Raw genomic sequence first — 115343 nt, 5'->3', positions numbered from 1 at the left:
CCCGGCTCCTCGGTGTCGTTCGCGTTCTGGTCGGGCGTCGAACGGCGGGGCGAGTGGGTCGTGCCGTCGACGCACACCGCGACCGCGATCATGGGCGGTGTCGAGCTGGACCTGACCCGGGCCCGGTTCGCGCAGGGTGAGACGACGATCAACGCCTTCGCGTTCTGGGGCGCGGTGGAGATCATCGTGCCGGAGGACATCACGGTGCGCGTGGACGGCGTCGGCTTCATGGGCGCCTTCGAGGACGCCACGCACAAGGGTGCGCCGACCATCCCCGGTGGGCCGGTCGTGCGCATCACCGGCTTCGCGATGATGGGCGCGGTCGAGGTGAAGCGGCCGAAGAAGAAAAAGGTCAAGGGTCGCAAGCGCGACGAGCTGGAGGGCTAGTCGGCGGTACGGCGGAGCGTTACCCTTCGTCGTCCCCCGCCGCCCGCCGCCGCCTGCGAAGTCGTCCAGTGACCAGTCCCGTGTTCGTCGACCCGTCCGGCCGCCGCCGGTGGTCCTGCGCATCGTCATCGGCACGGCCGTGGCGTGCGTGCTCGCCTACCTGACGCTGCTCGCCATCGCGCTGGCCGGCGGCCCGGTCAACCCGTCGTCGCTGCTCCCCGTGCCGGCCGAGGAACCACCGCCCGTCGTCGCCACGACCACGGTGGCGCCCACGACCGCCGCCCTGCCGGTGGGTGCGACGACCGCCCGGACGACCGCCGGGGGCACGACCACCACGACGGCGGACCCGACCTCGGCCACGAGCACGGCCGCGACCACCACCACGACGAGGTCCCAGGGTCGCCGCACCGAGCCGCCGCCGGGCGCCTCGAACCGGCCGACGGACGCGGGCCGGGGCTGATGCGCGCGCACCTGCCGTCACCGCGCGCGCACTGGCTGCTGCTGGCGTTGTCCCTGGTCGTGCTGCTGGGTTTCCTGCTGCTCGACGTGCTGGTGGTGCAGCGGGTCGGCCAGGGTGAGGCGCCCTCGGCCGGACCGGCGGACCGCGTGCCCGAGTCCGTGCGCGCGGGTGGCCCGCTGATCGGCACGGACGGCAACGGCCTGACGTCCCGCACGGTGCCCGACGGCGCGGTGGTGCTCACCTTCGACGACGGCCCCGACCCGCGTTGGACGCCCCAAATCCTGGACGTGTTGCGGCGCAACAACGTCAAGGCGACGTTCTTCGTCACCGGCGTCACCGCCGCCAGGTACCCCGACCTGGTCGAGCGGATGGCCGACGAGGGCCACGAGGTGGGTCTGCACACGTTCACGCACGTCGACCTCGGCACGGTCGACGAGGCGCGCACGGCGTTGGAACTCGGCCAGACGCAGCTCGTGGTGGCCGCCTCGACGGGCCGGGCGAGCACGCTCGTGCGCCCGCCGTACTCGGCGAGCGCCGGTGCGCTGGACGACGAGGACCTGGCGGCGGTCGAGCGCATGGTCGCGTCCGGCCACCTGGTGCTGCTGTCGACGCACGACACGGAGGACTGGCGCAACCCCGGCGTGGACGCGATCGTCGCCGCCGCCACGCCGTCCGACCGGCGCGGCGCGGTGGTGCTCGCGCACGACGGCGGCGGTGACCGGTCGCAGACCGTGACGGCGTTGGAGCGGCTGATCCCCGTGCTGCGGGAGCAGGGGCGGCAGTTCCGCACCGCGAGCGACGCGCTGGGCGTGCCGGTCGCCCGGTCGGCGACCGTCGTGGAGCAGGCCGAGGGCACGGCGGTGTCGCTGGCGGTGCGTGCCGCCGCGGCGACGACCGAGCTGATCACGTGGCTGGTCGTGGTGTCGAGCGTGCTGGCGTTGCTGCGGGCGGCGTTGTTGCTGACCACGACCGGTGTGCACGCCCGTCGTGCGCGCAACGTCGGCCGGCACGTGCGGCGGCTGCCCCGGCAACCCGTGACCGTGCTGGTGCCCGCGTACAACGAGGAAGCCGGCATCGAGGCGACCCTGCGCACGATCCTGGCGAGCACGGCCGACGTGCGGGTGATCGTGGTGGACGACGGTTCCACGGACCGCACCAGCGAGGTCGTGCGGGCGTTGGACCTGCCGGGGGTGACGCTGATCAGGCAGCCGAACGCGGGCAAGGCGGCGGCGTTGAACACCGGTCTGCGGCGCTGCCGCACGGACCTGGTGGTGATGGTGGACGGCGACACGGTGCTGGAGCCGGACACCGTGGCCGAGCTGGTGGAGCCGTTCGCCGACCCGGACGTGGGCGCGGTGTCGGGCAACGCGAAGGTCGGCAACCGGGGCGGGTTGCTCGGGCATTGGCAGCACATCGAGTACGTGATCGGCTTCAACCTCGACCGGCGGATGTACGACGTGATGGAGTGCATGCCGACCGTGCCGGGCGCGGTCGGCGGGTTCCGGCTCAGCGCGTTGCGGCAGGTCGGCGGGGTGCCGGAGGACACGCTGGCCGAGGACACCGACCTGACGATGGCGTTGGAGCGGGCGGGCTGGGCGGTCACCTACCGGGAGTCGGCCCGCGCGTGGACCGAGGCGCCCGCGACGCTGGGCCAGCTGTGGCGGCAGCGGTACCGGTGGTGCTACGGGACGTTGCAGGCGATGTGGAAGCACCGGGGCGCGGTGCGGGAACGCGGTCTCGGCGGGCGGCTGGGTCGGCGCGGCCTGCCGTACCTCGCGCTGTACCAGGTGGTGCTGCCGGTGCTGGCGCCGGTGATCGACGTGTTCGCGGTGCTCAGCCTGTTCACCGACCCGGCGCGCGGCGCGGCGGCGTGGCTCGGGTTCCTGGTGCTGCAACTGGTGCCCGCGGTGATCGCGTTCCGCTTGGACCGGGAGAGCCTGCGGCCGCTGTGGGCGGTCGCCCTGCAACCGGTCGTGTACCGGCAGCTGATGTACCTGGTCGTGATCCAGTCGTTGATCACCGCCCTGGCCGGCGCGCGGCTGCCGTGGCAGAAGCTCAAGCGCACCGGAACGGCCGCCCAGCACGCGCCCGAACCGGTTCCGGCGGACGAGGTGACCAAGCCGCTCGGCAGGCGCGAGCGGGCCGTGCCCGACGAGGTCACGAAGCCTCTTCACATCGGCTGACCTGCACGAATTCGCTCACTTAGGACGGCCGTCCCATTCCGCCTAGACTCGGCGACATGGCTGCTCCGACTACTACACCGCCAGCGCAGCTGCCCCCGGCGCTCGCGGACGCCGTGCGCGACGAAGCGTCGTTGCGCCGGTTCCTGCACGGGCTGCCCGGTGTGGACCAGGTCGGCGTCGAACAGCGCGCGGCCGGTCTGGGCACTCGCAGCATCAAGAAGGCCAGCAAGATGTGGGCCATCGACACCGCCATCGGCATGGTCGACCTCACCACGCTGGAAGGCGCCGACACGCACGGCAAGGTGCGGTCGCTGGCCGCGAAGGCCCGCAGGCCCGACCCCGACCACCCGGACGTGCCGCGGGTCGCCGCCGTCTGCGTGTACCCGGACATGGTCGCGACGGCCGTCGAGGAGCTCCGGGGCACCGGGATCGACATCGCCAGCGTCGCCACCGCGTTCCCGTCCGGCCGGTCGAGCCTGAAGGTGAAGCTGGAGGACACCGCCTACGCCGTCGAGGCGGGCGCCACCGAGATCGACATGGTGATCGACCGCGGCGCGTTCCTGTCCGGCCGCTACGGGCAGGTGTTCGACGAGATCGTGCAGGTCAAGCACGCCTGCGGGGACGCGCACCTCAAGGTCATCCTGGAGACCGGCGAGCTCGCGACCTACGACAACGTGCGCCGCGCGTCGTGGCTCGGCCTGCTCGCGGGCGGCGACTTCATCAAGACCTCCACCGGCAAGGTCTCCCCCGCCGCGACGCTGCCCGTCACGCACGTGATGCTGCAGGCCGTCCGCGACTGGCACACCCAGACGGGCGAGCTCAGGGGCGTGAAGCCCGCCGGCGGCATCCGCACGACCAAGGACGCGATCAAGTACCTGGTCGCCGTGCACGAGGTCGCGGGACCGGAGTGGCTGACCCCGGCGCTGTTCCGCTTCGGCGCCTCCACGCTGCTCAACGACCTGCTGATGCAGCGGCGCACCCAGTTGGAGGGCCACTACAGCGGCCCCGATTACGTGACGGTGGACTGACATGTGGGAATACGCGCCGGCGCCCGAATCACGGGACATCGCGAACCTCAAGCCGAACTACCGGATGTTCATCGACGGCGAGTTCGTCGACGGCGCCGGTGAGCCGCTCAAGACCGTCAACCCCGGCACCGAGGAGGTGCTCGCGGAGGTCTCCACGGCCGCGCCCGCCGACGTGGACAAGGCCGTGAAGGCCGCCCGCCGCGCCTACGACCGCGTGTGGGGCAAGATGCCCGGCTCCGAGCGCGCCAAGTACATCTTCCGCATCGCCCGGCTCGTCCAGGAGCGCGCGCGGGAGCTGGCGGTGCTGGAGTCGTTGGACAACGGCAAGCCCATCAAGGAATCACGGGACGTGGACGTGCCCACGGCCGCCGCGCACTTCTTCTACCACGCGGGCTGGGCGGACAAGCTCGGCTACGCGGGCTACGGGCCCGACCCGCGCCCGCTCGGCGTGGCGGGCCAGGTCATCCCGTGGAACTTCCCGCTGCTGATGGCGGCGTGGAAGATCGCGCCCGCGCTGGCCACCGGCAACACCGTGGTGATCAAGCCCGCGGAGACGACGCCGCTGAGCGCGCTGGTGCTGGCGGAGATCATCCAGCAGGCCGACCTGCCACCCGGCGTGGTGAACATCCTCGCCGGGGCGGGTGACGTCGGCGCGGCCGTCGTGTCGCACCCGGACGTGGACAAGGTCGCGTTCACCGGGTCGACCGAGGTCGGCCGGACCATCCAGCGGCAGCTGGCCGGCAGCGGCCGCAAGCTCACCCTGGAACTGGGCGGCAAGGCGGCGAACATCGTGTTCGACGACGCGCCGCTGGACCAGGCGGTCGAGGGCATCGTCAACGGCATCTTCTTCAACCAGGGCCACGTGTGCTGCGCGGGTTCCCGGCTGCTGGTGCAGGAGTCGGTGGCCGAGGAGCTGCTGGAGAAGCTGCACGTCCGCGTGTCCACGCTGCGCGTCGGCGACCCGCTGGACAAGAACACCGACGTCGGCGCGATCAACTCGCGCGACCAGCTGACCAAGATCCAGGAGCTGGTCGAGTCCGGCGACGCCGAGGGCGCGCAGCGGTGGACGTCCGCGTGCCCGTTGCCGGACAAGGGCTTCTACTTCGCGCCGACGGTGTTCTCCAACGTGTCGCAGACGATGCGGATCGCGCGCGAGGAGATCTTCGGGCCGGTGCTGTCGGTGCTCACGTTCCGCACCCCGGACGAGGCGGTCGCCAAGGCGAACAACACGCCGTACGGGCTGTCGGCCGGCATCTGGACCGAGAAGGGGTCGCGCATCCTGTGGGCGGCGCAGAAGATGCGCGCCGGCGTGGTGTGGGCCAACACGTTCAACCGCTTCGACCCGACCGCCCCGTTCGGCGGCTACCAGGAGTCGGGCTTCGGCCGCGAGGGCGGCCGCACCGGGCTGGAGGCCTACCTCGATGTCTGAGAACCGGATTTCCCTCGGCAAGACCGAGAATCGGATCGCGGTCGCGAAGACGTACAAGCTCTACATCGGCGGGGCGTTCCCGCGGTCGGAGTCGGGCCGGTCCTACCCGGTGGTCGACGCGAAGGGCGCGTTCCTGGCCAACGCGGCGCAGGGTTCGCGCAAGGACGCCCGGGACGCGGTCGCGGCGGCGCGCAAGGCGTTCCCCGGCTGGTCGGGTGCGACGGCGTACAACCGGGGGCAGGTGCTGTACCGGGTCGCCGAGGTGCTGGAGGGCAGGCGGGAGCAGTTCATCGCCGAGGTGGCCGCCGGCGAGGGGGTCACGGCGAAGAAGGCGCAGTCGCTGGTGGACGCGGCGATCGACCGGTGGGTCTGGTACGCGGGGTGGACCGACAAGGTCGCCACGGTGCTCGGCGCGTCGAACCCGGTGGCCGGGCCGTACTTCTCGTTCTCGGTGCCGGAGCCGACGGGTGTGGTGGCGGTGCTCGCGCCGCAGCAGTCGTCGCTGCTGGGGCTGGTCAGCGCGGTCGCGCCGGTGATCGCGACCGGCAACACGGCGGTGGTCGTGACGTCGCAGGACCGGCCGCTGCCCGCGGTGACGCTGGCCGAGGTCCTGGCGACGTCCGACCTGCCCGGTGGTGTGGTGAACGTGCTGACCGGCCGCACGGCGGAGATGGCGCCCTGGCTGGCGTCGCACGCGGACGTGAACGCGCTCGACCTGACCGGTGCGCCGGAGTCGGCGCGGGCGGACCTGGAGCGGGCGGCGGCCGGGACGGTGAAGCGCGTGCTGCGGGCCCGTCCGGCGGAGGACTTCACCCGCGAGCCGGACCTGGCCCGGCTGCGGGCGTTCCTGGAGACGAAGACGGTCTGGCACCCGGTGGGCGTCTGACGGCCGGTGGGCGTCTGACGGCCGGTCAGCGGCGGCAGCCGAACCAGCTGTAGGCGAGCAGGCCGGTGCAGCCGAGCACGACCGCGGTGACGGTGGCCGAGGTGGTGCCGGCGGGTTGCACCGGCCAGGTCAGCAGGCGGCTGAGCCAGTGCTCGTCGACGGGTGGGACGACGAGGGTGACGCCGGTCCACCCGACCGGCAACGCCCAGGCGGCGCGGGCGCCGAGCAGGAGCGCGCCCAGTGCCGCCAGGCCGCCCAGGCCGATCACGTCGCGGATGACGAAGGCGTCCGGGGCGATCGGGTCGGCGACCAGGCCGGCGACCACCAGCAGCGTGGCGACGAGCGTGCCGCCGAGCAGCAGGTGCGCGGCCCGGCGCGGCGGCCAGCCGAACGCGGCCGTGCGGTCGAGTGCCCGGTCGTGCCCGCTGAGGCCCGTCGCCACGGCGGCCACCCCGACGGCCGCGCCGAACGCCGCCAGCTGCGGGCTGCCGTGCGGCGGGGCGACCGCGGCGAGCGCCGCCACCCCGACCACCACGGCCGCCGCCGACGCCGGGACCTGCCGCGACCGGGCGTGCAGGACCAACCACCGCGTCACGGCTTCCCTCCCGGTGCAGGCACCGGTGCGACCCGGCGAGACCGCGGAATTGTCAGACCCCGTCGGTAGAATCGAACCAGGGGTCCCCTGGCGGGGACCTCTGCGGAGCGCGGCTCGTCGGTCACGTGGTGCCGCCCGTGAGGGTGGTCAGCGCGTCGCCGGAGCAGGCCGCCTGCACCTCGCGGGCCGCTTGGACCCGGGCCGCCTGCTCGGGCTCGGGCAGGGCGCGCAGGTGCTCCCACGCCCGGGCGGCCAGCCCGTCGGTCTCCTCGCCCAGCCAGAGCCGGTACACGGGCAGCGGTTCCAGCCGGCCGGTCAGCCACGCGGTCATCACGGTCCGGGCCGCCACCTCGCGGGTCAGCGTCCTCGGGATGTGGTCGCCGTAGCAGGTCCGCGTCCCGGCGCCGGCCAGCCAGTACGTCGTCATCTGGTCCGGGGTCGGCGGCGTGGCGCGGAAGTACGTGAACTCGTCCAGGTCGACCCACACCGCGTCGGTCGGCTCCGGCAGGCGCATGTCCAGCTCCCCCCGCTCCGACAGCCCCGCCTCCCGCACCGACGTGGGCGGCGACGGCAGTTTCGCCATCAGCCGCAGCACCTCCCGCGCGGGTCCCGTCAACGCCGCCCGCTCGTGCTCGTGCGCCCGCGTCAGGCACAGCTGCCCGGCGCACACCAGCTCCGCGGCCACCGGGTCGGCGGACATGGCCTCCTCCGCCGTGGCGGGCAGCAGCGGCACCACGACGGCGGCCGCGACCAGCACCGGCAGCGCGCCCAACCACCGCCGCCGCAGCGACACCAGCAGGAACCCCGACAGCGCGATCCCCGCGAACCACACCGCCTGCACCGCGCTCACCGACCCGTCCACCGCCGTGAACACCGACCTCGGGAACGGCAGCGTCGGCAGCAACGCGGTCCACGGCAGACCGTCCCCCGGCCGGCCGAACCCCACCGACGTCACCGCCAACCCCGCGACCGCCAGCACGGGCGGCATCAGCGGCGACGGCACGAGCCGGCCCAGACCCATGCCCAGCCACGCGACGCCGACCAGCGCCAGGACCCCGACCAGGGCGGCGGGCAGCCAGCCCCAGTGGAAGTAGCTCGTCGAGGACCGCACCTGCACGGCACCGACCGCGAACACCACCGCGTACGCCGTGACGAGCCCGACCGCCAGCGCGACGAGCGTCCACCCGACCCGCCACGCCCGCGGCCGCGGCGTGGAGCCGAACAGCTCCTCCACCCCGGACCGCCGGTCGCGCAGGCCCTGCAACGCGCCCACGCCCAGCGCCAGCGGCCACGAGAACGCCAGCATGAACCGGACCCACTCGGCCAACGTCGTCCACTGCCGGGTCCAGGCCGTGCTGTTCTTGGTCGACGGCCCCCAGGACAGCAGGCCCACCATGACCACCGCGACCAGCACCCCCAGCAGCAACGCCGTGGTGCGCCTCAACTCGATCCCCAGGATCCTCACCAGCCACCCGCCTCACCGAGCAGGGCCGAGTACCCGCGTTCCAGCGGGCTGTCGCCGACGTCGGCCGGACCGCCCGCGGCGGCCAGGTCGTCCGGCGTGCCCTGGAACACCAGCCGGCCCGCGTTGAACAGCACCACGTCCGTGCACGCCGCCGCGACGTCCTCGACCAGGTGCGTCGACACGACCACGCACGAGTCGGAACCCAGCTCCTGCAACAGCTCGCGGAACCGGACCCGCTGACCGGGGTCGAGCCCCGCGGTCGGCTCGTCCAGCAGCAGCACCTCCGGGTCGTTGACGATGGCCTGCGCGATGCCCGCCCGCCGCACCATGCCGCCGGACAGCGTCTTCATCCGGTCGTCCGCGCGGTCGGCCAGCCCGACCCGTTCCACGGCCCGCTGCACCGCGCCGGGCACGTCCCGCTTGGGCATCTCCTTGAGCCACGCCACGTACTCGACGAACTCGCGCACCGTGAACCGCTTGTAGTAGCCGAAGTCCTGCGGCAGGTAGCCGAGCGCGCGTCGCACCCGGCGCAGGTCCAGCCGCCCGGACACCGACGAGCCCAACACCTCCAACCGCCCGGACGCGGGCCGCAGCACGGTCGCCAGCGACCGGATCAGCGTGGTCTTGCCCGCGCCGTTCGGCCCGAGCAGCCCGTGCACGCCGCGGCCGAGCCGCAGGTCGAGCCCGTCCACCGCCATGGTCCGGCCCGCGCGCACGCGCAAGCCCTCCGCCTGGACCTGCCAGGCGTACCCCGTCGGCGCGACTTCCGCCGCGCTCACCGCACGTGCCACCAGCCCACCCTCCGTCACAGCCGCGTGTAAGCCGCGGACCTGAAGAACACGGCGGCGGCGCCCCCGACGAGCACCGCCGCCCACACCGGCGCCGCACCGGGTGCGAGCACCACCGGGACCGCGCCGACGACCAGCGCCGGACCGACCACCAGCGCCGCCCACGAGGCGGTGGCGACGACGGCGGCGCGGCGCACCCCGATCACGCCGCCGAGCGCGAGCGTCACCGACGTGACCGCCAGGCACGGCAGCAGCCAGTACGCGGGCGAAGCACCCGCCAGCCAGCCGCCGAGGAACAACGCGGGCAGCACGACCACCAGCACCGCGACCGTGCGGCGCAGCACCAGCGGCAACCCGGCCCGCGCGGTGGACACGACCAGTTCGTGCGCCGGGTCCATGCCCCGCGACCACGCCGCGACCACACCCAGCACGGGCACGATCGGCGCGATCAGCAGCACCGCGGAGGACGTGGAGCGGGCGGGCAGCAGCCCGTCCAGCGACAGCGCCGCCAGCACCACGAACGCCGTCATGACCAGCCACGGCAGTAACGACGGCGTGGCCCACCGGGTGAGCGGGCGGCGTCGGCGCACCGGCGTGCCGGTGGCTGCCAACTCCGCCCACACCGCCGACGTCAACGCCGTGACCTGCGGCGGAGCCACGTCGGCCAGGCGCAACCGGCACGTCGCGCACGTCTCCAGGTGCGACTCGACCGCCCACGAGAGGTCGGCGGGCAGGTCGTCACCGGCCGCGTAGCGGGCGATCGAGCCGGCCGAGGGGTGCTCGTTCATGACAGTGCCTCCCGCATCGCGATCCGAGCCCGCCGGGCGCGGGTCTTGACGGTGCCCTCGGGCACCCCGAGCAGCACGGCGGTCTCGCGCACGGTCAGCCCGTCCAGCACCATCGCCTGCAACACCTGCCGGAGTTCCGGTGCCAGGTCGCGCAGCGCGCCGCCGACGTCGTCGCTCAACGCGCCGGCCAGCACCTCGTCCTCGGCGGCGGGCGCGGCCTCGGCCACCGGCAGCGGCCGGGCCTGGAGGGCGCGCCGGCGGAACGCGTCGACCAGCCGCCGGGCCGCGATCGTCCACAGCCACCCGACCGCCGTGCCGTCGACCGCCGCGCCCGCGAACGACCCCGCGGCCCGCCACACCGCCAGGTACGTCTCCTGCATGACCTCGGCGACGACCTGCTCGTCGGCGCACCGGCGGCGTAGGCGCACCGCCAGCCACGGCGACGTGCGGCGGTAGAGCTCCTCGAAGGCCGCGCGGTCGCCACGGGCCACCGCGCGGACCAGCTGCTCCTCGTTCACATCCGGCAAGACGACCCGCTCGCGGAAAAGGTTCTCACCGGAGAGTGACTTGGGTCACATCAGTACCAGGTGTCCTGGTCCTTCGCGGCGCTCAGGTCGGCTTCGGAGGTGGCCCGGTGCGCCAGGGCCGCGACCGCCTCCTCCAGCTCCCGCCGCACGTCGCCGGGCTCGTCGGTCTCCACGGCGATCGCCACCTCGCTGCGGCCGTCGCCGTCCTCGACCACGCTCAGCTCGCCCCGGTAGCGGTTCTCCTCCCAGGACAAGCGGCGGAGGTCGTGGTCGATGCGCGGGGTCGAATCGGACAACCCGGGCAGGTGCTGGGGCAGGCTCTCGGGACGGGCGAGGAACTCGAATAGCTCCCGCGCGGACATCTCGACCGGCGCCCGGTACTCGTAGCTGGTCATGGCTGCGGGTACCCGGTCAGGCCTGGCTCAAGACGGTGTCGAACAGGTCGCGCAGCGCGTCGTTCGTCCGGGTCAGGCTCTGCTCGCAGGCGTCGATGAACGCGACCCGGTCCAGCGTGTGCACGGCGACCCGCCAGCCCGCCTCCCGCGCCAGCTGGCGGAAGAACGCCCGCTGCGCGCGCCCGTTGCCCTCGCGGAACGGGTGCACGGCGTTGACCTCGGCGAAGTAGTGCGTGAACCGGTCCAGGAACGCCTCGCGCGGCAGGTCGCGCAGGTAGCGCTCCTTCCTCAGGTCGTCGAACACCCCGATCGCGTAGGCCTCGATCTGCTGCCAGGCGGCGAACAACGCGGACTTGCCGATGTTGACCCGTCGGACCTCACCGGCCCACGGGTAGAAGTCGCCGAAGATGCGGCGGTGGAAGGCGCGCAGGTGGGCGAGGTCGTACAGACCGGGCAGGGAGGCCATCGCCAGCTGCTCGACGCGCATCGTGCTCAGCCGGGTCTCGGCGAAGTCGCACTCCAGCGGGTCGGTCAGACCCAGGTTGTTGCGCAGCACCCCGGACACGGGGTCCAGGTAGGGGTCTTCGTCCACTACCGGCGCAGCGCCTCGATCTCCCGGGCGATCGCCTCGTCGGCGGTCAGCTCACCGGCCGCGACGGCACGCATCGTGGCCACCACGTCGTCCGGGACGGCCAGGCCCTCCAACCGGGCGCTGCCGACGGCCTCCGCGATCGCTTCCTCGGCGCCGCTGGTCAGCCGGCGGAAGTAGCGGGCCATCACCTCGTGCGAGAGGGGCGCGCTGCTGGGCTCCGACTCGGGCAGGTCGCCCCGCGCCGCGCGCCACGGCTCCTCGTCGTGCGCCATGTCGCTCAGCTCGTGCCTGCTGAAGTGCCCGTACCGCTCGACCACCGACGCGACGACCGCGCGTTCACGCTCGCTGAGCCCGCTCGGGTCGCCCTCTTCCCACGCGCAGACCTCGGATTGACCCTGGTGGCGGTAGTAGACCTCGGGCACCACCGGACCTCGCCGCCACGCCTCGATCCGGGCGTCGAACAGCGGCTCGCCGTACTCGGCCAGGTGCCACGCCTGGGTGTAGTACAGGAGCTTCTGCAGCTTCATCGGCGACTCGGGCCCGGTGGCGTCGAGCACGGCCGCGGCAACGTCGTGGACGTCCGCCATGCCACCTCCAGCGAGTGCTCTGAGCTGCGACTACTCATTCTACCGGAGATCGCGGCGCAGCGGACCGACCTCGCCGCCCACCACCGCGACCAACCCCGCGCGTCCAACCTCCAAACCGCGCGTGTCCTACGTTCAGAACGCGCGTGTCCTACGTTCAGAACGCGCGTGTCCTACGTTCGGGACCTCCGAGTTCAACGCTCAGGACGGCGGGGCGCTAGTTCGTGCACCAACCCAGCCGGCCGTCCGTGGTGATCAACGGCTCGCAGTGGCCGAGCCGGCTGCGGTGCTCCAGGGCCGTCGCGACCTGGTCCAGCATCTCGTCCAGGCTGGTCCACTCCGGCTTGAGCATCTCGCCCGCCTCGCGGTCCCACTCGACCACGCACCCCGACAGCACGCCGGGCCTCAGGTCGAGCGCCAACGCGTCACCGCACCCGTCGAACGCGATCGGCAGCCACATCGGGTGGAAACCCCGCGTCGGCGTGCCGGCCTCCGTGTCGAGGTCCGCGGGCCAGAACCGCTCCTTCAACCGCCACGACCGCAGGGCGTTGGACGGGCCGAGCGGCGTGTAGAACGGCGGCAGCACCTCGGCGAACGCCAAGTCGGCCGTGCCGCCGCACACCGCCCACCACGCGCGCAGCTCGTCCGGCGGCTCAAGCCCGCTGGCGGCCGCCAACGCCTCGACCGCGGCGCTGTCCTCGGGGGGCACGAACGCCGATCCGGTCGAGGGGGCGTGGTGGTCCAGCCACGCCACAATCCGTTCCCAATGGCGCAAAACACCCACCCACACATGATCAGGTGACCGCACCGCCCGTGGTACCGCTCATCGGGGCAGGATCTGGCCGAACGCCGCACGACGCACCCGCGGATGGGGCAGGATCGCCCTCGCACGGCACCAAAAGGGGGACGAACGTGGAACGGGGTTTCGGCGTCGACACCGCGGCGCTGTCGGCGTACGGCAGCACGGCGAAGGGTCTGGCGAGCGAGGTGGGCACGGTCGGCACGGCCACGTTGGCCGGCACGACGTCGTTGGCCGCGGGCAGCTTCGGCGAGATCGGCGACGAGGTCGGCCTCGGCGCGGCGTTCCAGCGCGCGGCACAGGCCCAAGTGGACGGTGTGGCCGCCGCGTCCGCCGGGTTGTCGGCGTTCGCCGCCGCGGTCGGGCAGACGGGCCAGGCGTACGTCGAGCAGGAGGCGCGCACCGGCGCCGACCTCGACCGGTCGGCCCAGGTCTGACGTGGACGTCGGCGGTTTCCTGGCGGGCCTGGTCCAGCCCATGAAGGACCACCTGGCCAAGCTCGAGGGCGACACCGGCGGCGCGACGAGCGCGGCGGAGGCGTTCAGGCGGGCGTCCTCGGCGTTGACCGAGATCGACGGCAGGCACACGGGCGCGGCGAACACCGCGTTGAGCGCCTGGTACGGCGAGAAGGCGACCGCGTTCCAGTCCCGCGTCGCCACGTTCTCCGGTGGCGTGGGCACGTTGGCGCGCAACGCGACGACCACCCAGGAGGCGGCCACCACGGCGGTGGACGCGGTGAACTCCGGCAAGACCGCGATCCAGGGCCTGATCGACGAGTTCACCGGCTGGGCGTGGCCCCGGCTGGCGGCGGCGGTCGCGGCCGGGGTGTTCGGCGGGATCGGCGCGGTGCTCGCGGTGGCCGCGGAGGTGACCGCGAAGGCCCGCGAGTACGAGGGCAGGACCGCCCGGGAACTGGACGCGGTGCGCGCCGAGCTGACCGCCGTGGTCACCCGGTTGCAGGGCCTCCAACAGCCGGACTTCGCCGGGCTCGGCGACCCGTTGGGCGTGGAGAGCGGTGGCACCACGTCGACGTCGTCCGCGGGCGACAGCGGCGGGTCCTCCTCGTCGGCCGGAGGCAACGGCGGCAACAGCGGCAGCAGTGGCGGCGGAGGCGGGAGCAGCGGTGGCGGAGGCGGCAGCGGAGGCGGTGGAGGCGGTGGCGCCGTCGGCCCGCGCCTGCCGGTGGCCATCCCGCCGCAGCCCGGTACCGGCGTCGGCGTGAACCTGCCCGACGGCAGCTCCGCCGAAGCGCCCAACGAGACCGCCGCACGCGCCGTGCGCAACGCGTTGTCCGCCTTGGGCACCCCGTACGTGTGGGGCGGTGCCAACCCGCCGCAGGGCACGGACTGCAGCGGCCTGACCCAGTGGGCCTACGGCGGCGCCGGCTTCGACATCCCCCGACCCGCGTCGTCGCAGGCCATGGGCGCGTCCGTGCCGCCCGGCCAACTGCTGCCCGGCGACCTGGTGGTCTGGGACGGCCACGTGGCCATGGTCATCGGCAACGGACAGATGGTGGAGGCGGGCGACCCGGTGCAGGTGAACCCGATCCGCACGAGCAACAGCGGCATGGGCTTCATGGGCTTCTACCGACCGACGGGCTGAGGACGTGGACGAGACGCAGCGGGCGGCCGAACGGGTCGCCGACACCGAGCGGCGGGTGGCCGAGCACGTCGCGCGCACCGGACCGGTGCTGGGCCGGGCGTCCTCACCGGACGGCGCGGTCACGGTCGTCACCGCGCCCGGCGGCCCACCCCGGGAGGTGCGGCTGTCACCAGCGGCGCTCAACGCGGGACCGCGGGCGTTGGCGGACGAGATCCTGCGCGTGTCCGCGCGGGCCTCCCGGGACGCCGCCTCGCGGATGCACCGGGCGCTGGAACGCGTGGCCGACCCGGCGACGCTGCGGGCGTTGACCGAGATCGGCTTCGAACGCGGTCCGGACGACGACGACTTCGGCGGCTCGTACCTGAGGGGTTCGCGGTGACGCGGGAACAACGGCTCGCGGCGGCCGAGGGCCTGACCGAGGTGCTCGCCCGCACCACCGGCAGCGCCGAGCACCCCACCCGCCTGGCCCGCGCCACGGCGACCGCGACGGGCGAGCTGAAGGCACTCGATTTGCACCCCAACGCGTTGGCGCAGGGACCGGACGTGGTCGGCAGGCTGGTCGTGGAGACGGCGCGGCTCGCGACGGACGCGGCCGTGCAGAAGAGCTACAACGAGCTGGCCAAGTCGTTGGGCGACGGCGTGGCCATGGCGGTGGAGGCGTTCGCGGGCCCGCCGCCGCTGAAGGCGTCGCCGAAGACCTCGCTGGTGGAGACCTCGCCGGCGGAGGCGTCGTCGGTGAGGACCGCGCCGCCGCAGGCCGCGCCCGCACCGCCCACGACGTCGCCCGTCGCACCACGACAGGGGGCCGCCGGACCGACCCCGCCACCGTGGGCGGGGCAGCGGCAGACCCGTCCCGCGACCCGTCCGGAGCCCCCGGAAACGGACGACGACGACTACTTCGCGGACCCTTTCCGTGGTCAACGGCAGTAGCGCGTGATCGACCCCGTACTCTTGCCCCCGCATCGCAAAGGGGCATGGCGTGACCGGGAGGTCGGATGGCACAGGACATCGTCCCGATCGAGCTGGGGCTCACCCAGGGTGATGTGGTCACCCTGTGGGCCCCGCGCTGGCGGGAAGAGGGCGAGGAGTGGGAAGCCTTCCTCGGCCACGAGGAGGACCTGTACGCGTTCCCCGATGCCGCGCACTTGGCGGCGTTCGTGCGCAAGGCCGAGGAGCACGACCTGACCGACCACCCGGCGTGGCACGTCGTGCCCGCGTTGTCGGTCGGTGAGCTGTCGCCGGACGACAACCACCAGTTCGACCTGGTCGGCGTGCCGGAGCTGGTCGCCGAGGAGCCCGACACCTGGGTGATCGGCGAGCTGGCCGACGTCATCTCGATCGTGCGGTCGCTGGCGGACGTGTGCGAGCTGGAGAAGGTGCACGAGATCCTGGACTCGGCGGAGGGCTTCGCGCTGCTGCCGCAGGGCACGCTGCCGTTCACCGGCCGCGAGGGCCAGGCGCTGTGGTCGGAGATCTCGCAGGTCGTCGCCGAGAAGTGGGACGAGGTGCTGGACGCGATCGACGAGGTCGTGACCACGCCCGAGGTGGACGAGCCCACGCTCAAGGCCGCGCAGGACGAACTGGCCGAGTTCGAGGAGGCCAACGCCGCGGCGGCGGTCTCCAAGGACGACGACGCCGACGACGAGGACGACGAGCCGGTCGGGTTCTGGGGCGAGGTCGGCATCGACCCGATCAAGATCATCAGCGGCGCGGGCGAGTACTACACGCTGCGCTGCTACCTGGACGACCACCCGGTGTTCCTCGGTCGCAAGGGCAAGATCGACGTGTTCACGTCGCCGCGCGGGCTGGCCCGGTTCATCGTCGAGGCCGACGACAACGACCTGGCCGAGGTCTCCACCTGGGGCGAGCTGGTCACCAAGGCGACCGGCGGCGACCTGGACGTCGCGGTCGACCCGGACAACGTCTACGTGCTCACCGGCCTGGACGAGGACATCGTCGACGGTCCGGACGCGGTGGACCCCACGCAGCTCGACCTGGTGGTCGAACTGCTGGAGGACGCGGGCGAGTGGGCCCACGACGACACCGTGAAGGTCGCGCTGAACCAGTCCGAGCGGCTGGGGTGGCTGGTGTCGTACGTGCTCAAGCCGGACCCGACGCGGCTCGCGCCCAGCGCGCCGTTCGACGACGAGCAGGTGGCGTGGCGGTCGCTCGTGGCGGCGTTCGAGGACCGGCTCAAGGTGCACTAGGCATCGGCAAGCCGTACTGAGCGGAGGTCGCGGGCACCCATCGGAGCCCGCGACCTCCGCTTTTCGCCGTCCTCGGGTCAAGGCGGTCCTCGTCCCCCGTCCGGGGACGGTTTCCCTCGTACGGCATCGCTGGATGGTGGGGCGGTGTTGCCCGGCCGACGGGCCGGAGTTGCACTGGGGGCACCGGCTCGTCGGATGAGGTGAGGAGATGATCGACGTGCCTGCGCCCGCCGCCGCCGATCTGGCACTGGTCCGGGAGGCGGTGGCGGCGTTCCCGGTGCAGCCCGACTCGTCGGTGGGTCGCCGCCTTCGCCGCGACCTCGGCCGGCGCCCGCGTCCACCACGCCGCAGTCTGACCCGGCCGGGGGTGCGGAGCCGATGATGGACCTGCGACTGGTGCACCAGGTCGGAGCGCGGGCGTTGGACTGGATCCACGGCCGGCGGGAGGGCTTCCGCCCCCGACCGGACCACGAGGTGACGCGGGTGCAGGCGGTGGGGGACCTCGCGCTGACCGCCGGCGCGATCCTGCGGGAAGGCGCGGGCGGCACCCGGCAGTCCGCCGTGGCCCGGCGGTTGCTCGACTTCGCCTGGCACGACCTGCTCGACGGCGGCGCGTGCCTGCACCGGCTCCAGCAGGCGGAGCCGTCCTCACCGGTCCGCTGGAGCTCTACGCCGCGTTCTCCGCCGGCGGCTACCGCAACCTGCTGGTCGAGGACCTCCTGCGGACCACCCGGCCGCTGGTCGACGGGACGGCCGTGAGCCTGCCGCCCGCGCGGCGGTTGAGCGTGGTCGCGGCCGAACACCGGCTCGGCCTGGCCTCGGCCGCCGACGTCCGCGCCGCCGCACGGGAGACGTGGCCGGGCCACGCACCCGCGCCGTGGACCGTCGAGCGCTCCACCGCCCACGACGCCTCCCACACCGTCCTGCACCTCACCTCCTGGGGCGGACGCCCCGACGCGCTGCCCGCCGAGACCGTCGACCACCTGAGGTGGCGGTTACCCGCGTGGCTGGAGGAGTGCGCCCACCGGCACGACTGGGACCTGCTCGGCGGGCTGCTCGCGGTGGACGCCTGCCTACCCGCGCCCGCCCTGCCCGAGGACGGGTGGGCCCGGCTGGCCGCCGCCCAGGCCGAGGACGGCGCCGTGCCGGCGGGCGACGACCCCCTCACCGGCGACCGGCGGGAGGTCTTCGACCAGGTGCACCACTCGACCCTGGTGGCCGCCTTCGCGGCGACCCTGGCCACCTCTCGCGCGCTGACGGCGCTGCTGCCCGGTCCGCCGTGACGGGCACCCGCAGCCACCACGACGACGTGGGCCGGCGCCTGCACCGGGCCGCCTGCGGCGTCCGCGCGCCCGGTGTCGTGTTCGCCCTGTCGTGCCACGGCCACCGCACGATCACCACCGCGGGCACCGACCCCGTGCCGGGGGCGGCGGACCTGCACCACGAGCTGGGGTCGGTGTCGAAGACGTTCGCCGGGCTCCTGCTGGCCCAACTCGTCGCCACCGGCGACGTGGACCGGGACACGCCGGTGCGTTCCTGCCTGCCGGATTCCCCAGTCCGGAGGAGATCACCCTGCTGCACCTGGCCACGCACACGTCCGGGCTGCCGACCCTGCCGCACGACCCGTTCTTCTACCGGCAGGGCCTGCCCCGGTGGAGGACCAACGCCTACGCGGGCTACCCGCGTGAACGGCTGCTGCGCGAGTTCGGCCGGCACCGCGTCCGCACGCCACCGGGCGTCCGCTGGAGGTACTCCAACTTCGGCGTGGCCCTGCTCGGCCACGCGTTGGCGCACCACACCACCACGCCCTACCCGGACCTGCTCGCCCGGCACGTCCTGCACCCGCTCGGGCTGGACGGCATCCGCCTGCGTCCCGGTCCACCCGGCGCCGACGCGGTCGGGCACGGTGCGCGCGGCGGCCCCGTCCCGCCGCTGGACCTGGGCGGCTTCACCGCCGCGGGCGCCGTGCGCGCCACCGCGCACGACCTGCTCACCTACCTCGAAGCCCACCTCGGCCCCGACGACACACCGCTGGCCGACGCGCTGCGCGCCGTCCAGGCCGACCACACCGCGCCCCAACCCCGTCGCGCGCCCGCACGCGCCCTGGCGTGGTTCCGCGCGGACACCGACCTCGGACCCGTCTTCTTCCACGGCGGCGCCACGTTCGGCCAGCACGCCTACCTCGGCTACCGGCCCGCCACCCGCACCGCGCTGGCCGCACTGGCGACCCGCCGGCACACCCGCCGCCACAACCTCATCGCCACCGCCCACGGCCTGCTCACGACCTTGCCGGCGTGATGCCGCGGTGGCCCCACGAACACGAGGTCGCGAACCCCGTGGGGCCCGCGACCTCGTGCTCGTGGTCCGAGAGCTCTTGTCCGGAACGCGTCAGTCGCGCAGCGCGGCGTACGCGGGCTCGATCACGTCCTGGATCAGCGCGCGGCGCTCGTCGTGCGAGATGAACGCGGCCTTGGCGGCGTTGACGGTGAACCGGCCCAGGTCTTCCCAGCCGAACCCGAAGTGCTCGACCACGGTGGCGAACTCGCTGCTCATCGACACCTGGCTCATCAGCCGGTTGTCGGTGTTCAGGGTGATCCGGAAGCCCAGGTCGGCCATCCGCTTGATCGGGTGCTCGGCCAGCGACGCCACCGCACCGGTCTGCACGTTCGACGTCGGGCACATCTCCAGCGCGATGCGGCGGTCCCGCACGTACGCGGCCAGTGGGCCGACGACGTCGCCGTTGATGTCCTCGATCAGCCGCACGCCGTGGCCCAGCCGCTCCGCACCCGCGAACTGCACGGCCTCCCAGGCCGACACGGGGCCCTCGGCCTCGGCGGCGTGGATGGTGAAGTGGCAGTTCTGCTGCCGCAGGTACTCGAACGCGGACAGCTCCTTGCTGGGCGGGAACCCGACCTCGGGGCCCGCGATGTCGAAGCCGACCACGCCCGCGTCCCGGTAGCGGACCACCAGGTCGGCGATGCGCAGCCAGCCTTCGTTCTGGCGCATCGCGCACAGCAGCGTGTTCACCTTGATGGGGGAGCCGGCGGCGGCCCGGCCCTGGGCGATGCCCTCCTGCACGGCCTCGACGGCCTGCTCCAGGCTCAGGCCGCGATCGGTGAACAGCTCGGGCGCGTAGCGGATCTCGGCGTAGACGACACCGTCGGCGGCGAGGTCCTGCACGGCTTCGGAGGCGACGCGGACCAGCGCGGCCTCGGTCTGCATGACGCCGCAGGTGTGCGTGAAGCCCTGGAGGTAGCTGACCAGCGAGCCGGAGTCGGCGTTCTTGCGGAACCACTCACCCAGCACGACTGGGTCGGTGGTGGGCAGGCCGTGGTAGTCGCAGTCCTGGGCGAGTTCGATCACCGTCAGAGGGCGGAGGCCACCGTCGAGGTGGTCGTGCAGCAGCACCTTCGGCGCGCTGCGAAGGGCCTCCTGGGTAAGCGGGGTCGGCATGGGCGTCACCGTATACCGGTGACACGCCGTGTCGTTCCGCCACTCGATGATCTTGATGCGGTATCATCACCCCCGCGTCACCGAGTGTGTCCAGAACCACTCGGTTGGGCGTCGCATTCGCCGTTGTGCACTCGTGATGCAGAACTTTCCGCTACCGCCACCAGGACTTTAGTCACTCACACGGCGGATGCTCACACGGAGCAGTCACAGGGGCGCGTCCGGTTACTTTCGGGTAGGGTCGGCCATCGTCACTCCAACGGAGTACATGCAAGGTCGATCCAGGCTGTCCCCGTCGGGGGGCGCTACTGCCCACCGGCCCAACCTGGTTAGGCTCCCGGAGGTCTCCCCTCCCCTGGACGAAGGCACCCGAGCCGTGAACGAGAACAGCAACTCCACGATGTCCTTCGATCGGATGCGCAACATGCTCACGCGCGCCGCGGAGATCCGTGAGAGCGAACAGCAGCAGATCTTCGACGCACTGGACGAGATCCACGCGCGGATGTCCCCGCTCGAATCGCTGGGTTCCGTTCGCAAGCGCCTGTCCGAGCTGCCCGACCGGACCGAGGTCGGCGTGCTGGCCGAGCGGCTGGACGAGGCGCTCACCAGGTTGGAGGCGCAGGACAACGCGGTGCAGAGCATCGGGCGGGCCGTCGAGGGCCTGGTCGACAAGCTCGCCAAGCCGTTCGCGCAGCTCGACGGTCGGCTCGACGGGGTGGCGGGCCGGTTCGAGGGCGTCGCCGGGCGGATGGACGGCCTGGAGGACAAGCTCTCCCACATCCACAAGCGCATCGACGACCTCGACGGTCACCTGGACAAGCAGGACGGCAAGGTCGACCAGGTGCCGGGTGCGGTGACGGGGCCGCTGCGGGAGCGCATCGAGGCGTTGGAGGCCGCGCTGCGCGGTCGTCTGGACGAGGTCGACGAGGGCGTGCACGAGCACCTGGACGGCACGCGCGAGGCGTTGCAGCGGTCGGTGACGGACTCGACCAACAACCTGCACGGCCGGTTGGACGAGACCCGCGACAACCTCAACAGCACGCGGGACGGGCTGCACTCGGCGCTCACCGAGACCCGCGAGTCGCTCTCGTCGTCGTTGGCCGACACCCGCAGCACGTTCACAGGCAAGTTGGACGAGGCCCGCGAGGCGCTGCACGCGGCGTTGGACGAGACCCGCGACCAGGTCGACTCCACCGACCGGCTGGAGGCGCTGGCGCAGCGCCTGGAGCAGGTCACGTCCCGGCTCGACACCATGGCGACCAGGCTCGACTCGGTCGAGGACGACTTCGCCGCGCGCCTGGGCGAGCTGTCCGGCGTGGTGGAGCAGGGCATCGCCAAGGTCGAGGGCACCCTGTCGACCCGGCCCGACGCCGACTCGCTGGCCGGCCTGGTGCGCAAGAGCAACCAGGAGTCGGAGCTGCGCATCGGCGGCCAGCTGGACGAGGCCATGGCGACCTTCGCCGAGCTGATCCTCGGCGGCGGCTCCCCCACCCCGCCCCCGCCGCCCACCGCGCTGCCCAGGCCGCAGCGGCGGACCCGGAAGAACGGCCCGAAGCCGGGCGACAACCGCAACGTGGACGACGACGACCTGACCGCCGAGGGCGCCTGATCGCAGGCGCCGCACCACCGGCGCCTGATCGCTCGCGCTTGACCACGGCATCCGACCACCGCATCCGACCACCGCGTCTGATCACCGCGTCTGATCACGGACACCGAAAGGCCCGGCCCGCCTCCCGCGGACCGGGCCTTTCGCGCTTTCACCCGCAATGCCTTTCGCGCATTCACGCCGTGGTGCCCGGCATTCAACGGAATGCTCCGCAGGCGTCCCCGCCCAGGGATCCCTGTTTTTATTCTGCCCGAAGGGTCCGACAATTCCGGAGTCCCGCCGAGCGTGCGACCGACAACCGGCGTTGTTCAGCCCCTGATGGTGTCGATCACCAGGGGTCCGCGAGCGGGAGGTTCGTCGCCCACCGCGTAGCCGCCCGCCAACGACTCCAGAGCACCGGGAACGGCGTCCGGGGTGTCGGTGTGCAGCTCCAGCAGCGGTTGGCCCGCGGTCACCCGATCACCGGGCTTGGCCAGGCACAGGATGCCCGCGCCGGCCTGCACCGGGTCCTCCTTGCGGGCCCGACCGGCGCCCAGCCGCCAGGCCGCGACACCGACCGCGTACGCGTCGAGCGAGGTCAGGTAGCCGTCCGCAGGCGCCGTGACGACGTGCTTGTGCCTGCCCACCGGCAGCGGGGCCTCCGGGTCGCCGCCCTGGGCCCGGATCATCCGCGCCCACGTCTCGTAGGCCTCGCCGGAGGCCAGGACCTCGCGCGGTGACGCGGAGATCCCCACGCGGGACAGCATCTCCTCGGCCAGGGCCACGGTCAGTTCCACGACGTCCGACGGGCCACCGCCGCGCAGGACCTCGACCGACTCGGCGACCTCGACCGCGTTGCCCACGGCCCGTCCCAGCGGCACCGACATGTCGGTCAGGAGGGCGGACACGCGCAGCCCGTGGTCGACGCCGATCGACACCAGCGCCGTCGCCAGCGCACGAGCCTGCTCCAGGGACTTCATGAACGCCCCGGAGCCGACCTTCACGTCCAGCACCAGCGCTTCGGCGCCCTCGGCGATCTTCTTGGACATGATCGAGGACGCGATCAGCGGGATCGCCTCGACGGTTCCGGTCACGTCGCGCAGCGCGTACAGCTTCTTGTCGGCCGGGGCGAGGCCGGACGTGGCGGCGCAGATGACGGCGCCCACCGACCGCAGCTGTGCGACGACCTCGTCCACGGACAGCTGCGCACGCCAGCCCGGGATGGACTCCAGCTTGTCCAGCGTCCCCCCGGTGTGGCCCAGGCCGCGCCCGGACAGCTGGGGCACGGCCGCGCCGCAGGCGGCCACGAGGGGCGCCAGGGGCAGGGTGATCTTGTCGCCGACCCCGCCCGTGGAGTGCTTGTCCACGGTGGGCCGGCCGACGTCCAGCGCCAGCTTCTCGCCGGAGTCGACCATGGCCCGCGTCCACCGGGCGGTCTCGGCGGTGTCCATGCCGTTCAGGAAGATCGCCATGGCCAGCGCCGACATCTGCTCGTCGGCCACCGCCCCGCGCGTGTAGGCGTCCACGACCCAGTCGATCTGCTCGTCGGTCAACCGGGCGCCGTCGCGCTTGGCCCGGATCACGTCCACGGCGGTGTGGGTCATGGCAGGTCCTCCGGACCGAACGCGTCGGGCAGCACCTCGCTCATCGGCAGCACCCCGGACGGGGTGTCGACCAGGCACGGCGCGCCGCCCAGCTCGTAGATCACCTGACGGCACCGGCCGCACGGCATCAGCAGCTCACCGGTGCCGCTGCGGCACGCCAGGGCGACGAGCCTGCCGCCGCCGGTGAGCACGAACTGGCCGGCCAACGTGCACTCGGCGCACAGCCCGACGCCGTAGGCGGCGTTCTCCACGTTGCACCCGACCACGATCCGCCCGTCGTCGCAGATCGCCGCCGCGCCCACCCGGAGCCCGGAGTACGGGCAGTAGGCGGACTGCGCGGCCTCGACGGCACGCGCCCGCAACAGCTCCCAGTCGACGTCAACCACGGCGGTACACCACGCCGTCGGCCGCCGGCATCCGCAACCGCTGCGACGCGACCGCCAGCACGATCAACGTCACCAGGTGCGGCGCGTAGGTGGTCAGCTCGCTCGGCACCTCGTCCACCGAGTAGTACACGGCGTACAGCAGGCCGGCGGCCAGGATGCCGAACGCGGCGGCGAACCAGCGCCGGCGCACCAACTGCCAGATCACGATCACGACCAGCAGCAGCACCGCGCCGTAGACCAGAGCCAGGAACGTCTTGCCGCCGGACCGCAGCTGCAACCCGTCGGCGTACCCGAACAGGGCCGCACCGCCGAGCAGGCCGCCCGGCCGCCAGTTGCCGAAGATCATCGCGGCCAGGCCGATGAACCCGCGCCCGTTGGTCTGGCCCTCCAGGTACCCGGGCTGGCCGGGGTTGAGCACGAGCGCCGCGCCACCGATGCCGGCCAGCGCGCCGGACGCGATCACCGCGACGTACTTGTACCAGTAGACGTTGACGCCCAACGACTCCGCGGCCACCGGGTTCTCGCCGCACGACCGCAGCCGCAGCCCGAACCGGGTCCGCCACAGCACCAGGTAGCTGCCGACCACCAGCAGGATGGCCAGCATGGTCAACGGCGACACCCCGGTGACCAGACCGCGCAGGATCCCGGCGACGTCGGACAGCCCGACCCGCTGCTGGGCCTCCAGCTCGCCGAGCCACTCCGACAGGCCGGAGGCCGAGTAGGTGTCGAACTTGGGCACCGCGGGCGACTCGCGCGGGTTGTTCGACAGCGGGAAGAAGATCAACGTGGACAGGTACTTGGTCAGCCCCGCGCCGAGCAGGTTGATCGCCACACCGGAGACGATGTGGTTCACCCCGAACGTCACGGTCGCGATGGCGTGCAGCAACCCGCCCAGGGCGCCGAACACGGCCGCGGCGACCAACGCCGCCCACGGGCCCCACTGGTACCCGGCCCACGCCGCGCCCCAGGTGCCCATGATCATCATGCCTTCGAGGCCGATGTTCACCACGCCCGCGCGTTCCGCCCACAGCCCGCCCAGCGCGGCCAGCAGGATCGGCAGCGCCAGCCGCACGGCGGTCTGGATGGTGCCGGTGGACGTCAGCTGCGGCACACCGGTCAGGTACGACGTGGTCGAGAGCAGCACGACCGCGCCCGCCACGCCCAGCGCGCCGACGGCCCAACCGGGGATCCGACGCGCCTTGCGGGGTGGCGGAACGGTGGAGGGAGCCTCCGACGGGTTCATCAACGAGGTACTCATGCCGCATCCACCGTTCCGAGCTGCCGACCGACCTGCCGCTGCTGCGCGGCCAGTTCGAACCGGCGGACCACCTCGTAGGCGACGACGACCGACAGCACGATCGCCCCCTGCATGATCGTCACGATCTCCCTGGGCACCTGCACGTTGTCCAGCGCCAGGCCGGACTTGTCCAGGAACGCCCACAGCAGCGCGGCGAACGCGATGCCACCCGGGTGGTTGCGCCCGAGCAGCGCGATCGCGATGCCGGAGAAGCCGATCCCGGCCGGGAAGTTCAGGTTGTACGTGTGGTCGCGGCCCAGGATCTCGGGCATCGACACCAGACCGGCGATCGCGCCGGACAGCAGCATCGCGACCAGCACCATCTTCTTGGCGTTCACGCCACCCGCGGCGGCGGCCGTGGACGACTCGCCGGAGGCGCGCAGCTCGAAGCCGAACCGGGTGCGGTTCATCATCACCCAGTAGCCCACGCCCAGCAGCGCGGCCAGGAACACCAGGCCGAACACCGTGCCGGACGAGCCGAACGGGATGCCGGGCACCCAGCCGCTCTCCGGGATCTCCGGGGTGCGGATGTTGTTGCCGCGCAGCTCGCCGAACACGTCGGCGCCGATCAGGTACGCGGCCAGGCCGAGCGCCAGGCCGTTCATCATGATCGTGGAGATGACCTCGTTGACGCCGCGGGTCACCTTGAGGATCGCCGGGATCGCCGCCCACAGCGCGCCGGCGACGGCGGCCGTCAGGATGATCACCAGCGCGTGCAGGCCGGGTGGCAGGGCGATCGAGCCGCCGACCACGGCCGCGACGACCGCCGCGACCCGGTACTGGCCCTCGACGCCGATGTTGAACAGGTTCATCTGGAACCCGATCGCCACCGCCAGCGCCGCGATGTAGTAGGTGCCGGTGCTGTTGATGATGTCCACCGCGGTGGTGCCTTCACCGACCTGCGCGAACATCACCCCGAACGCCCGCAGCGGGTTCGCGCCGGACACCACCAGCGCGACACCGCACAGCAGGGCGGAGAACAGGATCGCCAGCACGGGCGGCAGCAGTTTGCCGCGCAAGATTCCCATTACTCGCCTTCCGATTCCGACGCCTTCTCGGCGCCAGGGGCGTGCTCGGCGACGGCGGCGCTCGTGGCGCCCGCGCCGGTCATCGCACTGCCGAGGTCTTCCGGGGTGACCGTGGCCGGGTCGGCGTCCGCGACCAGCCTGCCGCGCAGCATCACCCGGATGGTGTCGGACAGGCCGATCAGCTCGTCCAGGTCCGCCGAGATGAGCAGCACGGCCAGGCCGCGGGCGCGGGCGTTGCGGATCTCGTCCCAGATCAACGCCTGCGCGCCGACGTCCACGCCGCGCGTCGGGTGCGACGCGATGAGCAGCACCGGGTCGCCGGACAGCTCACGGCCGACGACCAGCTTCTGCTGGTTGCCGCCGGACAGCGCGACGGCGGCCACGTCGATGCTCGGCGTGCGCACGTCGAAGTCCTCGACGATGCGCTCGGTGTCCTTCTTGGCGCCCGCGAGGTCCAGCCACTGGCCCTTCGAGACGGGGCCGCGGGTCTGGTAGCCCAGGATGCGGTTGGCCCACAGCGGCTGCGTGAGCAGCAGGCCCTGCCGGTGCCGGTCCTCGGGGACGTAGCCGATGCCCGCCTCGCGCCGCGCCAACGTGCCCAGCCTGGTCAGGTCGCGGTCGCCGAGCAGCACGCGGCCGTGGTGCGCCCTGCGCATGCCCATGATCGTCTCGACCAGCTCGGTCTGCCCGTTGCCCTCGACGCCCGCGATGCCGACGATCTCGCCCGCGCGCACGACCAGGTCGATGTCGTCGAGCACCGGCCGGGTGCCCTCCGCGGCGACCAGGCCCAGGTTCTCGACCCGGAGCACGACGCGGTCGGTGACGGTGGACTCGCGGGTCTCGGGGCTGGGCAGCTCGCTGCCGACCATCATCTCGGCCAGCTGGCGGGAGCTGACCGCCTTCGGGTCGGCGGTGCCGACCGTGGTGCCGCGGCGGATGACCGTGACGGCGTCGGCGATCGCGCGGACCTCGTCCAGCTTGTGCGAGATGAACAGGAAGGTGAAGCCCTGCTCCTGCATGCCGCGCAGGGTGGTGAACAGCTCGTCCACCTCCTGCGGCACGAGCACGGCGGTCGGCTCGTCCAGGATGATCACCTTGGCGCCCCGGTAGAGCACCTTGAGGATCTCCACCCGCTGCCGGTCGGCCACGCCGAGGCGTTCGACCAGCACCGCGGGGTCGACGGCCAGGCCGGTCGCGTCGGCCAGCTCCAGGATGCGCTTGCGCGCCTTGGCGCCGATGCCGTGCAGCGACTCCGCGCCGAGCACGACGTTCTCCTGCACGGTCAGGTTGTCGGCGAGCATGAAGTGCTGGTGCACCATGCCGATGCCGGCCTTGATCGCGTCGGCGGGGGTGCGGAACCGGACCTGCCTGCCCGCCACCTCGATGGTGCCCTCGTCGGGCTGCTGCATCCCGTACAGGATCTTCATCAGGGTGGACTTGCCCGCGCCGTTCTCACCGCACAGCGCGTGCACCTCGCCGACCTGCACGCTCAGGTGGACGTCGCTGTTGGCGACGACACCGGGGAAGCGCTTGGTGATGCCCGACAGGACGACGGCAGGGGTGGTGTTGCTCATGGAAGCTCCGTCTGATCTCCGGCTGCGCCGGGGCTAACCACGCACTGGGCCCCGCGAGGGTGCTCGCAGGGCCCAGCGCGCCGGAGGCCGGATGGGGTTACGGGGCCGACTTGACCTTGATCTTGCCCGAGATGATCTGGGCCTTGTAGCCCTCCAGGACGCCCTTGAGCTCCTCGTCGATCTTGCCGCCGGAGGTGGAGTAGCCGACGCCGTCCACGGACAGGTCGAACACCTTCGGCAGGCTCGCCAGGTCGTTCTTGGCGACCGCCTTGACGAAGTCGTACACCGCGACGTCGACCCGCTTGAGCATGGACGACACGATGACGTCCTTGGACTCCTCGACCGTCTTCTGGTTGTACTGGTCGGAGTCGACGCCGATGGCGAGCGCGTTGCCCGACTTCGCGGCCGAGAACACGCCCTTGCCGGAGGCGCCCGCGGCGTGGTAGAGCACGTCGGCGCCGGCCTCGATCTGGCCGGTCGCGGCCTCCTGGCCCTTGGTCGGGTCCTGGAAACCGGTGAAGTCGCCCGCCGGGGTCAGGTACTTCGACTCGATCTTGATGTCCGGTGCGGCGGTCTTGGCGCCCTGGACGTAGCCCGCGTCGAACTTCTGGATCAGCGGGATCTCGACGCCGCCGACGAAGCCGATGTGGCACTTCTTCGTCTGGTAGGCGGCGATGACGCCCGCCAGGAAGGAGCCCTGCTCCTCGGCGAAGACCAGCGGCGTCACGTTGGCCGCGCCCTCGACCGCACCGTCGACGATGGCGAACTTGACGTTCGGGAACTCGGGCGCGACGACCTTCAGCGACTCGGCGTAGGCGAAGCCGACACCGATGATCGGGTTGAAGCCCTCGCTCGCGAGCTGGCGCAGGCGGGTCTGCTTGGCGTCCTCGGGCTCGTTCGGGGCCGCGGTCAGCTCCTTGACCTCGGCGATGCCGAGGTCGGCCTTGGCCTTGTCCAGGCCCGCCGCGGCGGAGTCGTTGAACGACGCGTCGCCCCGACCGCCGATGTCGTAGGCCAAGCCCACCTTCAGCGCGCTGCCGTCGACCTTGTCGCTCGACGCGGCGGCGCTGGAGGTCGCCGAGGCGGCGGCCGGCTTCTCAGCCAGCTTGCAGCCGTCGGCGGTGTTGGTCGACCCGGACCCGGTGTTGTTCCCACCGGTGTCCTTGGCACAGGCAGCCATCGTGAGAACGCTGGTCAGCGCGATCGCGGCCACCGCGAGGCCACGCATTCGACGACGCACGGCTCGTCTCCCTCCCTGCTCGGCTAGGAGCAGACACATCCCGACAGCGAGCGTCGGGGCTTCCGAGTGGCGAACCGTACCCCGTAGTAATGACGCCCACGCACGGACCGGTCCGCACGTGACCTAATCGTTGGTGCGATCAGGCGACTCCGCCACTCGTAGTGATCCGCCGATTTCCCCGCGTCGTAGCCGGTTACTGACTGTCAATGCGCGCATCGGGTGAAGTGGCCGATCGGGAAACGTGAGCCGATCTGGTTCGGGGGCCCGCAGGGGTTAACCCGTTGGTGCGGCGTTGGGGCGGCGTTGGTGGGGTCCGGTGCACTTCACCCTGCACCGATATCCCCCCTAGGAGGTTGACCTTGGACCCCCAGCAGTGGCTGGACAACTTCGAGGCGAAGCTGGCCGATCTCCAGCGCAAGTCGGCCGACCTCCAGGAGAACTTCGAGAACTCGCAGGCCACCGCGTCCAGCCCGGACGGCGCCGTGACCATCACCGTCGGCCCGAACGGCGGCCTGCTCAACATCCAGCTCGGCCACCGGGCGACCGAGCTCGGCTCGGCCCGCCTCACCGCGCTGATCATGCAGACGGCCAAGGTCGCGCAGAAGCAGGCCGCGCAGCAGGTGATGGCCGCGTTCGAGCCGCTGGGCGAGGGCACCGAGGCGATGCGGATGGTCAGCGACGCCATGCCGGACGACGAGGTCGACGGCGGCACCGACTACGCCGAGCGCGAGTACGCCGCGCCGGAGCCCGAGCCCGTGCGGCCGCCCGTGCCGCCGGCCCCGCTCGCGCCCCCGCACTCGCCGTCGTTCCCGCCCCCGCAGTCGCCGCCGTTCTCGGCGCCGTTCCCGCCCCCGCCCGGCAGGCAGCCGCAGATGCCCTCGTCCCCGGCGCGCCCCCAGCGTCCGGGCGACGACGAGGACGACGAGAACCAGCCCTGGTGACGAGGAGATCCTGACCGATGACCACCCCCGACACCCCGATCGCCGCGCCGCCCGGCATGGAGATCACCGAGCAGAACAAGTTCAAGGGCTCCCTGTTCATCTCGGCCTGGGACGAGATGATCACCACGATCGGCAAGGACGCGGAGACCGAGACCGAGAAGGCGCTGGACATCACGTTCGCCGCGATCGGCACGGCGTCGTCCATGGCCATGCTGGCGGTCGACCCGTTCGGCACGATCCTCGGCGCGGGCATCGGCTGGTTGATCGAGCACGTGTCGTTCCTGAAGGAACCGCTCGACCAGCTGATGGGCGACCCGGACGAGATCAACGCCAACGTCGAGGCGACCAAGAAGCAGGCCGCCGAGCTGCGGGTGCTGGCCGAGGACCACCGGCGCGAGCTGGCCACGGCCGAGGGGTGGACCGGCGCGGCCTCCGACGCGTTCCGCAAGAACATGGAGTCGATGGGCCAGGAGCTGGACTCGCTGGCCAACGCGGTCGAGCAGAAGGCCAAGATCGTCGCGATCTGCGGCGTGCTGGTGTCCGTGCTGCGCGACATCGTGCGCGACCTGATCGCCCAGCTGCTCGGGTCGCTGCTGGCGGGCGCGATCGTCGCGGCCGCCGCCGCGTTCTTCACCTTCGGCGCGTCGATCGTCGCGTTCATCGGTGTCGCGGTAGGCAAGGCGGTGGCGCTGGGCGTGAACATCGCGTCCCGGATCGCCAAGGTCGTCGCGGCGCTGGGCCGGCAGATGGGTCGGATCAAGAACCTCGACGAGATCACCGAGAACGTCGGCAAGGGCTGGAAGCGGTTCGAGAACATCGCCGACGTGGCCGAGGTCGGCTACGAGTCGTGGAAGGCGCAGAAGGGCGTCGACCGCGAGATCGACAAGGCGCTGGCCAAGGACGTGCAGGACGACAAGGTCGCCGCGGCCAACACCAAGGCCGACGAGGCCGCCAGGAAGTACGAGCAGGCCAAGGAGGCGGAGGCCACGGCCGCCGCGGAGGCCAAGGCGGCCAACGAGGCGCTGAACGCGTCCTCGAAGCAGGCCACCGCCGCGAACGAGAAGGTCAGCTCCGCCATCAACGAGGCCAACGCCGCCGCCGCGCGCGGCGACCAGGCCGGGTACGACGCCGCGATGGCGAGGTACGAGTCGGCCAAGGGCGAGGCGGACGCGCTGCGCTCGGAGGCCGCGAAGGCGGCCGAGACCGCCGCGAAGGAGAGCCGGGACGTCGCCGACGCGGCCAAGACCAGCAACGACGCGCTGATCGCGGCGAAGCCCGCCGACGACGCCGCCGAGGCCGCGTACGAGGAGTACAAGCGCAACAACCCCGGCCAGGACGACCCGGGGCGCACGGCCGCCGAGAGCGACATGTCGGCGAAGAACGACGCGGCGAAGGAGGCCAACGCCAGGTACTCGCAGGCCAACGCCGACTACGCGGCCGCCAACGCCGCGGCGGCCGAGGCCAACGCCAAGGCGTTCGCGTCGGGCGACGAGGCCGACATCAAGGCCGCCGAGGAGGCCTCGCGCCGGGCCGAGCAGTCCGGCCGCACCGTCGAGCAGGCGGTGGGCGACGCGAAGTCGGCGGGCGAGGCGGCGAAGTCGAGCTACGACGACTACCAGTCGCGGTACGCGCAGTCCTCGTCCGGGTCCGGCGGGACGTCCACCAGTCAAGTCCAGCGGTAGCGGAACCCGGAGAAGCAGCTATGGCACGCGGTGGCGGCGTCGACGCCAACCCGAACCCGAACAGCTCGGGCAGCACGTCGTCACCGCCGCCGGGGCCACCGCCGCCCGGCGGCGGGCCGGCCGGCAACTCCGGGTTCGGCGTGAACGAATCGTCCATGCAGAACCTCCAGAGCAGGGCCGGCGGCCTGCAGGAGCGGCTCGCGACGATCTCCGGCGGGTTGCAGGGGTTGAAGCTCGCGCCCAACGCGCTCGGTCCCATCGGGATCGTCGCGGTGCCCGCGTTGAACAACTCGAACGACGCCTCGGTCGACCAGGCGAACAAGGCCTCCACCGCGATGGGCAACGTGCAGTCGGGGTTGAAGGCGACCTTCCAGACCCACGTGCAGAACGACCAGTTCAGCAAGGACCAGTTCACCAAGATCGACCCGAACTCGAACGCCCAGCGACCACCCGGCTCCCCCGGCACCGGGCCGCTCGGGAGCAAGGGACCGGGTGGGCCCGCCGTCACGCCGATCACGAACGTGCCCGGCGCGTCCGGGCCGAACGGACCCGGCGGGACCAAGGGGCCGGGCGGACCTGCCGTCACGCCGGTCACCACCGTGCCCGGGGCGTCGGGGCCCAACGGATCCGGCGGGGTCAAGGGGCCCGCCGGATCCGTCGGGCCGATCACGAACGTGCCCGGCGCGTCCGGGCCGAGCGGACCGGGCGGGGTCAAGGGACCCGGTGGGCCCTCGGTCACGCCGGTCGCCAACGTGCCGGGTGCCACGGGCCCCAACGGGCCCGCCGGGACCAAGACCCCGGGTGGGCCTCCGGTCAGCCCGGTGCGGAACGTGCCCGGCGCCACGGGCCCCACCCTGCCGGGTGGGTCCAAGGCGCCCGGCGGGCCTCCGGTCACGCCGATCACCGCCGTTCCCGGCGCCACCGGTCCCCACGGGACGGGTGGGCCCAAGTCGCCGGGCGGGCCTCCGGTGGGGCCGGTCGGCGGTGTCCCCGGCACCGGCGGACCGACCGTGCCGGGTGGGTCGAAGTCGCCGGGCGGGCCTTCGGTCGGGCCGGTCGGCGGTGTCCCCGGTGCGCCGGGTGGCGCACCGGGTGGTGGACCGGCGGTCAAGGGCGGTCCGACACCGGGAGCCGGCCCGGTGACCGGTGCGGGTGCCACCACCCCCGGCGGGAGCACCGCGGCCCGGGGCATCGGCGGTGGGCTGCCCGGCACACCGACCGCGACGCCGCCCCCGATGGGCGGCGCACCGATGGCTCCCGGCGGCACGCCCGGTGCAGGCGGGACCGACCGCTCCAGCAAGTTCACCGGCGGACCCGGCAAGAGCGTCTTCGACGCACCCAAGCCACCCACCGGCGACGGCACCATCACCAAGGCCCCGGGCGGCTCGCCGTCCGCGCCACCGCCGGCCCCGAAGCCCACGATCGGCGCTCCTTCCACGACCACGCCGCCACCCATCACCTCACCGACGACCGGCGCACCCACCACCGGCGCGCCGACCGCCGCAACAGCCCCGTCGACGAGCCCGAAGTCGCCCACGGGCGCCACACCGTCGGTGAGCCCTCCGGCGGCACCCCCGATGGCCGGCGCACCGATGGCCCCCGGCGGTACCCCCGGCGCTGGCGGGAACGACCGCTCCAGCAAGTTCACCGGCGGACCCGGCAAGAGCGTCTTCGACCCACCCAAACCGCCCACCGGCGACGGCACCATCACCAAAGCCCCGGCCGGCTCGCCCTCGACGCCACCGCCAGCGCCGAAACCGACCATCAGCACACCGAATCCCAGCGCCCCGAATCCCGGCGCCCCGAATCCCGGCGGCCCCACTCCCAGCAGCCCGACCGCCGGCAGCCCGACCACCAGTGGGCCGACCACCAGTGGGCCGACCGCCACTGGGCCGACCGCCACTGGGCCGATCCACAACAGCCCGGCCGCCGGCAGCCCCACCAACAACGGGCCGGGCACCAGCACGGCTCCGCCCGCGGCCGGTCCGAAGCCGGCCGCCACACCCGCGCCCCCGGTGAGCGCACCGGCCGCGCCCCCGATGGCGGCACCTCCCGTCGCGGGCGCTCCGGTTGCGAGCCCGTCGACGGACCGTCCGGGCAAGTTCACCGGTGGGTCGGACAAGGGTGTGTTCGACGCCGCCAAGCCGCCCGTCGGTGACGGCACCATCACCAAGGCCCCGGCCGCCTCGCCCTCGACGCCACCGCCAGCGCCGAAACCGACCGTCAGCGCACCGCAGTCACCGAGCCCGGCCGGCACCAGCTCTTCCGCGCCCGCCGCACCTCAGCCGAACACCCAGCCCTCACCGGCCAACACCACGCCACCGGCCACACGATCGGTGCCTCCCGCCGGCACGGTCCCGCCGTCGGCGGCGCCTGCCGGCAGCACGGTCCCGCCACCGCCTCCTCCACCGCCCCCGCTCCCCAACACGACAGCACCCCCGGTCGGCGGCCCGGTCCCGCCACCGCCTCCCCCACCGCCCCCGCTCCCCAACACGACAGCACCCCCGGTCGGCGGCCCGATCCCGCCACCGCCTCCTCCACCGCCCCCGCTCCCGCTCCCCAACACGACAGCACCCCCGGTCGGCGGCCCGGTCCCGCCGCCACCCCCGCCCATGCCGGGCGCCGGCATCCCGCCCGCACCCGGCTTCGGCAACACCAACGCGCCACCGCCGCCACCACCCCTCCCCGGCGGTGCGGTTCCCCCACCGCCACCACCTCCGGGCGGTGTCATGCTCCCCGGCGCGCCGGTGCGGCGGTGGCAGATCGTCGACCCGACGCCGCCGCCGGCGACCGAGCACCCCAACGTCAAGCCCTACGCCGCCGACCCGCACGTCACCCCGGAGGCGATCCGGCCGACACCGGTCTGGAACACCAGTCCCGACCCGCTCTACCGGTTCGACACGCGCCCGCCGGTCACGGAGGACGGGAACATCGACCCGAACGGCCCGTTCGTCCAGGGGATGAAGCCCCGCACCGGCGGGCGGACCGACGGCGACCTGTCCACCTACCAGTCCGCCAACAAAGAAACGATGTTCGTCGGCAGCACGAAGAACGTCTGGATCGGCGGCAAGTGGGGCCGTCCGGGCATGTGGCGCTACGAGATCGCCACGCCCGCCGGCGCGGGTGTCGACGTCAACGCCACCCTCGGTGACAAGACCGCCAAGCCGGGCGAGAACGAGATCGTCTTCCCCGGCGGCGTCAAGCCGGAGTTCATCGTGTCCGCCGAGCCGGTCGTGCAGCCACACCTGTCACTGACACCGCCCCCGCCGAGCACGTTCGGCCCGAAGATCCTCAACCCGAACCACGTCCCCGGCACCCGCGGCTTGCCCCCGGACGCCTCCGCACCGCCGGCACCGCCCGCGGACACCACGCCACCCACCACCACAGCGCCCACCACAGCGCCACCCACCACGCCGCCGACCACCACGCCTGCCCCGTCGAGCCGCGGCATCCCGCCCGCGCAGCCGCCGATCCCGCCGCCGAACGTCCCGCCCACCGGCCCGCTGCCCCCGGTGCTGCCGGGCGTGCCGCTGCCGTCGTTCTTCCAGGACAACCAGGCGCTCGGCTCGGTCGCCGTCAACGACGTGCGCGGCACGGACCAGGTCGTGACCGCGGTGAACAGCCTCCTGCCCACCGTGAACGGCGTGGCGCCGCGGGGCCTCGACCGCATCGGCAACGCACTGGGCGACAACTTCGAGTCCTTCCTCGGCAACGGCCGCAGCTTCCAGGTCCAGGTCGGCAAGAACTCCTACGACGCCAAGGTCACCGCAGTCCTCGAACCCACCACGGCCCCCGGCACGGCGTCACCCGCCAAGGTCGACAGCCGGGTGGACAGCGGCGCGACCACCACGACGACCACGAGCCTGACCACCGGCAACGACGTCTCCCTCAACGCCACCGCGAGCCAGGGCATGGGCGCGTACGGCACGGTCGGCGTGAAGACCACGCTCTCCACCCCCGTCACCGGCAACACCGCCACGACATCCGCGCTGGACGACCGCGAGGTCCGCGGCGGCGACAGCTCGACCAAGCACGACGTGCCGGTCACGTACCGGGTCACGCTGACCGACGCGCAGGGCGTCGTCGTCGGCGACACGGACGTCCGGACCGACGGGACCACCGTCGCCCTCCAGATCCCGGACGACCTGCGCAACCTGGCCAACACCGACAACACCCTGGGCACGGTGCGGCCCGCGGACGCGGCGTGGGGCGCGAAGGTCGAGCACCTCGTGCCCGAGGCGGTCACGGGCATCGACGCGGACCAGGCGTTCAGGGACGTGGCGGCGAAGTTGCACCCGTCGGTCACGAAGCCCGGTGCGGACGGCCGCACGGTGCTCCGGGACTTCCTCGGCGCCACGAACATCCGCGACAACCTGCACGTGATGCTGAACGGCTGGGTCACCTCGCCGAACCTGACCAGCCCGCACTCGGCGTACGGCTCAGCCGTGCAGATGAAGGCGAAGCTGGTGGACGCCGAGCTCGTCGGCACGCACGGCGGCACGCAGTTCCGGATGCACGACACGGCGACCACCAACACGGGCGTCACGGCCACCACCGGCTCCGGCGTCGAGGTCAACGCGGCCGTCGGCGGCGGTGTCGGCACGCCGGGCGTGCCCATCGGCACGGCGGGCATCACGGGTTCGGCGTCCGCCAAGACCTCCGAGAGCTCCTCGGCGGGCGTCACCTCGGTCAACCGCGCCGGCATGCAGGTCGGAGGGCAGACCGGCCTGTACAGGGTGACCGTCGAGGTCGAGGTGCGCACGCCCAACGGCGACACGGTGACCATCCCGGCGACCGCGCACGTGCGGCTCGGGCTGCCGGAGGCGGGCGCGCACGGCCTGCCCGTGCCGGCGGGCACCCCGACCGCGATCACCAAGCCGGGCACGCAGGACACCCGGTTCGAACCGCCCTACCTGGCCGAGGGCCTCGCGGCGGGCAACATCCGCGTCGGCGAGTTCGCCACGGCGAACCAGGTGCAGGCGCAGGTCGAGAACGCCCTCAGGGGCCTGCCCGACTTCGACGGCTTCCTGCCCGAGTGGAACCGCGGCACCGACCCGCGCGCGGACGGCAAGAACTTCGCCGACGTGGTGGAGATGCTGAACAACCAGCGCAAGCTCGACGCGGAGCTGTCGCCGACCGCGCTCAGGGCGAAGATGGACAGCCTGCTCGGTCCCGGCGTGCAGGTGCAGCTCAAGCGGCAGGGCTTCGCCACCAACGACTTCGTCAACGTCACGGTCAAGGCCAGGCTGAGCGAGGGCAAGCACCTCGGCGAGGCGGACGCCCGCCAGGTGCGCGGCCTGTCCTCCTCCGCGCCGAAGCTGGACAGCGCGACCACCACGACGAAGGGCTGGAGCGCGGGCGTCGAGGGTCGTGGCGGCGCGAACGTCAAGCCGGGCACCGCGGCGCTCGCCCCCACCGGCAACGCGGCCGTGAAGTACAGCAGCACCACGGCGAACAAGACCGCCGCCGGTCCGGTGGTGAACGACGTGGCGCTCAACGTCGGCGACACCAAGGCGCAGGTGTTCGCGCACGACGTCGAGTTCGACATCGAGATCACCACGTTCAGCCGCAACCAGTCGTGGGTCAAGCGGGTCACGCCTGGTTCGCCGTTCCTCAAGGTGCCGAAGGAGAAGACCGCCGTCCGGACGGTCGACCTGAACAACCAGCTGGACCCGACCGCCCGCGACAACCCGAAGATCCTGCCGCAGATCGGCGGCAGGGTGCAGCTGTGGGTGCCGGACGGCTCCGCGCTCAAGACCCCGTCGGCCGACTTCAAGCCCGGCAAGCCGGTGGACGGCGACCTGCCGCCGAACACCACGATCTCCACCCTGCTCAAGCCGGGCACGACCCGTCCGCCACGCCACGAGTGGCTGCACGTCGAGGCCGTGGCGAACGCGGAGGCGTTGCGGGGCAGGGCGATCGAGCTGCTGAACACCTCGGCGGGCGCGGACGGGTCGCTGACCGTGCCCGGCACGGAGGCGCGCGCCCAGATCGACCGGATGTTCAGCCCGGAGAACCTCAAGGCGAACCTGCGCAGGATGGCCGAGACGGGCATGGTCGAGGACAGCCTGCGGTTCGACCGCCGCGTCACCGACCGCACCGGCGCGATCGGCGTGACCGTCAAGCTGGGCAAGCCGAAGCTGGTGTCCACCTCGGACACCACGCCGGTCGAGACGTGGACGACCGGCGGGTCCAAGGCCGGCGACAGCGTCGCGCACGGCCGGTCGGTGGAGGGCTCGGCGGGCGTCGGGCTCGGCGGCAAGCCGAACGACGCGACGCCCCAGGGCGGTGCGACGTTCACCGCGGGTGCGAAGTGGACGCCGTGGTCGAAGACCGCGACGACGGCCCGCGAGGTCGGCGGCAACGTCGACCGCAAGCTGGTCCGCCCGTCCGGTGAGCGGACCGTGCTGGTGCAGATGGACGCGGACTTCTCCATCGTCGGCGAGAGCCGGTCCGGCAACGCGATCTACAAGGGCACGCCGCGCGCCAACGGCGGGACGGTCACCCTGCCCGGCGGGGTGTTCGTGCGGGTCAGCGAGCAGGTCGCGCGGGACATGGGCCTGCTGGACGACGTGCCGCCGCACGACTCGCCGGACCACGGCCGGATGCGGCCGCCCAAGCGGCTCAACCCCGGCGAGCCCGGCGGGCTCGGCCTCAGCCTGGTGGACGACGTGCCGGACCTGTCCACCGTGGTCGCGCAGCTCACCACGGTGGTCAACCAGAACACCAGGGGCAGGCTCATCCCCGACTCGGTGCTGGACGACTCGATGCGCAACCTCCAGCGGCTGGTCGACCTGACCTCGCCGACGAGCGTCAAGGGCCTGATCGACTCCGCGGTGGACGGCGGCGTGCCGCTGCTGCTGCACAAGCCGGGCACGGTGATCGGCAAGGACACCTACCAGGTCACGCTGAAGGCCAAGGTCGGGCAGCCGAAGTTCCTGGAGGCGGTCAACGACGGCCGCGACGTGGAGCACATCCTGGCCGGCTCGAACAAGAACTCCGACGCCGTGACCAAGGGCTCTTCCTGGGGCGTCAACGCCAGGGCGGGCGGCCAGCACCTGCCGGACGTGCGCAACGGCCAGTCGCCCGCCGTCGGCGGCGCGGTCGGCGCGAGCCTCAACTTCTCGCAGAGCAAGACCACCACCGACACCACGACCGAGCTGTTCGGCCACAAGCACGCCGCCACCGGCCCGGCCGTGCGCTACGAGGTGCCGGTCGAGTTCGAACTGGTGGTGCACAAGGGCGACAAGGAGGTCGGCCGGGTCAAGGCCGACGAAGCGCCGATCACCGTCCGGCTGCACGCCGACAACGTCCGGGTGGACTCGCCGGACGTGCCGGACAACCGCCGCCCGTACGGCGCGGAGGCCACCAGCCGGCCGGCCGCCGAGGCGTCGCAGGCGAGCATCGACGCCTGGAAGCAAGGCGGCCACGAGGTGCCCGCCGGCACGTCGGTCGAGGGGATGCGCGGCGTCCAGGACGTGCGGATGGCGGCCATCGCGGCGCTCGAACGCGCAGGCGCGGGCACCGGCATCACGGGCAAGGGCACCGGCTCGCTGAACTCGCTGCTGTCCACGCTGAGCTCCGAGACGCTCCAGTCGATGCTGCCCGGCATGGCGAAGGGCCTGCTGGAGGTGCCGGGCCTGCACGAGGCGACGCTCGGCAGGGCTCAGCACGCCGACCTGAAGGTGTACGCGAAGCTGGTCGACCCCCGGCTCGATTCCCTCAGCGACGGCGTCAAGCTGGAGAACCCGACCTCCACCACGCACACCACCACGTCCGAGGCGAAGCACACCCAGAGCGGGGACGTCGTCGTCGCGCCGACGGGCGGCGTGAACAAGAAGGCGGACGACGCGCAGGGCAACCCGGACCTGGTCAACTCGGCCAACTCCGCGTTCGCCCTCCCCGAGTTCAAGCACACCAGCGACGACTCGACCGCCGACTCGGGCGGCCCGATCAGCGGCACGCAGCAGAACCTGAAGCCGACCGGGCGCACGGGCCTGGTGGAGTTCACCGTGCAGTACCGGTTCGTCGCCGACCTCGGCGGCGGCAAGGTCGGCGTCTACGACCTGACCGTGCCCGACTCGGTGGACCTGCGGATGCCGCTGGCGGACGCGGAGGCGACGCTGGGCCGCACCGTCCCGCCGGCGCTGGCGACCGCGCAGGACGGCGTGCGGGACGCGGCGAAGACGTGGCGCACCGCGGAGGCCGCCGTGGAGGCCGCGCGCCACCAGGCGCAGGACCTGCTCGCCCAGCGCACCGCCGCGGACGCGGAGGTCACCAACCGCCGGACCGTCCTGGACACCCGGTCGCAGGAGGCCCGGACGGCGGACACCACCTTGCGGGACGCCGAGGCGGCCCTGGCCCGGCACGACCGGGCCAACCCGCCGAGCACCGACCCGAACGCGGCGCCGAACACCGACCCGAACACCGCGCCGAACACCGACGCGAGCACCGTGCCGAACGTCGACCCGAACACCGCGCCCGACCCGGTGCGGCCGGGCCTGGTGCAGGCCGTCCAGGACGCCACCGAAGGCCGCGACAACGCCCACCAGGCCAGGCAGACGGCCGAGCGCGACCACCAGCGGGCCGTGCGGGAACGCGCCGACCTGGAGACGCGGATCACCGCCGCCCAGACCGACCTGGCCCGCAAGCAGGACGCGGCCGACGTCCGGCAGGCGAACTGGTGGCACGGCAAGACCGGGGCCGACCGGGAGCTGGCGGCGTTCAACACCCCGTCCGCCGGCACCTCCGCGCCCGCCCCCGCGACCACCGGCCCCCGGTCCGGCTCGACCTCCGCGCCGCCGCTGGTCGCGCAGACCTTCGGCGCACCGGCGGCCACCGCCGCGCGCGGCTTCGGCGCACCCCCCGCCGGCGGCACGCCCACCCCGAGCGCCGGCACGTCGACCCCGAGCACGTCGAGCACGCCGAGCACCACCGCCAAGCGCGACGCCGACGCCGCCGCCCTCGCCTCGCGCCACCAGTCCGAGCGGACCACCGAGAGCAACGCCGTCGCGGCCCGTCAGGCAGCCGAGAAGCAGGCCGAGGGGCTGGCGCTCAAGGCGAAGCAGCAGGCCGAGGTCACCGCGGAGAGCGCCGCCGTGGCCGCGAAGCTCGACGCCGAACGCCTCAAGGCCGAGTCGAACCTGCTCGCCAAGCAGCAGCAGGACCGCGTCAGCGAGAGCAACGCGCTCGCCGCCCGGCTCCTGGCCGAGTACAACCGCGTCTCCGCGGAGCTGGCGACCAACCAGCAGGCGCACCGGCAGCAGGTCGCCACCCAGGTCCTGGCGAACCAGCAGCTGGAGCGCAACCAGGTGGAGGCGCAGATCCAGCAGCAGCTCGCCGTCGCGCCCGGGTCGTTCGACCCGAACCAGGTCCGGCAGCAGGTCGCGATCAACCAGGCGGCCGTCCAGCGCAACGTCGAGCAGCAGCTCGACAACGAGCAGGCCGCCGAGCGGCTGCGGGTCGAGCAGAACCTGCGCCTCCAGCAGGACACCGAGCGCCGGACCGCCGAGCAGCAGCTCGACCAGCGGCAGCTCGCCGAACGGCAGCAGGCCGCGCAGCAGCTCAAGGTCCAGCAGGACGCCGAGCGCCTCAAGGCGGAGCAGGACCTCAAGGCCAAGCAGCTGCTGGAGCAGCAGCAGGCCGAGGCGGCGCTCGACGCCCGCCAGGCCGCCGAGCGCAAGGCCGCGGAGGACGGGCTGAACGCCAGGCAGGACGCCGAGCACGCGGCCGAGCTGGCCAAGTGGCTGCCGGCGGGCACGAAGCACTTCGCCGCGTTCGCCGACGACAGCGCCGCGGCCACGTGGGCGAACACGGCCTACCCCGGCCTGTCGAACGTGAACCGGACGAACTTCGAGAACAACGTCCCCGGCCACGACGTCAACTGCACGGAGTGCGTGATCGCCACCCACCAGACGCTGCACGGCCGCCCGGCCACCGCCCCGCCGCTACCCGCACCGGCGTCGGGCGCGTACCTGGAGAGCACCTTCAAGTCGACGTTCCAGGTCGTGGCGAACTACCACGAGGTGGTCGACTACCTGGCCGCGCAGCCGGGCCGGCACGCCAGCGTCGGCATCACCCGCGCCGACGGCAGCGGGCACGTCTTCAACGCCTGGAACGACGGCGTCGGCCTCACGTTCTTCGACTCGCAGAACCACCGCCCCGCCAAGCTGGAGCGCGACGCGGTCAAGATCCAGTTCATCCCGCTGCCGGACCTGCCGAAGCCGGTCCCGCCGCCGGTCACGCCCCCGGTCACCGCGGCGCCGACGACCGGCTCCGTCCCGTAGCGTCGTCGGACGACCGAACCACAGCAGCAGTCCTCCGGAACCGATGAGGTGCGCGTGACGCAAGCACGAGACACTGCCGACCAGTGGCTCGACCGGGTCTACGCCGGCACGGTGAAGTCCAGCAGGCACCCGCTGCTGGAGACGCCGCGGGTCGCGGTCTTCGGCTGCCGGTTCCGCGAGAGCCGGAACCCGATGCTGGCCGCCGCGATCGCCGTGCCGACGACCGGCGAGGCCCCGTACCCGCTGCCCAACGACCGCCCGTTCGACGACCTGGGACTGAACGAGGACGCAGCGGCCTGGCGCGCGCCGGTCGAAGCCGACTGGACCAGGCGCGTCAACGCGCGCAACTGCGTCATCGCCCTGGACGCGGCCGTCGACCGCGCCCCGGCCTCCGCGCTGCCGTGGCGTCCCACCGACGAACGGCCGGGCTGGTGGGACCGGCTCCGCACCGGGCACTTCCCGGAGGCGGAGGTCGCGACCTGCGCGACGTGGCCCGAGGCGGTCGAGGCGGTGCGGGCCGGCGGACCGGACACCAGGGGCGTCATCTGGGTGCGGCGGGAGCTGGTGGGCGTGGAGGTGACCGGCCACCTGCTCTACGCGCACAACGACAACGGCGAGGTCGCCGTGCTGGACGCGATGCGGGGCACGCTCGCCGACCTGGAGACGGCGACCGTCGGCAGCCTCCTGCTGGCCCGCTTCCACCGGCCGCGGCCGGTCGTGTCCGAACTGGACTTCGCCGCCGCCGTCCGCGCGGCCGAGCAGCACCTGGCGGGGGCCTACGGCGACGAGGTGGTCCTGGTGGACCCGTCCCCGGAGGACGAACTGGCCAACGGCTGGCTGTTCGCCTGCACGACCCGCGCCTTCCGATCCTCGGGGCACCACCGGGACCAGATGCTCGACGCGGCCCTGGTCGTGCCGAAGGACCCGGGCCGCACCCCCTTCGCGCTGCCCAACGCCGACCCCTGGCAGTGGCTGTCCCGCTGGGACGCGGGCGAGGCGGACCTGCCGGCACCCCCGGCGCCCGGCCCCGCCGCCTGGTTCGCGCCCACCCTCGCCCGCCTGGGCGACGTGACGGACACCACCACCCACGCCCGGTGGAGTGACGTGCTGGCCGACTTCGCCACCCGCCCGGTCGGCACGGCCGCCGTGATCTGGATCCGCCGCCACGACCGCCGCGGTCGCGAGTCCGTGGGCCACCTGGTCAACGCGCGCCGGACGGAAGGCGGCCTCCACCTGGCCGACGGCACGACCGCGACCTCCTTCACACCGTCTGACGAGGGCACGAGCGCCCTGCACGTCGTCTACTACCAGTGACGCCCCTCCCGGCGAGTCCGCAGTGGACGGTGCATGTCACCCGTCCGAGGGACGGAAGCCGCACAGCGGAGCGCCTGGCAGTGTGAGCCGAATCGATCCAGCGGCCACCCGGTGTCTCGTCGCTCACAGACGGGTCGGGCTGTTGGGTCGGGTGGCGCACGCGGGTCTAGCATCCGAGGGTCAAGGTCCGAGTACGCACGTACCGGAGACCAGTCCACCACTGACGCTGGAGGCCGTTGCGCATGGCCGGCACCACCGCACCCGAGCGGGCGGGCACCTCTAAAGGGGGCGGAACGCTCTACCGCGGCGACCTGGGGATGTGGTCCTGGGTCGCCCACCGCATCACCGGTGTGTTGACGTTCTTCTTCCTGTTCGCGCACGTCCTGGACACCGCGTTGGTGCGGGTGTCGCCGGACGCGTACGACAAGGTCATCGAGACCTACAAGAACCCGGTCGTCAACCTGTTCGAGGTCGGCCTCGTCGGCGCGGTCCTCTACCACGCGCTCAACGGCATCCGCGTGATGCTCGTCGACTTCTGGGAGAAGGGCGCGCGCTACCAGAAGCAGATGCTGTGGGCGGTGCTCGGCGTCTGGGTGCTGGTGATGGTCCCCGGCACCTACTACATGACGGTCCGCATGGTTGCCGACCTGTTCGGCGGGGGTCACTGAACATGAGCGAACTGACCCTGGCCAAGCCGCGCGCACCGCGCCGCCCCGCCGCCCGCCGCAGCAACTTCGAGCTGTACAGCTGGCTGTTCATGCGCATCTCGGGTGTCGCGCTGGTGGTGCTGGTGCTCGGGCACCTGTTCATCATGAACATCCTCGACGGCGGCGTGCACCGCATCAACTTCGGCTTCGTCGCGGGCCGGTGGGCCTCGCCGTTCTGGCAGTTCTGGGACCTGGCGATGCTGTGGCTGGCCCAGATCCACGGCGGCAACGGCCTGCGCACCGTGATCAACGACTACGCCCGCAAGGACGCGACCCGGTTCTGGCTCAAGGTGCTGCTCTACGTCTCGATGGTGCTGATCATCGCCCTCGGCACGTACGTGATCTTCACCTTCGACCCGAACATCACCGACTGACCCGCTGCGGGGAGTGCACAGAGCCATGCAGTTCCACAAGTACGACGTCGTCATCATCGGCGCGGGTGGCGCCGGGATGCGCGCGGCGATCGAGTCCGGCCAGCGCGCCCGCACGGCCGTGCTCACCAAGCTCTACCCCACGCGTTCCCACACGGGCGCCGCGCAGGGCGGCATGTGCGCCGCGCTGGCGAACGTGGAGGAGGACAACTGGGAGTGGCACACCTTCGACACGATCAAGGGCGGTGACTACCTGGTCGACCAGGACGCCGCCGAGATCATGGCGAAGGAGGCCATCGACGCGGTCCTCGACCTGGAGAAGATGGGCCTGCCGTTCAACCGCACGCCCGAGGGCAAGATCGACCAGCGGCGGTTCGGCGGTCACACCCGCAACCACGGCGAGGCGGCCGTGCGCCGGGCGTGCTACGCGGCCGACCGCACCGGCCACATGATCCTGCAGACGCTGTACCAGAACTGCGTCAAGCACGGCATCGAGTTCTTCAACGAGTTCTACGTGCTCGACATCTGCATGACCGAGACCGAGGACGGCCCGGTGTGCACGGGCGCGGTCGCCTACGAGCTGGCGACCGGCGAGATCCACGTGTTCCAGGCCAAGTCCGTGGTGTTCGCCACCGGCGGCTTCGGCAAGGTCTTCAAGACCACGTCCAACGCGCACACGCTGACCGGCGACGGCATGGGCATCGTGTTCCGCAAGGGCCTGCCGCTGGAGGACATGGAGTTCTACCAGTTCCACCCGACCGGTCTCGCGGGCCTCGGCATCCTGCTCACCGAGGGCGCCCGCGGTGAGGGCGCGATCCTGCGCAACGGCTCGGGCGAGCGGTTCATGGAGCGCTACGCGCCGACCATCAAGGACCTGGCGCCGCGCGACATCGTGGCCCGGTCGATGGCGTTGGAGGTGCTGGAAGGCCGCGGCGCCGGTCCGAACAAGGACTACGTGCTGCTGGACTGCACGCACCTGGGCGCCGAGGTGCTGGAGAGCAAGCTGCCCGACATCACCGAGTTCGCCCGCACGTACCTGGCGGTCGACCCGGTGAAGGAGCCGGTGCCGGTCTACCCGACCGCGCACTACGCGATGGGTGGCATCCCGACCAACGTGCACGGCGAGGTGTTGCGGGACAACGACAACGTCGTGCCCGGCCTCTACGCCGCCGGTGAGTGCGCGTGCGTGTCCGTGCACGGCGCGAACCGGCTCGGCACGAACTCGTTGCTGGACATCAACGTGTTCGGCCGCCGTGCGGGCATCGCCGCCGCCGAGTACGCGTTGGCGCACGACCACGTCGAGCTGCCCTCGGACCCGGCCGCCGCCGTCGAGGCGCAGGTGGCGCTGGTGCTGTCCGAGCACGGCGAGGAGCGCGTGGCGGACATCCGCACCGAGCTCCAGGCCACGATGGACGCCAACGCGTCGGTGTACCGCACCGAGGACACGCTCAAGACGGCGCTGCACGACGTGCAGGCGTTGAAGGAGCGGTACCAGCGGATCACCGTGCAGGACAAGGGGAAGCGGTTCAACACCGACCTCCTGGAGGCCGTCGAGCTCGGCTTCCTGCTGGAGCTGGCCGAGGTCCTCGTCGTGGGCGCGCTGGCGCGCAAGGAGTCCCGCGGCGGTCACGCGCGCGAGGACTACCCGAACCGCGACGACACGAACTTCATGCGCCACAGCATGTACTACAAGCAGGGCGACGGCTTGGCGGCCGACATCCGGCTCGACTACAAGCCCGTGACGTTCACCCGGTACCAGCCGATGGAGCGCAAGTACTGATGACCGCTACCGCTGAAGTGTCCACCGGCTCGCGCGGGAACCAGCCCCCCGTGCCGGACGGCGCGATCACCGTCACCGTGAAGGTGCGCCGGTTCAACCCGGAGTTCGACGACGAACCGCGCTGGGACTCGTTCGAGATCCCGGCCCTGCCGTCGGACCGCGTGCTGAACCTGCTGCACTACGTGAAGTGGTACCTCGACGGGACGCTGACGTTCCGCCGGTCGTGCGCGCACGGCATCTGCGGCTCGGACGCCATGCGCATCAACGGCGTGAACCGGCTGGCGTGCAAGGTGCTGCTGAAGGACCTGCTGGCGTCCGGCGGGAAGCCGACCACGATCACCATCGAGCCCATCAAGGGGCTGCCGGTCCACAAGGACCTGCTGGTCGACATGGAGCCGTTCTTCGAGGCGTTCAAGGCGGTCAAGCCGTACCTCATCACGTACGGCAACGAGCCGACGCGTGAGCGGGTGCAGTCCATCGCCGACCGCGAGCGGTTCGACGACACCACCAAGTGCATCCTGTGCGCGGCGTGCACCACGTCGTGCCCGGTGTACTGGACCGAGGGCTCCTACTTCGGCCCGGCGGCGATCGTGAACGCGCACCGGTTCATCTTCGACAGCCGGGACGAGGGCGCCGAGGAGCGCCTGGACATCCTCAACGACGTCGACGGCGTGTGGCGCTGCCGCACCACGTTCAACTGCACCGACGCCTGCCCCCGCGGCATCCAGGTCACCAAGGCCATCCAGGAAGTGAAGCGCGCCCTGCTCTTCAAGCGCGTCTGACGCACTTCGCGAGAGTCCTACGCTCACGCCCCGAGAGTCCTACGTTCAGCACACCCGAACGTAGGACTTTCGCGGTCTGGGCGTAGGACTCTCGCGCGTGTCCTACGTTCGGAACGCGCGTGTCCTACGTTCGCGTACCCCGAGTTGAACGCTCAGGAGCGTTGCTGGGCGGCGGCGCGGGCGGCACGGGCGGCCTTGGCGCGGCGGCTGCGCAGGTACATGACGAAGGCGAGCACCAGGCCCAGGCCGGCCACGGCGGTGATCGGGCCGCCCACGTTGCCGAACGCCGTCTGCATCGCGGAGGACTGGGTGCCGTCGGGCGTGGAGTTGGCCACCTCGCCGACACCGGCGCTGGTGGGCGTCGGCCGGGGCTCGGTGGTCTTCTTCTTCGCCTGCGCCGCGCCCTCGACCAACCGGCCGACGGGGTTGCCGGACGCGGACGGCTCCAGCGCGAACCCGTAGTCCAGCAGCCGCGCCGCCTGGTCGGTCAGCCTGGTCGGCTGCTGCTGACCCCGCAGCAGCACCACGACGAGCCGCTTGCCGCCGCGCTCCGCCGCACCGACGTAGGTGTGCTGCGCGTCGTCGGTGAACCCGGACTTGCCGCCCAGCGCACCGTTGTACGTGGTCAGCAGCCGGTTGTCGTTGACGATCGGCACGGTCCCGTTGCCGTTGGCCGCCGGGAAGTCGATGCGCTGGGTCCGCACGGCCTTGACGAAGTCCGGGTACTTCATCGCCTCGCGGTAGATCAACGCCACGTCGTAGGCCGACGTCGAGGTGCCCGGCGCGTCCAGCCCGGACGGCGTCACGGCCCGCGTGTCCAACGCGCCGAGCTCGGCGGCCAGCGCGTTCATCTTCCGGATCGCCGACGGCACGCCGCCCAGCCGACGGGCCAGCGCGTGCGCCACGTCGTTGCCCGACGCCATCACCAGCGCGTGCAGCATCTGCTCGACGGTGTACTCGGCGCCGACGCGCAGCCCGACGCAGGTGCACTCCTGCGCGAGGTCCTCCGGCGTCGCCGCCACCGTGGCGTCGGGCGCCAGCTCCTTGGCCACCACCATGGCGAGCAGCACCTTGATCACCGACGCGGGCCGCTGCCGACCGTGCGGGTCGACCGCCGCCAGCACGGCGCCGGAGTCCATGTCGGCCAGCAGCCACGTCCGGGCGGTGATGCCGTCGGGCGGCACCGGCGCGTTCGGCGGCAGCACGAGGCCGCACTCGCCGAGGCGCTGTCCCCCGATCGGGCTTTCCGGTACCTCGATCGGGGGTGGAGGCTTCTCACCGGGCGCGACCTGTTCGGACGTGTCGACCGCCGGGGGCGGGGACACCTTGTTCTCGCAGGCCGGCTGGGCCGCGACGACCGGTGCGGCCACGAACGACGCGCCGGCCATCAGCGCGCAAGCAGCCAGGACCAGGGCGACGGGCCGTCGGAACGCGGAGGAACGCACCTGCCCAGGCTAGCCACCCCGGATGAGTGACCTGCACCCGCCACGTCCGATACTGCTCCGGTGAGGCTCTCCCGAGGCACGTCCGCGTCGGCGCACCTGCCGCTCGTTGTCGCGTCGCTCACATTCGGCACGGTCACCGGCATGTCGGGCGCACGCGGCCTGCGCGCCGTCGGAAGCACCGAGAACGAATAACCCACCACACCTGGAGGCTCCGCCGTGGAGTTCGTGCGCCTACTGCTGGTGTTCCTGCACCTGCTCGGCATGGGCATGCTGATCGCGATGTTCTTCGTCCAGCGCCGGACCGGGGCCGACGCCCCGCTGAACAAGGGCTGGCTGCACGGCAGCGCGTTGCAGCTGCTGACCGGTGTGGCGCTGATGGGCCTGGCCCCGCTCACCGACCAGGACTACAACAACATCAAGGTCGGGGTGAAGCTCCTGGTCCTGGTCGTGATCGCGGCTCTGGTGGCGGTCAACCTGAAGAAGAGGCCCGCCGCCTGGCTCACGCCCGTACTGGCCGGCCTGGTCGTGGTGAACGTCGGCATCGCCGTCTTCTGGACGTAGGCCTCGACCGCCGGGGACGACGGCCTCAACGCCGCCGGAACAACGCGCCCAGCAGCAGCCCCGCGCCGACCAGCCCCGCGGCGGCGCGCGGGCTGGGGCCGGACCTGACCTCCACCACCGGCCGGATCACCGCGGGTGGCGGCGGCACGGGCGGGTCGCGCAGCAGGTTCTCCCGCGCGGTGGCCGTCCAGGCCGTGATGAACAGCAGCGACTGGGCCACCAGGTTCGCGAAGAACAGCACACCGATGACCGGCCCGAACGCCGCACCCGCGGGCGACGACGTGACGGTGCTCAGGTAGAGCGTTCCGCCCTGCTTGAGCACCTCGAACACCACCGCCGCCGCGGCCGCGCCCTTCGCGGCGCTGCGCAGGCTGAACGGCTTGCGCGGCAGCTTGGCCAGCACCCACAGGAACACCAGCCAGTTCGCCACCAGGCCCAGCGCGATCGTGCCGATCTTCAGCAGCGCCTCGGCCCACCCGACGCCGTCCAGGCCGATCCACCGCAGCACCAGCTCGGCGAGCCCGCTGCCCGCCGCCGTCAGGCCGAACGACACCACCAGCGCCGCGCCGAGCGTGACGAGGGCGAGCAGGTCCTTCAGCGCCGTCTTCAGGACCGGCAGGTCCTCCTTGGCGTGGCCCCACTGCGCGGTCAACGCGTCACGCAGGTTGCTCATCCAGCCCAGGCCGGAGTAGGCGGCCGTGAGCAGGCCGAGCACGCCGACCGTGCCCTTGGAGTCGATGGCCTGCTCGACGATCTTGTTGATGGTGTCGCCGAGCGAGCCGGGCACGGCCTCGGCGATGCTCGCCTTGAGCTCCTCGATCAGGGCCGGCTCGGAGGCCAGCACGAAACCGGCGACCGCGAAGCCGATCATCAGCATCGGCACGAGCGACAGCACGCTGAAGTACGTCACCGCCGCGGCGTAGTGCGCCCCGTAGCTCTCGGTGTAGCGCGCGGCGGCGCGGAACAGGTGGTCCAGCCACGGCCGTTGCCGGCGCATCCGGTCGAGCTTCGACTCGGTCCCAGCGTTTTCCGCCACCCGGAAAAGCTAACCGGTGAGGTGATCACTCGCCAGTCGGGAGGAAGCCGATCCGGTCGTAGGCCCGGGCCAGGGTCTTCGCCGCGACCGAACGCGCCCGTTCCGCGCCGCGCGCCAGCACCTTGTCCAGCTCGGCGGTGTCGTCCAGGTACTCGGCCACCCGCGCGCGCACCGGCGTGACGAACTCGGTGAACACCTCGCCGAGGTCCTTCTTCAGGTCGCCGTAGCCCTTGCCGTCGTAGTCGGCGACCAGTGACTCGACCGATCGACCGGTCAACGCGGAGTAGATCACCAGCAGGTTGCTCACACCCGCCTTGCGCTCCGGGTCGTACACGATCTCGCGCCCGGTGTCGGTGACCGCCGAACGGATCTTCTTGGCCGACCGCTTCGGGTCGTCCAGCAGCTCGACCACGCCCGCCGGCACGGACTTCGACATCTTCGACGTCGGGTCCTGCAGGTCGTAGATCTTGGCGGTGTCCTTGACGATGTAGGGCTCGGGCAGCCGGAACGTTTTGCCGTACCGGGTGTTGAACCGCTGCGCCAGGTCGCGGGTCAGCTCCAGGTGCTGCCGCTGGTCCTCGCCGACCGGCACGTGGTGCGCCTGGTACAGCAGGATGTCCGCGGCCTGCAGGATCGGGTAGGTGAACAGGCCGACGCCGACACCCCCGGTCGTCTGGTTGCCGGCTCCGCCGTCGGCGGCCCGATTGCCGGCTCCGCCGGCGGCTTGCCGCGCCGACTTGTCCTTGAACTGGGTCATCCGGCTGGCCTCGCCGAACCCGGTCAGGCACTGCATGACCCAGGCGAGCTGCGCGTGCTCGGGCACGTGCGACTGCACGAACAGCGACGAGCGGTCGGGGTCGATGCCCAGCGCGAGCAACTGCGCGGCCGACACGCGCGTGTTCTGCCGCAGCACCTTGGGGTCCTGCTCGACGGTGATCGCGTGCAGGTCGACGACGCAGTAGAACGCGTCGTGCGTCTCCTGCAACGCCACCCACTGGCGCAGCGCGCCGAGGTAGTTGCCGAGGTGGAACGAACTCGCGGTCGGCTGGATGCCGGACAGCACGCGGGGACGGCTCACCGGAGCCGGGGCGGCCTGCTCGGACTGCTCCGCCTGCCCGGCCCGGTCGGCCTGGAGCTCGGCGGGCCGGCCGACGGCATCGCCAGGGGCGTTCTCACGGGGGTTCTCGACGACCACGGGAGTGATTCTCCCAGGCCGATCAGACCCCGGTGGTAGCGGGCCGCACCTCGACCGCGCCGTCACCGACGGTCGCCCGGGGTGCGACGGGCTCGTTGACCGCCGCACGCACCACCGCGCCCCTGCGGTGGCGGACCAGGCCGGCCACCAGACCGATCACGCCGAACGCCACCGCGGCGATGCCGACCGGCGCCTCAAGGGAGACGGGAGCCGCCACCGCGCCGTCGGCCGCGACCGCGACACCTTCGACGACCAGGGATGACGCCGCGCCCAGGACCAGACCCAGGACCGCAAAGCGACCGCGCACTGCCCAGCCTCCTCACCAACACCGTGCCACTCCACGGAGGAGTGATCCTTGTTGACGGACGGCCGAGAACCTACCGAAGCTGTGGGGCTGGCATGTTCGGTTCGGGTAAACGCGGCCGGCGGCAGACTAACCACAGCCGCGCCCGCCCCCGCCCGCAGGGGGCTACCCCACCACGTCCACTCGGCCATATGTCGTAGTGCGCTGCCGGGCCGGGCGACCGGCCAACGCCGCCGTGGCGTGCAGCTGCCCGGCGGTGCGCGCGGAGCCGTGCTCGGAGCCCGCCATCCGGCTGATGGTCTCCTCCATGAGCGTCCCGCCGAGGTCGTTGGCGCCGCCGCGGAGCACTTCGGCGGTGCCCTCGTCACCCAGCTTGACCCACGAGCACTGGATGTTGTCCACGCGGCCGTGCAGGGCGAGCCGGGCGAACGCGTGCACGGCCCGGTTGTCGCGCCGGGTGGGTCCGGGCCGGGCCACGCCCGCCAGGTAGATCGGGGCGTTGCGGTGCACGAACGGCAGGCCGACGAACTCGGTGAGGCCGCCCGTGCGGTCCTGGAGCGCCGCCAGCGCCCGGAAGTGCCCGAGCCAGTGGCCGGGGTGGTCGACGTGGCCGTACATCATCGTGGACGAGGAGCGGATGCCCACCTCGTGCGCGGTGGCGACCACGTCGAGCCAGGTCGCGGCGGGCAGCTTGCCCTTGGTCAGCACCCACCGCACGTCGTCGTCCAGGATCTCGGCGGCCGTGCCGGGAATGGTGTCCAGGCCCGCGTCGCGCAGCTCGGTCAGCCACTCGCGCACGCTCACGCCCGCCTTGGCCGCCGCGCTGACGACCTCCATCGGGCTGAACGCGTGCACGTGCATGCCCGGCACCCTCGCCTTGATCGCGCGCACGACGTCGGCGTAGTAGGTGACCGGAAGCTTCGGGTCGATGCCGCCCTGCATGCAGACCTCGGTGGCGCCCGCGTCCCACGCCTCCTGGGCGCGGTCGGCCACCTCGGCCACGGACAGCCGGAACGCGTCGGCGTCGCGCTCGCGCTGGGCGAACGCGCAGAACCGGCAGCCGACGTAGCAGACGTTGGAGAAGTTGATGTTGCGGTTGACCACGTAGGTGACGTCGTCGCCGACCACCTCGGCGCGCAGCTCGTCGGCCAACCGGGCCATGGTCTCCAGGGCCGCGCCGTCGGCGGTGAGCAGCGCCATGGCGGCGTCGGTGTCGTCCAGCAGCTTCCCGGGGCTGTCGGCGGCCAGCCTGAGGGCGCGCGCGGTGTCCTCGGGCAGCCGTTCGACGGCCTTGGGGACGTTCAGCGACGCCCAGTCGCCGTAGACGCTGTCGAAGTCGCCACGCCGGTCCCCGGTGCGGCCCTCGGTGTCGATGGCGGTGTTCAGGTCGGCCCGGCCGTAGGTGTCCAGCCCGCCGTCGGGCTCCTGCCACTCGCGGCCGACGACCGGGGCGGCCGGTTCGGCCAGCCCGTCCTCGCGCGCCAACGCGGACACGTGCGCGGTCAGCCGGGTGTCGATCCACTGGCCGGCGGGCGCGGTCACGTACCGGGGGTAGACGGCGAGGCGTTCACGCAGGTCGAAGCCCGCTTCGCGGGTGTGCCCGGCGAGCGCGTCCACCTGCGGCCACGGCCGTTCCGGGTTGACGTGGTCGGGCGTGACCGGCGACACGCCGCCCCAGTCGTCGATGCCCGCGCGCAGCATCAGGCCGAACTCGCCGCCGACCAGGTTCGGCGGCGCCTGCACGCTCGTGGACGTCGGCATGACCAGCCGCGCCACCGCGATCGTGGCGGCCAGCTCGTGCAGGTCGGCGTCGGGCATCCCGCGCATCGCGGTGTCCGGCTTGGCCCGGAAGTTCTGGATGATCACTTCCTGGACGTGCCCGTACTGGCGGGCGACGCCGCGCATGGCCAGCAGCGACTCGGCGCGCTCGGTGACCGTCTCGCCGATGCCGATCAGGATGCCGGTGGTGAACGGCACGTTCACCCGGCCCGCGTCGGTGAGCACCCGCAGCCGGACCGCGGGCTCCTTGTCCGGGCTGCCGTAGTGCGGGCCGCCCGGCTCCGACCACAGCCGCTCGGCCGTGGTCTCCAGCATCATCCCCATGCTGGCCGCGACCGGCCGCAGCCGCTGCAACTCCTCCCAGCTCAGCACGCCGGGGTTGAGGTGCGGCAGCAGGCCGGTCTCCTCCAGCACGGCGATCGCGCTGGCCCGCACGTAGTCGAGGGTGGACGAGTACCCGCGCGCCTCCAGCCACTCCCTGGCCTGCGGCCACCGCTCCTCGGGCCGGTCGCCCAGCGTGAAGAGGGCTTCCTTGCAGCCCTGGGCGGCGGCCCGGCGGGCGATGTCGAGCACCTCGTCGCGCTCCAGGAACGCGGCGGGCAGCCGGTGCGGCACGGTCGCGAACGTGCAGTAGTGGCAGCGGTCGCGGCACAGCCGGGTCAGCGGGATGAACGCGTTGCGGCTGTAGGTGACGACACCCGGTCGGCCCTCCGCCAACAGGTGGGCGTCGCGCACCCGGCCGGCGGCCTCCAGCAGCGCGTCCAGGTCGTCACCGCGGGCGTGCAGCAGCACGGCGGCCTCGGTGACGTCGAGCACCGCGCCGTCGGCGGCACGGCGCAACGCGCGTCGCATCGCCGACGGGCTCGGCGTCGGTTCCGGCTGGGTGATCGAGATGTCGACGGCCACGACATCGACCTTAGGTGCCGCAAATCCCCGGTCACGCGCGGAGTGATCGGCGGCACGGCCCGCGCACGGCGTCCCGCCGGGAGTTCACCGGATCGGACTCCTCCCGGCGATCAGGAGCTCGGTGTTGCGGTCGGTGGCGGCGCCGACCGCGTTCGCGTTGGCGTGCGGGTCGTTGAACGCGAACTCCCGGGCCAGCGAGGCCAGGCCGCGCGGTGAGAAGTCGTCGTAGTCGGCCTGGTAGGGCGCGTCGCCCTCGACCAGGGTGGTGAACAGCGACAGCGTGCCGTCGCCGTTGTCGGCGAGCTCGATGACGCGGGCGTGCTGCGGGTGGTCGACGTGCGCGGCGGTGTTGATCTCCCAGAACGCCCGGTCGCCCGTGCCGTGCGGGACGATCCGGTTCTCGTGGGTGTGGCCGTTGACCCAGGCGACCACGTTCGGGAACCGGCCGAGGAGGTGCACGAGCGCCTGGCCGTCCAACCGCGGGTCGAGCGGGCGGCGGCGGTCGGGCAGGAGGTTGCCCATGGTCCAGCTGGTGTGGTGGCTGAACAGGACGAACAGCTCGTCGGTGACGTCCTGGCGGTGCCGCAGGCCGAGCACGTCGTAGTAGCGGGAGCTGTTGCGCTTGAGGGTCCGTTCCAGCCAGAGGTACTGGTGCAGGCCGATCGAGCCGTCGGAGAAGCCCCCGGTGGTCGTGGTGTCGAGGCTGATGCCGGTGACGCCGGGCGCGATGGGGAAGGTGTAGAAGACGTCGACGCCGTCGGCGTTGTCGGGGGTGAAGCCGTGGCCGTGCGGCCCGGGGCCGGTGTGGCGCGGGTCGAGGTGGGCCTGGACGAACTCGGCCGTGGTGAACGGCCGGCGCCGGGCGTCCGGGGTGACCGTGCGGACCAGCCCGCCCTCGGCGATCACGGCCGCCGCGTCCAGCACCCTGGTGGGGTCGGTCATGGCGGTGACGAGCCGGCGCACCTGCGCGTCCGCGAAGCCCATGATCTTGCGGTTCGAGGTGTAGAGGGCGTCGACGGGCGGGATGCCGTCGGGGAGGGTGCCGACCACGCTGTCGTCGTGGTTGCCGAAGGTGCAGTACCAGGGGATGCGCAGGCCGGGGCTGTCGAACGGGCGGATCGCGGCGTCGAGCAGGCCGGGGACCAGCGGGAAGCCCTTGGCCTTGTAGTCGTCCAGGACGGTGGAGTGGGGGTTCCAGTAGGTCTTGGCGCCGGAGTCCTGCACGCCTTCGTACCGGGCCGGGTCGCCGGTGTTGGCGGTGATGCGGCCGCCGTTGAGGGTGGTGAGGAACCAGTCCAGCTCCACCAGCTCGTGGTTGTCGGTGTTGTCGCCCGTGGTCATCACGAAGTCGACGGGGCGGTTGGTGAACGGGCCGGTGCGGATGGCGTTGACCTTGTCCACCAGGGCGGTGGACGTGTGCTGGGCCAGCGTTTCGTGGGCGCGGAAGGCACCGGCGCCCAGCAACGGGTGGGTGTACTCGAAGCGGGCCGGGCTCTGCGCGTCGACCACGTGCATGTCGGTGAACTGGACGAAGCAGGCCAGCGGCGTGCGCCGATCGGCCCGTCCCGCGCCGGGCGGCGCCAGGTCCGACCGCACCACCAGCGGCCACCCCGGACCGGCCTGGAGCCGCCGGTACCCCGCGGTGCCGACCGCCGTGGCCGCGACGTCGAGCGTGGTGCCGGTGGTCGCCGCCCAGGCGGGCCCACCCCACACCAACACCGTGCCCGCCGCACCTGCCGCCTGGAAGAAACGCCGCCGGCTGATCCCCATCGAACGCTCCCGTGTCTCGGTTAGGTGAAAAGTTCTCACGAACCGTGGAGCGGGTCACGAACTCGGCGTGAAGTGCGGCCGAACGAGCGAAGTCGATCGTCGGGTTGATCGGTTCTGTTGCCGGACAACGCTTCCAGCCGCCGTCGACGACAAACGCCCTCCGAGGTGGGCGCGCGGGTCAGGCCGCGTACAGCTGTTCCTTGGTCTCCATCACTCGCTGACGGAAGTACGGGTTGCGGATGCCGGCACCGCTCACCAGATCGACCGGTCGGCCGAAGATCCGCTCCAGCCCTTCCTTCAGGGCGAAGTAGCTGTCGAAGTAGTCGAAGCCCGGACCGGCGTCGAACTCCACAAGGATGTCGACGTCACTGGACACCACGTCGAACGAGTCACCGACAGCGGATCCGAAGACATCGAGACGACGAACCCCTAGCGCGCGGCACAAATCCTCGACCTCGGGCCGCTTGGCCGCGATGACCTCGTGCACGGGCGACACCTCCTGGCCACGATTGTGCCCGATCTCAGGTCCTCGGCCAGTCGAAGCTCACCGTGACCGGCGCGTGGTCGGACCAGCGCTCGGCGTAGGTGGCGGCACGCTCGACCACGGCGGAGGTTGCCGAGGCCGCGATGCCCTCCGTTGCGGCAACCAGGTCGATCCGCCAGCCGGAGTCGTTGTCGAACGCCTTGCCCCGGTACGACCACCAGGTGTACGGACCGGTCACGTCGGGGTGCAGGGAACGCACCACGTCGACGTAGCGCGCCTCGCCGAACACCCGGTCCAGCCAGGCCCGCTCCTCCGGCAGGAAGCCGGACGACTTCTGGTTCGTCTTCCACGCCTTGAGGTCCTCGGCCCGGTGCGCGATGTTCCAGTCGCCGCACACCAGCACCTCACGCCCGTCGGCGGCGGCCTTGTCGCGCAGTTCCACCAGGTACGGCAGGAACGCGGCCATGAACCGGTCCTTCTCGTCCTGCCTCGGCGTGCCCACGTCACCGCTGGGCAGGTACAGCGACGCCACGACCACGTCGGCCAGCTCGACCTCGACGTACCGCCCCGAGTGCTCGAACTCGGCCACCCCGAACCCGATCCGCACGGCCTCCGGCACGGCCCGGGTCAGCACGGCGACCCCGTTGCGCCCCTTGATCTCCGAGTACGCGTGCGCCACGTGCCAACCCTCGGGCGAACGCACCTCGTCCGACAACTGCCCCGGCTCGGCACGCACCTCCTGCAGGCACACGACGTCCGCCGACGTCGCGGCCAGCCAGTCGAGGTAGCCCTTCTTCGCCGCGGCACGCAGCCCGTTGACGTTGATCGTGGAGACGGTCAGCACCGGGGCAGCCTAACCGCGCGGGGCGACCGCCCAGCCGTACGGGTACTCGGCGCCGCACCCGGTGCAGGACGCGGTCAGGCCCATCATCAGCACCAACGGGCTGCTGCCCTCCGGCGAGGGCACCCCGGCCACCTCGGCACCGTCCACCCGCGCGCGCAGACCCGGCCACTCCGGCTCGCACGCGCACGTCACCACGTCACGGCGGAACGACCGCCACTTGAAGAACATCCACCCATCAGATCACGCGCAACTGCTGTCCGACGTCGGTGTCACGAACTCGTCCTTGACCCAACGGCCGTCGGTGAGCAACCGGAACCCGTTCTCGACCCGCACCTCGGCCCGCACCACCGCGTCACGCGGCATGGTGGCCACGATCGGCTCGGTGTCGGCGGGCCCGGACCGGACGTTGAGGACGTCCGCGACCACGGTCACCCTGCACTCGCGGGCCACGACCTCCTCCACCCCGAGCCTGCGGCCCTCGTTGGCGACGTACATCAACCCGGCCGCCGCGAGCACACCGACGACGACCATGCCGCGTACCGGAATCCCGAGCATCACGCCTCCTGACACCTCTGCTGAAGTGCAGATATAGCGCGCCGGGGGTGGTCGCGGGCCGGTCGGCGGCACATTCCACCCCACCGGGAACCCCGACGGGTGACGTCGTCACGGAGACGGAACAGGAGCGGGAACCGAGGCCGGGACGGAGGCGGGAACGGGAACCGGGACGGAGGCGGGAACGGATCAGGGGACCGCCCGGAGGCAGTCCCCTGATCGCGCGAGCCGGAGGGCAGGCGTCAGCCGGCCATCTTCTTCTGCAGGTTCTCGTCCAACGTGCCGAGGAAGTCCTCGGTGGTCAGCCACTCCTGGTCCTTGCCCACGAGCACGGCGAGGTCCTTGGTCATCCGGCCGCTCTCGACGGTCTCGACGATGACCTGCTCCAGCGTCTCCGCGAAGCCGGTCACCTCCGGCGTGCCGTCCAGCTTGCCGCGGTGCTTCAGGCCACCGGTCCACGCGAAGATCGACGCGATCGGGTTGGTGGACGTCGGCTTGCCCGCCTGGTGCTGCCGGTAGTGCCGGGTGACCGTGCCGTGCGCGGCCTCGGCCTCGACGGTCTTGCCGTCCGGCGTCATCAGCACCGACGTCATCAGGCCGAGCGAGCCGAAGCCCTGCGCGACCGTGTCGGACTGCACGTCACCGTCGTAGTTCTTGCACGCCCAGACGTAGCCGCCCTCCCACTTCATCGCGGCGGCCACCATGTCGTCGATCAGGCGGTGCTCGTAGGTCAGGCCCGCGGCGTCGAACTGCGCCTTGAACTCGTCCTCGAACACCTGCTGGAAGATGTCCTTGAACGCACCGTCGTACGCCTTGAGGATGGTGTTCTTGGTCGACATGTACACCGGGTAGTTGCGCTGCAACCCGTACGAGAACGAAGCACGCGCGAAGTCCTCGATGGACTTGTTGAAGTTGTACATGCCCATCGCCACGCCGCCGTCGGCGCCGTAGTTGGCCACCACGTGCTTGATCGGCTCGGAGCCGTCCTCGGGCGTGAACGTGATGGTCAGCTCGCCCGCGCCGGGGACCTTGAAGTTGGTCGCCTTGTACTGGTCGCCGTGGGCGTGACGGCCGATGATGATCGGCTTCGTCCAGCCCGGCACCAGCCGCGGGATGTTCGAGATGATGATCGGCTCGCGGAACACCACGCCGCCGAGGATGTTGCGGATCGTGCCGTTCGGCGAGACCCACATCTTCTTCAGGCCGAACTCCTCGACCCGCGCCTCGTCCGGCGTGATGGTGGCGCACTTGACGCCGACGCCGTGCTTCTTGATGGCGTGCGCGGCGTCGATCGTGACCTGGTCGTCGGTCGCGTCCCGGTACTCGATGCCCAGGTCGTAGTACTCGAGGTTGACGTCCAGGTACGGGTGGATCAGCTTGTCCTTGATGAACTGCCAGATGATCCTGGTCATCTCGTCGCCGTCGAGTTCGACGACGGTCCCCTGAACCTTGATCTTGCCCATACTCAGGGCGCTCCTCTCGCGACAATGCAAGCAAGACAAGCGTACTGCTATGTCAGGCTGCTTGCGTCCACCCGGGCGGAAAAAGGGAACGGCGTCACATCTGGGCCGACGCCGCGACCGCCGGTGGCACCGGTGTGCTCCGGGCCAATACAACCAGCCGCACCGCCGGCCCGCCGCACGGGACCGACCCGCGACGACACTCGAACACGCGTTCGCGGATTGCCACCGCCGGGCGCGTTCGCCCCGCTAACCTCGCACCCGTACGAGTGATCAAGGGGGCAGCGTTGTCGACGGGTCCGACCCACGCCATGAGCGGTCTGCTGGCCTGGGCGGCGGTGACCGCGCTGGCCGAGAACCACCCCATCGGCCAGCTCACCCCGCAGAGCTGGGCGGTCGGTGCGGTGCTCGCCACCGGCGCCGCCCTGCTGCCCGACCTCGACCACCCGTCCTCGACGATCTCCCGCACGTTCGGGCCGGTCAGCGCGGGCGCGTCGGCCCTGATCAACACGGTGAGCTCGTTCGTCTACCGCACCACCCGCACCCGCAAGGACTCCAACCGCGACGGCGGGCACCGCGGCCTGACCCACACGCTGGCGTTCGCGCTGGCGGCCGCCGTCGGCACGACGGCCGTGGTGCAGCAGTCGCAGAAGTGGGCGCTGCCCGCGCTGATGTTCGTGTTCGCGGGCCTGGCCGTGCGCGGGATCATGAACGACTGGTGCCCGCAGAAGGACGCCCTGCTCATCACCGGCGTCTCGGCCGCCATCACGGTCGCCTGCGTGGCCTGGACCGCGCAGACGCCGGCCAGCGCGGCGGCGTGCGGCGTGGCGGTCGGGATCGGGTGCGTGGCCCACTACCTCGGCGACGCGATCACCGAGCAGGGCTGCCCGATCCTGTGGCCGATCCCGCTGATGGGCAAGACGTGGTTCCCGGTCGCGCCGCCGAAGATCATGCGGATGAAGACCGGCGGCACGGTCGAGATGGCGATCGTCGGCCCGCTGATCACGGTCCTGAGCGTCTGGCTGTCCGCCGCCGCGCTCCAGCAGGCCGGCGCGCTCCCGTTCTTCGAAACTTTCGACCTGCTACCCATCTGAATTTTGGATAACGGCCATTCGGCGGCTACCACATCATCACCCGATCGGACTAACCTCCACGAAATCCTGACCCGCGCAGACCGCGCCGAGGAGGACTTCGTGCCCCACCCCACGCACGACGACGTCGTCGAGGCGGCCGGATGACCACCTGGCTCGGCCTGAACCTCGGTCATGAGGACCGGGCGACCGCGGACACCACCGCGGTGTCGCTGTACGAGACGCTGCTGTTCCACGCGCAGCTCGTGTGCGTGCACGACGTGGAGGGACGGCACGCGATGTCGTTCCGGCTCACCGACCAGCCGTCGGAGAACACCGTGTCGACGCTGATCGAGCGCGGCTACGGGTTGGCCGTGCACAACGGCTCCCTGCAACGGCTCGCCGGGCCGGAGGCGCTCACCCGCGGCGCGCTGCGGGCCGTGTTGGCCCACCGCGACCGGAGGGAGGGCCGGGTGCTGCGGTTCCCCGGCCAGCGCACGCTGCGCGGTCGTTACGGCGTGTCGGACATCCTCGCGTTCAGCGCGATCGAGGAGGTACTGCCGCACGGCACGAAGAGCGTGGACGCGCGGGGCGACCTGCAACCGACGTTCGTCAACGGCCGGCTGGTGCTGGACTGCGGCTGACGCGTCCGGCTGAAGCCTCGGACCGAGGCGGCTGGGGTCGAGGGGTCGACCGGTGGGCCGGTCAGCCCGGGTGGGCGCCGACGGTGTCCTTGATCTGGGCGCCGAGGCTCTCCGCGCTGCGCGCGCAGTGGGCGCAGCAGAAGAACCTGCCCCGCACCTCCACGCCGTGGCCGATGATGCGGCAGTCGCAGTGCTCGCAGCGCGGCGCCAGGCGTTGGATCGCGCACTCGAAGCTGTCGAACGTGTGCACGCCGTCGCCGGCCGTCCGGACCTCGAAGCTCATCCAGTAGTCGTTGCCGCAAACGTCGCAAGTCGCCATGGCCGAAGCCTGCGCCGGCCCACCGGCACCGGCAACTCGACCTCGAACCCCGCGGACCAGGCCGGACTCGAACCGGCGTCCTCCCTCCCAGGGGGAGGGCGCGTCAACCACTGCGCTACATGGTCCCGAGCCGGGCCGGATTCGAACCGGCGTCCTCCCTCCCAGGGGAAGGGCGCGACAACCACTGCGCTACCGGGCTCTTGCCCAACACTAACCATGACCACGGTCCCGGAGACAGGGCCGCTAAGGTCTGCCCTCGTGCGCGGAGTCGACTACTACGAACTCCTCGGGGTCGGCCGCTACGCGTCCGAGGCGGAGATCAAGTCCGCTTACCGCTCCCTGGCCAAGGTCATGCACCCGGACGCGGGCGGGTCCTCCGGCACCTTCCGAATGCTGCAAGAGGCATATGACACCCTGCGGGATCCCTCCCGGAGGCGTGACTACGACCGGGGGTGGTCGTTCACCCGTCCGGGCGCACGGCCCACGTCGCCGACCCGCCCGCCGCGCTCCGGTCGGACCGGTCGGCTGCGCAACTTCGGCGAGGATCCCGACTTCGTACCTCCGAAGCCAGTGGTGGACCTCGGCGGCCTCGCGTGGTGGCACCTGGTCGACGTGGCGCAGCGGGTGCGGTACGTCCCCGCCGCCGGGCCCGGGCACGCGCCCGCGCTGGCCGCGATGTGCGGGTGGTTCTTCCTGCTGCTGCCCGTGGTGGTGATCGACTTCTCGCCGTTGGCGCTGGGCGTCTGGCTGCTGCTGGTGGCCGCCTCGGCGGCCGCGGCGTTCCGGTTGGTGCGGCGGTACCTGGCGGCGATCCGGGCCGACCGGGCGTTCACCCTGGACCACGACACCGGCGTGGTGCACGGCACCACGGACGACCGGGTCTGCGAGCAGCACACCGCGGACCTGCTCAGCCGGTACCTGACCCGGCTGCCCGGCGCGCGGATCTTCCACGGCCTGGCCTGGCCGGGTTCGGTGTTCGCCGATGTCGACCACGCCGTGCTGTGCGGGCGGAAGCTGGTGCTGATCGAGTCGAAGTCGTGGCTGCCCGGGCACTACGAGGCCGAGGACGACGGCACGGTGTGGCGCAACGGCCACCCGTTCCGGGGCGGTGGGATGCGGATGCCGCGCAGCCTGGCGGTGTACCGGAAGCTGCTGCCGTGGCTGGACATCCGCACCGCGCTGCTGGTGTACCCGAGCCGGGACGGCGTGGTCACCACCGAGGAACCGGCGGACGCCATCGTGCCGCCGATGACGCCCGCCCAGTTCGTCGAGGAGATCGGCGACTGGCTGGCCGAGGACCCGGCCACGGTGGACCGGGAGGCGTTGCGCCTGCTAATCGGTCAGGTCGTGCCGATCGTGCATACCCCTAGCTGAGCACGCTCACCTCCCAGAGCGAGTAGCCGTACGGGGTGGCGCGTTGGAAGGCGTACAGCTTCAGGTAGCGCGCGCTCGTGTCCAGCGCGATCTCGTCCGTGCCGCCGTCGGCGGCGTAGTCCTGGTGCACGGTGGTCCAGGTGGTGCCGTCGTCGGACACCTGGAGCTGGTACTGCCGGGCGTGCGCGGCCTCCCAGTCGAGCCGGACGCGGCGGACGGGTCGCGTGGCGCCCAGGTCGACCCAGAGCGAGTGCTGGTCGGTGAACGCGCTGCTCCAGCGGGTGGCCGGGTTGCCGTCGAACGCGTGGGACGACGGGTGGGCGGCGCTTTCGGTGGCGGTGGACCAGGACGGGCGGTTGAGCGCGAGGTTGTCGCCGGTCAGCCCGCCCTGGTTGACCGCGCGCGACGAGGCGTAGGTGGCGCGGACGGTGCTGTCGGGGTTGAGCTGCTTGTCGTCGAAGAACTCCGGCCACGCCATGAAGTACGCCCAGTCGGGTTGGGACGCCAGCTCACCGGGCGATGGCACCCGGCCGACCTCGGCCAACGCCAACGGCTTGCCCGGGGCCAGGGACTTGAGGGTGTTGTAGTAGGTCTTGGCGGGCCAGAAGCTGTTCCACGCGTCGAGCGACACGACGTCCGCGTACGCCGGGCCCGGGTAGTAGGCGGCGATGCCGGCCGGGTCGAGGTCCTTGACGTTCCAGACCCACGCCATGCCGGTCAGGCCGCGGGTCCGGACCAGGTGGTCGTGGGTGAGCTGGTAGAGGCGGCGGCTGCCGCTCGCGCCCGGCCGCCCGCCCCACCAGGACCAGCCGTCGTTCATCTCGTGCAGCGGTCGGAACAGCGGCTGCACGCCCGCATCCAGGAGTCGGCGCAGGAACGGGACGACCTCGTCCAGGCGGGCCTTCCAGGCGTTGTTGAGCGCGGTCCCGTCGGTGATCAGCTGGGACCACTGGGCGTCGGTGAGGTCGTCGTTGACGCCCTCGTCCCAGCCGCACGCGGTCGGCCGGGTCGGCGGGCAGACGTGCCAGGTCAGCGTGACGAGCGAGCCGTTGCGCCACTCGGTCTCGGCCTGGGCGACCATCGTCGCGCGGTGGTCGACGTCGTCCTGCGCGAAGAGGAAGTCACCGCCCCAGAGGCCGGGATAGGCGTCGGTGATCGCGTGGACCTTGGCGGTGTGGCGGGCGGGGTCGGAGTTGGGCTCCTTGTTGTGCATCCCGGTCACCGTGCGGGTGCCGGTGATCCGCTCCAGGTAGTCGACCACGGGTACGGGCGGCGGTGCGGCCGCGGCGGTCGTGGGTGCCGCGAGGGTGATGAGGAGTAGGGCTACCAGCGTCATCGCTGTGCGCACTGCGTCCTGCCTCTCGAAGGGTGGCGGCCTTCAGAGCGTGGCGGCGGAGTGGTCGAACCGTAGCGATTAACCGGTTAAGCAGTCAACCGAATGGCGCATGTCCCGGCGGGCGTCCGCGGGCTAGGTTTCGGCCAGCCCACGGGAGGAGACGGGTATGAAGATCGACGTCTTCAACGAGATCCAGGACCCGCGCCCGTGGCAGGAGGGTCACCAGCACGCGCGCATCACGGAGGCGTTGGAGCAGGCCAGGCTGGCCGACGAACTCGGCTACGGCTGCTGGTGGCAGGTCGAGCACCACGGCGCCGAGGAGTTCAGCCTGTCGTCCGCGCCGGAGCTGATGCTGGCCGCGATCTCGCAGCAGACGTCGAGGATGAGGCTGGGTCACGCGGCGGTGCTGGCGCCGGCGCGGTTCAACCACCCGATCAGGGCAGCCGAACGGGCCGCGATGCTGGACCACCTGAGCGGTGGGCGGCTGGAGTTCGGCCTGACCAGGTCCACCACGCCGGAGTGGCGGCTGTTCGGCATCGACCCGGCGGACGTGCGGCGGCAGACGCAGCAGGCGTTCGAGATGATCCCGCGGATGTGGACCTCGGAGCGCTTCTCGCACTCCAGCGAGGACTTCGAGATCGACGACGTGCCGATCGTGCCCAAGCCGCTGCAACGGCCCCACCCGCCGCTGTGGCAGGCGGCGGCCAGCCCGGCGTCGTTCGAGGAGGCCGGGCGCCGGGGCGTCGGGGTGCTCGGTACGACGATGTGGGAGTCCGCCGAGCGGGTGCGCCGGATGGTGGACCTGTACCGGGCGGCGGCGCGGGCGTGCACGTCACCGGTCGGTGCGTCGGTCAACGACCAGGTCGCGTTCTTCACGTTCGTGCACTGCGCGGAGACCGACGAGCAGGCGGTCCGCAACGGCGCCGTGATCGCGGCGGCGTGGTACACGGTCAAGGCGCTGACGTTCTTCGAGGCCGCGGACACGTTCGTGGAGACGGTGCGGCGTCAGGAGGAGCTGCTGAACGACCCCACCGGCGGCGGGCTGACCGGGGACTTCCTGCGGGCGGAGGCGGCCACGTCCACCGGGCCGAACCGCGCCCAGGTGGTGATCGGCCGGGTCCTCCAGGGTGACGACGTGGAGCCGGAGGAAATCTTCGAGGCACTGAACGAGCAGGACTCGCTGATCGTCGGCAGCCCGGAGACGTGCCGCAAGAAGCTGCGCGTCTACGCGGACCTGGGCATCGACCGCCTGATGGCGTTCCACCAGGTCGGCAGCCTCAAGCACGAGGACGTCATGCGGAGCCTGCGCCTGGTCGGTGAGCTGATCCCGGAGTTCGACAAGTGAGGTCGCGGGCTGTGGTGCGAGGATGGCACCCATGCCGAAGAAGCTGCGCCTGACCGGTGACCCGGCCGCCGACAAGCTGCTCAGCGAAGATCCCTTCGCGCTGCTCACAGGGCTGCTGCTGGACCAGCAGTTCCCGATGGAACACGCCTTCGCGGGGCCGCGGAAGATCGCGGACCGGATGGACGGGTTCAGCATCACCAAGATCGCCGAGGCCGATGTGGACGAGTTCGTGGAGCTGTGCGTCCAGCCGCCCGCGATCCACCGGTACGGCGGCTCGATGGCACGTCGGGTCCACGCGCTGGCGTTGCACGTGATCGAGCACTACAACGGCAAGACGGCGAACATCTGGAAGTCGGGCAAGCCGGACGGCAAGGAAGTGCTGCGCCGGGTGAAGGCCCTGCCCGGGTTCGGTGACCAGAAGGCGCGCATCTTCGTGGCGCTGCTGGGCAAGCAGCTCGGGGTGACGCCGGAGGGGTGGCGGGAGGCGGCCGGGGCGTACGGCGAGGAAGGCTCCCGGCGCTCGATCGCGGACGTGACCAGTGCCGAGTCGTTGGTGGAGGTACGGGCGTTCAAGAAGGCGGCGAAGGCGGCCGGGCAGGCGACCACCACCGGTTAGAGTCCCCGCGTGCAGTTGCCGGGTCTCGCCGATCTCACGCCGCTGGGTCAGGGTGGTTTCGCCACCGTCTACCGCGCCCGCCAGGTGCAGCTGAACCGCGAGGTCGCGGTGAAGGTCGACGACCGGGTGCTGCGCACCGAACGCGACCGGCGGCGGTTCCTGCGCGAGGCGCACGCCGCCGCCAGGTTGTCCGGCCACCCGCACGTCGTCGCGGTGCACGACGCCAACGTCACCCCCGAGGGCATTCCTTACCTGGTGATGGAGCTGTGCACGGGCGGTTCGCTGGCCGACCTGGTCCGGCGGGAGGGGCCGCTGTCCGCGGCGCGGGTGCGGGAGGTGGGCGTGCAGTTGGCGGACGCCCTGGCCGCGGCCCACGCGGAGGGCGTGCTGCACCGCGACATCAAGCCCGGCAACATCCTGCTCGACCGGTACGGCACGGTGAAGCTCGCCGACTTCGGGTTGGCGGCGCTGCTGGACGCCGAGGGGTCGAGCACGGTGACGCGGGACGCGTTGAGCCCCAGCTACGCGCCGCCCGAGGCGTTCGCGATGGCCCAGCCGACGCCGGCCGCGGACGTCTACGCGTTGGCGGCGACCCTGTACGACCTGCTCGCCGGACGGCCGCCGCGTCCCGTGCCGTGGCCGGTCGAGTCGTTCGACCACCTCGGCGCGGTGCTGCGATCACCGGTTCCGCTCGTGCCCGGGGTGCCGCAGGACCTGCACGAGACGCTGGTGCGTGCGCTGCACCCGGACGTCGCCCACCGCACGCCGAGCGCGGCCCGGTTGCGCCAGGAGTTGCAGGACGGGTTGCGGCGGGAGTCCCGGGACGGGTCCGGGGAGGCTCCCCGGAGGGGGCCGGTGTCCGTACGCAGTGGCTCGGGGCTCGGGCTGAACGCGCCGCAGGTCGGTCGGCCGCACACCGTGCAGGGTGGCGCCCCCCGGAAGCCGTTGGTGGTCGGTGCGGTGGTGCTGGCGGCGGTCGTCGCGGGCGGCACCTGGTGGGCGGCTACCCGCGACTCCGGGGCTGCGGAAACCACCGGCACCACCACTCCGGCTACCACCACGACGACGCAGGAAGCCCTGCCGCCGCCGAGGCTGGAGGCGTGCGATTCGGGCTTCTGCGTCGCCGAACCCACCTGCTACCACGGCATCAACCACGCGGGCGGGCAGGCGGCGACGGCACGACGTGCCGGTGACTGCTCGGTCGAGCACTTCTGGGAGGCGTTCGCCGGCGGGTGGTTGTCCGGTGCCATCCCCCAGGTCGGCGGCGAGGACCTGGTGAAGGCGCCGGAGGTCGCCGACGTGTGCACGGCCGAGGCCATGAAGGCCAACACGCGGCCGACCGTGGACACGTCGACGTGGCGGATCACCGCGGTGGCGTTCGCGGACGGCGACCGGAACTACTTCCACTGCTTGGCGAGCGAACCCGGGGTCGGTGAGGTCACCACCAGCGCGTTCGGGTCCTGAGGGGACCGGGGCGGCTTGAGGGCGAAGATCAGCATCACCAGCGCGACCAGCGCGAGGAGAGCGGCGATCGGGGCCAACGGCAGCAGGCCCGCCCAGCTGATCACCAGGCCGCCGACCACCCCGGACAGCCCGACGCCCAGGTAGATCGCGGACGCGTTGAGCGAGAGCAGCAGACCGCTGTTGGCGGGGGAGAGTTCGATGAGCCAGCTCTGGATGGGCGGGTTCGCGGACCAGGTGAGCGCGCCCCAGACGAACAGGGCGATGGCGGCCGTGACCGGGGTGGTGGCGGTCAGCGGCAACGTGGCCAGCACGACGGTGAAGCAGCTGAACAGCACGACCAGCAGCTTGCGGGTGTCGAAGCGGTCGGTGAGGCGGCCCGCGGCCCAGTTGCCGAGCACGGAACCGAGCCCGTAGGCGACGAGGAGCGCACCGATCGCGGCGCCTTCGACGCCGGCGGTCTCGGTGAGCAGGGGCGCGATGTAGTTGAAGACGCTGAACACGGCGAGGCACGCGAGGACCGTGAGCCCCAGGACCATCAGCACGCGCCGGTCGGCGGCGGGGGCGAACCGCCGGCGCAGGCTGACCACCGGAGGGGCCTCGACCCGGGGCAGCCAGAGCCGCACGGCCACCGCCGCCACCGCCGAGACGACCGCGATCAGCGCGAACACGCCCTGGTAGCCGAGGGGGCCGCCGAGCAGGTTGCCCGCCGGCACGCCCAGGACCAGGGAGAACGTGAGGCCGCCGAAGACGAGCGCGACCGCTCGGCCGCGGTGTTCCGGCGGGGTCAGGACGGTGGCGACGAGGGTGGCGGCGGGTGTGTAGACGGCCGCGCCGAGGGCGCTGACGACGCGGGCGCCCAAGAGCAGCGGGTAGTTCGGGGCGAGGGCGGCGAGGAGGTTGCCGAAGGCGACCACGGCCAAGGCGACGACGAGGAGCGTGCGGCGTTCCCACCGGCCGGTGAGGGCGGCGAGGAGCGGGGACGAGATCGCGTAGGCGATGGCGAACGCGGTGAGCAGCTGACCGGCGGTGGCGTGGGAGACGTGCAGCTCCTCGCTCACGGCCGGCAGCACGCCGGAGACGATGTAGCCACTCGTGCCGATGGCGAACGCCCCGGCGGCGAGGAGGTAGGTGCGGGCGGTGCGGGCCGACATGAGGATCAACGTACTACGATGTTCATCAAAGTTCGACAGGTCTCGTAGTATTACCGCCATGACCACCGCCCTCGCGCACCCGGAGCGGGACGAGATCCGGATAACGTCGGTGCTGCACGCCTTGGCCGATCCGGTGCGACTGCGGATCGTGCGCGCGTTGGCGCGGCACGAGGAGGGCCTGTCCTGCGGGGTGCTCGACCTCGGTGTGACGGCGTCGACGCTCACGCACCACGTGCGGACGTTGCGCGAGGCGGGCGTGGTGCGGGTGCGACCGCAGGGGACGTCGAGGATCAGTTCGCTGCGGCGGGACGACCTGGACGCGTTGTTCCCCGGGTTGCTGGACGGGGTGTTGGCGGCGCGGCGGTGAGTTCCCCACCGCCGCCCGGTCGGTCGCGGGCCCGTCGGGGCGCGGTGGGCTAATTCGGTTGCCGTGGTTCCTAGGGTGAACAGACGTGCGTGCCTACGCCCGTTTAGCGCTGGCAGGATTCCGCAGGTACTCCACCTATCGACGGGCGATGGTCGCCGGAATGGCGACGAACGTCGTGTTCGGGCTGCTCAGGCTGGCCGTGCTGGTCACGGCCGTGGGGCAGGGCCCGATCTCCGGCTATGACGTCGCCGCCACCGCCACCTACGTCTGGCTCGGCCAGGGGTTGATCGCCGTCGTGGTGCTCTGGGGTGACAAGCACCTGGCCGACCGCGTTCGCAGTGGCGACGTCGTGGTCGACCTCTACCGCCCGTGGCACTTGCAGATGGCGTTGTTCGCCGAGGACATCGGCCGCAGCGGGTACGCGGTGGTCGTGCGGTTCGCGCCGCCGGTGCTGTTCGGTGCGTTGTTCTTCCCGTTCCGGTGGCCCGCGGCTGGGACGTGGGTCGTGTTCACGGTCAGCGTGGCGCTCGCGGTGGCGGTCAGCTTCGGCTTGCGGTTCCTGCTGAACGCGACGACGTTCTGGCTCCTCGACAACCGGGGCGTGGCGGCGCTCTACACGGCGGCCACGTGGCTGTTGTGCGGGTTGGCCGTGCCGTTGGCGTTCTTCCCCGAATGGGCGGTCCCGATCGTGTGGTCCACGCCGTTCGCGGCGATGTTGCAGGCGCCGATCGACGTGTTCCTGGAGCGCGGCTCGCCGTGGCCGTTCCTGGCGGGGCAGGCGTTCTGGGCCGTGGTGGTCCTCGCGGTCGGCCATCTGGTGCTGCGGCGCGCTGTGCGCAAGGTGGTGGTCCAGGGTGGCTGAACGCGTCTACGTGAAGCTCGTCGGCGCGCGCTTGCGCGGTCAGATGTCCTACCGCGCCTCGTTCGTCCTCCAGTGCGTCGCCCAAGCCGTCAACCAGCTCGCCGAGCTGGTCATCATCCTGGTGCTGTTCAACCGGGTCAGCGCGCTGGGCGGGTTCCCGGTGAACGAGGTCGTGCTGATGTACGCGATCGCGGGCACGGCCTTCGGCATCGCCGACATGGTCGCGGGCCAGCTGGACGAGCTCCCGACCTACATCCGCACCGGCACGTTCGACGTCCTGCTGTTGCGCCCGTTGGGCACGTTGGCGCAGATGATGGCGTCCGACCTGCACCTGCGCAAGATCGGGCGGATCGGTGCGGGCGTCGCCGTCCTGGTGTACGCGTTGGACCAGAACGACATCGCCTGGTCGCCGGCGACCGCGGTGCTCGTCGTCGCCGCCCCGCTCAGCGGCGCGGTGATCTTCTCCTCGATCTGGATCACGGCCAGTGCGATCTGCTTCTGGGTGGTCGACGGCCAGGAGCTCTCGAACGCGGTGACGTACGGGAGCAACGCGTTCACCTCCTACCCCGCCACGGTATACGGGCCGTGGTTGCGGCGGTTCTTCGCCTTCGTCATCCCCGGCGCGTTCGTCGCCTACTACCCGAGCCTCGCCCTGCTCGACCGCCCCGACCCGCTGGGCGGTCCGGTGCTGCTGGGGTGGATCTCGCCGTTGGTCGCCTTGGCCGCGGCCGTCGCGGCCGGGTTCGTCTGGCGGACGGCCGTCCGCCACTACCGGGGGACTGGATCATGATCGAGGTGCGGGACCTGCGCCGCGAGTTCACCGTGACCACGAAGGTCGGTCGGTTCCGGCGCGACAAGCAGGTCGTGCGGGCGGTGGACTCGGTCTCGTTCGACGTGGCGGCCGGTGAAGCGGTCGGGTACGTCGGGCCGAACGGCGCGGGCAAGTCCACCACCATCAAGATGCTGACCGGGATCCTCGTGCCGACCTCGGGGTCCGTCCGGGTGTGCGGGGTGGACCCGTCGCGCGCCCGGCGTGACCTGGCGCGGCGGATCGGGGTCGTGTTCGGGCAGCGGAGCCAGCTGTGGTGGGACCTGCCGCTGCGGGACAGCTTCGACCTGTTGCGGGCCATCTACCGGGTGCCGAAGGCCGATTTCGAGGCCCGGTTGCGGGAGTGCGCGGAGCTGTTGGAGCTCGGTCCCTTCCTGGGCACGCCGGTTCGGCAGCTCTCGCTGGGGCAGCGGATGCGGGGCGAGGTCACGGCTTCCTTGCTGCACGGGCCGGAGTTGTTGGTGTTGGACGAGCCGACGATCGGGCTCGACCTGGAATCGAAGGAACGGCTCCGGGAATTCCTGGCGGACCTGAACACGCAGCGCGGCACCACTTTGTTGCTCACCACGCACGATTTGGACGACATCGAGCGGCTCTGCCCGCGGTTGGTGGTGATCGACCGCGGCACGGTGCTGGCCGACGGGCCGCTGGAGGAACTGCGGGCCGAGGTGGCGCCGGAACGGGTGCTGGTCGTCGACCTGGAGCGACCGGCGGAGCTGGACGGTCTGCACGGCGTCACGTCGAGCCGCAGTGAGCCGAACGGTTTGCGACACCACCTCACGTTCCGCCGTGCCGACACCACGGCGGCGGCACTGATCTCCGCCGTCGCCGCACGGGCCGAAGTGCACGACCTCGTCGTCGTCGAGCCGGAAATCGACGACGTGGTGCGTCGTTTGTACGCACGTCGGTAGAGTCGGGCGAAACGGTCAACTCAGAACGGGAGCACCTCATGCGCGCAGGTCGTCCGGTAGCCACCTTCCTGCTGGCGATGGGCCTCGCCGCCGCGGTCTCCGGCTGCGAGGCCGTCCAGCAGGCCTCCGACACGGCCAACCAGGTCGGCCAGGCCGCGGACAAGGCGCAGGTCTGCATCGACGCCCTCCAGCTCGCCAACTTCGCCCCCGACAGCACCGACCCGCAGAAGGCGCTGGAGGAGACCCAGAAGAAGGCGCAGGAGCTGAACGACCTCGCCGCGAAGGCCGGCGACGCCACGGTCAAGGACGCCATCACCGGCATGTCCGACACGATGAGCAAGGTGACGCTGGAGGACCTGAACCCGGCCAACGCCGCGGCTTGGACGCAGCAGAAGCTCGACCAGGCGGCGAAGTTGTCCAAGGCTTGCAGCTGAGCGGAAATGCCAGGCTGTCGGTACCTTCGGATCAGCCCTACGCTGTGACGCACCGGAGGTGTTGCAGATGCACGCGACAGTAGGCGACCGGTTGCACATCCACAGCCGCGCGGTGGGTCTCGACGAGAAGGTCGGCGAGATCCTCGAAGTCCGCGGCGAGAAGGGTGCGCCGCCGTATCGGGTCCGCTTCTCCGACGGCCACGAAGGGCTGGTCTACCCCGGCCCCGACAGCCTGGTCGAGCCCCGGACCTCCGAATCACCCAGGATCAAGGACTCGACCTCGGCGCGGTAGAGCAGCGCCGGGTCGATCCCCATCGGCCCGAACTGGCCGGAGACCTCCAGGCTGAGCACGCCGTGCAGCCTGGTGAACGCACGCAGGCCGGTGAGCAGCACGGCGGGGGGTACGTCCCCCTCGCCGCGCGAGCCCGCCCACGCCACGAGCTGGTCGTCCAGTGTGGACGACCCGGTCGTCGCACCCTCGTGCGGCAGCACGCCGAGCAGCGCGCTCATGGTGCGGTGCGCCATCAGGACGGTGTCCTGCGGCGCGTGGTATCCGGGTAGCGGCGTGCCGAACAGCAGCAGGTACCGGTGCGGTTGGGTGACGCCCCACGACCGGAACACCTCGGCGAACGCACGCAGCCGGTCGGGCGCGGGGGAGCCCTCCGTCGCCGCGACCGACGCCTCCACCGCGTCCGCGAGGTCGTGCCAGGCGTCGCGGACGAGGTCGTTGAGCAGGTCGTCGCGCCCCCTGAAGTACCGGTAGAGCGCGGGACCCGTCACGCCCATGCGCTTGGCGATGGCGTTGACCGAGACCCCGGCGATCCCCTGCTCGGCCAACTGCTCCAGCGCGATGCGCTTGGCCTCGGCCTTGGTTTCCTCGCGGAACCGCTCACGGCGGACGTTGACCACGACACCCTCCTTGACAAAGACACTGTAACTTGTGTTAGAACCTCTAACTCAAGTGACATGGTGATACGAGGGGGCGTCATGACCGCGGTCGTGCTGGGAGCGGGTCGGGGCATCGGGCGGGAGATCACCCGGCAGCTGGTGGCCGAGGGCCGAGAGGTTCGGGCTGTCACACGTTCGGGTGGAGTTCCCGAAGGCGCGCAGGACGTGCGCGGCGACCTGATGGACCGGGCGTCCACGCTGAAGGCCGTCGAGGGCGCCTCGGTGATCCACCTGGCCGCGAACGTGCCGTACACCAGGTGGGTGCAGATGTTGCCGACGATGGTGGAGAACACGATCGCGGCGGCGGAGGCGGTGGGCGCGAAGATCGTCTACACGGACAACCTCTACGCGTACGGGCCGGTGACGGGGCCGTTGCGGGAGAGCACGCCGGAGCGCCCGGCCGGACCGAAGGAGAAGCTCAGGAGTGCGCTGGGCAAGCGTTTGCGGAAAGCATCGGTGCCGGTCACGACGTGCCGGTCGTCCGACTACTACGGCCCGGGTGGCGTGGGGTCGCTGCCCGGTGAGCTGGTGATCAAGCCCATGTCGGCGGGCCGGGCGGGCATGTGGTTCTGGCCGTTGGACGTGCCGCACACGTTCGCCTACCTGGCCGACACGGCGCGGGCGCAGATCGTGCTGGGCGACGACGAGCGCGCCGACGGCAAGGTCTGGCACACGCCCGCGGCGGAGACGTTGACCGTGCGGGAGTTCTTCGCCCTGACCGGGCGGGTGCTCGGCAACGGGCGCAAGCCGATGCGCCTGCCGGCCGTCGCGGTGGCGGTGGGGTCGTTGTTCGACAAGCGGCTGCGGGGCTCGGGCGAGATGGACCACCAGCGGACCTCGCCGTGGCTGGTGGACCACTCCGCGTTCGACGCGACGTTCGGGCAGCTGCCGGTCACGCCGCACGAGCAGGCGATCGAGGAAACCGCCCGCTGGTACCGCGGGTGAGCGGAACGGCCACCTGGGAACGGTCTCAGCCCAGGATGGTCGCGATCAGGTCGTCGGCCAGCGCGGGCGTCGCGGCAGCGATGCCCGACCAGCGCCGGGAGAGGTCGAGGTCGAAGGTGAGCGGCCGGCCGCGCAGGTCGAGCAGCGCTCCCCCGGCGGCCGGGACGGTGACCAGGGCGGCGATCAGGTCCATCAGCCGGTGGGTGTCCGAGCCAGGATCGGCGAACGCGTCCACCGCGCCCTCGGCGACCAGCGCGGTCTCCAGGCACGTGGTGGACAGGATGCGCACGCGGTCGACCTGGTTCGCCACCCGCATCCAGGCGTCCTCGGTGCCGCGCTTGGGCCGCATCATGCAGATCGACGCGCCTGCGAGCCGGGTCCGGCCGGTGGTGCGGTAGGGCGTGGGCCTGCCCGCGTGGGCCGACCAGGCGCGGCCGGTGTCGAACCAGACCGTGAGGGCCTCGACGGGCTGCTCGTCGACCACCAGGGCGCCCGCGAAGCACGACAGCGGCACGCCGGTGGCCGCGTTCGCCGAGCCGTCCACGGGGTCGACCACGAGGGTGGCGGCCGAACCGTTGTCGATGAACCCGGCCTCCTCGGACAGCAGGTTCGCGCCCGCCCGCGCGGCGGCCTCGGCGATCGCGGCCTCCACGATCGCGTCCACCCGCATGGTGGGCGTGCCGTCCGCGCCGTCGGCGATCTCCTCGCGCAGCTGCACGCGGGTGAACTCGCGCCGGGCCCGGTCGTAGGCGGCGGACGCGGCGATCGCGGTGGCGGCAAGCGCCGGGTGCACGTCGGAGGGCAGGTTCGGGGCGGGCACGGGCCAGGAGTCCATGCCCCAAACATGCCACGGGAGGGCCACCGGCGGCGGCCCTCCCGTGTGCTTCCACACCGTGTGCTCCGACTCGGTGTGCTTCGACTCGGTGTGCTCCGACTCGGTGTGCTCCGACTCGGTGTGCTCCGACTCAGATCAGGCCGAGAGCCTTGACCGCGTCGCGCTCCTCGACCAGCTCGGCCGCGGAGGCGTCGATGCGGGCGCGGGAGAAGTCGTCGATCTCCAGGCCCTGCACGATCGAGTACTCGCCGTTGGTCACGGTGACCGGGAACGACGAGATGATGCCCTCCGGCACGCCGTACGAGCCGTCCGACGGGATGGCCATCGACACCCAGTCGCCCTCGGCGGTGCCGTTGACCCAGTCGTGGACGTGGTCGATCGCCGCGTTCGCCGCCGACGCCGCCGAGGACGCGCCGCGCGCCTCGATGATCGCCGCGCCGCGCTTGGCGACGGTCGGGATGAACTCGTTCTCCAGCCAGGCCTGGTCGTTCACGGCCTCGGCCGCGTTCCGGCCGTTGACCTCGGCGTGGAACAGGTCGGGGTACTGGGTGGCCGAGTGGTTGCCCCAGATGGTCAGCTTCTTGATGTCGGTGACCGACACCCCGAGCTTCTTGGCCAGCTGCGACAGCGCCCGGTTGTGGTCGAGGCGGGTCATCGCGGTGAACCGCCCGGCGGGCACGTCGGGCGCGTGCTGCTGGGCGATCAGGGCGTTGGTGTTGGCCGGGTTGCCGACGACCAGCACGCGCACGTCGTCCGCCGCGCCCGCGTTGATCGCCTCGCCCTGCGGCTTGAAGATGCCGCCGTTGGCCTCCAGCAGGTCGCCGCGCTCCATGCCCTTGGTGCGCGGGCGGGCGCCGACCAGCAGCGCCACGTTCACGCCGTCGAAGGCGGTCTTGGCGTCGTCGGTGATGTCGATGCCGGACAGCAGGGGGAACGCGCAGTCGTCCAGCTCCATCGCGGTGCCCTCGGCGGCCTTCACGGCCTGCGGGATCTCCAGCAGGCGGAGGCGGACCGGGACATCGGGACCGAGCAGGTGGCCGGAGGCGATGCGGAACAGCAGTGCGTAGCCGATCTGGCCGGCCGCACCGGTGACGGTGACGTTCACGGGCGTGCGGGTCATGTGCCTTCCCGAATGTTGTGGCTTCAGTCCTCGGGCACGACCACTAGGCAGGCTGACGACCTGTCAGCGGCGGTCTCTACTCCGGGACCGCGCACCGGGCGGGTTGCCCGGCAGGTCGGAGGTTACCAACTGCGCCACGATGACAAGGTGTGACAGTGGACATCATCGGCGAGGACTACTCCGACGCGGTCATGAACGGGCAGAGCTGGGAGGGCCGGTCGTTCGTCCGGTGCGACTTCACCGAGGCCGACCTGCGCGGGGTGACCACGTCCGGGTGCACCTTCACCGAATGCGCGTTCGACCGGACCGACCTGGGCGGTTCCGCGCACCGGGCGAGCGCGTTCCGGTCCTGCCGGTTCGACCGGGCGGTGCTCGCGTCCGCCGGGTTCACGGGGTGCTCGTGGCTCGGGTCGGTGTTCGTGGACTGCGCGATGCGGCCGATCGCGTTGGAGGAGACCGATCTCACGCTCGCCGGGCTGTCCGGCGCCGTGCTGCGGAAGGCGTCGCTGCGCGGGATGCGGTTGCGCGAGGCCAACCTGGAGGGCGCCGACCTGCGGGACGCGGACCTGCGTGACGCCGACCTGACCGGCGCCCGGCTGCGCGGGTGCCGGTTCGAGGGCGCCGACCTGCGCGGCGCGCGGCTGGACGCCGACGGGCTCGTCCAGGCCACCCTGCGCGGTGCGCGGGTGGACCTGGACACGGCCGTCGCCTTCGCCGCGGCGCACGGGGTGCGCGTCGGCTAGTGGGACGGGGCCTCCTGGCCCGCGACCTCGACCAGCACGCCGTCGGCGATCATGTCGTCGACCGTCTTCGGCATCAGGTAGGCGGTGCCGCCGCCGGGCTGCTCGAACCACGGCACCGCGACACCGGTCAGCACCTCGACCGGCCGGCGCAGCCGGTACACGTGGTACGGGCGGTTGATCCACGACGGCACCAGCGAGCGCTGGGGGAACGGGGTGCCCGCGGCGTAGACGAGGTTGCCCTCGCCCTCGCCGAAGCGGTCCACCTCCAGGCCGGCGGGCAGCTCGACCATCTTCTTGTGCCGGAACAGGGTGAGCGGCGGCTCGCCGTTCATCGGGTTGATCGGCCACGACCGCTGGGGCTTCGGCTCCTGGGTCGACGTCGTGGTGCCCGAGGGGTGCGCCGGGACCGGCGGCGGCACGTGACGACGCGGCGGGGGCGGCTGCTCCTCGCGGAACCCGTTGTTCACGTTCATCGGCGGGCGGGGGCGCTGCTGCGGCGGCGGGGGCGGCGGCATCGGGGCCGGGCGGGGCACGCGCCGGTTGGCGAGCACCAGCTTGCCGGTCAGGTACGCGGCGGCGTCCTCCAGCCGGTCGAAGCGGACCGGGTTGGTCGGGCCGCGGTCGAACCACGACACCTCCCAGTCCTGGCCCTCGGTGCGCAGCAGCCAGGTGCGGTCGGCCGGCTCGCCGAACCGGTAGGCGGCGGGTGGCACGTCGAGCTCGTCCAGCGCGCGGCGGATCGCGGACAGCTCGCGCTCCTCCTCCGGCGTGACCTGGCGCGGCTCGACCGGCTTCGGCGGCTGGACCGGCGGTGGTGGCGGCACCAGGGCCGGCGCGGGGGCCACGGGCGGGCTCACGTCGTCGAACGGCTGCACGGCCTCGGTGAACCGGGTCGCCTGGTCCGCGAACGGCGGCGGCACTTGCTCGACGAACGGCGGCTGGTCGGCGGGCTCGTCGTGGCGCTCGTGCGCTTCGGGGATCTCGCGGTCGGCGAGCTCGGTGTGGACGGCGTGGTCTTCGTGCTCGTCGTGCCCGTCGTGGTCGGCGAACCGGGACTCGGGCTCGTCGTGCCGGTCGTCGTGGGCCTGCTCGGTGAACGGCGGCTGGTCCGGCTCGGTGAACGCCTGCTCGTCGTGGTCGCCGAAGCGGGTGTCCTCGTGCGCGTCGAGCGGCTCGTCGTGGCGTTCCGGCGCGTAGAGGCGGGCCTGGTCGACCTCGAACTCGGCGGTGACCTCGGCCTCGTCGGCGGAGTGCCGCGACTCGGGCTCGGGCGCCTGCTCCTCGACCAGCTCCGGCTCGACCTCGACCGGCTGCTCGTGCTGGTCCTGCTGGTGCTGGTCCTGCTCGTGCTGGCCGAGCTGCCGGTCGTGCGCGGGCTCGTCGGTGACCGCCTCGACCTCGGCGGTCTGCTCGGCGGGTCCGGTCTCCGGTTCCTCGTCGGTGAACGGGTTCCAGGTCTGGGTGTCCCCCGGTTCGCGCTCGTACGCGGTCGGGGCGAACAGGTCCATCCCCTCGACGTAGGACTCGCGCCGGTACCGGTCGTCGATCACCGGGCCGTCCTCGTCGAACCGCACCCGGTACGGCGGACCGTCCTGCGCGTACTCGATGACCTCCGGCTTGAGCTCGGTGAGGTTCGCGGTCTCCTCGACGTCCACCGGCCCACCGGTGTCCTCGGCCTGCCGCGGCTCGTCGTCCGCGACCAGCTCGGGCAGCGGTGCGGCCACGGTCGCGCCCACCTCGACCGGCGGCTCGACCGGCGCGGGCACGGGTTCGGTCACCGGCAGCTCGGTGCCCTGCGGCGCGGCGGGGGCGCCCAGGTTCGCCGCGGCGGCGACCCGTGCCTCCTCGGTCACCTCGGGCAGCACGAAGTCCAGCGCCTTGGCCTGCTCCACCAGCTCCGGCTCCGGCGGCACGCCGTAGGCACGCAGGTAGTAGCCGACGGCGGCGGGCCAGATCCAGTGCCCGTCGGTCTGGAACCCCACCGGCACCACCGACGGCGCGTCCGGGTTCAGCACGTCGGCGTCGAAGCCGCGCCCGATCACCGCGACCGGCGCCCGGTCCAGGTAGCTCAGCAGCAGGTCGCGGTCGGCCTCGGCGACCGGCGGCCGGTTCACCGACGGGCGCCCGCCGGGACCGGCGCCGTCGAACACCCGGGCCGTGCGGAACGCGCGCGGCGGCTGCGGCTGGTCGGCGGGCGGCGGCGAGGCCTGCTGGAGGCGTCGGCGCAGCCAGTCCGGCACGTTGTCCTCGGTGCGCGGGAAGAACCGCATCTCGTCCAGGTACGCCTGCGGCGGCGGTGGCGTGGTCCAGGACGGCTCGGCGCGGTCGAAGTCCAGGTTGTAGCTGGACGGGTGGTCGAGCTGGTAGCGGGCGTTGGACCAGCTGCCCCGGCCGTCCCGGTACATGCCCGCGCGCAGGCGCGAGAACAGCCCGGCCACCTCCTGGGGCGGTGACCAGGCACGCAGTGCGCCATCAGCGGTGCGCACCTCGGCGGCCAGCTCGAAGTACCGGCCGGTCGCGCGGTACTCCGCGGTCACGTGCCGCCACTCCTCCGGCGCGGCCCGCATCAGCGTCAGGCCGATCTGCTTGACCAGCGCATCCTGCTCGGTCGGGTTCAGCGGCTTCAGCTCGGACACGTGCATCATCTTCCCCCGCGACGCACCGTGCCCGCACGTGGCCCCGCTGAGCCGAACGGAGTAATGACGCGGCGCGACGGACCCTAGACCCCCGGTTGCGGCTGCTGAACCGCCGCCGCGGGCACCTCGACCAGGCTCCCGTCGGCCAGCAGGTCGTGCACCGAGCTCGCCAGGAAGTAGCCGGTGCCGCCGCCGACCTGCCCGAACCACGGCACCGCGACGCCCTTCAGCGCGGGCACCGGCTTCTGCACCCGGTACACGTGGTAGCGGCGGTTCAGCCAATCCGGTGGCAGCGAGCGGTGACCGAACATCGTCCCGGCCGCGTAGACGAGGTTGCCCGACTCCGCACCGAACCGGTCGAGCTCGACACCGACCGGGATCACCACGTTCTCGCGGTCCCGGAACAGCGACAGCGGCGGCTCGTCGGGCAGCGGCTGGATGTCCGCGACCGGCAGCACCAGCGCGCCGGTCTCCGCCGCGGCCCGCGTCCGGTCCAGGTCAGCCCGCCACAGCAGCTCGGCCAGCAGCACCTTCGCCGCGTCCACCGCGTGCTCGTAGACGCGCGGCCGGCCGTGCGGGCCGCGGTCGGCGTCCCAGAACTGGACCTGCCAGCCGGACCGGCCGGGCGCGGGTTCGAGCACGAACGCGTCCGGCTTCGGCGCCACGATGCCGTACTCCGACTCGGGGACCCCGAAGTGCTCCAGCCGCTCCTTGAGGTGGTCGAGCGCGCGCTGGTCGACCTCGGTGACCACGCGCGGCTCGTGCTCGGGCAGCGGCGAGCCCTCGGCCTGCCCGGTGGCGACGGCGGCGGCCGCCCGCTCCGCCTCGGGCGTGACCGGCGGCACGCGGTAGTCGTTGTCCCGGATGTGCTGCACCAGCTGCGGCACCGGCGGCACGTGGTGGTTGCGCAGGTAGTACGCGACCCCGCCGGGCCACACCCAGGTGCCGTCGGTGTGGAAGGACCGCGGCACGGACGGCGTCGCGTCCGGCTTGAGCGCGTCCGGGCCGTAGGAGCGCGCGGCCAGCACGATCGGCGCGTTCTCCAGGTAGGCCAGCACGTCGTCGAGCTCCTGCGGGTGCACGCCGGGCCGGTCGTGCACCGCGGGGTCCGGCCCGTCGAACAGCGGCGCGGCGATCACGGCGCCGCCGGCCGGGCCGAGCCCCGCCCGTTCCCGCAGCCACGCCGGGAGGGCGTCGTCGTCGCGCGGGTAGAGCTCCAGCTCCTCGGCGTAGTACTGCGGCGCGGGCGGCTGCGTCCAGTCCGGCTCGCCGTCCCGGTCGAACTCCGCCGAGTACGTGTCGGGGTGCACGAGGTGGAACCTCATCGACAGCCACGTGCCGTGGCCGGGCCGCGCCATGCCGTCGCGCAGCTGCACGAAGAACGGCAGCGCCTCGGGCGGCAGCTCCCAGTCGAACGACGAGCCGTACATGGTCAGCCCGGAGACCTGCGTCTCCAGGTAGCGGCCCACCATCCGGAAGTCGACGAACAGCTGCTCCCAGTCGCCGGGCAGGCGCTGCACCAGCAGGGTGGTGACGGAGCCGAGGATCGCGTTCTGGTCCTCGACGTCCAGCTGCGGTGCGGTCATGCGTTCTGCTCCTCGGTCGTCTCGCTCGCCTCGACCAGCTTGGCGCGCAGCCAGTCGGGGACGAAGGCCTCGTCGCGGGGGAAGACCTGGAGGTCGCGGGCGAAGTCCGCGGCCGGCACGGGCGGGTCGAACTGCGGGTCGTGGTCGAAGTTGTAGGTGATGTCGATGCGGACCGGCGCGTTCACCACGCACCGCGCGGAGAACCACGTGCCGCGGCCCGGCTGGTACAGCACCTGCCGCATCTCCTGGAACGCGGCGTTGAGCCCTTCCGGCGGCATCACCTCGGGGGTGCTGCGGTCGGGCAGGTAGACCTTCAGCGTCGCGTCCTGCACGGCCACGGTCATCCGCACCAGCAGGTCGATCCGCCGGAAGCCGTCCGGAGCAGCGTCCAGCAGCATGCCGCCGATGTGCTGGAGCAGCTCGTCGTGGCGCTGCTCAGAAGTCGGCCGGCCAGAGGGCTGCGTTGTGCTCATTCGGGTAGCTCCTGACGTAGATCTCGGTGGTGCCGTCGGCGAGCGTCACACGCCACCGCGTCTGGTACGTGTGCGGGTGGCGTTGCAGCGGGTCGCGCAGTGCGAACGTGTCGATCATCTCGACCGTACCGCCGGACTTCATGAACTTCGCGCGGTCCCGCTCCATCCGATGCCAGGTCTCCGTGGTGGCGAACGCCGGCCGCTTGTTGCCCTGGTTCTCGTCGCGCTGCTGGCTCGACTGGTTCGCCGCCTCACCGGGTCCGCCGGTCTCGTTGCCCTGGTGGTGGCCGCCGTCGGAGAGCTTCTTGCCGTCCGCGTCCACCTCGCCGTGGCCGCCGACCTCGATCTGCGCGCTCCCGTCGCGCCGGATCGCGCCACCGGACCTCAAATCGGGCCGGCCGGTCGTCGCGACCGTCTCGCCGTCGCCGTTGGTGCGGCCGCGCCACGCGTCGTTGTCGGCGACGAGCACGGCGTTGGGCAGCGGGTTGTTCAGGTCGGGGCTGAACGGCCGGAACGTGTGCACGTGCGCGGTCGAGCCGTCGCCGCCGGTCTGGAACGTGCCGTAGCCCTGCTTCTTGTGGTCGTCCAGCACGAACCGGGTGTTCGGCGGCAGGTCGGCGCGGGCCGCGAACGGGTCGGAGTTGTTGAACGGCCGCGTCACGGCCGCGTGCTGCGCGGGCGTCCAACCGCTGGTGTTCCCGCTGACGACCTGCACGGAGTAGGCGTACCCGTCGTCGGTCTTGGTGCGCCGCACGGCCAGCTCGACCTCGCCGTTGGCGGGCGTCGGCCAGCTCCGGGTCGGGTTCTGGGCCGTGCCGAGGCCGTAGAAGCCGTCGGAGGTGACCTGCGCGTGCGCCGGGGCCTGGGTGATCTCGGCGTTGACCCGGCTGCGCTGGCCGGAGTGCGTGTCCTCGAACACCACGTGACCGGACTCGTCGGTGAGGAACCGGCCGCGGTGCTGGCCGTGCTCGTCGGTGACCAGGTACTCGGTGCTCGGGTCGTGCACCTGGCCGGGTCGGCTGAACGGTTCGCCCTGCTTGACGTCGTCCACCGGGGTCTGCCTGGTCGTGGCCGGCTCGGCGCGCTCGACCGCGTTCTGCGGGTGGCCGTCGGCGTTGGTGGTGAACTCCTGGTGCAGCGGGCCGCGGTCGATGTTGTAGTTCGTGCCCTGCGAGGTGTGCCGCACCTCGGGGTTGCGGACGTCGGTGGACAGGTAGTCGGGTGCGGCCACCCACCTCGGCTTGCCGTCGGCGTCGGTCTGCACCGTGCCGCGGTACGTGCCGTCGGTGGCGTGGACCTCCATCCGCGTGTTCGGCGGCAGGTCGGTGCGGGCGGTGAACGCCTCGTCCGGTCGCGGTGCCAGCGGGTGGTCGCGGTCGACGACCTGGCGGCCGTTCGCGGGCTCGGGGATCGGCTCGATGATCACCGCGCGGTCGACCGCGACGACCCGGTCACCGATCTTGATGGTGTCCTGGGTGGTCTGGCGGGTGCCGTCGGCGTTGGCCACGAAGACGTCGTGCCGGTGGCCGAGCTCCACGCGGTAGTGGGCGTTCGGCGCGGGGTGGCGGACCTCGGGGTTGTCGCCGTGGCGGGTGTTCGGCGCGATGGCGTCGACGTGGACCCGGCCGTCGGCGTCCACGTGCACGACGGTGCGGACGTTGCCGTCCTCGCCGCGGATCGTGACGCGGGTGTCCCTGGGCAGGTCCTGGCCGGACTGGAAGAACGACTGGTCGTCGCGCAGTCGGACGTCCTGCTGGTGCGTGGTCTCGGGGGCCGTCCACGGCTGCTGCACCTGCGGCTCGATGTCGAGTCGGCCGCGGTGCGCCTGGTCGTCGGTGGCCAGGTCGCCCTTGGGCTCGTGGCCGGGCGGCATCCCGTTCTCGCCGGCCGGCGCGTGCGTGCCGTCGGGCTCGAAGGAGTGCCAGCCGCCGTCGGGCGGGAGCTTCGGGCCGGTGCCCGCCTCGTTCGGCGAGCCGGCGTAGACGTTGCCGTCCCGGTCGGACCAGGCGAGGCTGTCCGGCGCGATGACCCGCTGCCCGGTCTCCCGCGCCACGTGCGCGGCCAGGCTGTTCTCGCCGCCCGCGCCCGCGTCGCAGCCGACGAACAGGAGCGTGCGGCCGGCCAGGTCGGGGTGGTTGCCGATCAGCTGGACGAGCTCGGCGCGGGTGTAGTGCGTGTCGCCGATGCGGACGCCGTCGCCGTCGGTGTGGACGTCGAGGACGACCTGGCCGTCGGTGGCCGGGATGCGGTCGGACAGGTCGCGGAGGCGGTCCTCGGTGTGCAGCGCGACGCCGGAGTCGGTGACCTGGCTGTTGCGGATCGCCTGGTCGACGCGCTGGGACACCTCACCCAGCGGGATCGGGCCGTCGTGCGCGACCGGGCCGAGGTCGGGGTTCGGCGTGTCGGCGGGTCGGTCGACGGGCGGGCGGTCGGCGAAGGCGCCCTGCTGCGCCTCGGCGACGGTCGCGGTGTCGGGTTTGACCACGTTGCCGTCGCGGTCGAACGTGCCGAAGTCGGGTGGCAGCACGCGACCGTCGGCGGGCGGCACGTCGACCTCGTGCAGGACGCCCAGGTCGATCAGGCGCTGGACGCTCATCTTGCCGGTGGCCGGGTCGGCGAGGGCCGAGTCGAGGACCGGCTGGAGCTGCCGCGCGCCGCCGTTCTGGTCGAAGGCGGGGGCGACCTGGGCGAGCTCCACGGTGAGGGGGGCGTCCAGGACGTAGACGTGGTAGCCCTTGCCGAGGCTGTCCGGCATGATCGCGCGCTCGCCGAACCCGTAGGCCTGGCCGTCGGGGCGCAGGGGCGAGAGGAAGTCGCCGTTCGGGCTGCCGAAGCGGTCGAGCACGGTGCCCGCGGGCAGTTCCACGACCACCCGCGCGCCGTCCGCGCCCTGGTTCGGCGGCCAGTCGATGCTGCCGTCGGGCTTGGAGTGGGCGTCGCGGAACGACTGGTAGTCGCCGTACGGGCCGTAGGGCTGGTAGGTCGGCTCGATCAGGGCGGCGGCGCGCTGGTCGTAGGTGCCGACGGACTGGTCCGTGGGGCCGGTGCTCTCGTGGACGGGGACGTAGTCGCCGTTGTGCGAGAAGCCGGGGACGACACCAGCCGGTTGGTTCCAGACGTTCTTCTCGGGGAACGGATCCGTGCCGGTGCCGGTGTTGTCGGTGCTGGTGCCCGGGTCGGTGCCGGTCGTGGTGCCGGTCGTGGTGCCGGTGCCGGTCGTGGTGTCGGCGGGCCACTCGTGGCCGGAGGCCGGGGAGTGCTCGTCGCCGGGCGCGCCGACCAGGTCGGCCGGCGGCTCGGTGTTGTTCGTGGTGTCCCCGGTGTCCGGCGCGGTGTCGGGAGGGGTGCTGTCGGAGGGGGTGCCGTCCGGTCCGGTGCCGTCGGGCTTCGGCCCGTCCGGCTTCGGCCCGTCCGTCGCCGGTGCGGGACCGTCGTGGGTCGGAGTCGGCCCGTCCGCGCCGCGAGCGGCGGGCGCGGGACCGTCGGTGCGAATCGGAGCCGTGGGCGCGGGCGCGGCGGAACGTGCGGCGGGCTCCGGGGAGCGTGCCGGGGCCGGGGCGTCCGGGCGGGTCGGCGCGGCCGAGCCACCTGGTTGCGGGCCGGCGGGTTGCGAACCAGCGGGTTGCGGGCTGGCGGGGTGCGGGCCCGCAGGCGCGGGTCCACCGGGCTGCGGCCCGAACCCACCCGGCTGCGGCCCGAACCCGCCGGGCTGCGACGGAAGCGTGGGCGTCTGCGCCGGCGCGCTGGACACCGGACCACGCTGCTCGGGCAACGACCCGGGACCGGTGGTGGGCAGCGGCTGGACCGGCATCCCGGTCAGGGAACTGGCGTTGACCGCGTCGTTCCCCCGAACGTGCTGGTCCGGGCCGGAAGAAGGAGAGGAAGGGGCGGGCGAGGAGGGCGCTGGAGAAGCATCGGGTGAGAACCCGCTGGCGGCCGGCGTGGGCCCACGCCCACCAGGCGAACCACCACCGGCCGGAGGCGCCATGCCACCCGCCGCGCCGGCCATCGGAGCCCCGGAAGTCCCCGCGGGTCCAGCGCTCGCAGGACCGGCACCGGGCGCAGGCCCACCAACCGCAGGCCCACCCGTCGCAGGCGCGGCACCGGTAGGCGCGACACCGGCAGGGGCAGCACCGGCAGGCGCGGCACCGGCCGCAGGCCCACCCGTGGACACCGGCCCACCCGGCGTGGATCCCCCAAGCGAAGACCCACCGGGGACCGACCCACCCGGCGTTGACCCACCCGGCGCCGATCCAGCAGGCATGCCACCACCGAGCGGCACCCCACCGGCGATCACACCGCCGCCGACAGGCCCACCGGCCGCAGCCCCGCCGACAGGCGCGCCACCCGGAACCGGCCCACCAGTGGTAGCCCCACCAGGCATCCCGCCGCCAGGCACCGACCCACCAGTCGTCGGACCGCCCGGCAACGAACTACCCGGCACAGGTCCACCCGGCGTCGCACCGCCCGGTACAGGACCGCCAGGCACCGATCCACCCGGCGTCGCACTGCCCGGGACGGGACCACCGGAAGCCATACCGCCCGGCGTCTGTCCGCCCGGCGTCTGTCCGCCAACCGCCGGACCACCAGGCGTCGCCCCACCAGGCGTCGTCCCACTGAACGACGATCCGCCCGGCACAGCACCACCCGGCACAGTCCCGGTCGGCGTCGCCCCACCAGGCACGGTCCCGGTGGCGGCAGACCCGTTCGCCGCAAACCCACCGGGCGCCGATCCACCAGGCACGGCGCCGCTGGGCACAGCACCGCCAGGCACAGCGCCACTCGGCATGGCGCCACCGGGCATGGCGCCACCAGGCATGCCCGCACCGGGCCGAAGACCGGCCCCCGCGGCCGCACCCGGAGGCGTCGCACCAGGAGCCGCGCTCAACCCGCTCGGCGAACCAGCCGAACCCGGCGTGAACGCCGACCCGCCCGGCACCGGGCCACCGGCGGGCATCCCACCGGGCATCCGGGGCGCGGCACCACCGGGAGTCGTACCGGCGGCCGAACCACCGGGAGCACTCGTCGGCACCGGTCCACCCGTGGGCAGCGGACCGCCCGAGCCCGAACCGAGCCGGCTGCCGATCGACGGCCCGGCCGCTCCGCCACCCGTCGACGTCGGCACCGAAGCACCGCCGCGCCCACCGGGCGTCGCGGCCGGAGGGCCGCCGAACGCCGCAGGCGCCGAAGAACCACCGGGCGCACCGGGCGAGGAGTCACCGCCGACCGAAGGCGGCGCACCCACCCTCGGCCCCGCCGGAGCGGTCGGCGCGGCCACGGCCGAAGTCGCGGTCGTCCCGGCGAGCGGCCGGTTCAGCGCGTCGCGGTTCACCGGCGGTCCGGCGGGCGAACCGCCCGGCACGCCACCCGGCGAACCGCCCGGCGCACCACCGGGAAGGCCGCCCGGAACCGGCCCGAGGTTCGGCGGCCCGCCGTCGGGGCCACCGGGGTTGATCCGCGGCGGATCGACGGAGATCCCGTCCTTCGCCCCGCCGATCCCACCGGACACCGCACCGGCCGACGCACCCATCAGCACGTCGCGCGCCGAGATGTCCTGCCCCATCACGGCCGCCGTGCCGACCGTGGACACCGCACCCTCGACCGCACCGCGCGTCGCGCCGACCGCCACCTGCCCGGCCAGCCCGCCACCCTCGAACTTCAGCCCGCCCGACACACCGCCGACCAGACCGGACACCACACCCGAGACCGCCGCCTCGGTGGTCTTGCCCCAGTCCCACGACTCCCGGTCGCCACGAGCCACCTGCACGGCCTGGATGGCCGCGTCGATGCCGACCGAGATCGCCACTTCCTTCAGGATCGCGATGATCAACTGCCGGAAGGTGAACTGCACGATCAGCCGCGTCGCCTGCTGCGCGATCGGGATGCCCGCCGTCGTCGCGCCGAACGTGCCGAACGCCGCGGCGATCAGCGCGGCGATCTCGATCGCCAGCGCGATCAGCGACGCGATGATCGACAGCTTGGTGTACTCCACCTCCAGCGCGGTGTTGTCGCAGCTCTCCGCCAGCTGCTCGCAGATCTTCTGCAGCTTCGGCAGGTACGAGTCGTCGCCGTCGGCGAACTTCTTCCAGTACTCCTCGAACCGCTTGACCGCCTCGCCGGTCTGGCTCGCGAACACGGTGGACGCCGCGCCGTTGCCCTCGTCGATCACCGACTTCACGCCCTGCGCGGCCGTGCGGTAGGCGTCCGCCATCCGCCGCAACGCCGTCTCGTCACCTTCCGGCCAGCTCTGCCCGACCACGATCGGGAAGAGCCACGTGACTTCGCTCGGGATCTCGATGCCCACCGCAGTGCCCCTCAGTAAGTCCGGGAGATCCCGGTCGCGTTGCCCTGGTCGGAACCCTCGTAGGCATCGGCGGTCTGCTCCACGCCGGTGCGGATGTCGCCGAGGGCCTGCGCGAGGTTGCCGAAGGCCTCCAGCGTGGCCTGCGAGTTCGGCACGTACTGCTTGGCGAACGCCTGCCCCGACTCGTCACCGCCCCAGCACTGCCCCTCGGCCTGCAACGCGGAGTTCAGCGCCTGTAAGACGCCGCCCAACGAGTCACCCGCCGCGCCGAACTGACCCGCGCCGCGCCGCAGCCCGGACACACTGACGTCGAACCCGCTCACCAGCCGCTCCTGTCCATGATGCTGTCGCCGTCGTCATCGTCGGGAGCAGGCGCGGGCCGACGCGGTTGCGTCGACGGCTGCGGCACGACGGGTGGTTGGGGGATGAGGTCGGCCAACGACGGCACGCCCGGCAGCATCTCCGACAGGTCGATGCTCGGGCCCTGCCGCGCGGGCGCCAGCACCTCGTTCAGCTCGGTCCGCGCCCGTGCCACGGCCTGCTGCACGGTCTCCGCGGTGAGCCGGGCCAGCTTGTCCGGCGTGGTGCGCTCGAAGGCGTTGGCCGAGAACTCCAGCGCCGTCAACGCACCCGCGGAGTCGACGGTGGCCCGCACGGAGCCGTCCTTGGACACCGCGGTCGCGGTGATCGCCATGGCCTGCGCCTGCGTCTCGCGCAACTCGGCGGTCTTCTTCTTGAGCTCGCCGAGGAGGGAGTCGACCTGCTCGCGCATGGCCGCGTTGCGGGCCTCCAGCTCGGCCCGTCGTCCGGTCGGATCGGTCACAGCTGTCCCCTCGTGAGCGCCACCCAGAGGTGCTGACGCTAACCGAGGCCCTCGGGTTCCCGCGGATATTCGGCATCGCGTTGTCGGTGGCTGCGGGCAGAGTGTCACCGTGCTCCGTCCGTACCGGGAACTCGCCGCGATACCCCACCTGCCGCGGCTGCTGCTGTGGTCCATGATCGGCCGCATCCACCTGCCCGCCACGCCGCTGGCGGTGTCGTTCCTGATAGCCGGGTGGACGGGCTCGTACGCGGTGGCCGGTGTGGTCGGCGGCGCGTTGACCTTGGGCATGGGTGTGGCGGGACCGCTGCGCGGTCGGGCCGCGGACCGGAGCCCGGCGGGCCGGTTGCTGCTGGTCACGGCCTCGGGTTACGGCGTGGGCATCGCGGTGCTGGGCGCGCTGCCCTCGGTGACGCCCAGTTCGGCGTGGCCGTTGGCGGTGGTGGTGGCGTTCCTGACCGGGCTGTCCACGCCGCCGGTGACGGCGATGAGCCGGGCGAGCTTCCCCAGGCTGGCGACGGGTCCGGCGCAGTCAGCGGTGTTCACCGTCGAGGCGTCCATGCAGGAGGTCATGTACATCGTCGGCCCCGCGCTGGCGGCGACCGTGGTCGCGGTGGGGAACGCGCGGGCGGCGCTGTGGCTGTGCGGTGCGCTGGCGGTGCTCGGCGCGCTGGGCTTCGGGGCGGCGTTGCGGCGGGCGGGGCTGGACCGGCCGGTGGCGCGTGAGGCCAAGCGCGGTGGGCGGACGTTGCTGCGCGACGGTTCGCTCACGTTGGCCCTGGCGTCCGCGCTGTGCATGGTGGCGTCGCTGGTGTCGATCGACATGGTGATCATCGGGTGGGCCCGTGACCTCGACAGGCCCGCGATGGCCGGTGTGCTGACGACCGTGTGGGGCATCGGGTCGGTGGTCGGCGGGTTGATCGCGGGCGGGCTCGTCGGGCGGGCCCGGTTCACCAGGCGGATGCTGTTGATGGCGTTGGGCATCGCACCGCTGGTGCTGGTGCTGCCGCCGGTGCTGGAACCGTCGTCGGCGTGGTTGATCGGGCTGGTCCTGGGGGTGGGCGGGATGGCGATCGCGCCCGCCATCGCGGCCAACAACCAGCGGATCAGCGGGCTCGCGCCGGACGACCGCAAGGCGGAGGCGTTCGGCTGGATGGGCACGTTCACCACGGCGGGCGCGGCGTTGGCGCTGCCGTTGGCCGGGTCTTTGCTCGACCACTTCGGACCGGCCGCGGCGGCCGGGTCGAGCACGGCGGCGGCGCTGCTCGGCGCGGTGCTGGCGAGTCGGGTGAGGGAGCGGAGGGCAGTGCCGGTTGGGTGAGCGCGTTCGGCTGGTCGGCGGGCTGCTCGCGTTCGTCGGCGGGGCTTTCCTGGCTGTTCAGGGGCGGTTGAACGGCGAGCTGGGGCACGTGTTCGCCGACGGTTTCCTGGCCGCGCTGGTGTCGTTCGGCGGCGGGTTCGCGCTGTTGCTGCTGGTGGTGCCGGCGACGGCCGCCGGTCGGGCCGGGTTGGCCAGGCTGCGGTCGTCGCTGCGGACCGGGCGGATCCGCTGGTGGCAGTGCGTCGGTGGGGCGTGCGGCGCGTTCTTCGTGTCCACGCAGGGGTTGACGGTCGCGGCCCTGGGCGTGGCGGTGTTCACCGTGGCCGCGGTGGGCGCGCAGGCGGTGAGCAGCCTGCTGGTGGACCGGGCCGGGGTCGGGCCCGCCGGTCGGGTGGCGTTGACCTGGCCGCGCGTGGCCGGTGCGGCGTTGGCCGTGGTGGCGGTCGCGGTGGCCGTGTGGGACGAGGCAGGCGGCGGGTCCGCGTTGTGGTTGGCCCTGCTGCCCGCGCTGGGCGGGATCGGGTTGGGCTGGCAGCAGGCGGTGAACGGGCTGGTGCGTGAGGCGGCGCGGAGCACGCGCGTCACCACGTTGGTCAACTTCGGCACCGGCACGGCGGTGCTGCTGGTCGTGTGCGCGGTGGACGTGGCGGTGCGCGGGCTGCCCTCGGCGGCGCCGGCCGAGCCGTGGTTCTACGCGGGCGGCGCGCTCGGGGTCGTGACCATCGCCTCGGCCGTGCTCGCGGTGCGCCGGCTCGGCGTTCTGCTGGTGGGCTTGGTGCAGGTGGCGGGGCAGCTCGTCGGCGCGCTCGCGGTCGACGTGATCACTCCCGCCGCAGGTGGGCACGTGTCCGTGCACGCGCTGGTCGGCACGGCGTTGACGCTGCTCGCGGTGGTGGTCGCCGCGTTGCCCGGCCGGCGGTGATGAGATGATGAGGCACGTGACTGCGACGATCCTCAACGGCAGGGCCACCCGGGACGCGATCTTCGAAGACCTGCGCGTGCGGGTCGCCGCGTTGCGCGAGCGCGGGGTGACTCCGGGGCTGGCCACCGTGCTGGTCGGTGACGACCCGGGCTCGCACTCGTACGTGCGGGGCAAGCACCTGGCGTGCGAGAAGGTCGGCATCACGTCGATCCGCCGCGACCTGCCCGCGGACACCACGCAGGCCCGGCTCGAAGAGGTCGTCGACGAGCTGAACGCCGACCCGGCGTGCACCGCCTACATCGTTCAGCTGCCGCTGCCCAAGCACCTCGACCCGAACCCGATCCTGGAGCGCATCGACCCGCGCAAGGACGGCGACGGCCTGCACCCGGTCAACCTGGGCAAGCTGGTGCTCGGCGACGAGGCCCCGCTGCCGGCCACGCCGCGCGGGGTGGTGGAGCTGCTGCGCCGCTACGACGTGCCGCTGTCGGGGGCGAACGTGACCGTGGTCGGCCGCGGGGTGACCGTCGGTCGTCCGATCGGGTTGCTGCTGACCCGGCGGTCCGAGAACGCCACCGTGACGTTGTGCCACACCGGCACGAAGGACTTGGCCGCCGAGGTGCGGCGGGCCGACATCGTGGTCGCGGGCGCGGGCAGCCCCGGCCTGATCACGGCGGACATGGTGAAGCCGGGCGCGGCCGTGGTCGACGTCGGCATCACCCGCACCGAGGCCGGCCTGGTGGGCGACGTGCACCCGTCCGTGGCTGAGGTGGCGGGGTTCCTCGCACCCATCCCGGGTGGCGCGGGTCCGATGACCATTGCGATGCTGCTGACCAACACGGTCGAGGCAGCCGAGCGCACTGCGGCGACGGCCTGAGGCGGAAGCGGTGGAGTTGTTGCCGGAGCAGCGCTGGCGGTCCGCGGCGGGCAAGCACCTGCCGTTCGCGCTGGTGCTCGTCGTGGTCGGGCTGGGTCTCGTGCGGATCGTGCAGTACCACTGGCGGCAGGGCGCGGTGCTGATCGGCGTCGCGTTGCTGGTCGCGGCGCTGCTGCGGGTGCTCGTGACCGACGAGCAGGCGGGGTTGATCGCGATCCGGAGCCGCGGCGTGGACGCGTTGCTGTACTCGGGGTTGGGGTTCGCCGTGATCTTCGTGGCGATGACCATCATCGGCGGCCCGCTGGACCGCTGACGCCGGTCAGGTGCGCTCGACCAACTCCGTGATCAACTTGGTCATCTCCTCCTTCGGCAGCACTTCGGGCAGGGTCAGGTGCTCGACCATCAGGCCGCTCATCGCCAGGTAGAGCGAGACCACCGTGGTGCGGTCGCCGGGTAGGCCCGCGTCCAGGTGGAAGCGGACGTTCTGCTCCAGGTTCTCGCTGATCGTCCTGGTCAGCGCGGCCTGTAGCTCGGGGCGCCTGGTGGCCTCCAGCCTCAGCTCCAACAGGGCCAGGTAGCCCGTGCGGTCGACCTGGAGCCGTTCCAGCAGCTCTTGCAGCAGCCGCACGACGAGGCTCTTGTCCGGTGGCGCGGCCATCGTCTCCGCCAGCCGCCGCGCATCCGGCGTGAGCCGGACGTGGATGTGCTCGCCCACCTGGCGCAACAGGTCGTCGCGGTTGGCGAAGTAGTTCGACGCGGTGCCGTTGGGAACGCCCGCCTCCTGGTCCACGGCCCGGAACGTGAGGCCGCGCGCGCCCTCCTTCGCCAGCACTTCGATCGCCGCGTTGACCAACGCCGTACGCCTGGTCGGGTTACGTCTCAAGATCCCTCCTTGACAGCCACTCCAACCATAGTACTACAGTCGGAGTGGCAACCACACCCCGAGGAGACTGCCATGCGAAACCTGACCTACTTCGTCGCGACCTCGCTCGACGGCTTCATCGCCGACCCGAAGGGCGGCTTCGGCGATTTCCTGTTCGAGGGCGACCACATGACGGCGCTGTTCGAGGAATACCCCGACACGCTGCCCGCGCAGGCCCGTGAGGCGATGGGCATCGACGCGCCGAACAAGAACTTCGACACGATCCTCATGGGTCGGGCCACCTATCAAGTGCCGGGTGGGCTACCGAGTCCCTATCCACACCTGCGGCAGTACGTGGTGTCGACCAGGCTCAGCACCACACCGGACGACGTGGAGGTCGTCGCCGACCCGCTGGCCAAGGTCCGCGAGCTGAAGGCCGAGCCGGGCCTGGGCATCTGGCTGTGCGGCGGCGGCAGGCTGGCGGCCGCACTGCTGCCGGAGATCGACGAGCTGGTGCTCAAGATCCACCCGATCGTGATGGGCAAGGGCATCCCCCTGTTCGCCGGCGAGTTCCCCACCGCCCGATTCGCCAAGGCCTCGACCAGAATCTTCGACACGGGCGTCGTGTTCGCCGGCTACACCAAGGCGGACGCCGCATGACCAACCCCACCAACCGCTGACGGTCCACGGTCCACCGCACCGCACTCCACCCGTCCGGCGGCGGCACCCAGCCCAGCCTCAACCGAGCCCACCCTCAACCCATCTCCAATTCGGCCACGGGCAACCGCAGGCCTGCCCAACGGTCACCGGCCACGCCCCGAACGTGGCCGGTGACCCTGGGGCCGGCATCCGGCGGCGCGATTCGACTGCCGCGACGAGCCGTTTGCTCCCGGTGACGGGATGTCGCCGCAGGTCGCAGGATCACCGTCTGGTGATCATCGAGGACGACTCCGTGGGCGGACCGGAGTGGATCGTCAGTGTCGACTCCAGCGCCGTCCAGGCTCATCACCACGCCGCCGAGGCCAGGAAGGAGGGATGTGCCGCCGAGGCCGAAGCCCTCGCCGTCGACGACTAGGCACTCGGCCGGGCCTGGGGCGGATCGAGCACCAAGATCCCATCGCGGTTGACGGACGCGACCTGCCGATGCGTAGCTCAGTCGGTGGTCGTAGGGCGTCAGGGATCGGGCGACGGGCCGGCCGGTGGCGCGGTTGCGCCGGATCGCGGCGGTCAAAGCCGGCAGGCGTTGCGCGTTGCGCGTTGCCGACGCGGACGCGGACGCGGACGCGGACGCGGACGCGGACGCGGACGCGGACGCCTCGATGGTGCACCCGCCGTGCGGTTCCGGGTCTCGGCATACTCGCCTGGGTGATTCCGGATGCCGACTCCCACACGACGTGGACCCGCCTGTACGAACTGGCGCACCGCCTGCCTCCCGGTGCCGAGGACTCAGCGGAGGGGGTGTTCCTGCCGATCGGTTTGCGCTTGGACGACCCCGTACGGCAGGCCGTCGTGTCGGATTACGACGCCACTCCCACCGGCGCCGTTCCTTTCGCCTCGACCGGCGGGGACGGTGTCCACTTCAGCATCGTGCCCGTCGCCGACGTGTGGCCGGTGGTGATGACCGTGCCGATGGCGTTCACCAACCCCAACCACGTCGTCGGTGGCGACGTGCGCGAGTTCCTCGCACTGGGTTGCCGCATCGGCTACTCCAACCTGGACCGGCTCGCCTACTCCTGGGGCCGGCAGGAGCTGATCAACGCGCTCCGGACCACCACCGAGCCCGCACCGGGTTCCGACGAGCACCGCCTGCTGACGGCACTGGTGGCCGAGTTCGGTTTGGAGCCCTGGCAGGACGTCGAAGCGCGGCTCGCGGACCTCCAGGCGGCCTACCACTCGGCAACCCGACCGAACCGCTGAAACCATCCTCGCCCACGCCCTCCAGAGGGCGGGCGACACCGGGCCGGCCGGCAGTCGGCACCGGCGCGGTCCGGTTCAGCGGAAATCGCGGGAGCGGGAGGGGATGCGCAGGTCCAGGTGTTGCAGGCGTTCCGCCCGGATGCTGATCACGCCTTCCGCTGCCTCGACCACACCTCTGACCAGCAGCGCGGGGCTGGTTCGGGCGACCTTGCGGTAGCGGGACCACAGGCCGGTGGTGCAGACGACGTTGACCATGCCGGTCTCGTCCTCGATGTTGAGGAACGTGACGCCGCCCGCCGTACCGGGGCGTTGGCGGTGGGTCACCGCACCGCCGATCAGCACCCTGGTGCCGTCGGGGACCCCGGCCAGGTCCGCGGTGGCCAGGGCGCCGAGGCTGGTCAGGCGCTCGCGTACGAACTCGGTCGGGAAGCTGTCCGGGGACAGACCCATCGCCCAGACGTCGGCGACGGCGAGCTCCACCTCGTCCATGCCGGGCAGGGCGGGTGCGTCGGTGCCGACCACGGTGCCGGGCAGGCGGTCGGGGCGGATCTTCGCCACGGCGCCCGCGGACCACAGCGCGGCACGCCGGTCGAGGCCGAAGCAGCCGAACGCGCCCGCGGTGGCCATGGCCTCCACCTGCGCGGTGGTCAGTCGGACCCGGGCGCCGAAGTCCGCCATGTCCCGGAACGGCCCCGACTCCCGTTGTGCGACAACGCCCTCGGCGACCTTCTGGCCGATGGTCCGGATGCCGCCCAGCCCGATGCGCACGGCCTGCTCGCCGTCGACCGACTCCAGGGTGGCGTGCGGGAGGCTGGCGTTGACATCGGGGCCGAGCACGCGCACGCCGTGCCGGCGGGCGTCGGCCACCAGCGACTGGGGGGAGTAGAACCCCATGGGCTGGGCACGCAGCAACGCCGCGCAGAACGCGGCCGGGTGGTAGAGCTTGAACCAGGCGCTGACGAACACGAGGTGCGCGAAGCTGAGCGCGTGGCTCTCCGGGAAGCCGAAGTTGGCGAACGCCAGCAGCTTCGCGTAGATCTTCTCCGCCAACTCCTGACCGACACCGTTGGCCTTGGCACCTTCGTAGAAGCGCTCACGGAGGCGTTCCATGCGGTGCGTGGAGCGCTTGGCGCCCATCGCACGGCGCAGTTCGTCGGCCTCGGCGGGGCTGAAGTCGGCCACGTCGACCGCGATCTGCATCAACTGCTCCTGGAACAGCGGCACCCCCAGGGTCTTCTTGAGCGCGCCCTCCAGCAAGGGGTGGTCGTAGTCCCACTCCTCCCGGCCGTTGCGGCGGCGGATGTAGGGGTGCACCGAGCCGCCCTGGATCGGGCCGGGGCGGATCAGCGCCACCTCCACCACCAGGTCGTAGAACGTCCGCGGCTTGAGCCGGGGCAGCGTCGCCATCTGGGCGCGGCTCTCCACCTGGAAGACACCGACGGAATCGGCGCGTTGCAGCATCTCGTAGACGCGCTCGTCCTCCAGGTCGAGGTCGCCGATGTCGACCTCGACGCCCTCGTGCTCGCGCACCAGGTCGATGGCGTAGTGCAGCGCCGAGAGCATCCCCAGGCCGAGCAGGTCGAACTTGACCAACCCGATGGAGGCGCAGTCGTCCTTGTCCCACTGCAACACCGTGCGGTCGGTCATCCGGCCCTTCTCGACCGGGCACACCTCGCTGACCGGCCGGTCGCAGATGACCATGCCGCCGGAGTGGATGCCCAGGTGCCGCGGGAAGTTCTCCAACTCGGCGGCCAATTCCAGCACCGGGCGCGGTATGCCGCCTTCCTCCACTGTGGACCGCAACGGCCCCCAGCGGTCGATCTGCTTGCTCCACGCGTCCTGCTGTCCGACCGAGTGTCCCAGCGCCCGCGCCACGTCCCGGATCGCCGACCGGCCGCGGTAGCTGATGACGTTGGCGACCTGGGCGGCGTGCCGTCGCCCGTACTTGCGGTAGACGTACTGGATGGCCTCCTCGCGGCGGTCGGACTCGATGTCGAGGTCGATGTCGGGAGGGCCGTCGCGGGCCGGGGCCAGGAAGCGCTCGAAGAGCAGGTCGAAGCGGACCGCGTCCACGTTGGTGATGCCCAGGGCGTAGCAGACCGCGGAGTTCGCGGCCGACCCGCGGCCCTGGCAGAGGATGTCGTTGCGCCGGCAGAACGAGACGATGTCGTGCACGACCAGGAAGTAGCCGGGGAAGTTCAACTCCTCGATGACCTTCAGCTCGTGCTCGACCTGCCGGTACGCCCTGGGGTTCTCGCCGATCGAGCGGTAGCGGCGGGCCGCGCCCTCGTAGGTCAGCTTGCGGAGGTGGCTGTTCTCGTCCTCCCCCGGCGGCACGTCGAACGGCGGCAGTTGCGGCGCGATCAGCTTCAGGTCGAACTGGCACTGCATGCCGAGCACGGCCGAGCGGTGCACCGCGCCGGGGAACCGGGCGAACCGGCGGGCCATCTCGTCCCCCGACCGCAGGCACGCCGTGCGGCCGGGCGGCAGCCAGCCCGCCATCTCGTCCAGGCTGCGCCGCGCCCGCACCGCCGCCATCGCCGCCGCCAGCCGACCGCGCGCGGGCACCGCGTAGTGCACGGCGTTCGTCGCCACGGTCGGCAACCCCAGGTCGTGGGCCATCCCCCAGAGCAGGTCGTTGCGCGGACCGTCCTCGGGGTAGCCGTGGTCGGTCAGCTCCACGAACACCCGGTCCGCGCCGTACAGGTCGACCAGCCCGCGCAGTTGCGCGAACGCCGCCGCCGGCCCTTCCCGCGCCAACGCCCGGCGCACCGCGCCCTTGCGGCAACCGGTGAGCACGACGCAGTCGTCCCGGGTGTCGGCGACGACCTCCTCCAGCTGGTAGACCGGCCGGCCCTTCTCGCTGCCGTCGGCGAGCTGGCCGGTGGTGATCGTGCGGCACAGGGCGTGGTAGCCGTCGCGGTTGGTGGCCAGCAGGAGCAGGTGCTCGCCCTCCGGGTCGGGCACCCCGTTCTGCGGCGCGGACAGCCCGAGGCTCAGCTCCGTGCCGAACACCGTGCGCACACCCAGTTCCTTGGCGGCCTCGGCGAACCGCACCACGCCGTACATGCCGTCGTGGTCGGTCAACGCCACACCGTCCAACCCGAGCTGCTGCGCCGCCTCCACCAGCTCCTCCGGGTGGCTCGCGCCGTCGAGGAAGCTGAAGTTGGAGTGGCAGTGCAGCTCGACGTAAGGCACGCGGGCACGGGTCGACCCGAGTTCGTCCACCTTGACCGCGAAGCCGGGCGGCGCCTCGTACCGGTCGCGATGGCGCGTCCACGCCGGGCTGTCGCCGCCGTCGGGGACCGGGGCCTCCCCCGACCTTCGCCCCGACAGCGCGCGCTCCAACTCCGACCAGCGGACCGGCGGGTTGTTCCAGCCCATCAGCGCCGCTCGTCCCGGCCCTGCCGCTCGCCCCAGCCGGGCAGGTCGTCGAGGGCTCGCCGGGGCGCCGGGATCGACGGCGCCGCCGGTGGCAGCCGCGACGGCAGCCAGCCGAAGCTCACCACGTAGGCCGGTCCCCCGCGTTGATCCGGCACGTCGGGACCCGCCGGCGCGTCGTGCCGGCCGGCGCAGTCGTCCAGCCACTCGGCCAGACCACGACGATCCTGTTCGGAGAAGTCACCGCTCATCAGTCGTACACCCCTTCCACCGCCCACTTGCCGCCTGCGCGGATCAGCAGGAACGCCAGTTCCTCGCCGTCCGCCGCGGTTCCCAGCACCTGCAGTCGCGCACCGCGCATGGCGGCCTCCGCGTCCCACCAGCGGTCGTCCACCGGCCACGGCCCCGACCACGCCACGACCTGCCGCGCCCGACCGCCGTGCACGATCCGGTGCGGCCGCACGACCAGCTCCGCGTAACCGGTGACCACGACGTCCGCGCCCGAGGAGTCCAGCAGCGCGACCGGCTCGGGTTCGGCGAACACCGTCGCGGGCGACGGCGCGGGCAGCTGCCCCGGCCACGGCTGGTCCGGGTCCGCGGCCGGGGCGCGCTCGTCGCCCCACGGCACCAGCCGCACCCGCTCGACCGGCCCGCGCCCGCCGCCGAGCACGGGTGTGAGCACGGCGTCCGGTCCGAGCAGGCCCTGGACGTGGACCATCGCGCGCGCCGCGCGTTCGGCCGCCTCACCCTGGTCCTGACCCGCGCCGGGCCACAGGCCCAGTTGCAGGGCGGTGGCGTCGACCACCTCTTCGGGGTCGAGTCGCAGCAGGTGGATGCCGGAGGTGAGGCCGGCCCGATTGAGGCGGGCCCGGGTGAGCCAGCCGTCGAGCTGCCAGCGGACCCGGTCCGCGATGCCCTGCGGGGTCAGCGGTTCGGCGCACCGCCACACCCGGTGCAGCTCCTCGCCGTTCTCGGTGGTGGCCCGGATGCCGAGGCGGGTGCAGGCCAGACCGCGGTCGGCGAGGCCCGCGTGCAGGCGTTCGGCGAGGCCCTTGGCCGCGAACGCCGCCGCGTCGACCCGGTCGATCGGCGGGTCGAGCTCGCGGATGACCGACAGCTCGGGCGGCGGGCGGCGGCGTGACCTGGGACGTTCCTCCAGCCCGGCGGCCAGCCGGTGAGCCAGCACGGCCGCGCGGCCGAAGCGGGTGGCGACGTCCCGCTCGGGCACGGCGGCGAACGCGCCCAGGGTGCGCAGGCCGAGCCGGCGCAGCAGGTCGACCAGCGCGGACCGGTCCTCACGGCGCTCGGCGGGCTGGTCGAGTTCGTGGATGCCGAGCGGGGCGAGGAACGCCGCGGTCCCGCCGGGCGGCACGATCAGCCCGCGGTGCGCGGCCAGGGTCGAGGCGAACAAGCCGTCCGCGAACCCGACCTGCGCCTCGACCCCGGCGCGCACCGCGACGTGGTCGACCAGGCGCTCGGCGGCCAGTGCCGCGGAGGAGTAGTACCCGACCGGCCCTTGAGCCGCGACGACCACGAGCCCCGGCCGGACCACCTCGATCCCGGGCGCGAGCTCCTCCACCGCCGCCGCGACCGGCTCGAAGAGACGGGCGTCGCGCACCTCGTCGTACTCGAAGACGGCCAGCTCGGGGCACTGCCCCTGAGCCGCGCGACGACGCATCCCGCGCCGCACCCCTTCGGCGCGCGCGACCGCCGAACAGGCGACGACCTCGCCCGATCCGACGACGGCGGCGGGCACGTGCGGCGGGAGCGAGGCCTCCGCGGAGGCCGCCACCACCGGCCAGTCAGGGCACCAGACGGCGAGCGTGTACAGGGTGTTCACCTCTTCGGTGGATTCGGGAGCGCGCACTGGTCACACCGCCTCGGCGGTGGTCGACGGCGGCGGATCGGCGGCGGCAGTGGAAAGCGGCCGGCCTGCGGTGGTCGGCGGCGGTGGGTCGGCGGTCGGTACGGGGACCAGAGAGGGGCCCGCGGTGGGGACCAGAGCGGGGCGAGGAGAGGGCTCGGTGGCGGTGCCGGGCAGCAGCAGGCTGGTCTGCCGCGGTCTCGTGGCGGCACCTCGGCCCGTCGCCTGGACGGTGACGGTTCGGGAGGTCAGCACGCCGTGGCCCGCTTCCAGCCCGGTCCACCGGCCGGAGGCGGCCGTCAGCTCCACGTCGGCGCCCGGCCAGGGGACGGCGAACGGCAGCAGGACCGCTTTGCGGTGACGTGCCCTGGCGCTGAGCTTGCGCGAGGTCGCCGCGGTGACCGGCGTGGCCACCGCGACCAGGTCGAACCCGTCCAGGAGGGCCGCCACGGTCTTCTCGACCTCGCCCTGGTCCCTCCCAGGACGAGGGACCAGGGCGAGTCGATGGACAGCCACTCCCAGCTCGGCCGCCGCGAGCACCCCGCACCCCGGCAGGCCGACCACGGCCGCCCAGCACCCTTCCGCTGTCGCCGCGGCCACCAGCGCGAGCAGCAACGATGTCGACCCACGCACCGACACCGTGCTGCCCCGCCGCAGGCCGCCCCACGGGAGGAGCCCTGCCAGTTCCCCGCGAACCGGCAGGGTCCGAGCCGGTGCCGTGGTCAGCTCGCCCGCCGCGCCTACCCCGAGCGCGGTCAGCGTCGCCGTTGCCGACCTGGACACCAGCCCTCCTCCCACTGATCCGCGCGCACCCCTGTGCGCGGATCGCCGTGGGAAGTTCGGCGACCTGTCTGTCGAACACTTGTTCGAATGACAGGGTGATCTTATCCCGAACCAGGCACCCGCTGTCAATGCTGCGGACGTCCCCGATCGGGTGGCAGGCAGACTGCTCCGCGCACCGACCGGCAACACGGGGGGAACCGTGAACGCACCGCAGAACCCGCAGAACCCGCAGCCCTGGCTTCGACAACCCCAGCCGGGCTACGGCAACCCCCAGCAGCCCGGCTACGGCCCACCACCGCCAGGCGGGCCCCAGCCACCCGGCGGCTACGGCCCACCGCCGCCCGGGTTCCCGCACGCGCCGGGCGGGTACGGCCCCGGGCAGCCGCCCAAGAAGAAGCGGACCGGGCTGATCGTCGGTATCGCGATCGGCGTCGTCGTGCTCGTGGTGGCCGGCATCTTCGGCTCCATGTACCTGGAGTACGCCGAGGAGCCGGGCGGCGGCCCCGGCGCGGAGCCGATCGCGGGGTGCGAGCTGAGCGCCGAGGTCAGGTCACAGGCGCACGTCAGCAGCTTCCGGCTCATCCAGGCGCCGACCGACGCCAAGAAGGGCATGAAGCAGAGCCACTGCGCGTGGGAGCAGACCAAGGGCAAGGACGGCCCGAACCCGCGCCGGCTCAGCTTCCTCGTCTACGACTTCACCACGTTCTCCGACAAGGCCGACCGCAACCTCGACCAGGCCCACGACAACTACACGAGCTTCATGTCGTACGGCACCGGCGACCAGGCCAAGCCCCTCGACCTCGGCGACGAGTCGATGATCCTCATCCCGACCTCGCCGACCGACCTCACCGAGGTGAACCTGCTGGTCCGCAAGGGCCCGGTGGTGTGGAACATCCGGTACACGGGGCACGACAAGGGCTTCTTCAGCGACTCGGGGTTCCCGATCGCGGACGCCGAGGCCGTGGCCGTCAAGGCGGCCGAGGACCTGATCTCGAAGTAGCCGGAGAACGGCTCGGGGGCTCCTCACCCGCGGCGAGGAGCCCCCGAGGCCGATCGGGAACCTAGTGCGCGAAGTGCCGCGTGCCGGTCAGGTACACCGTCGCACCGGCCGCCTCGGCCGCCGCGATCACCTCGGCGTCGCGCACCGACCCACCGGGCTGCACGACCGCGCGCACACCGGCCTCCAGCAACACCTCCAGGCCGTCCGGGAACGGGAAGAACGCGTCGGACGCGGCCACCGAACCCCGCGCCCGGTCACCCGCACGCGCGACCGCGAGCCGGGCCGCGTCCACCCGGTTGACCTGCCCCATGCCCGCACCGACCGTCGCGCCACCGGCCGCCAGCAGGATCGCGTTCGACTTCACCGCCCGGCACGCCCGCCACACGAACGCCAGGTCGGCCAGGCCCTCCTCGTCCAACGGCGTGCCGCACGCCAGCGTCCACTTGGCCGGGTCGTCGCCCTCGGCCTCGATCGTGTCCGCCGTCTGCACCAACAGCCCACCGGACACGGCGCGCATCTCCACGCCACCGCGCACCGGCTCGGGCGCGACCAGGATGCGGATGTTCTTCTTCCGCGTCAGCACGTCCACCGCGCCGTCGGCGTACGAGGGCGCGGTGATCACCTCGGTGAAGATCTCCGCCACCTGCTCGGCCAGCTCCACGGTCACCTCGCGGTTCACCGCGATCACGCCGCCGAACGCGCTCACCGGGTCGCACGCGTGCGCGTTGCGGTGCGCCTCGGCGATCGCACCCGGACCGTCCACACGGGACACCGCGATGCCGCACGGGTTGGCGTGCTTGATGATCGCCACGCACGGCAGCTCGTGGTCCCACGCCGCCCGCCACGCGGCGTCCGCGTCGACGAAGTTGTTGTAGGACATCTCCTTGCCGTGCAACTGCTCCGCCGTCGCCAGCCCGGAACGCCCGTCGCCCTGCGTGTACAGCGCGGCCCGCTGGTGCGGGTTCTCGCCGTAGCGCAGCACCTGCTTGCGGTCCCACGTCGCGCCGACCCAGCCGGGGAAGCCGGAACCCTCGTCGTCGGCGGCCACCGTGCTGCCCAGCCACGACGCCACGGCCACGTCGTAGGACGCGGTGTGCCGGAACGCGTCCACGGCCAGCCGCTGCCGGTCGGCCAACGTGAACCCGCCGGCCGTCACCTGCTCCAGGACCCACGAGTACCGCGAGGGTTCCACGACGACGGCCACGCTCGCGTGGTTCTTCGCCGACGCCCGCACCATGGCCGGCCCGCCGATGTCGATCTGCTCCACGCACTCGTCCGCCGACGCGCCCGAGGCGACCGTCTGCGTGAACGGGTAGAGGTTCACCACGAGCAGGTCGAACGGCTCGATGCCCAGCTCGCCCAGCTTCGCCACGTGCTCCGGGCGCCTGGTGTCGGCGAGCAGGCCCGCGTGCACGCCGGGGTGCAGCGTCTTCACCCGGCCGTCCAACGCCTCCGGGAACCCGGTGACCTGCTCGACCGGCGTGACCGGCACGCCCGCGTCGGCCAGCGCGCGCGCCGTGCCGCCGGTGGAGACGATCTCGACTCCGGCCGCGTGCAGGCCGGTGGCCAGTTCCAGCAGCCCCGACTTGTCGGAAACCCCGATCAGGGCCCGGCGAACCGGTCGCCTCTCGGCAGGAGTGGTCACGGAATGCTCACCTTTCGTCCGTTCACGGTGCAGCCCTCGCGGGCCAGGCGGGCGACCACGTCGACCAGCAGCCGCCGCTCCACCACCTTGATGCGCTCGTGCAGGCTTTCGACGTCGTCGTCATCGGCGACGACGACCGCCTCCTGGGCCAGGATCGGCCCGGTGTCCACACCGCCGTCCACCAGGTGCACGGTCGCGCCGGTCACCTTCACGCCGTAGTCGACGGCGTCGCGGACGCCGTGCGCGCCGGGGAAGGCGGGCAGCAGCGCGGGGTGGGTGTTGACCATCCGGCCGCCGAAGCGGGCCAGGAAGGCGGGTCCGAGGATCTTCATGAACCCGGCGGAGACCACCAGGTCGGGCTCGTGCGCCTCGACCGCGTCGGCCAGCGCGCCGTCCCACGCGTCGCGGTCGGCGTGGTCGCGCAGCTTGACCACGAAGCCGGGGACACCGGCGCGCTCGGCGCGGCCCAAGCCCTCGATGCCGTCGCGATCGGCGCCGACGGCAACCACTTCGACCGGGTATCCGGGGTCGGCCGCCGCGTCCAGCAACGCCTGCAACAGGGTGCCGGAACCGGAGACGAGGACGACGACCCTGGCGGGGACGGGAAGCCGGAGTGTGGTCGCGGCGCTCAGCGTGCTCTCCTTGCTGGGGACTGTCACAGCAGCTCAAGAGCAGCCTAGGCGTTGCCTACCGGGGCTTGTCGGCCAGGTCCTCCGGGCCGTCGCCGTCGCGGTCGCTGTCTTCGTCGCCGCTGTCGTCGTCGGCACCGTCGTCCGGCTCCGGCCCCTCGTCCTCCCCGCCCTCCCCGACTTCGCCGTCCTCCTCGGCCAGCTCCTCGTCGAGGTCGTCGTACTCGTCGAGGTCGTGGTCGAACTCCTCGTCGTCTTCCTCTTCTTCCTCGAACTCGTCTTCGGGCTCTTCCTCTTCGAACTCGTCCTCTTCGAACTCCTCCGCGGCCTCGTCCTCGTCCTCGTAGTCGTCGTAGTCGTCCGCTTCGGACTCCTCGGCGACGGCGACGGGCTCGGGATCCACCACGCGCGGCGGCCGGGGTCCGGCGAACCAGGCCACGATCGCGCCCGGCACGGTCACCCACCCGAACGTGAGCACGGCCAGCAGCCCGGCCGGGATGGTGACGGGGTTGAACACCCCACCGCCCAGCGCGCCACCGGCGACCGCCGCCAGCACCAGCGCGCCCACACCCGCGGTCACCGCCGCCACCAGCACCGCGCGCACCCGGGACCGGGGCGTCCCGGCGGCGTCGCGCAACGACAGCCCGACCAGCACCCCGATCACCCCCGGCAGCACCAGGACCAGCGGCAGGTAGTCCGCGTGCTCCTCGGGCAGCGCGGCCAGCAGCGGCACGGCGGGCACCGGGCCGCCGGTGAACTCCAGCGGGCCGACCACCACCTCGCCGATCGAGAACCCCGCACCCGCCACGTACGACAGCGCGCCCACCACCGCGTTCGGCAGGTACGCCAGGCACAGCAGCCAGAGGCCCAGGCCGGTGCCGACGGTCCCGCCGCTGCGGTCGAACAGCTGCGCGGTGGTCGACCAGGAGAAGACCAGCCCGAGCACCAGCACCAGCGCGCCCGCCGCCACCAGCGCGAACAACGCCGACGCGCCCGCGCGCAACCCGCGCCGCGCCACCGGGTCGATGCGCTCGAACACGACCTCCACCAGGCCGCAGCGCTGGGCGACACCGGCGACCGCCGCCACCCCGGACACCGCCGCGCACCCGAAGAACGCCACCGCGGGCGTGGCGCGGACCGGGCCCTCGTCACCCATCAGGAACGCGATCACGCTGCCGACCACGGCGTGCGCCCCGGCGATGCCGAACACCACCGACCGCGCCTGCAACGGCTCGAACAGCCCCAACCGGTCCGCCGCGCCCGCCGCCGCCCGGTACACCAGCAGCATCACCAGCGCCGTCGGCAGCAGGGGCAGCAGGCCGAGCTGCCCACCGTCGAAGCGCAGCGGCACGTGGTGCGCGACCAGCCAGCCCGGCGCGGCCGCCGTGAGCACACCGGTGGTGGAGAAGGACGCGTGCGCGGCCGTCGAGGAGACCAGCGCGAGGAGTGCGGCGACACCCGCGTAGCCGATGACCACCGACCCGGCGGCGGTCATCGTGAGCACCCGCAACCGTTCGGCGCGGGAGAACTCGGGCGGGCGGACGGAGTCCGTCACGACGCCGTGCGCGGTCGTTTGCTGCACCGACATCCTCCCACTGTCCCAGTAGCGGTGAGCCGTTCGGTCGAGGCTCGCCGGACATGCGAAGAGGGGTGGCGCCGGAGCTCCGGCGCCACCCCTCCCACGACGTGCTCAGCCCTGCTGCGGGCCGCCGAACCCGCCGGGCGGGGTGCCCTGGCCGGGCTGCTGGCCGGGCTGGCCGAACTGGCCCGGCTGCGGCATGTAGGACGTCGGCTGCGGCTGACCCGGTTGCTGGCCCTGCGGCTGACCCTGCGGCGGCGGCGCCTGCTGGCCGAACTGGCCGGACGGCGGGCCGAACTGCTGCGGCTGCTGGCCCTGCTGCGGGAACGCGCCGGAGGGCGGGTTCCAGCCACCGGGCTGGCCGTAGACGTTCGCGGCCTTCGGCTGGAGCTTCACGATGCCGGTCTCCAGCAGCAGGCTCATCACCACGGCCGCCGTGAGCAGCAGCGACACGATCAAGAGCACGATCTGCATGCCCTGGACGTCGGCCTCGGTGGTGATCAGGCCCTGGAGCAGCCCGAGGGTCGGGATCAGCGCGAAGGGGACCGCCGCGTACAGCAGGCCCTTGGGCGCCTTCGGCAGCACCGACAGGCCGGCGAGGATGCCCGCCGCGTACAGGTACTCCGACGACGGCACGTCGTCGGCGAACGCGAGCAGGAACGCGATCAGCGCCAGACCGGCGGCGACCAGCGGAAGGATGAGGTTCAGGTTCACACCCACCGCCGGCTGCGCCGGTCCCGGCTGCTGCTGAGGGGCGCCGTACGGCTGGGACATGATGCGGTCTCCTCCACCTTCGGAACTGATTTCGGGTCGACAGAACGCTAGCCGATGCACACTCTCCGACGACGACCGGACTCCCCCGGTTCCCCCCAATGTGCGCATTGACTCGTCCGCGAACGCACCGAGGGCCACCTCCCGGAGGAGGTGACCCTCAGTGCGTGACACGAACGGACGAGTGTCAGCCGATGGACTGCATGATGTCCCGCATCAGCTCGGCGGTCTCGCTCGGCGTCTTGCCGACCTTGACGCCGGCGGCCTCCAGGGCCTCCTTCTTCGCCTGCGCGGTGCCGGCCGAGCCGGACACGATCGCGCCCGCGTGGCCCATCGTCTTGCCCTCGGGCGCGGTGAAGCCCGCCACGTAGCCGACGACCGGCTTGGTGACGTTGTCCTTGATGTAGGCCGCGGCCCGCTCCTCGGCGTCGCCGCCGATCTCGCCGATCATCACGATCGCCGCGGTCTCCGGGTCGGCCTCGAAGGCCGCCAGCGCGTCGATGTGGGTGGTGCCGATGATCGGGTCGCCGCCGATGCCGATGGCGGTGGAGAAGCCGAAGTCACGCAGCTCGTACATCATCTGGTAGGTCAGCGTGCCGGACTTCGACACCAGACCGATCTTGCCCGCGCCGGAGATGTTGGCCGGGATGATGCCCGCGTTGGACTGCCCGGGGCTGATCAGACCGGGGCAGTTCGGGCCGATGATCCGGGTCTTGTTGCCGGTCGCGACGGCGTGCGCCCAGAACGCGGCGGTGTCGTGCACCGGGATGCCCTCGGTGATCACGACGGCCAGGCAGATGCCCGCGTCGATCGCCTCGATCACGGCCGCCTTGGCGAACGCCGGCGGCACGAAGATCACGGTCACGTCGGCGCCGGTGGCCTCCATGGCCTCGGCCACGGTGCCGAACACCGGCAGCACGTTGCCGTCGAAGTCGACCTTCTCGCCGGCCTTGCGCGGGTTCACGCCGCCGACGATGTTCGTGCCCGAGGCCAGCATCCGCTTGGTGTGCTTGGTGCCCTCGGCGCCGGTCATGCCCTGGACGATGACCTTGCTGTCCTTGGTGATGAAGATAGCCATCGTCAGACCCCCGCAGCCGCGAGCTCGGCGGCCTTGTCGGCCGCGTTGTCCATAGTGTCCACCACGGTGACCAGCGGGTGGTTGGCCTCGGCGAGGATCCGCCTGCCCTCCTCCACGTTGTTGCCGTCGAGGCGGACCACGAGCGGCTTGGAGGCCTCGTCGCCCAGGATGCCCAGCGCGGCCACGATGCCGTTGGCCACCGCGTCGCACGCGGTGATGCCGCCGAACACGTTCACGAAGACCGAACGCACGTCGGGGTCGTGCAGGATGATGTCCAGGCCGTTGGCCATGACCTCGGCCGACGCGCCGCCGCCGATGTCGAGGAAGTTCGCGGGCTTGACGCCCTTGTGCTTCTCACCCGCGTACGCCACCACGTCGAGGGTGGACATCACGAGGCCGGCGCCGTTGCCGATGATGCCGACCTGGCCGTCCAGCTTGACGTAGTTGAGGCCCTTCGCCTTGGCCTTGGCCTCCAGCGGGTCCTCCGCCTGCTTGTCCACCAGCGCCTCGTGGCCCGGGTGGCGGAAGGAGGCGTTCTCGTCGAGGGTGACCTTGCCGTCGAGCGCGACGATCTTGCCCTCGGGGTCGCGGACCAGCGGGTTGACCTCGACCAGCGTGGCGTCCTCGGAGACGAAGGTCTCCCAGAGCTTCACGATGACGTCGGCGACCTGGTCGGCCACCTCGGCCGGGAACTTCGCGGCGGCCACGATCTCGTCGGCCTTCGCGCGGTCGACACCGGTGATCGCGTCCACCGGCACCTTGGCCAGGGCCTCGGGCTTGGTCGCGGCGACCTCTTCGATGTCCATGCCGCCCTCGATGCTGGCCATGGCCAGGAAGGTGCGGTTGGCGCGGTCGAGGAGGAAGGAGAAGTAGTACTCCTCGGCGATGTCGGACGCGGGCGTCACCAGAACGCGGTGGACGATGTGCCCCTTGATGTCCAGGCCGAGGATCGCCTCGGCCTTGACCTGGGTCTCGTCCGGGGTCTCGGCGAGCTTGACGCCACCCGCCTTGCCCCGGCCGCCGGTCTTGACCTGGGCCTTGACCACGACGGTCTGCCCGAAGCGCTCGGCGATGGCCTTGGCCTCGGCGGGGGTGGTCGCCACGTCGCCCGGAAGTACCGGGACGTCGTGGGCGGCGAAGAGATCCTTCGCCTGGTACTCGTACAGGTCCACTCGGGTCTCCTGCGACGTCGGTGTCGGACACCGCGTCATCTCGTGCGGTCCTCTGGGGTCCGGCGCTCCAGGCCGGAGCCTGGTTGCCCACACGTACCAGGCATCACCTGGAACGCCGGCACAGCCGTGGCGGGACCGGCTCGACGCGGCTTCGCAAGACACTATCGACCTGCCCGGACTCCGCCGCACCCCACGCCCGTGAAGTCCGTCATAGAGGTGGTGAGGTCGATCACCACACCCGGCGGGGCGCGGTGACCGCACGACCGGTTCAGCGCGGAGTGCGCAGCTCAGCGCGACGTGCGCAGCGCGCCCGCGATGAGGAAGGCGACGGTGGCCGCCGTGGCGAGCCACAACCCGGGACCGGGTGCGGCCTCGGCGGCACGCGCCGCGGTGAGCGGGTACTCCAGCGCGCGGACGCCCGTGACGACGGCCGCACCCAGCAGCAGCGCCGCACCCCGGCCCGGCCTGGCCTTGAGCGCCACCGCGGCGGCGGCCACGACGGCGACCAGGGCCACCAGCAGACCCGACGAGCCGACGCGCAGGCCGAACGCGCCGATCGGCACGAGGTCCGGTGCCCGCAGCACGGGCAGGGCGAACGCGCCGACCGCGAGCAGCGCGGCGATCAGCGTGACGGCGACCAGCGGCAACGGCGGTTCGGCCGCGGTCACGCCCACCTCGTCCCGCTCGACCGCGCCGGCCAGCGCGGCGGTGACGGCGGCGGCCGCCGCGGCGGCGACCGAACCCGCGGTGAACCACACGCCCGGTCCCGGCTGGATGGCGTTGACCTGGGTGGCGGCGAAGACGGCGTCGAGCGCGCCGGCCGCCGCCAGCGGCATGGTCGCCGTGACCACGGTGAAGGCGGGCCGGGCGGCGGCCTTGGCCAACAGCGCGGCGGCGAGGACGGCGGTGGCGATCGCGGCAGGCCACAGCAGCCGGGCGGCGTAGGCCGTGGGCGCCGGGAAGCCCGCCGGCAGCACCAGCTGGTCGGTGGACGCGCCGATGGCCGCCGCGGCGGCGGCGACCAGGCCCAGCGCGGCAGCGATGACGTGCAGGCGGCGTTGGCCGGGCAGTTCGAGGTCGTGCTCCGCGACGTCCTTGCCGACCCGCCGCGGCCAGGCCAGCGCGACGGCGGCGGCGAGGACCAGGAACGGCCCGACCGCCAGGTCGACGCCGTCGACCACGAGGGCCGTGACGACCGGCGGCAGCGCGAAGGAGAAGAGGACGGCGGCGAGGCCGAGCAGGCCGCCCTTGCGCGCCTCGTCGGTGGTGGCGCTGGCCGCGAGCACGGCCAGGGCGGGCGCGGCCAGGGTGAGGACGAGGCCGCCCAGCATCGGCAGCGTCGGCGACTCGAACGGGCCCCGGGCCGGGATCAGCGCGTCGGTCGAGCCGAACGGCGCGGTGAACAGGCCGATGCCCGCGACGATGCCCGCCGTCGCGGGCAGGACGAAGCTCGCCCGCTCGCTGCGGACGTCCGGCTCCGCGCCGAGCGTGGCCAGCGCGCCCGCGGCGATCAGCAGCACGTGCCCGGCCAGCAGCAGCCACCCGCCCGCGGTGGGGGTGGGCGCGTCGAGGGTCGCCGGCCGGAAGAGCTCGGGACGCGAGGCGTCGACGGGGTCGACGAGCAGTTGCAGGTCGTTGAGCAGGCGGCCGACGGCGAACACGGCCGGCGCGATGAGGGCCGCCGCGGCGGTGAGCTCCTGGCCCCGGGCCAGGAAGAACCCGGCCAGGGCCGCGGGCAGCAGCGCGAGCAGCGCCAGCAACGGCCAAGCCGTGAACGCGGGCGGCGCGGAGCCGTCGACCACCCCGACAGCCGGGGCCACCGCGGTGAGCAACGCGCCCGCCGCGGCCACCCCCACCGCCGCCCGGAGTCTCGTGGGGGTCGGCGAGACCGGTTCAGCGGTTCGGATCACCGCTCGGACGCTAGCAAAACGGAGCGGGGGGCGGCGGTCGGCCGGGCGCGGGCCGCCAGGGGTTGTGGACATCGGACGCGGGGTACTCCTATTTGGTGGGGGCATCACCTACGTTCAGCCCTATGAGTGACGCGGCGCGGCGGCTCGTGGAGACCTGGGCGGACCGGGTCGGAGCCGGCGTGGACGCGGGGCTCGGGGTGGCGGGTGAAGCCCTCGGGCTGGCGGGTGGCGTGCTCCGCGCCGTCGCTTCCCCCGGTGGGGTCCGCGGCGTCGCCGTCGAGGCCGCCTGGCTGGCCGCCCGCACCGTCCTCTACCCGTGGGGCGTGCTGGAAGAACGGGTGAAGCCCGACGGGCACTTCCGCGCCTACCGCACCGACCGCCTGTCGCCCCGCCGGCGGGGCCTCGTGGTTTCGGCCATGGAGGCGGCGGGCACCCCGATCGTGCTGGTGCACGGCATCGGGGACAACCGCTCCGCCTTCGCGGTGCTGTCGGGGGCACTGCGGAGGCGCGGCTTCGGAGTGGTGCACGCCGTGAACTACAGCGTGCTGACCGCGTTGACGGGGGACGTCCGGCGGTCGGCGGAACTGCTCGGGGAGCACGTCGAGCGGATCTGCGAGCAGACCGGGTCCGACCGGGTGCACGTCGTCGGCCACTCCCTCGGGGGCCTGATCGCGCGTTATTACGTGCAACGCCTCGACGGCGACGCGCGGGTGCGCACGCTGGTCACCCTCGGCACCCCGCACCGCGGCACGTTGGCCGCCTACCTGCTGCCGACCTCGTTGACCAGGCAGTTGAGGCCCGGGTCCGACCTGTTGTCCGAATTGGCCGAACCGTCCCGCCCCTGCCGCACCAGGTTCGTGGTGGTGTGGAGCGAGATGGACCAGGTGATCGTGCCGCAGCGGAACGCCCGGTTGGAGCATCCGGCGTTGCTCGTAGAGGAGCACCGGATACGTGATTCAGGTCACCTTTCGCTATCGGTTGATACCCGCACTCTTCACCTCGTTGTGACCGCCATCACGCGTTCGGACGACAACGAGGATCACCCCATCGTGCCTGCACGTGCGGGGTTTAGCGATCAGGAACATGACGCACAGTCACCGGTCACACACGCGGATGTCCCACTGACCGCTAAACGGTAGACATCGTCATCGGGGATTGCCCTTAAGGGCTCCGCGCCGTTATCTTCCCCCGGTCCGTTGTCACGGTCTGGTCACAAGCAGGACGACGAGTCGGTACCCCGACCGGCTCAACCGGGATCCCCCGCCCGGTAGTCCGACCGGACTCCCCGAAGACGGAAGGCCAGGTTTTGTCTCAACACCGCTCCCCCGGCGGCCATACGAGCTCTGCGGTACTCGAAGAAGCGGTAGAACGCGCTTCGAGCCGCGCGGTGAGCACGCACCGGCTTCCGCCCCCGCCCTCGGCGCTGCGCGGACGGATCGTGGTCGCCGCCGTCGCCGTCGGCGCGTTCGCCGCCGCCGGCGCCGGGCAGACGCTCCACGCGCTCGGCTCCGACTCGCCGGCCTCCTCCGACGAGGTCGCACCGCTGGCGAACGCCGCCGAAGGTGCCGCCGCGTTCGGCGTCGGCGGCTCCGGCCCCGCGTCCCCGCAGGTCCTGCCCGTCGCGAAGACGGTCGACCCGGCGGCCGAGGCGCAGAAGCTCGTCAAGAGCCAGCAGATCACCGAGACCCGCGAGGCCGAAGAGGCCGAGCAGAAGCGGCCGAAGTTCGCCCGCCCCGCCGCCGGCGACTTCACGTCCGGGTTCGGCGGCCGCTGGGGCGAGATGCACTACGGCATCGACATCGCGGGCCCCATCGGCACGCCGATCCTGTCCGCCGCGGATGGTGTCGTGATCGAGGCCGGTCCGGCAAGTGGTTTTGGCCTGTGGGTCAAGGTCGAGCACCCCGACGGCTCCGTGACCGTCTACGGCCACGTCGACACCTACTCGGTGCGCAAGGGCCAGCGGGTCCTGGCGGGCGAGCAGATCGCGCGCATGGGCAACCGCGGCTTCTCCACCGGTCCGCACCTGCACTTCGAGGTCTGGAACGCGGACGGCAAGAAGATCAACCCGCTGACCTGGTTGAACTCCAAGGGCATCAGCGTCTGAGCCGCCGGCTCACGCCGAGCGCACTCGCCACGCCGAGCGCACTCGCCACGCCGAGCGCACTCGCACGGCCGCACCCACTCGGAACGCGAAGGGCCGGGCTGCCTGAGCAGCCCGGCCCTTCCACTGTGCGAACCTTCCCCCGAAGGTGCTCCCCACTGCGGTCACCGCCCCGACGCGGCTCCCGCCCCACTGCACTTCCCCCGTTGCCGCCAAGCGGCTCCCTCTGCCGGTTCACCCCGAATGACCCGGCCATCCCGCTTGTGACACCCCTAAAGACGCACGGGCGCGATTCGGGTTGCACAGGAATCTGCCCTCGATCAGGTGAGTCCCGATCGAGGGCAGGTGTGAGCCGCGGCTACTCGCGCAGAACGGCGGACTACGGCTGAGCGGGCCTCAGAGCTTCACGAGGGGCACGCCCCCGATGAGCATCAGCCGCACGGTCCCCGCGCCGCCGAAGTCGATCGTGGCCGTCGCACGGGGCCCCGAGCCGTCCACGGCCACCACGCGGCCGAGACCGTACTTGTCGTGGCTCACCCGGTCGCCCACGTCCAGCTTCACCGCAGGCGTGTCCTTCCAGCCCGCGTTCGTCGGCGCCGGGCGCGACGGGCCGGACCCGCGGCTCCACGACGTCGGCGCGGACGGCGCGGAGCGCCTCGGCTCCACCCGCCGCCAGTCGACCAGGTCGGCCGGGATCTCGTCCAGGAACCGCGACGCCGGGTTCGCCGACGGCTGGCCCCACGCCGAGCGCACCAGCGCCCGCGACAGGTACAGCCGCTTGCGGGCCCGCGTGATGCCCACGTACGCCAGGCGCCGTTCCTCGGCCAGCTCCGTCGGGTCGCCGAGCGCCCGCATGTGCGGGAAGACGCCGTCCTCCCAGCCCGTGCAGAACACCACGGGGTACTCCAGGCCCTTGGCGGTGTGCAGCGTCATCAGCGTGACCACGCCGTCGGACTCCGCGTCCGGCACCGAGTCGGCGTCCGCCACCAGCGACACCCGCTCCAGGAACGCGGCCAGCGACCCTTCCGCGGGCACGTCGACGGGGTCGGGCGCCTCCGCCTCGTCCGGCGGCGGGACATTCAGGTCGGTGAACTCGCGGGCCACCGTGACCAACTCGTTCAGGTTCTCCACCCTGGTGTGGTCCTGCGGGTCCTCGCTGGCCTCCAGCTCGGCCCGGTAGGCGGTCTTCTCCAGCACCGCCTCCAGGATGTCGGCCACGTCGTCGCCGCGCTCGACCAGCTCGCCGAGCTCGTCCATCATCTCGACGAACCCGGCGATCGCGTTGCGGGAACGCGGGTTGAGCAGCGGCACCTTGCCGGTGACCGCGTCGCGCAGCGCCGCCGCGAAGCCCACCCGCTCGCGCTCGGCGTACATCGACACGCACGCCTCGGCGCGGTCGCCGATGCCGCGCTTGGGCACGTTGAGGATGCGCCGCAACGACACCGTGTCGTCCGGGTTGGACAGCGCCCGCAGGTACGCGAGCGCGTCGCGCACCTCGCGCCGCTCGTAGAACCGGACGCCGCCGACGACCCGGTAGGGCAGGCCGAGGCGGATGAAGATCTCCTCGAACACGCGCGACTGGTTGTTGGTCCGGTAGAACACCGCGATCTCGCCGTTGTTCGCCTCACCGCCGTCGACCAGCCGGTCGATCTCGTTGGCGACGAACTGCGCCTCGTCGTGCTCGTTGTCCGCGACGTAGCCGACGATCTTCTCGCCGTCGCCCAGGTCGCTCCACAGGCGCTTGTCCCGGCGGTCGGGGTTGCGCGAGATGACCGCGTTGGCGGCGCTCAGGATCGTCTGCGTGGACCGGTAGTTCTGCTCCAGCAGGATCGTGGTGGCCTGCGGGTAGTCGCGCTCGAACTCCACGATGTTGCGGATCGTCGCGCCGCGGAAGGCGTAGATCGACTGGTCGGCGTCGCCCACCACGCACAGCTCACCCGGCGGCACGCCGTCGGCGCCGGTGCCGATCAGCTCGCGGACCAGCGTGTACTGGGCGTGGTTGGTGTCCTGGTACTCGTCCACCAGCACGTGCCGGAACCGGCGGTGGTAGTGCTCGGCCACGTCCGGGTGGTTCTGCAGCAGCTCGACGGTCCGCATGATCAGGTCGTCGAAGTCCAGCGAGTTCGACTCGCCGAGCCTGCGCTGGTAGCTCTCGTACACCTCGGCGACGCGGCGCTCCAGGTCGTTGGTCGCGCGCTCCTTGGCCGTGGCGGCGTCGACCAGCTCGTTCTTCAGGTTCGAGATGTGGATCGCCAGCGTGCGCGCCGGGTAGCGCTTGGGGTCCAGGTCGAGGTCGCGCGCCACCAGCGTGATCAGCCGGCGGGTGTCGTCGGAGTCGTAGATGGAGAAGTTCGACGACATGCCGAGGGTCTTGGCCTCGCGGCGCATCACCCGCACGCACATCGAGTGGAACGTGGACACCCACATCGAGCGGGCCCGTGCGCCGACCAGGTCGGCCACGCGCTCCTTCATCTCGGCGGCGGCCTTGTTGGTGAAGGTGATCGCCATGATCTCGCCGGGGTGGACGTCGCGCGCGGCGAGCAGGTAGGCGATCCGGCGGGTGAGCACGCGCGTCTTGCCCGAGCCCGCGCCCGCGACGACCAGCAGCGGGGCGCCCGCGTGCTCGACGGCCCGGCGCTGGGACGGGTTGAGGTCATCGAGCAGCCGCCCGGTGGGTGAATGGGCGGACCTGGAGGCAGGGGGACTTGCAGGCAAGTCGAACAAGGCGCTCATCGTCCGTCCACGTTACCGGGTGGCACCGACAGTCCTCGGCTGTGGCATGATGTGGGTGTGCGCATGGCCCACTTCGAGTTTTTCTACGGGAACCGGACTCCGGCTCCCGTGGACCGCTAGCGCCGACAAGCCACCACGAAGCCCCGGAGTCCTCGGACCCCCGGGGCTTCGTTGCTGCCAGGGCTGGGACTCCAACCAGAGTCGAGAGGTCGTCACCATGAACAGCACCGAAACCGCCCCGGACATCGACGCGTTGCGCCAGGAGATCGACCACCTGGACGCCGAGCTGCTGCGGCTGGTCAAGCGGCGGATCGAGGTCTCCAAGATCATCGGCGCGGCGCGGATGGCCGCCGGCGGCACGCGGATCGTGCACAACCGGGAGATCGACGTGATCAACCGCTACAAGGAGCTCGGCCCCGACGGCCGCGACCTGGCCATGATCCTGCTCAAGCTGGGACGCGGCCACCTCGGCAGGTAGGTATCGGCCTGCCGCTGCCCCGCGGGCGGGACCGGACCCGGTCCGGAACGGCTACCAGGAGGTCGTCGACCCGCACGGGCACGGCGCGCTGTCGTGGGGGCCGTGGTGGAACC

At 72.2% G+C, this 115343-nt stretch carries 101 protein-coding genes, 2 tRNA genes and 1 pseudogene (1 of these 104 running past the window's edge); 50 read left to right on the top strand and 54 right to left on the bottom strand.

Annotation, left to right across the window (positions count from 1 at the left end; genetic code table 11):
• From AB0K14_RS17770 to AB0K14_RS17745, 6 genes are all read left to right on the top strand, one after another.
• Positions 1 to 387 carry the 3' portion of a DUF1707 domain-containing protein gene (locus AB0K14_RS17770; protein WP_360458356.1) on the top strand. 261 nt of this gene lie to the left of the window's left edge, so the window shows 387 of its 648 coding nt (coding positions 262–648); its start codon lies off the left edge, out of view; its stop codon occupies positions 385 to 387.
• Between the two features lie 109 nt (positions 388 to 496).
• A complete protein-coding gene (locus AB0K14_RS17765; RefSeq protein ID WP_360458354.1) occupies positions 497 to 847 on the top strand; it encodes a hypothetical protein in 351 nt (116 codons plus the stop codon).
• Complete coding sequence (locus AB0K14_RS17760) at positions 847 to 3030, top strand: bifunctional polysaccharide deacetylase/glycosyltransferase family 2 protein (protein WP_360458351.1); 2184 nt, start codon at positions 847 to 849, stop codon at positions 3028 to 3030. The genes AB0K14_RS17765 and AB0K14_RS17760 overlap by 1 nt, the downstream gene beginning before the upstream one ends.
• 56 nt (positions 3031 to 3086) lie before the next feature.
• Positions 3087 to 4058 carry a deoxyribose-phosphate aldolase gene (deoC, locus tag AB0K14_RS17755; protein WP_360458348.1) on the top strand — a complete coding sequence of 324 codons (972 nt, stop codon included), beginning with the start codon at positions 3087 to 3089 and terminating at the stop codon, positions 4056 to 4058.
• A gap of 1 nt (position 4059) precedes the next feature.
• Positions 4060 to 5487 carry an aldehyde dehydrogenase family protein gene (locus AB0K14_RS17750; protein WP_360458345.1) on the top strand — a complete coding sequence of 476 codons (1428 nt, stop codon included), beginning with the start codon at positions 4060 to 4062 and terminating at the stop codon, positions 5485 to 5487.
• Positions 5480 to 6373: an aldehyde dehydrogenase family protein gene (locus AB0K14_RS17745; protein ID WP_360458342.1), complete on the top strand. Its 894-nt coding sequence runs from the start codon at positions 5480 to 5482 to the stop codon at positions 6371 to 6373. The genes AB0K14_RS17750 and AB0K14_RS17745 overlap by 8 nt, the downstream gene beginning before the upstream one ends.
• Positions 6374 to 6398: 25 nt before the next feature.
• Here the strand turns inward: AB0K14_RS17745 and AB0K14_RS17740 are convergent, their stop codons facing one another.
• The 9 genes from AB0K14_RS17740 to AB0K14_RS17700 all read right to left on the bottom strand — a co-directional run bounded on the left by AB0K14_RS17740 (position 6399) and on the right by AB0K14_RS17700 (position 12861).
• Complete coding sequence (locus AB0K14_RS17740) at positions 6399 to 6968, bottom strand: hypothetical protein (protein ID WP_360458339.1); 570 nt, start codon at positions 6966 to 6968, stop codon at positions 6399 to 6401.
• A 121-nt stretch (positions 6969 to 7089) separates the two neighbouring features.
• Positions 7090 to 8433 (bottom strand): hypothetical protein, encoded by a 1344-nt coding sequence (locus tag AB0K14_RS17735; RefSeq protein ID WP_360458336.1) that lies wholly within the window; start codon positions 8431 to 8433, stop codon positions 7090 to 7092.
• Entirely contained in the window at positions 8430 to 9224 is a 795-nt protein-coding gene (locus tag AB0K14_RS17730; protein ID WP_360458333.1) for an ABC transporter ATP-binding protein, read from the bottom strand. The genes AB0K14_RS17735 and AB0K14_RS17730 overlap by 4 nt, the downstream gene beginning before the upstream one ends.
• A gap of 14 nt (positions 9225 to 9238) precedes the next feature.
• A complete protein-coding gene (locus AB0K14_RS17725; protein WP_360458330.1) occupies positions 9239 to 10009 on the bottom strand; it encodes a zf-HC2 domain-containing protein in 771 nt (256 codons plus the stop codon).
• Positions 10006 to 10536 (bottom strand): RNA polymerase sigma factor, encoded by a 531-nt coding sequence (locus tag AB0K14_RS17720; RefSeq protein ID WP_360458327.1) that lies wholly within the window; start codon positions 10534 to 10536, stop codon positions 10006 to 10008. The genes AB0K14_RS17725 and AB0K14_RS17720 overlap by 4 nt, the downstream gene beginning before the upstream one ends.
• A gap of 50 nt (positions 10537 to 10586) precedes the next feature.
• A complete protein-coding gene (locus AB0K14_RS17715) occupies positions 10587 to 10931 on the bottom strand; it encodes an SRPBCC family protein (RefSeq protein WP_360458324.1) in 345 nt (114 codons plus the stop codon).
• 16 nt (positions 10932 to 10947) lie between these two features.
• The gene (locus AB0K14_RS17710; RefSeq protein WP_360458321.1) at positions 10948 to 11523 is read right to left on the bottom strand and encodes a Fic family protein; all 576 of its coding nucleotides are present in this window, start codon (positions 11521 to 11523) and stop codon (positions 10948 to 10950) included.
• Positions 11523 to 12110, bottom strand: a complete 588-nt coding sequence (locus tag AB0K14_RS17705) for a type II toxin-antitoxin system antitoxin SocA domain-containing protein (protein ID WP_360458318.1) — start codon at positions 12108 to 12110, stop codon at positions 11523 to 11525. The genes AB0K14_RS17710 and AB0K14_RS17705 overlap by 1 nt, the downstream gene beginning before the upstream one ends.
• Before the next feature lie 214 nt (positions 12111 to 12324).
• Positions 12325 to 12861, bottom strand: a complete 537-nt coding sequence (locus AB0K14_RS17700) for an SMI1/KNR4 family protein (protein WP_360458315.1) — start codon at positions 12859 to 12861, stop codon at positions 12325 to 12327.
• Between the two features lie 158 nt (positions 12862 to 13019).
• Between AB0K14_RS17700 and AB0K14_RS17695 the strand changes: the two genes are divergently transcribed.
• The 9 genes and pseudogenes from AB0K14_RS17695 (at position 13020) to AB0K14_RS17655 (ending at position 19013) form a co-directional block, all read left to right on the top strand.
• Positions 13020 to 13343, top strand: coding sequence for a hypothetical protein (locus tag AB0K14_RS17695; protein ID WP_360458312.1), 324 nt, complete (start codon positions 13020 to 13022; stop codon positions 13341 to 13343).
• 1 nt (position 13344) lies between these two features.
• Entirely contained in the window at positions 13345 to 14508 is a 1164-nt protein-coding gene (locus AB0K14_RS17690) for a C40 family peptidase (protein ID WP_360458309.1), read from the top strand.
• A 4-nt stretch (positions 14509 to 14512) separates the two neighbouring features.
• Positions 14513 to 14887 (top strand): YbaB/EbfC family nucleoid-associated protein, encoded by a 375-nt coding sequence (locus AB0K14_RS17685; RefSeq protein ID WP_360458306.1) that lies wholly within the window; start codon positions 14513 to 14515, stop codon positions 14885 to 14887.
• Positions 14884 to 15438, top strand: a complete 555-nt coding sequence (locus AB0K14_RS17680; RefSeq protein WP_360458303.1) for a hypothetical protein — start codon at positions 14884 to 14886, stop codon at positions 15436 to 15438. The genes AB0K14_RS17685 and AB0K14_RS17680 overlap by 4 nt, the downstream gene beginning before the upstream one ends.
• Before the next feature lie 65 nt (positions 15439 to 15503).
• Complete coding sequence (locus AB0K14_RS17675; RefSeq protein WP_360458300.1) at positions 15504 to 16715, top strand: primosomal protein; 1212 nt, start codon at positions 15504 to 15506, stop codon at positions 16713 to 16715.
• A 208-nt stretch (positions 16716 to 16923) separates the two neighbouring features.
• The gene (locus tag AB0K14_RS17670; protein ID WP_360459089.1) at positions 16924 to 17097 is read left to right on the top strand and encodes a hypothetical protein; all 174 of its coding nucleotides are present in this window, start codon (positions 16924 to 16926) and stop codon (positions 17095 to 17097) included.
• Complete coding sequence (locus AB0K14_RS17665) at positions 17094 to 17474, top strand: hypothetical protein (RefSeq protein WP_360459087.1); 381 nt, start codon at positions 17094 to 17096, stop codon at positions 17472 to 17474. Before AB0K14_RS17670 ends, AB0K14_RS17665 begins: the two co-directional genes overlap by 4 nt.
• A 94-nt stretch (positions 17475 to 17568) precedes the next feature.
• Positions 17569 to 18207, top strand: a pseudogene (locus AB0K14_RS17660) (hypothetical protein); the annotation flags it as partial.
• Positions 18090 to 19013 carry a serine hydrolase domain-containing protein gene (locus AB0K14_RS17655; RefSeq protein WP_360459085.1) on the top strand — a complete coding sequence of 308 codons (924 nt, stop codon included), beginning with the start codon at positions 18090 to 18092 and terminating at the stop codon, positions 19011 to 19013. The pseudogene AB0K14_RS17660 and the gene AB0K14_RS17655, both read left to right, overlap by 118 nt.
• A gap of 90 nt (positions 19014 to 19103) precedes the next feature.
• On the opposite strand, the gene AB0K14_RS17650 is transcribed toward AB0K14_RS17655, so the two are convergent.
• Entirely contained in the window at positions 19104 to 20168 is a 1065-nt protein-coding gene (locus tag AB0K14_RS17650) for an adenosine deaminase (RefSeq protein ID WP_360459083.1), read from the bottom strand.
• A gap of 412 nt (positions 20169 to 20580) precedes the next feature.
• On the opposite strand from AB0K14_RS17650, the gene AB0K14_RS17645 reads away from it, so the two are divergent.
• Positions 20581 to 21774 carry a hypothetical protein gene (locus AB0K14_RS17645; RefSeq protein WP_364338393.1) on the top strand — a complete coding sequence of 398 codons (1194 nt, stop codon included), beginning with the start codon at positions 20581 to 20583 and terminating at the stop codon, positions 21772 to 21774.
• Positions 21775 to 22079: 305 nt separating this feature from the next.
• On the opposite strand, the gene AB0K14_RS17640 is transcribed toward AB0K14_RS17645, so the two are convergent.
• From AB0K14_RS17640 to AB0K14_RS17615, 6 genes are all read right to left on the bottom strand, one after another.
• Positions 22080 to 23354 carry a thymidine phosphorylase gene (locus AB0K14_RS17640; protein ID WP_360459080.1) on the bottom strand — a complete coding sequence of 425 codons (1275 nt, stop codon included), beginning with the start codon at positions 23352 to 23354 and terminating at the stop codon, positions 22080 to 22082.
• Entirely contained in the window at positions 23351 to 23740 is a 390-nt protein-coding gene (locus tag AB0K14_RS17635) for a cytidine deaminase (protein WP_360459078.1), read from the bottom strand. The genes AB0K14_RS17640 and AB0K14_RS17635 overlap by 4 nt, the downstream gene beginning before the upstream one ends.
• Positions 23733 to 24998, bottom strand: a complete 1266-nt coding sequence (locus AB0K14_RS17630) for an ABC transporter permease (RefSeq protein WP_360459076.1) — start codon at positions 24996 to 24998, stop codon at positions 23733 to 23735. The genes AB0K14_RS17635 and AB0K14_RS17630 overlap by 8 nt, the downstream gene beginning before the upstream one ends.
• Entirely contained in the window at positions 24995 to 26065 is a 1071-nt protein-coding gene (locus AB0K14_RS17625; RefSeq protein WP_360459074.1) for an ABC transporter permease, read from the bottom strand. Before AB0K14_RS17625 ends, AB0K14_RS17630 begins: the two co-directional genes overlap by 4 nt.
• A complete protein-coding gene (locus tag AB0K14_RS17620; RefSeq protein WP_360459072.1) occupies positions 26065 to 27639 on the bottom strand; it encodes an ABC transporter ATP-binding protein in 1575 nt (524 codons plus the stop codon). The genes AB0K14_RS17625 and AB0K14_RS17620 overlap by 1 nt, the downstream gene beginning before the upstream one ends.
• Positions 27640 to 27736: 97 nt before the next feature.
• The gene (locus tag AB0K14_RS17615; RefSeq protein WP_360459099.1) at positions 27737 to 28867 is read right to left on the bottom strand and encodes a BMP family ABC transporter substrate-binding protein; all 1131 of its coding nucleotides are present in this window, start codon (positions 28865 to 28867) and stop codon (positions 27737 to 27739) included.
• A gap of 371 nt (positions 28868 to 29238) precedes the next feature.
• Here AB0K14_RS17615 and AB0K14_RS17610 point away from each other — a divergent pair, with 371 nt between their 5' ends.
• The 8 genes from AB0K14_RS17610 (at position 29239) to AB0K14_RS17575 (ending at position 46742) form a co-directional block, all read left to right on the top strand.
• Entirely contained in the window at positions 29239 to 29820 is a 582-nt protein-coding gene (locus AB0K14_RS17610) for a YbaB/EbfC family nucleoid-associated protein (RefSeq protein ID WP_360459070.1), read from the top strand.
• 17 nt (positions 29821 to 29837) lie between these two features.
• Entirely contained in the window at positions 29838 to 31502 is a 1665-nt protein-coding gene (locus tag AB0K14_RS17605; RefSeq protein ID WP_360459068.1) for a hypothetical protein, read from the top strand.
• A gap of 20 nt (positions 31503 to 31522) precedes the next feature.
• On the top strand, positions 31523 to 41788 hold the full coding sequence (locus AB0K14_RS17600) for a toxin glutamine deamidase domain-containing protein (protein WP_360459066.1): 10266 nt from the start codon (positions 31523 to 31525) through the stop codon (positions 41786 to 41788).
• A gap of 54 nt (positions 41789 to 41842) precedes the next feature.
• Positions 41843 to 43102 (top strand): YrhB domain-containing protein, encoded by a 1260-nt coding sequence (locus AB0K14_RS17595; RefSeq protein ID WP_360459064.1) that lies wholly within the window; start codon positions 41843 to 41845, stop codon positions 43100 to 43102.
• Positions 43103 to 43344: 242 nt separating this feature from the next.
• The gene (sdhC, locus tag AB0K14_RS17590) at positions 43345 to 43770 is read left to right on the top strand and encodes a succinate dehydrogenase, cytochrome b556 subunit (RefSeq protein WP_360459062.1); all 426 of its coding nucleotides are present in this window, start codon (positions 43345 to 43347) and stop codon (positions 43768 to 43770) included.
• Positions 43771 to 43772: 2 nt separating this feature from the next.
• Complete coding sequence (locus AB0K14_RS17585) at positions 43773 to 44183, top strand: succinate dehydrogenase hydrophobic membrane anchor subunit (RefSeq protein WP_141980443.1); 411 nt, start codon at positions 43773 to 43775, stop codon at positions 44181 to 44183.
• Between the two features lie 25 nt (positions 44184 to 44208).
• Positions 44209 to 45960: a succinate dehydrogenase flavoprotein subunit gene (gene sdhA, locus AB0K14_RS17580; protein ID WP_360459059.1), complete on the top strand. Its 1752-nt coding sequence runs from the start codon at positions 44209 to 44211 to the stop codon at positions 45958 to 45960.
• On the top strand, positions 45960 to 46742 hold the full coding sequence (locus tag AB0K14_RS17575; protein ID WP_360459057.1) for a succinate dehydrogenase iron-sulfur subunit: 783 nt from the start codon (positions 45960 to 45962) through the stop codon (positions 46740 to 46742). The genes sdhA and AB0K14_RS17575 overlap by 1 nt, the downstream gene beginning before the upstream one ends.
• A gap of 152 nt (positions 46743 to 46894) precedes the next feature.
• Here AB0K14_RS17575 and AB0K14_RS17570 read toward each other — a convergent pair whose 3' ends face one another.
• Entirely contained in the window at positions 46895 to 48187 is a 1293-nt protein-coding gene (locus AB0K14_RS17570) for a D-alanyl-D-alanine carboxypeptidase family protein (RefSeq protein WP_360459056.1), read from the bottom strand.
• 216 nt (positions 48188 to 48403) lie between these two features.
• Between AB0K14_RS17570 and AB0K14_RS17565 the strand changes: the two genes are divergently transcribed.
• Positions 48404 to 48748: a hypothetical protein gene (locus AB0K14_RS17565; RefSeq protein ID WP_360459054.1), complete on the top strand. Its 345-nt coding sequence runs from the start codon at positions 48404 to 48406 to the stop codon at positions 48746 to 48748.
• A gap of 25 nt (positions 48749 to 48773) precedes the next feature.
• Here AB0K14_RS17565 and yhjD read toward each other — a convergent pair whose 3' ends face one another.
• From yhjD to AB0K14_RS17515, 10 genes are all read right to left on the bottom strand, one after another.
• Positions 48774 to 49745 carry an inner membrane protein YhjD gene (gene yhjD, locus AB0K14_RS17560; protein WP_360459098.1) on the bottom strand — a complete coding sequence of 324 codons (972 nt, stop codon included), beginning with the start codon at positions 49743 to 49745 and terminating at the stop codon, positions 48774 to 48776.
• A 64-nt stretch (positions 49746 to 49809) separates the two neighbouring features.
• A complete protein-coding gene (trpS, locus tag AB0K14_RS17555; protein WP_360459096.1) occupies positions 49810 to 50862 on the bottom strand; it encodes a tryptophan--tRNA ligase in 1053 nt (350 codons plus the stop codon).
• 139 nt (positions 50863 to 51001) lie between these two features.
• Entirely contained in the window at positions 51002 to 51286 is a 285-nt protein-coding gene (locus tag AB0K14_RS17550; protein WP_360459052.1) for a hypothetical protein, read from the bottom strand.
• 162 nt (positions 51287 to 51448) lie between these two features.
• Positions 51449 to 53968, bottom strand: a complete 2520-nt coding sequence (locus AB0K14_RS17545) for a bifunctional FO biosynthesis protein CofGH (RefSeq protein ID WP_360459051.1) — start codon at positions 53966 to 53968, stop codon at positions 51449 to 51451.
• A gap of 84 nt (positions 53969 to 54052) precedes the next feature.
• A complete protein-coding gene (locus AB0K14_RS17540) occupies positions 54053 to 55738 on the bottom strand; it encodes a TIGR03767 family metallophosphoesterase (protein ID WP_360459049.1) in 1686 nt (561 codons plus the stop codon).
• A gap of 178 nt (positions 55739 to 55916) precedes the next feature.
• The gene (locus tag AB0K14_RS17535) at positions 55917 to 56225 is read right to left on the bottom strand and encodes a nucleotidyltransferase domain-containing protein (RefSeq protein WP_360459047.1); all 309 of its coding nucleotides are present in this window, start codon (positions 56223 to 56225) and stop codon (positions 55917 to 55919) included.
• Between the two features lie 34 nt (positions 56226 to 56259).
• Positions 56260 to 57066: an exodeoxyribonuclease III gene (locus AB0K14_RS17530; RefSeq protein ID WP_360459045.1), complete on the bottom strand. Its 807-nt coding sequence runs from the start codon at positions 57064 to 57066 to the stop codon at positions 56260 to 56262.
• 9 nt (positions 57067 to 57075) lie between these two features.
• A complete protein-coding gene (locus AB0K14_RS17525; RefSeq protein WP_360459043.1) occupies positions 57076 to 57294 on the bottom strand; it encodes a hypothetical protein in 219 nt (72 codons plus the stop codon).
• Positions 57295 to 57306: 12 nt separating this feature from the next.
• Complete coding sequence (locus AB0K14_RS17520; protein WP_360459041.1) at positions 57307 to 57621, bottom strand: SH3 domain-containing protein; 315 nt, start codon at positions 57619 to 57621, stop codon at positions 57307 to 57309.
• Between the two features lie 239 nt (positions 57622 to 57860).
• Entirely contained in the window at positions 57861 to 59081 is a 1221-nt protein-coding gene (locus AB0K14_RS17515; RefSeq protein ID WP_360459039.1) for an NADP-dependent isocitrate dehydrogenase, read from the bottom strand.
• A gap of 284 nt (positions 59082 to 59365) precedes the next feature.
• Between AB0K14_RS17515 and AB0K14_RS17510 the strand changes: the two genes are divergently transcribed.
• Together AB0K14_RS17510 and AB0K14_RS17505 are read left to right on the top strand one after the other, a co-directional pair.
• Positions 59366 to 60172 (top strand): metal-dependent hydrolase, encoded by an 807-nt coding sequence (locus AB0K14_RS17510; protein WP_360459037.1) that lies wholly within the window; start codon positions 59366 to 59368, stop codon positions 60170 to 60172.
• Between the two features lie 140 nt (positions 60173 to 60312).
• On the top strand, positions 60313 to 60792 hold the full coding sequence (locus tag AB0K14_RS17505) for a hypothetical protein (protein WP_360459035.1): 480 nt from the start codon (positions 60313 to 60315) through the stop codon (positions 60790 to 60792).
• Between the two features lie 61 nt (positions 60793 to 60853).
• On the opposite strand, the gene AB0K14_RS17500 is transcribed toward AB0K14_RS17505, so the two are convergent.
• The 3 genes from AB0K14_RS17500 to AB0K14_RS17490 all read right to left on the bottom strand — a co-directional run bounded on the left by AB0K14_RS17500 (position 60854) and on the right by AB0K14_RS17490 (position 61311).
• Positions 60854 to 61111: a Prokaryotic metallothionein gene (locus tag AB0K14_RS17500; RefSeq protein WP_360459033.1), complete on the bottom strand. Its 258-nt coding sequence runs from the start codon at positions 61109 to 61111 to the stop codon at positions 60854 to 60856.
• 52 nt (positions 61112 to 61163) lie between these two features.
• A tRNA-Pro gene (locus AB0K14_RS17495) sits at positions 61164 to 61237 on the bottom strand.
• Positions 61238 to 61311, bottom strand: a tRNA-Pro gene (locus AB0K14_RS17490).
• A gap of 58 nt (positions 61312 to 61369) precedes the next feature.
• Here AB0K14_RS17490 and AB0K14_RS17485 point away from each other — a divergent pair.
• Positions 61370 to 62485, top strand: coding sequence for a DnaJ domain-containing protein (locus AB0K14_RS17485; RefSeq protein ID WP_360459031.1), 1116 nt, complete (start codon positions 61370 to 61372; stop codon positions 62483 to 62485).
• Here the strand turns inward: AB0K14_RS17485 and AB0K14_RS17480 are convergent.
• Positions 62478 to 63833 (bottom strand): glycosyl hydrolase, encoded by a 1356-nt coding sequence (locus AB0K14_RS17480; RefSeq protein ID WP_360459029.1) that lies wholly within the window; start codon positions 63831 to 63833, stop codon positions 62478 to 62480. The genes AB0K14_RS17485 and AB0K14_RS17480 overlap by 8 nt on opposite strands.
• Before the next feature lie 154 nt (positions 63834 to 63987).
• On the opposite strand from AB0K14_RS17480, the gene AB0K14_RS17475 reads away from it, so the two are divergent.
• Genes AB0K14_RS17475 through AB0K14_RS17465 form a run of 3 tightly spaced genes read left to right on the top strand, consistent with a single transcriptional unit; the run spans position 63988 to position 67246 of the window.
• Entirely contained in the window at positions 63988 to 65166 is a 1179-nt protein-coding gene (locus AB0K14_RS17475) for an LLM class flavin-dependent oxidoreductase (RefSeq protein ID WP_360459027.1), read from the top strand.
• 31 nt (positions 65167 to 65197) lie between these two features.
• A complete protein-coding gene (locus AB0K14_RS17470; RefSeq protein ID WP_360459094.1) occupies positions 65198 to 65782 on the top strand; it encodes an HhH-GPD-type base excision DNA repair protein in 585 nt (194 codons plus the stop codon).
• 9 nt (positions 65783 to 65791) lie between these two features.
• Positions 65792 to 67246, top strand: a complete 1455-nt coding sequence (locus AB0K14_RS17465) for a serine/threonine-protein kinase (protein WP_360459025.1) — start codon at positions 65792 to 65794, stop codon at positions 67244 to 67246.
• Here the strand turns inward: AB0K14_RS17465 and AB0K14_RS17460 are convergent.
• Positions 67180 to 68397: an MFS transporter gene (locus AB0K14_RS17460; protein WP_360459023.1), complete on the bottom strand. Its 1218-nt coding sequence runs from the start codon at positions 68395 to 68397 to the stop codon at positions 67180 to 67182. The genes AB0K14_RS17465 and AB0K14_RS17460 overlap by 67 nt on opposite strands.
• Positions 68398 to 68455: 58 nt before the next feature.
• Here AB0K14_RS17460 and AB0K14_RS17455 point away from each other — a divergent pair, with 58 nt between their 5' ends.
• The 6 genes from AB0K14_RS17455 to AB0K14_RS17430 all read left to right on the top strand — a co-directional run bounded on the left by AB0K14_RS17455 (position 68456) and on the right by AB0K14_RS17430 (position 72092).
• Positions 68456 to 68764 carry a metalloregulator ArsR/SmtB family transcription factor gene (locus tag AB0K14_RS17455; RefSeq protein WP_360459021.1) on the top strand — a complete coding sequence of 103 codons (309 nt, stop codon included), beginning with the start codon at positions 68456 to 68458 and terminating at the stop codon, positions 68762 to 68764.
• Positions 68765 to 68924: 160 nt separating this feature from the next.
• The gene (locus AB0K14_RS17450) at positions 68925 to 69626 is read left to right on the top strand and encodes an ABC-2 family transporter protein (RefSeq protein ID WP_360459019.1); all 702 of its coding nucleotides are present in this window, start codon (positions 68925 to 68927) and stop codon (positions 69624 to 69626) included.
• Positions 69619 to 70416, top strand: a complete 798-nt coding sequence (locus AB0K14_RS17445) for an ABC-2 family transporter protein (protein WP_360459017.1) — start codon at positions 69619 to 69621, stop codon at positions 70414 to 70416. Before AB0K14_RS17450 ends, AB0K14_RS17445 begins: the two co-directional genes overlap by 8 nt.
• Entirely contained in the window at positions 70413 to 71366 is a 954-nt protein-coding gene (locus AB0K14_RS17440; RefSeq protein ID WP_360459015.1) for an ATP-binding cassette domain-containing protein, read from the top strand. Before AB0K14_RS17445 ends, AB0K14_RS17440 begins: the two co-directional genes overlap by 4 nt.
• A gap of 38 nt (positions 71367 to 71404) precedes the next feature.
• A complete protein-coding gene (locus AB0K14_RS17435; RefSeq protein ID WP_360459013.1) occupies positions 71405 to 71800 on the top strand; it encodes a bacteriophage spanin2 family protein in 396 nt (131 codons plus the stop codon).
• Positions 71801 to 71867: 67 nt separating this feature from the next.
• On the top strand, positions 71868 to 72092 hold the full coding sequence (locus AB0K14_RS17430; RefSeq protein ID WP_360459011.1) for a DUF1918 domain-containing protein: 225 nt from the start codon (positions 71868 to 71870) through the stop codon (positions 72090 to 72092).
• Here AB0K14_RS17430 and AB0K14_RS17425 read toward each other — a convergent pair.
• Positions 72014 to 72709, bottom strand: coding sequence for a TetR/AcrR family transcriptional regulator (locus AB0K14_RS17425; RefSeq protein ID WP_360459009.1), 696 nt, complete (start codon positions 72707 to 72709; stop codon positions 72014 to 72016). The two genes, AB0K14_RS17430 and AB0K14_RS17425, sit on opposite strands and share 79 nt — an antisense overlap.
• A gap of 78 nt (positions 72710 to 72787) precedes the next feature.
• On the opposite strand from AB0K14_RS17425, the gene AB0K14_RS17420 reads away from it, so the two are divergent.
• Complete coding sequence (locus AB0K14_RS17420; RefSeq protein WP_360459007.1) at positions 72788 to 73693, top strand: NAD(P)H-binding protein; 906 nt, start codon at positions 72788 to 72790, stop codon at positions 73691 to 73693.
• Between the two features lie 25 nt (positions 73694 to 73718).
• On the opposite strand, the gene AB0K14_RS17415 is transcribed toward AB0K14_RS17420, so the two are convergent.
• Both AB0K14_RS17415 and AB0K14_RS17410 read right to left on the bottom strand, forming a co-directional pair.
• Positions 73719 to 74528 carry an inositol monophosphatase family protein gene (locus AB0K14_RS17415; RefSeq protein WP_360459005.1) on the bottom strand — a complete coding sequence of 270 codons (810 nt, stop codon included), beginning with the start codon at positions 74526 to 74528 and terminating at the stop codon, positions 73719 to 73721.
• Positions 74529 to 74658: 130 nt separating this feature from the next.
• Complete coding sequence (locus AB0K14_RS17410; RefSeq protein ID WP_360459003.1) at positions 74659 to 75648, bottom strand: malate dehydrogenase; 990 nt, start codon at positions 75646 to 75648, stop codon at positions 74659 to 74661.
• A 155-nt stretch (positions 75649 to 75803) separates the two neighbouring features.
• Between AB0K14_RS17410 and AB0K14_RS17405 the strand changes: the two genes are divergently transcribed.
• Positions 75804 to 76391 (top strand): pentapeptide repeat-containing protein, encoded by a 588-nt coding sequence (locus tag AB0K14_RS17405; RefSeq protein ID WP_360459001.1) that lies wholly within the window; start codon positions 75804 to 75806, stop codon positions 76389 to 76391.
• Here AB0K14_RS17405 and AB0K14_RS17400 read toward each other — a convergent pair.
• The 6 genes from AB0K14_RS17400 to AB0K14_RS17375 all read right to left on the bottom strand — a co-directional run bounded on the left by AB0K14_RS17400 (position 76388) and on the right by AB0K14_RS17375 (position 88213).
• A complete protein-coding gene (locus AB0K14_RS17400) occupies positions 76388 to 79027 on the bottom strand; it encodes a TNT domain-containing protein (RefSeq protein ID WP_360458999.1) in 2640 nt (879 codons plus the stop codon). The two genes, AB0K14_RS17405 and AB0K14_RS17400, sit on opposite strands and share 4 nt — an antisense overlap.
• 83 nt (positions 79028 to 79110) lie before the next feature.
• Entirely contained in the window at positions 79111 to 80613 is a 1503-nt protein-coding gene (locus tag AB0K14_RS17395) for a TNT domain-containing protein (RefSeq protein ID WP_360458997.1), read from the bottom strand.
• Positions 80610 to 81086 (bottom strand): hypothetical protein, encoded by a 477-nt coding sequence (locus AB0K14_RS17390; RefSeq protein ID WP_360458995.1) that lies wholly within the window; start codon positions 81084 to 81086, stop codon positions 80610 to 80612. The genes AB0K14_RS17395 and AB0K14_RS17390 overlap by 4 nt, the downstream gene beginning before the upstream one ends.
• Positions 81049 to 87390, bottom strand: a complete 6342-nt coding sequence (locus tag AB0K14_RS17385; protein WP_360458993.1) for a glycohydrolase toxin TNT-related protein — start codon at positions 87388 to 87390, stop codon at positions 81049 to 81051. Before AB0K14_RS17385 ends, AB0K14_RS17390 begins: the two co-directional genes overlap by 38 nt.
• An 11-nt stretch (positions 87391 to 87401) precedes the next feature.
• A complete protein-coding gene (locus AB0K14_RS17380; RefSeq protein WP_360458991.1) occupies positions 87402 to 87713 on the bottom strand; it encodes a WXG100 family type VII secretion target in 312 nt (103 codons plus the stop codon).
• On the bottom strand, positions 87710 to 88213 hold the full coding sequence (locus AB0K14_RS17375; RefSeq protein WP_360458989.1) for a YbaB/EbfC family nucleoid-associated protein: 504 nt from the start codon (positions 88211 to 88213) through the stop codon (positions 87710 to 87712). The genes AB0K14_RS17380 and AB0K14_RS17375 overlap by 4 nt, the downstream gene beginning before the upstream one ends.
• Positions 88214 to 88322: 109 nt before the next feature.
• Between AB0K14_RS17375 and AB0K14_RS17370 the strand changes: the two genes are divergently transcribed.
• From AB0K14_RS17370 to AB0K14_RS17355, 4 genes are read left to right on the top strand one after another with little or no spacing between them, the layout of a single operon-like run.
• Positions 88323 to 89531: an MFS transporter gene (locus tag AB0K14_RS17370; protein WP_360458987.1), complete on the top strand. Its 1209-nt coding sequence runs from the start codon at positions 88323 to 88325 to the stop codon at positions 89529 to 89531.
• Positions 89524 to 90453 carry a DMT family transporter gene (locus AB0K14_RS17365; protein WP_360458985.1) on the top strand — a complete coding sequence of 310 codons (930 nt, stop codon included), beginning with the start codon at positions 89524 to 89526 and terminating at the stop codon, positions 90451 to 90453. Before AB0K14_RS17370 ends, AB0K14_RS17365 begins: the two co-directional genes overlap by 8 nt.
• Before the next feature lie 16 nt (positions 90454 to 90469).
• On the top strand, positions 90470 to 91327 hold the full coding sequence (locus AB0K14_RS17360; RefSeq protein ID WP_360458983.1) for a bifunctional methylenetetrahydrofolate dehydrogenase/methenyltetrahydrofolate cyclohydrolase: 858 nt from the start codon (positions 90470 to 90472) through the stop codon (positions 91325 to 91327).
• Positions 91328 to 91346: 19 nt separating this feature from the next.
• Positions 91347 to 91640, top strand: coding sequence for a DUF3017 domain-containing protein (locus AB0K14_RS17355; RefSeq protein ID WP_360459092.1), 294 nt, complete (start codon positions 91347 to 91349; stop codon positions 91638 to 91640).
• 6 nt (positions 91641 to 91646) lie between these two features.
• Here the strand turns inward: AB0K14_RS17355 and AB0K14_RS17350 are convergent, their stop codons facing one another.
• On the bottom strand, positions 91647 to 92210 hold the full coding sequence (locus tag AB0K14_RS17350) for a TetR family transcriptional regulator (RefSeq protein WP_360458981.1): 564 nt from the start codon (positions 92208 to 92210) through the stop codon (positions 91647 to 91649).
• Between the two features lie 72 nt (positions 92211 to 92282).
• Between AB0K14_RS17350 and AB0K14_RS17345 the strand changes: the two genes are divergently transcribed.
• The 3 genes from AB0K14_RS17345 to AB0K14_RS17335 all read left to right on the top strand — a co-directional run bounded on the left by AB0K14_RS17345 (position 92283) and on the right by AB0K14_RS17335 (position 94106).
• Positions 92283 to 92849 (top strand): dihydrofolate reductase family protein, encoded by a 567-nt coding sequence (locus AB0K14_RS17345; protein WP_360458979.1) that lies wholly within the window; start codon positions 92283 to 92285, stop codon positions 92847 to 92849.
• Positions 92850 to 93120: 271 nt separating this feature from the next.
• The gene (locus AB0K14_RS17340; protein ID WP_360458977.1) at positions 93121 to 93264 is read left to right on the top strand and encodes a hypothetical protein; all 144 of its coding nucleotides are present in this window, start codon (positions 93121 to 93123) and stop codon (positions 93262 to 93264) included.
• 290 nt (positions 93265 to 93554) lie between these two features.
• The gene (locus AB0K14_RS17335; protein ID WP_360458975.1) at positions 93555 to 94106 is read left to right on the top strand and encodes a hypothetical protein; all 552 of its coding nucleotides are present in this window, start codon (positions 93555 to 93557) and stop codon (positions 94104 to 94106) included.
• 75 nt (positions 94107 to 94181) lie between these two features.
• On the opposite strand, the gene AB0K14_RS17330 is transcribed toward AB0K14_RS17335, so the two are convergent.
• The 4 genes from AB0K14_RS17330 to AB0K14_RS17315 are packed head-to-tail and all read right to left on the bottom strand — an operon-like array spanning position 94182 to position 100110.
• Complete coding sequence (locus AB0K14_RS17330; protein ID WP_360458973.1) at positions 94182 to 97490, bottom strand: error-prone DNA polymerase; 3309 nt, start codon at positions 97488 to 97490, stop codon at positions 94182 to 94184.
• Positions 97490 to 97738 (bottom strand): hypothetical protein, encoded by a 249-nt coding sequence (locus tag AB0K14_RS17325; protein WP_360458972.1) that lies wholly within the window; start codon positions 97736 to 97738, stop codon positions 97490 to 97492. The genes AB0K14_RS17330 and AB0K14_RS17325 overlap by 1 nt, the downstream gene beginning before the upstream one ends.
• A complete protein-coding gene (locus tag AB0K14_RS17320; protein ID WP_360458971.1) occupies positions 97738 to 99354 on the bottom strand; it encodes a DNA polymerase Y family protein in 1617 nt (538 codons plus the stop codon). Before AB0K14_RS17320 ends, AB0K14_RS17325 begins: the two co-directional genes overlap by 1 nt.
• A 3-nt stretch (positions 99355 to 99357) precedes the next feature.
• Complete coding sequence (locus AB0K14_RS17315) at positions 99358 to 100110, bottom strand: hypothetical protein (protein ID WP_360459091.1); 753 nt, start codon at positions 100108 to 100110, stop codon at positions 99358 to 99360.
• A 223-nt stretch (positions 100111 to 100333) separates the two neighbouring features.
• Here AB0K14_RS17315 and AB0K14_RS17310 point away from each other — a divergent pair, with 223 nt between their 5' ends.
• The gene (locus AB0K14_RS17310) at positions 100334 to 101134 is read left to right on the top strand and encodes a hypothetical protein (RefSeq protein ID WP_360458969.1); all 801 of its coding nucleotides are present in this window, start codon (positions 100334 to 100336) and stop codon (positions 101132 to 101134) included.
• A 61-nt stretch (positions 101135 to 101195) separates the two neighbouring features.
• Here AB0K14_RS17310 and purH read toward each other — a convergent pair whose 3' ends face one another.
• The 7 genes from purH to AB0K14_RS17275 form a co-directional block, all read right to left on the bottom strand.
• On the bottom strand, positions 101196 to 102779 hold the full coding sequence (gene purH / locus AB0K14_RS17305) for a bifunctional phosphoribosylaminoimidazolecarboxamide formyltransferase/IMP cyclohydrolase (RefSeq protein WP_360458967.1): 1584 nt from the start codon (positions 102777 to 102779) through the stop codon (positions 101196 to 101198).
• Positions 102776 to 103438 (bottom strand): phosphoribosylglycinamide formyltransferase, encoded by a 663-nt coding sequence (gene purN, locus AB0K14_RS17300; RefSeq protein ID WP_360458965.1) that lies wholly within the window; start codon positions 103436 to 103438, stop codon positions 102776 to 102778. Before purN ends, purH begins: the two co-directional genes overlap by 4 nt.
• A 28-nt stretch (positions 103439 to 103466) precedes the next feature.
• Positions 103467 to 104996 (bottom strand): DUF6350 family protein, encoded by a 1530-nt coding sequence (locus AB0K14_RS17295; RefSeq protein ID WP_360458963.1) that lies wholly within the window; start codon positions 104994 to 104996, stop codon positions 103467 to 103469.
• A 102-nt stretch (positions 104997 to 105098) separates the two neighbouring features.
• On the bottom strand, positions 105099 to 105761 hold the full coding sequence (locus tag AB0K14_RS17290; RefSeq protein ID WP_364338276.1) for a DUF5336 domain-containing protein: 663 nt from the start codon (positions 105759 to 105761) through the stop codon (positions 105099 to 105101).
• A gap of 184 nt (positions 105762 to 105945) precedes the next feature.
• Positions 105946 to 106836: a succinate--CoA ligase subunit alpha gene (sucD, locus tag AB0K14_RS17285; RefSeq protein ID WP_360466460.1), complete on the bottom strand. Its 891-nt coding sequence runs from the start codon at positions 106834 to 106836 to the stop codon at positions 105946 to 105948.
• A gap of 2 nt (positions 106837 to 106838) precedes the next feature.
• Complete coding sequence (sucC, locus tag AB0K14_RS17280; RefSeq protein ID WP_360466463.1) at positions 106839 to 108008, bottom strand: ADP-forming succinate--CoA ligase subunit beta; 1170 nt, start codon at positions 108006 to 108008, stop codon at positions 106839 to 106841.
• Positions 108009 to 108295: 287 nt separating this feature from the next.
• Positions 108296 to 109918, bottom strand: a complete 1623-nt coding sequence (locus tag AB0K14_RS17275) for a hypothetical protein (RefSeq protein WP_360466466.1) — start codon at positions 109916 to 109918, stop codon at positions 108296 to 108298.
• A 122-nt stretch (positions 109919 to 110040) separates the two neighbouring features.
• Here AB0K14_RS17275 and AB0K14_RS17270 point away from each other — a divergent pair, with 122 nt between their 5' ends.
• Together AB0K14_RS17270 and AB0K14_RS17265 are read left to right on the top strand one after the other, a co-directional pair.
• Positions 110041 to 111057: an alpha/beta fold hydrolase gene (locus AB0K14_RS17270; protein ID WP_360466469.1), complete on the top strand. Its 1017-nt coding sequence runs from the start codon at positions 110041 to 110043 to the stop codon at positions 111055 to 111057.
• 248 nt (positions 111058 to 111305) lie between these two features.
• On the top strand, positions 111306 to 112022 hold the full coding sequence (locus tag AB0K14_RS17265; protein ID WP_360466472.1) for a M23 family metallopeptidase: 717 nt from the start codon (positions 111306 to 111308) through the stop codon (positions 112020 to 112022).
• A gap of 393 nt (positions 112023 to 112415) precedes the next feature.
• Here the strand turns inward: AB0K14_RS17265 and pcrA are convergent, their stop codons facing one another.
• On the bottom strand, positions 112416 to 114752 hold the full coding sequence (pcrA, locus tag AB0K14_RS17260; RefSeq protein ID WP_360466475.1) for a DNA helicase PcrA: 2337 nt from the start codon (positions 114750 to 114752) through the stop codon (positions 112416 to 112418).
• Positions 114753 to 114969: 217 nt separating this feature from the next.
• Between pcrA and AB0K14_RS17255 the strand changes: the two genes are divergently transcribed.
• On the top strand, positions 114970 to 115230 hold the full coding sequence (locus AB0K14_RS17255) for a chorismate mutase (RefSeq protein WP_360466478.1): 261 nt from the start codon (positions 114970 to 114972) through the stop codon (positions 115228 to 115230).
• Positions 115231 to 115343: the final 113 nt, after the last annotated feature.

The sequence above is a fragment of the Actinosynnema sp. NPDC050801 genome, assembly GCF_040673975.1.
Taxonomy (GTDB): Bacteria; Actinomycetota; Actinomycetes; order Mycobacteriales; family Pseudonocardiaceae; genus Actinosynnema.
This window is presented reverse-complemented; position numbering and strand designations above follow the sequence as displayed.

Bases quoted from the DNA above. Each gene is read 5' to 3' on its own strand.
- AB0K14_RS17390 (WP_360458995.1), bottom strand. From the start codon at position 81,086: ATGAGCACAACGCAGCCCTCTGGCCGGCCGACTTCTGAGCAGCGCCAC.
- AB0K14_RS17575 (WP_360459057.1), top strand. From the start codon at position 45,960: ATGACCGCTACCGCTGAAGTGTCCACCGGCTCGCGCGGGAACCAGCCC.
- AB0K14_RS17415 (WP_360459005.1), bottom strand. From the start codon at position 74,528: ATGGACTCCTGGCCCGTGCCCGCCCCGAACCTGCCCTCCGACGTGCAC.
- AB0K14_RS17345 (WP_360458979.1), top strand. From the start codon at position 92,283: ATGCGAAACCTGACCTACTTCGTCGCGACCTCGCTCGACGGCTTCATC.
- AB0K14_RS17295 (WP_360458963.1), bottom strand. From the start codon at position 104,996: ATGTCGGTGCAGCAAACGACCGCGCACGGCGTCGTGACGGACTCCGTC.
- AB0K14_RS17325 (WP_360458972.1), bottom strand. From the start codon at position 97,738: ATGAGCGGTGACTTCTCCGAACAGGATCGTCGTGGTCTGGCCGAGTGG.
- AB0K14_RS17420 (WP_360459007.1), top strand. From the start codon at position 72,788: ATGACCGCGGTCGTGCTGGGAGCGGGTCGGGGCATCGGGCGGGAGATC.
- deoC (WP_360458348.1), top strand. From the start codon at position 3,087: ATGGCTGCTCCGACTACTACACCGCCAGCGCAGCTGCCCCCGGCGCTC.
- AB0K14_RS17270 (WP_360466469.1), top strand. From the start codon at position 110,041: ATGAGTGACGCGGCGCGGCGGCTCGTGGAGACCTGGGCGGACCGGGTC.
- AB0K14_RS17460 (WP_360459023.1), bottom strand. From the start codon at position 68,397: ATGTCGGCCCGCACCGCCCGCACCTACCTCCTCGCCGCCGGGGCGTTC.
- sdhA (WP_360459059.1), top strand. From the start codon at position 44,209: ATGCAGTTCCACAAGTACGACGTCGTCATCATCGGCGCGGGTGGCGCC.
- AB0K14_RS17630 (WP_360459076.1), bottom strand. From the start codon at position 24,998: ATGAGTACCTCGTTGATGAACCCGTCGGAGGCTCCCTCCACCGTTCCG.
- AB0K14_RS17505 (WP_360459035.1), top strand. From the start codon at position 60,313: ATGACCACCTGGCTCGGCCTGAACCTCGGTCATGAGGACCGGGCGACC.
- AB0K14_RS17675 (WP_360458300.1), top strand. From the start codon at position 15,504: ATGGCACAGGACATCGTCCCGATCGAGCTGGGGCTCACCCAGGGTGAT.
- sdhC (WP_360459062.1), top strand. From the start codon at position 43,345: ATGGCCGGCACCACCGCACCCGAGCGGGCGGGCACCTCTAAAGGGGGC.
- yhjD (WP_360459098.1), bottom strand. From the start codon at position 49,745: ATGCGCCGGCAACGGCCGTGGCTGGACCACCTGTTCCGCGCCGCCGCG.
- AB0K14_RS17255 (WP_360466478.1), top strand. From the start codon at position 114,970: ATGAACAGCACCGAAACCGCCCCGGACATCGACGCGTTGCGCCAGGAG.
- AB0K14_RS17520 (WP_360459041.1), bottom strand. From the start codon at position 57,621: ATGCTCGGGATTCCGGTACGCGGCATGGTCGTCGTCGGTGTGCTCGCG.
- AB0K14_RS17290 (WP_364338276.1), bottom strand. From the start codon at position 105,761: ATGTCCCAGCCGTACGGCGCCCCTCAGCAGCAGCCGGGACCGGCGCAG.
- AB0K14_RS17645 (WP_364338393.1), top strand. From the start codon at position 20,581: ATGCGCAACATGCTCACGCGCGCCGCGGAGATCCGTGAGAGCGAACAG.
- AB0K14_RS17665 (WP_360459087.1), top strand. From the start codon at position 17,094: ATGATGGACCTGCGACTGGTGCACCAGGTCGGAGCGCGGGCGTTGGAC.
- AB0K14_RS17450 (WP_360459019.1), top strand. From the start codon at position 68,925: ATGGCGACGAACGTCGTGTTCGGGCTGCTCAGGCTGGCCGTGCTGGTC.
- AB0K14_RS17670 (WP_360459089.1), top strand. From the start codon at position 16,924: ATGATCGACGTGCCTGCGCCCGCCGCCGCCGATCTGGCACTGGTCCGG.
- AB0K14_RS17745 (WP_360458342.1), top strand. From the start codon at position 5,480: ATGTCTGAGAACCGGATTTCCCTCGGCAAGACCGAGAATCGGATCGCG.
- AB0K14_RS17605 (WP_360459068.1), top strand. From the start codon at position 29,838: ATGACCACCCCCGACACCCCGATCGCCGCGCCGCCCGGCATGGAGATC.
- AB0K14_RS17585 (WP_141980443.1), top strand. From the start codon at position 43,773: ATGAGCGAACTGACCCTGGCCAAGCCGCGCGCACCGCGCCGCCCCGCC.
- sucD (WP_360466460.1), bottom strand. From the start codon at position 106,836: ATGGCTATCTTCATCACCAAGGACAGCAAGGTCATCGTCCAGGGCATG.
- AB0K14_RS17395 (WP_360458997.1), bottom strand. From the start codon at position 80,613: ATGACCGCACCGCAGCTGGACGTCGAGGACCAGAACGCGATCCTCGGC.
- AB0K14_RS17410 (WP_360459003.1), bottom strand. From the start codon at position 75,648: ATGACCCGCACGCCCGTGAACGTCACCGTCACCGGTGCGGCCGGCCAG.
- AB0K14_RS17725 (WP_360458330.1), bottom strand. From the start codon at position 10,009: ATGAACGAGCACCCCTCGGCCGGCTCGATCGCCCGCTACGCGGCCGGT.
- AB0K14_RS17430 (WP_360459011.1), top strand. From the start codon at position 71,868: ATGCACGCGACAGTAGGCGACCGGTTGCACATCCACAGCCGCGCGGTG.
- AB0K14_RS17600 (WP_360459066.1), top strand. From the start codon at position 31,523: ATGGCACGCGGTGGCGGCGTCGACGCCAACCCGAACCCGAACAGCTCG.
- AB0K14_RS17760 (WP_360458351.1), top strand. From the start codon at position 847: ATGCGCGCGCACCTGCCGTCACCGCGCGCGCACTGGCTGCTGCTGGCG.
- AB0K14_RS17440 (WP_360459015.1), top strand. From the start codon at position 70,413: ATGATCGAGGTGCGGGACCTGCGCCGCGAGTTCACCGTGACCACGAAG.
- AB0K14_RS17540 (WP_360459049.1), bottom strand. From the start codon at position 55,738: ATGGGGATCAGCCGGCGGCGTTTCTTCCAGGCGGCAGGTGCGGCGGGC.
- AB0K14_RS17515 (WP_360459039.1), bottom strand. From the start codon at position 59,081: ATGGGCAAGATCAAGGTTCAGGGGACCGTCGTCGAACTCGACGGCGAC.
- AB0K14_RS17620 (WP_360459072.1), bottom strand. From the start codon at position 27,639: ATGAGCAACACCACCCCTGCCGTCGTCCTGTCGGGCATCACCAAGCGC.
- pcrA (WP_360466475.1), bottom strand. From the start codon at position 114,752: ATGAGCGCCTTGTTCGACTTGCCTGCAAGTCCCCCTGCCTCCAGGTCC.
- AB0K14_RS17525 (WP_360459043.1), bottom strand. From the start codon at position 57,294: ATGTTCTTCAAGTGGCGGTCGTTCCGCCGTGACGTGGTGACGTGCGCG.
- AB0K14_RS17640 (WP_360459080.1), bottom strand. From the start codon at position 23,354: ATGACCCACACCGCCGTGGACGTGATCCGGGCCAAGCGCGACGGCGCC.
- AB0K14_RS17475 (WP_360459027.1), top strand. From the start codon at position 63,988: ATGAAGATCGACGTCTTCAACGAGATCCAGGACCCGCGCCCGTGGCAG.
- AB0K14_RS17615 (WP_360459099.1), bottom strand. From the start codon at position 28,867: ATGCGTGGCCTCGCGGTGGCCGCGATCGCGCTGACCAGCGTTCTCACG.
- AB0K14_RS17435 (WP_360459013.1), top strand. From the start codon at position 71,405: ATGCGCGCAGGTCGTCCGGTAGCCACCTTCCTGCTGGCGATGGGCCTC.
- AB0K14_RS17470 (WP_360459094.1), top strand. From the start codon at position 65,198: ATGCCGAAGAAGCTGCGCCTGACCGGTGACCCGGCCGCCGACAAGCTG.
- AB0K14_RS17650 (WP_360459083.1), bottom strand. From the start codon at position 20,168: ATGCCGACCCCGCTTACCCAGGAGGCCCTTCGCAGCGCGCCGAAGGTG.
- AB0K14_RS17715 (WP_360458324.1), bottom strand. From the start codon at position 10,931: ATGACCAGCTACGAGTACCGGGCGCCGGTCGAGATGTCCGCGCGGGAG.
- AB0K14_RS17705 (WP_360458318.1), bottom strand. From the start codon at position 12,110: ATGGCGGACGTCCACGACGTTGCCGCGGCCGTGCTCGACGCCACCGGG.
- AB0K14_RS17455 (WP_360459021.1), top strand. From the start codon at position 68,456: ATGACCACCGCCCTCGCGCACCCGGAGCGGGACGAGATCCGGATAACG.
- AB0K14_RS17330 (WP_360458973.1), bottom strand. From the start codon at position 97,490: ATGGGCTGGAACAACCCGCCGGTCCGCTGGTCGGAGTTGGAGCGCGCG.
- AB0K14_RS17500 (WP_360459033.1), bottom strand. From the start codon at position 61,111: ATGGCGACTTGCGACGTTTGCGGCAACGACTACTGGATGAGCTTCGAG.
- AB0K14_RS17625 (WP_360459074.1), bottom strand. From the start codon at position 26,065: ATGGGAATCTTGCGCGGCAAACTGCTGCCGCCCGTGCTGGCGATCCTG.
- AB0K14_RS17750 (WP_360458345.1), top strand. From the start codon at position 4,060: ATGTGGGAATACGCGCCGGCGCCCGAATCACGGGACATCGCGAACCTC.